This window comes from Ruegeria sp. BI11, assembly GCF_056538005.1.
Window position 1 is genome coordinate 57,672 of sequence record NZ_JBQFSM010000007.1, and the last position, 115,343, is coordinate 173,014.

Sequence of the window (115,343 nt, forward strand, 5' to 3'; positions counted from 1 at the left end):
TTGAACATCGTGCCATCGCGCATCTTCCCGTTGATGACCAACTATCAATTATCGGCGATTCCGCTGTTCATCTTTATGGCGGCGATGCTGGAGAGGGCCGGGATCATCAACGATATGTTTGATGTGATCTACAAGGTTCTCGGGGGTGTCAAAGGTGGTTTGGCTTCGGCGACCATCGTTGCCTCAACGATCCTTGCCGCGATGGTGGGTGTCATTGGCGCTGCGGTTGTGACTATGGGCATCATAGCTTTGCCGGCAATGTTAAAGCGGCACTATGATCCAAAGATTGCGATGGGGTCGATTATGGCTGGCGGAACCTTGGGTATTCTGATCCCACCGTCGATCCTTGCCATCATTTATGCCGTTGTCGCCGAACAATCTGTTGGTGAGCTGTTCATCGGTGCGGTTATCCCAGGATTACTGCTGTCAGGAATGTATATCTTTTATGTTTCCGTCCGATGTTTCCTCAACCCGTCGCTTGGCCCTGCCATTCCGGTCGAGGAACGGGTGTCCAACTCCGAAAAGCTGCGTCTGGTCGGTAAAATGGCCGCACCGATCACTCTGGTCGTTGTTGTTCTGGGCATCATCTTTTCTGGTGTTGCCACGCCAGTCGAGGCCGCCGGTATCGGCACCTTTGGAGCGTTTATCGTGGCCGCAATTCACCGTAAGTTGGATTGGCCCACTATACGGGAGGCTTGCACCACGACTCTGAAGGCGTCGGCAATGGTGATCTGGATCATGTTCGGCGCTACGATCTTTGTGGGTCTGTACGTTCTGGAGGGTGGCCAGCAATTCGTACAGGACGCATTGGCCGCAACCGGTCTGGGACCCTGGGGCATTCTGATCTTGATGCAGGTCCTGCTGGTTGTTCTAGGCATGTTTCTGGATTGGGTCGGGATTCTGTTACTCTGCGTCCCGATTTTTGTGCCCATCATCAAGGCGCTTGGTGCGCAGGCTTTTGGTCTGGAAAGCCCCGAAGATCTGGTCCTGTGGTTTGGTGTACTTTATCTGGTGAATATGCAGATGAGCTTTCTGTCGCCGCCCTTCGGGTACGCGCTGTTCTATCTTCGGGGCGTGGCGCCTGATCATATCCCGATGACCGACATCTTCAAATCGGCCCTGCCGTTTCTGGCTTTGCAGGTGGTCGGCTTGCTGTTGTGTATGTTCTTCCCGCAAATCATAACTTGGCTGCCCAGATTGATTTACGGATAAGCTTTAACAGCTGAAGTCAAATCAAACGCCCTGACTTTACGTCGGGGCGTTTTTCTTTATGCTTTAAGTGCTTAGGTGGCCAAACGGGCCGTATTTGGAATGGCAGATTGCCTTTCAATCAACCGCCCTTCCAGGCGCTCGGCACGGGGTCTTTCCTGTTCCGATATCCAACGCGAAAGGGCAATGGCGGCTTTCTCACCCATCTGGGACACCGGCAAATGCACTGTAGTGATAGCGGGCACTGCAACGGCTGAGCTGGGCAGGTCGTCGATCCCGACCAGAGAGACGTCGTCGGGCACGCTGACACCTTCGGCCTGAAGACCAAACAGAACCCCCAATGCGACCACGTCTGACAGGCATAGAACGGCATCCGGGATTTGAGGCTGGCTGCAGATGCGCCTGGCACCTTCGGCCCCGCCGCGATGGCTGATCTCGGTTTCGTAGGTGGTTAGTTCTCCGGCCCAGGGTAGGGCGCGCAGCCCGGACAGGCGCGCGCGGGTTCGATCATTGTCGTGAACGGGACCGTGCACGACGGCAATGTGCCGATGCCCAAGGTCTGCAAGGTGCTTTAGGGCAAGTTGTGCCACCGCCTCATTGTCGTATCCGATCGTCGGCAGAGAGTTTTCCGCATCATGGAAGGAGGTGATGATTGTGGGCAGCATAGTCCGATCGATCAGATCGTGCAGCGTGTCGCTGTGCGTTGCGCCGGTGATGATCAGGCCTTCGGCGCCGATATCAACAAGGCTTTGCGCTTTTTCGGCTTCGATTTCGAGATCAGAGTCCGTTGTGGCAACGATAAGGGACAATTGATGTTCAGACAGCTCGCGCTCAAGTGCGGCGAGGAACCGGGCAAAGATCGCGTTGTCCAGCGTTGGTACTAAGGCTCCGACAAACCGGGTGCGACCGGAATTGATTGCTCGCGCGGCCGCGCTGGGTACGAATTTCAAGGAGTCAATGGCGGACTGAACTTTCTCGAGCGTGTCTTTCTTCACCACGCTCGGTTCATTCAGAACCCGCGACACTGTCGCCACCGAAACGCCTGCTGCCTTTGCCACGTCTCTGAGATTTGCGCGTTTTTTGGGCTCTAGGGCTTTTTGCGTCACGTTTTTTTTTCCGTTTTTTCCGGGCGTTCAAGAAAGTGTTGACATATGTAACTAGTTTCATCAACCTCTGTAACTAGTTACATTTTGGGATTCTGATAGCGCCATGCTCGGTTCTTCGGTCTTACATGCCTTTACGAATTCCGGGTTTGACAGCCCGGGTCGGCGATTTCCGGGCTTTCCGAAATCCACTGGTGCACGCACGCATATCCTGGCCCCGCGAGAGGCCGTACGGCTGGACATGTCTGTAGGGGATTTGCTGTCGATAGAAGGGGTTGGCCCGATCAAACCACTTGATCTGGTGGTGTTTGATCAGGCCGGAGAGTTCAATCTGGAAACCCTAGGATTAACGGCAAACGGTCAGGTTGCGGTTACGGACTTTGACAGCGCCCGCTTTTCAGGATGGATCGATGCGCGGGGCGGTACGGGCCATGTTCCCTGTTTCAGGTTGGATCAAACGACCGAGCCTGCGATTCTGCGCGCCCAAACACCTGTCACCGTCTGGGTGATCCGTCCGATCGAGCGTGTGGGCTTGATCGAAGGTGCAGGGGCTGGATGTGTCACAGTCCAGCACAAATCTTACGCCACGCATGACCTGCACTTGCCGCCTCTGCTGGGCGATACAAGGGATGAGTTCACCGTGCCGCGGGGCAGGGCAATTGCCTACGAATTGAAGGCTGGTGAATTCGTTCAGATCGTCGACATCGAAGGCCAGCAATGTTCAGATTTCATGGCATTGCGTGCTGATGGGTTGGATCATGGTGACGAGTGGATGATCGACTCGACCGCCACTCGCTCGATGGTGCGGCGGGCGTTTCCGGGGCCCGGGTTGCTGGACAAATTCTATGACCGTGAGATGCGGCCTTTGCTGAATGTGGTGCAAGACACGTGTGGGCGGCATGACACTTTCGGACTGGCCTGCACTGCGCGCGGGTATGAGGAGCGGGGGTTCCCGGGCCATCTGAATTGTTCCGACAATATGTCGAATGCGCTGACCCCTTATGGCGTGGGCCGGCGCGCGGCCTGGCCGGCCATCAATTTCTTTTGGAACACCTGGATCGACCCGGCAACACATCACATCCAGACCGAAGAGTCCCATTCGCGTCCCGGCGATTACGTCGCGATGCGCGCGATTGAGGATCTGGTCTGTGTCTCGACCGCCTGTCCGGATGACATTGACCCGATAAACGGGTGGAACCCGACGGATGTGCATGTGCGCATCTATCGCCCTGAAACACCGATCCGCCGCGCGGTGGCCTATCGTGAAAAGGAAGATGCCCCGATGTCGATCAGTCAGGAATCCGCGTTTCACGACCGTCTCGCGCCGCTGACTCAACATTTCGCCCCGGCGCGCGATCTGTGGGCGCCGGTCAGCTATCCGGCCCATGGCACGCTGGGGGAATACTGGGCCTGTCGTCAGGCAGTGACGGTTCAGGACATGAGCGGGCTGCGCAAATTCGACATCATCGGTCCGGATGCCGAGGCACTGCTGCAATTGGCGACCACACGTAATGTCGCCAAGCTGCCGGTTTGGCGCGGGTCGTATACCTTGATGTGTGACGACAGCGGGGCCGTCATTGATGACGGCACATTATTCCGCCTTGCGCCCGAGATTTTCCGCTGGTGCTGTGGTTCGGAAGAAAGTGGGCGCGTGTTGCAGTCGCTGGCCGATGAGCGCGGCCTGCAAGTACGTGTGCATGCCTTGCGTGGTGCCATGCCAAACCTGGCCATCCAAGGCCCGAAGTCGCGCGATCTGTTGCGCAAAATCGCCTTTACGCAACCCCATGTTCCCGCTCTGGATCACCTGAAATGGTTCGGTGTTACCGTGGCTCGCTTAGGCGACCGCGAAGGCGCGCCGTTCATGCTGTCGCGTTCGGGCTATACCGGGGAATTGGGGTATGAAGTTTTCTGCTCCAAATCCGATGCCGTAGCGATTTGGGACGCGGTGATGGAGGCGGGCGAGGAATTCGGGATCACTCCGATGGGTTCGGCCGCGCTGGACATCATTCGAATTGAGGCTGGCCTGGCCGCCGCAAACGCCGAATTCGCCCCGGGCGTCGATGCGTTCGAAGCGGGGCTTGGTTTTGCTGTCGACCTAAACAAATCTGATTTCATCGGCAAGGCGGCCCTGGAACGCAATGCGCGCGATCCGCGCCGGGTGCTCAAGGGTTTGCTGATTGGCTGCGATGATGTGCCCGCCCACGGTGCCCCCGTCTTTGCAGGCGAGCGACAGGTGGGTGTGGTCACCTCAGCCACACGATCGCCAATTTTGGAACACGCCATCGCTATGGCGCGGCTGTCAGTCGAACGCGCGGAGAACGGCACCAGCCTTGAGATCGGCCAGCTTGACGGACGTATGAAGCGCCTAGGAGCAACTGTCTCGGACATTCCATTCATAGACCCGCAACGCAAGCGGGCGCGCGCCTGATGGCGCATGCAACTCAACGCAACGGGAGAAGACACATGAAGAAACTCGCATTCACGGCAACTCTGGCGCTGACCTTAGGCGCAACAACAGCGATGGCGCAGGAAAAGGTCATGGTAGGTGAGCCCAGCTGGCCGGGTGCCAAGATCATGAGCCGGGTGATCGGGCAGGTCATCGAAACCCGTTTGGGCGGCGAGGTCGGTTATGCCCCCGGCGCCAACGCGGTGATCTTTGCCGCGATGGATGGTGGGCGGGGTGATATCGACGTACACCCGGACGTCTGGCTGCCGAACCAGTCTTCGTTCACCGATGAGTATGTTGATCAGAAGGGTACAGTTGGACTGTCTTCGGGCAGCTACGAAGGCCGCGCTGGTATCTGCGTGCCGAACTACATGGTCGAGGACCACAACATTAAATCCATCTATGATCTGGCCACCCCAATGGCGCAGGAGCTGTTCGATTCAGATGGTGACGGGCTGGGTGAGGTCTGGGTTGGCGCGTCCGGTTGGGCGTCGACCAACACGTTCAAGGTGCGGGTGCGGGACTACGGCATCGAAACCTTCCTGACACCCACCACCGAAGACGAAACCGTGTTTTATTCGCGTCTGAAGGATCAGATCGACCAGCAGAAAGGGGCCGCGTTTTACTGCTATGCGCCGCATTATGTGCATGCCCTCTATGACGTGACCATTCTGGAAGAGCCTGAACATGACGCGGCCACCTATAAGATGGTGCAGCCGGATCAGGATGCCGACTGGTACAATAAGTCTCACGTCAGCACCGGCGAGCCAGTCAAAACCGTGACCGTGGCGCATTCCAAGTCTTTGGAACAGCGCAATCCGGCGGCTGCCTCTTTCCTGGCCAATATCGACATGGACGCAGCCCAGCTTAGCGGATTGACCTATGAGGTCGTGGTCAAGGGCCGCGAGATTGACGAGGTCGTAGCCGAATGGATCGCCGGCAATGGCGATACCGTCGATGGTTGGCTTGGTCTGAAAACAAACTAAAGCCGTTGCGCCCCCGGTGTTTCGGGGGCGCCTTTCAACACTCTCAACAGCGGTGGGGCCAGTATGACAGCGGATATCGCAATTGACGCAAAAGGCGTGTGGAAAGTGTTCGGCGCGCGCTCGCAGGAGGCTTTGAAAGCCATCCACAGCGAAGGGCTGAGCAAGGCCGAAGTACTGGACCGGTTCAACTGTGTTGTTGGTGTGGCCGATGCCAGTTTCGAGATTGAGCGCGGGGAACTGTTCTGCGTTATGGGTCTGTCGGGCTCTGGCAAGTCGACCCTTGTGCGTCATGTGAACCGACTGCTCGAGCCAACGGATGGCCATATCTATCTGGATGGCGATGACGTAATGGGCCTGAATGACGAAGGGTTGCGAGACTTGCGCAACCGGCGTGTTGCCATGGTGTTCCAGAACTTCGGCCTGATGCCCCATCGCACCGTGCGCGATAACGTGGCGATGCCGCTGGAAATACGTGGCACCGGCAAGGCCCGCCGCTGGGAAGAGGCGGACCGGGTTTTGGAACTGGTCGAGCTGAACGGTTGGGAAGACAAATACGCCCATGAGCTTTCGGGCGGTATGCAGCAGCGTGTGGGTCTTGCCCGCGCCATCGCCGCCGATCCGGAAATCCTGTTGATGGACGAGCCATTCTCGGCCCTTGACCCGCTGATCCGCAAACAGTTGCAGGATCAGTTCATGGACCTCAGCCACAAGCTGAATAAAACGACGATGTTCATCACCCACGATCTGGACGAGGCCATTCGCATCGGACACCGCATCGCCATTATGAAAGACGGGCGCATCGTGCAGATTGGCACGCCAGAGGAGATCATTCTGAACCCAGCCGACGACTATGTCGCAGATTTTGTTGCCGGAATCTCAAAGCTCAACATGATCTTCGCCCATGCGGTGATGAAGCCAGTGGATGAGTATCAGGCGCATCACGGCGAGGTGCCCGATGACGCGAAAGAGGCACATCCGGATATGGATCTGTCCGATCTGATGACGCTGTGCGTTGACGGGCATGGCGTGGTGGCGGTGACGCAGAACGGCAAGACAGTGGGCGTGATCAACCGCGCGGGTCTGATCCGCGCCATTCAGGACAGCCAGGCATAAGGGGACTGATATGAAACATGTTGATGTGCAACAGATCCAACCGGAAACCGCTGACCGGCTGAACGGGTTGATAGCCGATTTCGTAGGGCAGGGGCAGGGTTACTATCAGAAAACCTTTGCCTATATGATGCAGGCACCCGGCTATCGGTTCACTCTGAACAAGGCTGCGGCGCTCCTGGGGCCGATCTGGTTCGGTGCGCGTGGGCTGTGGTCGTGGTTTCTGGGCTTTCTGGTGCTGGAAACGCTAGCCTATATCCAAATCGGTCTGGGGTTGTTCGGTGACCTTGGGCGGGAATTCCGTGAGCGCGCGGCCCAGATCGAACAGACGCTGGAACTGCGCCGCCAACAGATTGCCGCCGCCGAACAATCCGGTTCTGCCACGCTGGAGTCACTGAAACGTGCTGCGGAATCGCTTGAGGGTGCTTTGGTCGGCGCGCAAGAAGCCGCGCGCAGCGCAGATTCCACCGGCGTTACTTACTTGGTGGTGGGGATTGTCCTGCTGCTGGCGGTTAAGTTTTTGGCCGCATCGCTGGCCAACTGGACGCTTGAAGGACAGTTTGCGCGCTGGCGCTCAGACACCAGTGTTGCAAATGGCTGGTCGACCTCCCGGATGGTCGTGGCCACTGCGTTGACCGGCGTTGTCGTCGTACTCTCAATGATTAAATTTGCGCAGCCCGATGCCTTTGCGGTGCTGAAAACCTTCCCGACCAATCGCGACTGGCGGTTGAATGTGGGCGACGGGGTACAGGCGGTCTTTGAATGGACCAAGACTGCAGGGCGCGGTTTCTTTGACGGGTTGACCTATGGCATGCGGACCCTGCTGGACTGGATCGAGGTGGTGCTGGTCGACACACCCTGGCCCGTGGTGGCTCTGGTGATCGTTATGCTGGCTTACCTGTCGGCAGGAGCACGTGTCGCGATCTTCACTGGTGCGGCGCTGGCCTATCTTGGGCTGCTGGATTTCTGGGAAAAGGCCATGACCACAATTGCCCTGCTGGGCGCGGCGGCGCTGATTTCGATCACGCTAGGCATCCCGCTGGGCATCTACTGCGCCCGTCGCCCGCGTGCCTTTGCCATCGTGAGACCCATTCTGGACTTCATGCAGTCAATGCCGTCCTTCGTCTATCTGATTCCGGTGGTGGCCTTCATCGGATCAGGCAAACCAGCCGGCGTCGTGGCCACCATGATTTTCGGCAGCCCGCCGGTGATCCGTTTTACCGTTCTGGGCTTGCAACAGGTGCCGGAAACGGTGCGCGAGGCTGCGCTCGCCTTTGGGGCCACGCCGCGATACTTGCTGTGGCGAGTTGATTTGCCTTTGGCGCATAAGACCATCATGGCAGGCGTAAACCAGACCATCCTGATGTCGCTGGCCATGGTAGTTGTTGCTTCGCTGATCGGCGCCAAGGGTCTGGGGGAGGACGTGTTGGAAGCGCTGCAATATGCGGCCGCAGGTCAAGGCATTCTGGCCGGTTTGGCGATCCTGTTCTGCGCGCTCATCCTGGATCGGATCGTGGCCGGTAAGAAGTAGAGCCTTCCGATTTGTCGTGGCGCGCGGGATGATATCTCGCGCGCCCACTTTTTGGGCTTTTCGACTGGACGGCTTGAGCTTTTAAGACCAGCGTTCGATCAGGCGCATGACCCACACCAGCACGATGCCGTATAGCACGTGTCCAACCAGCGCGACCCAGGTTATGCCGGTGAAATTCAGGAAGAACGGCAACCCGGCAATGGCTGTGATACCGCCGATCGCGAAAACCCAAAGCCCAAAGCCGTAGACCGCGGAGCCCAAAAAGATGTGGCGGCCTTTGAAAACTGTCGTCCAGAGCGGGTTGAAGACGTAGAGCCAGCCGATTGGGTATCCGATCAGGCCAACCAGATAGAAATGAACGAAATACCCGGCGAAATCGCCGTTGGGCAGGCCGAAAGTGCCCAACAGGCTACGCGCCAGCCCGTGCGGAGAAAGATTGGCAAACCCCAAAGCCGGGCTGATCATTTGCCCCCACAGGTCAAACGCATTGGATGCGAAGAAACCTGAAATGAACATCATTCCCACGAGCGGGATGTTGAAACGCGGGAAAAGACCCGCCGAAGAGTGTGCGCTTTCTGACATCGCCATGGGGTGACCTTTCATTTAGTTTGCGTTGCTTTGTGCCTCTTAGATTGTGAAGCGACCGTTGAATTCAACGCATTGAAAGAGCTTTCACGCACAGGTGACAAAGCGCGGGATTCTGAAACATTCGTAATCGGATGGCCAGCAAACTACCGCGCGCGGTACGCCTTAGCAGCGAGATTTCATTACATCGACGGCCGCATCGAATGCCTGCACATCTTGTTCGGCGCGGGCGGTCAAAAGCGCGCCTTCCAGTACGGCCAGGGTGGCGCGCGCCTCGGCTGCGGGGTTGGTCACGCCTGCGATCGACTTGTCCCGCTGGCCCAGTTTAAAGATCGCTTCGATCCGCCCGACCATCATCGAACGGAAGGCCTTGATCTTTTCAATGACTTCGTCTGACAGGCTTTCCAGGCTGCTGATCAGCGAAACGCACAGGCACAGGGTTTTGCCATCGTTGAGCGCATTCCGGTAAAGCTGGATCAAGGCCAGCAAACGCTGTGATCCGGTATCACACGCGGCCTCGGCTTTCTGGCATTCGGCCTCAAACACCGAGTGGTAGCGGTCCATCAACGCGGCGGACAGGACTGCCTTGGTGGGAAAGTGATAATGGATCGAGGCTTTGCGAATACCCACCGCATCAGCCAGATCGGCATAGCTGAACCCGTCGAACCCGCGCGCACGAGCGGCGTGTTCGGCAACATCCAGCAAAGCGGTTTTGGTATCGGTCGCCATCTGCGTTCAATCCCTTTCCGAGTCAGCCAAAGGCAGGGGTGTTCCCCTGCCTTCAACACCTTCAGTGCTGTACCGGCCCTCCCCGCAAAATGCCAGAGGAATTGAGCGCCCTGCGCTAGACCGCCGGGGCTTGCGCAAACAGCAAATGCCCGGTTTTCATCCAGATTTTTGCCCCGTTGGGCCCTGCAACGGCCGACAGGGGCTGACCTTCGGGCAAGCGCAGCCAACCGTCTTTATTCAGAACGTCACCACCGGTTGTGATGGATCCGTCAATTACCAAAAGCTCAATGCCGCCAGCGGCGTAAGAATTGAACACTGCACCCGGATCAAGGTGGTTGTAGGTGACAATCTCCCGGTCATCCCTGTGCAGGGTGGCAGAGGCCACGCCATTTACAGGGGCGGCCAATTCATCCGTCATGGTTTTGCGAAATTGGGTACGGTCATCCATATCGAACTGCCAGAGCTTGACGAATATGGTGCAGCCGGGTTCCGAGCCAGGTGTATGCGTCGAGGTCGGAGGATTGCGCACATAGGTTCCAGCGGGGAAATCGCCGTGCTCGTCCTGAAACACGCCATCGAGAACGATGAATTCCTCACCACCCGTGTGCGTGTGAGCTGAGAATTTGCTGCCCGGTGCGTAACGTACGATGGTGGTGGCGCGGGCGACCTCTCCACCGATCCGGTCCAGCATACGCCGGTCCACACCCTTCATGGGCGAGGCCTGCCACTCAAGCTGATCAGAGTGAACGACGACACGGGAAGAAAAGTCCGAGTTGAGTTCCATTGACAGAATTCCTTTCGACTTCAGTGGCAGGGGCCAATTTAGGCAGCGATGGACGGGCGCGCTGCCATTTTTGCACGCCATGCCTTTAGATGGGTCAGGTTTTCTGGGATGTCGACCTTGGCGAAGTCGGCAAAGGCCAACCCGGCGAAGGCCGTGATGTCTGCCATCGAGAAAGTGTCGCCAGCCAGATATTCATTCTCGGCCAAAACTGAATCCAGATAAGTCATGGTTTGCCCAGCCACTTCTTTCTGTTTCTGACCCCATTCGGCGCATTGATAGGTTTCAAGATCCGGTCCCAGACCCGGGGTCGCATGATGGAAGTAAGTTCCGACCGCGTTAAGCAAACCGTTTTCCGCCCGCAGGTTCATCATCGAGATTTGCGCGCGTTCCTTCGCAGTTTCCCCAGTCAGCGACGGGCCGTCGAATGTCGCATCAATATATTCGGTGATCGCGTTGCACTGCGCGATATGTGTTCCATCGGGAAGCTCCAGGCAGGGAACTGCGGCGTCAGGGTTTTTGGCTTTGAACTCAGGGGTGCGGTGCTCGCCGCCCATCACGTCCACTGGGATGAATTCAACTTTGTCCGAGGCACCTTTTTCAGCCAGCGCAATGCGGATGCGGGTCGGGTTAGGAAACCCTTCGACGTCGTGGATTTTCATAGGTGTGATTCCTTTGATGGTGTTGTTGATGTAAACTACCTATCAATAGGTAGGTAAAATTGCAACCGTGATTTTGTCTTTCTTCTAGTGACTCGCAGTGCCGCGTCAGAGGTTGCTTTCAAGCCCCTCGCAGCTGCTTCACTAGATGGTCGATGAGTGCACGTATCCGCGCGGTCAGGTGTCGGTTTTGGGGGTAAGCAGCATAGAGTCCCACCGAAACCGCCTCTTGCGCTTCAAACAGCAGCTGCAAGCGTCCCGAATCCAGAAAGGGCCGCGCTGTGTACAGAGGAAAGCGCCCGATCCCCAACCCATCCGCTGCCATATGCGCCACGGCGCGCGGAGAATTTGCGCGGAAATTTCCGGAAACCGGAACCGAGTATTCTCCGTTCGCCCCTTTGAAGGCCCAATGGTCAACCGTGTTGCCTGTGGTCTGCAGCAGGCAATTGTGGGTGGATAACGCGGCGGGCTCTTGCGGGGTGCCGTATTGCGCTAGGTAGTCAGGCGACACGCAGCAGACGATCCGCATATCCGTCAATTTGCGCGCCACAAGGTTCGAATCCTTCAAGGCGCCGAACCGAATGGCAAGATCATATCCCTCTTCGACCATCGAGACGTGATGATCGGAAAGGTGCAGTTCGATCGAAACCTTCGGATGTTCGGACTGGAATGGTTTCAACAAATAGATCAGTTCGGCCGACCCGAAACCGGTTGGCGCGGTGATCCGTATGCGTCCGGCCAGCTCGGTCTGGCGTTGTTGGACCAGTCCCTCCAACTCATCGAACTGCTCCAACAGGGGCAGGCAGCGTTCGTAGTAGGCTCGTCCGGTGTCGGTCAGGGTAACGCTGCGGGTGGTGCGGTTGAACAGTTGCGCGTTCAGGCGATCTTCAAGCTGGCCGACATATTTGCTGGCCAGTTTGGTGCTGATGCCGATCTGTTTTGCGCCTTCGGTGAATGACGAATGTGCCGCCACCGCTGCAAAGGCTCGCATGCCCTGAACTGTGTCCATTGTCTACATAGCGTTCATAGTTATTCACCAGATGGATACATTATCGCCCCCTGAAAAGCAAACTAGGTTAGTGCACAGACGCTGACCCTCAGCCGAACCCATCAATCAAAGAAAGAGCTATCAGATGTCCAACGCGATCCGAATTCACAGCTTCCCCCTGTCTGGCCACGCCCATCGTGCCTGCTTGTTTGCAAGCCTTGCCGGTATCAATCATGAGGTCATTGATGTGGACCTGGCGGGCGGTGAACACAAGCGCGAGCCGTTTCTGACGATAAACCCTGCGGGTCAGGTGCCGGTTCTTGAGGACGGCGATGTAATTGTCAGCGACAGCAATGCCATTCTGGTCTATCTGGCCCGTAAATACGCGCCGTCCTACCTGCCGACAGACCCGGTGCGCGAGGCCGAGGTGCAGAAATTCCTAACCCTCGCCGCGGGTGAGATTGCCTTTGGCCCCGCCGCAGCGCGCCTGATCAACGTCTTCAATGCGCCGCTGGACAAGGATTTCACACACGCCACTGCAGCCAAGGTTCTGACCAAGCTGGACGCCCATCTCGAAGGCCGCGAGTGGCTGGTTGGGGATGCCCCGACCATCGCGGATGTCGCCATCTACAGCTATACCGCACACGCGCCCGAAGGTGACGTTTCGCTGGAGCCTTACACAAACGTGCGCCGCCTGCTGGCCAATATCGAGGCGCTGGACGGCTTTGTCCCAATGCCCCGCACCGCGGTTGGCCTGAACGCGGCTTAACTCGCCCACCGGCCAGCTGCGAACACGTTGCTGGCCACCACGCCCCTGACTTATGAGGCCTGCCATGAATACTCCGACCGCTTCAGATACATCGCCTTTCCACGCAGGCGAACGGGATATGCAATCCCGCATCGGCAAGCGGGATAAGATGGAAGCAGTGGGCCGGAACTACATCCGCCCGTACATGCCCGATCAGCATCGTGAGTTCTTTAATAAGCTGCCTTCCCTTGTCGTGGGCAGCGTCGATGCCGAAGGTTGGCCGTGGGCGTCTATGATCTCGGGTCGACCGGGTTTTATCCAATCACCACATGACCGTCGGCTTGATATTGATGTTCAGCCGCTGGCCGAAGATCCGCTGAATGATGCGCTGCAGCCCGGCGCACCCATCGGCGTTGTCGGGGTCGAGCTGTCTACGCGTCGCCGTAATCGCATGAATGCCACTGTGGGCCGGATCAAAGACGGCGGTTTCTCACTAGACGTGGTGCAGTCCTTCGGGAATTGCCCGCAATACATCCAGACCCATGATGTTACTTTTGTCCGAGAACCTGAGGCCACTGTTAACCGCCGCCCAAGCGACCGGTTCCTTGAGTTGGACGCGCAGGCCCAGGACATGATCGCGACAGCCAATTCGTTCTATGTCGCCAGCCACGCCAATACTCCAGACCACAACGGTGTTGATGTCTCGCACCGGGGCGGTCGGTCAGGGTTTGTTCAGGTAAAGGGCAATAGCCTGCTTGTGCCGGATTTTGCAGGTAATAATTTCTTCAATACGCTGGGCAATTTTCTGGTGAATCCACGGGCAGGCCTGTTGTTCCCGGACTATCAGACCGGCGATGTGCTGATGCTGACCGGAACGGTCGAGGTGTTGTCCGAAGATCACCCCGATATCGCTGCGTTCCATGGGGCCAGCCGAGGTTGGTGGTTTCATCTGGACCACGGTTTGAGAATTTACGACGCACTGCCGTTTCGGGCTGAATTTCTTGAGTTTTCGCCCAACAGCCTGATGGCGGATGACTGGCAGACTGTTGAAGCCAGACAAGAGGCCGAAGCGCTGCGCCGTCAGTGGCGATCCCTCCGCGTGGCTGCGATTCAGGATGAAAGCGACGTAATAAGGTCTTTCACGTTTGAGGCTACGGATGATTTGCCTCTGTTGCCGTTTGAGGCGGGCCAGTTCCTGACACTGCGCGTAAGCCCCGAAGGTGCGGCTCCGGCAACGCGGACTTATACGGTTTCCTCGGCGCCCGGCCAGGCGGGATACCGGATTTCCGTCAAACGCGAACCGGGTGGCATGGTGTCGAACCATTTACACGACACGTTCTCCGTTGGCGATCTGGTCGAGGTCAAAGCTCCGAAAGGTCAGTTCTTTCTGGACGCCGCCGAGACCCGCCCGGCTGTGCTGTTTGCGGGCGGGGTCGGCATCACACCGATGATGTCGATGACCCGACATGTGATGAACGAAGGCCTGCGGACCCGCCACACCCGCAATCTGACAATATTCCACGCGGCTCAAACCGTCGCACAACGCGCCTTTCACGCTGACTTGCAACACGCCGCAACCAACAGTAGTGGCAAAATCCGGTATGTCTCGGTTGTTTCACAGCCCGAGCAAGGCACTCGCGAGGGGGTGGATTTTGACGCTAAGGGCTACATCACGCCCGCGCTGATCCGCGAAACGCTGGCGCTGGATGATTACGATTTCTATCTTTGTGGCCCGGCACCCTTTACGCAGGCGATTTATGACATGCTGCGTGATCTCGGCGTGCGGGATGACCGCATTTTTGCCGAGGCTTTTGGACCGGCTGCGTTGACCCGGCGCACCGACGGGACCGCCATCGTATTCCAGCCTCAGCCCGAAGCCGAAGCAGCCAAGGTAGAATTCAAAGCCAGCAATCAAGAGGCGCAATGGGTAAAAGGTGATCCGACCTTGCTGGACGTGGCCGAGGCGCAGGGTTTGACACCAACCTTTTCCTGCCGGTCAGGATCGTGCGGCAGCTGCCTGACTCGCAAGATCGCCGGTGATGTTGCCTATCGCACAGAACCAACGGCCGAGCATTCAGAAGACGAGGTGCTGATATGCTGTGCCGTGCCCGCCAATGGGTCAGACACGGTGGTGCTCGACCTCTGAGGCACAAAGGTTTTCGGGACATTGTCATGAGCGCCGGGTAAAAAGGCCAGATATCACCCGCATTCATGTAAGGAATTCCAATGACCGACGCCAAACTCAGAACCACATCGGGCAATGGCCGTATCTTTGACAGCGTGCTCGACACGATTGGGAATACCCCCACGATCCGCATCAACAATCTGCGGCCCGAGGGCGTCAACCTGTTCGTCAAGTTCGAGGCTTTTAACCCCGCCGGATCAGTCAAGGATCGTCTTGCCGTCAACATCATCGAGGCGGCCGAACGCAGCGGTGCCTTGAAGCCCGGCCAAACGGTTGTCGAGGCCACCAGCGGCAACACTGGCATCGGTCTGGCGATGGTCTGCGCGCAAAAGGGTTATCCGCTGGTGGTGACCATGGCCGAAAGCTTTTCGACCGAGCGTCGCCGGTTGATGCGCATGCTGGGGGCCAAGGTTGTGCTGACGCCAAAGGCAGAAAAAGGCTTTGGCATGTACCGCAAGGCCGCCGAACTGGCCGAGGAACATGGCTGGTTTCTGGCCCGTCAGTTCGAAACCCAGGCCAATGCCGAGATCCACGCCGCAACAACAGCGCGGGAAATTCTAGGTGATTTCAATGGTGACCGACTGGATTATTTTGTGACTGGCTACGGCACTGGTGGGACTGTCACCGGCGTGTCGCGTGTCTTGCGCGCTGAGAGTCCCGATACAAAAATCATCCTCACTGAACCTGCCAATGCGCAGCTGGTGGGCAGTGGTGTCGCGACCGAACGTGGCAAAGACAGCGACCCCGTTTCCAGCCACCCGGCTTTCGAGCCGCACGTGATTCAAGGCTGGACCCCGGATTTCATCCCCGCAGTTTTACAGGAATCCATCGACAACAGTTATTTCGATGAGCTGATCCCTGTAGCAGGCCCAGCAGGTGTTGAATGGGCGCAAAAGCTGGCCAGCCAGGAGGGCATCCTGACCGGTATTTCCGGTGGTGCGACTTTCGCCGTTGCGATGCAGATCGCCGAACGGGCCGAGCCTGGTGCATCGGTTCTCTGCATGCTGCCCGACACGGGTGAGCGGTATCTGAGCACGCCCCTGTTTGACGATTTCCCGGTTGAGATGACAGAAGAAGAGGCCGGGATCTCACGCTCGACACCGGGGTATCATATCGGCTGACGCCAAGGCCTACCTTGCCTAACGCCCCTCGTAACTGCAATGATATTGGCAGGTTACGGGGGAGCGCCGATGCAAAAAGGTCTATTGCCGCTGCAAACTGTAATGGTGCTGGCTGTGTTCATCATCGGCATTTGCGCCTTTGAGGCGCGGGCGCAGGACGCGGCCACCCCTGTTGCGCAAGAGCGGAGTTGGGCCGATGTGAAAACGATCATGGACCGCCGCTGTGTTGTTTGCCACAGCTGCTATGATGCGCCCTGTCAGTTGAAACTTACCTCACCCGAGGGCGTTCTGCGCGGGGCCAGCAAACAGGCGGTCTACCATACTGAGCGTCTGACGGATGCCCAACCCACTCGGCTGGGGATCGATGCACAAACTGTCCCCGAGTGGCGCGCGCTGGGGTTTCATACGGTGACCAGCGATCCGGAACAGGCCGATACTCCTGGCCTGCTTGAGCGTTATCTTGAACTTGGGCGCGAAAAACCGATGCCGGAAAACGCGCCGCTACCGGATGCGCTGGGTATGGCGCTGGATCGCCCTCTGGTCTGTCCAACATCAGATGAATTCGACCAGTTCAGCCGCGATCATGCACTTGCGGGTATGCCCTATGGCACAGCTCCCCTTGCGGATGGGGAATATCAGACCCTCATGGCCTGGGCAGGCAGTGCAGCGCCACGGCCATCTGTTGCACCCGACATTCCTACAGAGGTTCAGGATCAGATCACGCAGTGGGAGGTGTTCCTGAACTCAAATGACCCGCGCAGCCAGTTAATGAGCCGCTATCTGTACGAACACCTGTTCCTGGCCCGTCTCCACTTTCAGAGTGATGACCCAAGGCGGTTCTTCCAGCTTGTCCGTTCGACCACCGCGCCGGGTGAGGCCATCGACATTATCGCCTCGCGGCGACCGTTCGACGATCCAGGGTCGGGCGCGTTCTACTATCGCTTGCAGCCGATTACCGAGACGATCGTGCATAAGGAACATCTGGTCTATACTCTCGGGCCGGATCGCATGGCGCGCTATCGGCAGCTGTTTCTGGACCCTGATTGGACCCTGTCCAAATTGCCCGCCTATGGCGACGCCGAGGGTGGAAATCCGTTCAGTACCTACATGCAAATGCCCGCCAATAGCCGTTATCAGTTTCTGTTGGACGACGCGTTGTTTTTTGTCCGCAGCTTCATCCGCGGTCCTGTCTGCCATGGTGAGACCGCTGTTGATGTGATCGAGGACCGGTTCTGGGTCAGTTTCCTTGATCCGGACGCGGATTTGTCGGTCACGGATCCCAGTTTTCTGGAAAGCGGGGCAGCCTATCTGGAACTACCCGTGTCCGAGGCTGATGCTGGTGCGCTGGGATCATTGCCTGGATTCTCGCACAGGAACCAGATTCGGTATCTTGAGTTCAGAGACGCGCGATACAAGGATGCTCAGGTATACCAGACTGGGTTTGACTACAGTTCGATCTGGGACGGTGATGGCACCAACCCAAACGCGTTGATCACCGTATTCCGCCATTTCGACAATGCCTCGGCCATGACCGGGTTTCACGGCGGCATTCCCAAAACCGCGTGGGTCATTGATTTCCCGGTGTTCGAGCGCATCTACTATGACCTTGTGGCGGGCTACGACGTTTTCGGCCGGGTCGAACATCAGCTGACCACACGTTTATATATGGATGAGCTGCGGATGGAGAGTGAGGATACGTTTCTGTTTTTCATGCCCAAGGAAGTCCGGTCACAGATGCACAAAAGCTGGTATCAGGGTGCGCTGGCAGAATGGCACACTTATTGGCACCGCCGACATGTCGACAGAAATTTTCCCACTGGTGTTACCTTTGAAACCGCTACACCTAAGCAAGAGTTTCTTTTGACTCTGCTTGAACGCGGCAATGGACTGTGGGCCACCACGGACCCGATCAACCGATGTTCGGGTGGCGACTGTCTCTCGGACCAGTCGGGCCCGGCTCTGCGCGATCTGGCGGATCAGACCGGTGATTGGGTGAAATACCTGCCCGATCTGTCCGTTCTGGTGGTTGAACAAAGCGACGGGACAGAGCTTTTCACTCTGGCCCATGACAAAGCGCACTATAACGTCGCCTTCCTGTTTGATGAAAAGGCGCGTCGAAATATGGTCGAGGACAAAGTCACAATTCTACCGGGTCTAATCGGCAGTTACCCGAACTTCTACTTTCACATCCGGCAGGACCAGCTGTCCCCTTTCATAACCGCGCTGAAATCCGTCAGATCGCAAAACGATTACATGGCCGTGGTGGCAGAATATGGTGTGCGCCGGACAAGCCCTGAATTCTGGGCACTCAGCGACCGGATTTACGAGATGTTTCTGGACCAGAAACCGGTTCAGGCAGGTGTGTTCGATCTAAACCGGTACAAAGACCCCAAGCCGGGGGATGACCCCACCTAAGCTTGTCCGGTTGCGATCCGGCCCCTAAATTTGAATTATGTGGTCATTTGCAGACATCCGACCGGCCTATACCCGTGCCGAGCGTATCAGTGATGGGGTTGTGCACGTTTTGGGCGTGGCCGCAGCCCTTGTCGCCGTGCCGGTTCTGATCACGATCACCGTCCAGCACCGACCTGAGCCAGAGGCTGTTTTGGGCGTTTCAGTCTACGGCGTGACCCTGGTGCTAATGCTAACGTTTTCTGCCCTGTACAACATGGTCGAAAATGACAGGTGGTCCGATCTTCTGCGCCGTCTCGATCACTCGGGTATCTACGTCAAGATTGCTGGGACCTACACGCCCTTCGTTTTGCTATCGGGCGGTCAGGCGCCGGGACTGCTAATCGGGTTGTGGTCTTCGGCGACACTGGGGTCGGCTTTAAAATTGATCGACCCTAGCCGTTTCCGGTGGTTTGGTCTGTGTCTGTATTTGATGATGGGATGGGCAATCATTTGGGCCGGACAATCCATGCTGGCCGAGTTGCACCCGACGATTGTTTGGCTAATGATGGCGGGCGGTGTCGTTTATACTGTTGGTGTCGCTTTCTATCTTTTAGAACAAATGCCGTTTCACAACACAATCTGGCACGTGTTTGTTCTGACCGGCAGCGCACTGTTTTTCATGGCGATCTCCGTTCGAATTCTGTTGGAGCCACTCCCGTTTTCTTGACCAACGCCCTCAACCGATACCCTTTGCACACCACAATGAGCGTCCACTGTCAGTCCGCAGGGTAAATCGGATGGCACGGTCCTAAGTTTTATTTCGGCTCAAAGCTGATCTGAACGGAAAAGCGAAAGCTGTCGCCCGGCAGTCCCTTGGGTACCTTGGGAACGCGCTTCGTGCGGGCAACGGTATTAAGCGCGGCCTGATCCAACACCGAATTCCCCGAGGATTGCACCAGACTGTGCGACAGCAAGCGCCCGTCGCGCGAAACGTTTAGGCTGATCGTCGCGCTGCCACCATCCGTGCCGCGCAACGAGCGCTTGTTGCGCTCGATACGGGCGCGGACCTTCGCACCCCAAAGCACTCTCAGTTTTGTCTCCTTCCCAGAGGACCCGGCGTTGACTTCTGCCGATCCCGCCCCGGCCTGCATTCCACCGCCCGAACCTGCAGCAACGTGCTTGTTGATACTCGCCGATGTTACTTTGGCTTTCTGGCTTTCGTCCTTGGGTTCGTTCTGTGCCTGTTCTGGATCGCGTATTGCCTTTTCTTTCGGCGCGGCAACAGGGGGCGGTGTGGTGTCGGCCACCGGCGGCTTATCCTGTGAGGACTGAGCTAATGCAATTGCCATCTGTGCCCGGGGGGCTTGCTCGATTGTCAGTGTCGGCGAGGCTGGGCCGCTTGAGGTGTTTGGGGCTTTCAGAATTGGTAGCGGTTGAGTTTGTGTGACGGGCGGGTCCTCCCAAACTTTTACCATCTCGGCCACTGTGGATGTTGCGGCCTTTATCGATGCAACATTCTCTCCGCCGTTGCCACCCGCAACAACACCGGATTTTGATTGGTTGGCAAAGGCGGCCAGGTGCAGGGCTGTTGCCAGTGCCACAAAAACCAAGGCCTCGATCCAGCGTGTCATTTCCGGGCTACCACAAGTTCGACCCTATTCAGACCGGACAGCGCAAGATCGTTCAGCACTCTGGCCATCACATTGGCCTCAAGTTGGGCATCGGCGCGGATCTGGATGACGCTGTCGGTTCCGCTGATCGTGGCCAAAGCTGTCAGTGCGGCCTCACCTTTATCCTTTTCAAAAGACATATGGCCGGTTTTGTCGACATAGAGTACCCGCTCGACTTGGGAATGGGTGTGAGATGTTGAGTTTGGCGGATCGACCTCGAACGGTTCTGGTGTGGCTAGGTTCGAGGTCATCAGGAAAAAGATCAGCAGCAAAAACACCACATTGATCATCGGTACGATGGATTCAGGTCGCGGATTGTTGCGCGGGCTCGAAAAATCCATCGCGCTACTCCACCAGAACGACCGAGGTATACCCAGCCTCGCGCAGGGTTTCGGTGACGGTGACAATCCGCTGCAATGTTGCACCATCCTTTCCGCGCAGGATCACCATGTCCGTTGGGGCCTGCATTAGCGGCGCAAGGTCGCCGACTAAATCCGCGCTTGCTTTGCCGTTCAGCAATTCCCGGTCGGAAAGAACGTCGATCAGTCGCGGCGGGCCGATGTATTCCCCACCTGCTGAGGTCAGCGGCAGCGGCAGGATCGAGTCCATATCAAACCGGGAAGCCAGCATAAAAAACACCAGCAACAGGAACACCACGTCGATCATCGGCGTTAGGCTGGGCTTGCGTCTGGGATTTGCAGGCGGTGTGAATTGCATTGGGCTACTCTGCCGCCAGTTTCAGATGGTCCGGCTTGCCAGAAACGAAAATGCGGGTCGCAGCGTCTTCGACATCGCGGCGGATGCGGTCGATCACAGCCTCGAACCACGTCAGCGCGGCCGAGGCTGGGATCGCAACGGCCATGCCTGCTGCGGTGGTCAGCAATGCCTCCCAAATGCCACCCGCCAAAAGGGCGGGATCGGCTTGGTTCCCCGATTGCTGCAAAGCCTGGAACGCCGCGATCATCCCAAGAACAGTGCCCAATAGACCTAGTAAGGGAGCAATTGTGGCAATCAATTCCAGCGCGCGAAGGCCGCTACCAGCGGCGGCGATCTCACGTCTTGCCACGCGCGAGACGTCCTCGCGGGCGCGGTCCTCGGGCAGGGTGCGAATGGATCGGATTGCATGTTCCACGATCTTTGATCGTATTCCCCTACGGCGCTGAATCGTGGCAATGGCGGCGTTGGCATCTCCCGTTTCGAATAACTCCACGGCCTGCCCGGCCTTGCCTTCCGACCACGCTCCGATCAGGGCCAGCCGCCAGATTTTCCACAGGATCAAGGCCATGGTTACCACCGACAGCGCCGCGATTACCCAGATCGAAGGCCCGCCGTTGCGAAGGAATTTAGCCGCTTTGGCGGTAGAGTCCTGAGCGGTTCTCAAAGCCGAGCTCTGTTGAGGCAATGGTTCGCTTGGTTCAGCCACGTTCGCCAGCACTGGCCCAATCTGCTCGTCCGTAGCGAATGTTGGCTCCAGTGAAGTGTCGGTTGCTGTTTGTGAAATGGCACCACTCGTCACCGGTACGTCAGGTGACTGCGGTTCTTGCGAAGCAACTGCCAAAGGTGCGGCTGCCAGAGTCATAACCAGGATCAATCGGGAAAGCATGAAAACCTCCACTGTGCAAGGGTGAACCGGGCGCCGCAACCTGCCGGAAAGAGCGCGGGACTGCCTAAGTCATTGCAATACGGCGGTGCCGGTCTGGCCATTCTGGAAGGCCGCAGGCAAACCCGCGGCCCCCGGTGTTTCGCGGATCAGAACGTTGCAGTGACAAACAGGTTGATGTTGCGTCCCGCTGCCGGAATCTGATCGTTGGCGCGGTAGGACTTGTCGAGGATGTTGTTGAGCTCGAGCGTCAGCAGTGCATTCTCGGTCAGGTCCATGCTGCCGCGGAAGTTGAGCGTGGTCCAACCTGCAGTCGGGTTAGTGCCAGTGGGCGTTCCCGTGTCGACGATGTTGCCGTTCTCATCCCGCAAGTCGGCTGAACTTTCGCCCCGAAGGAACACATCCCAGGTGCCAGTCAGGCTGGCGGTCTGCCAGTCAGAGCGCAAACCGAGTGTGCCCGTCCATTCCGGCGTGCCGCTGTCTTTGGTTCTGAACCCGTTGGAATAGGTGAACTCTCGAGTGACATTCGACAGGATGACATAGGGGCGAATACCGCCCCAGCCGGGATCAACCTCAGCCGCGATCTCAAAGCCCCAGCTGTCGGCGCTGTCGACGTTGTCATAGATCAGCTCGGTCGCATTGGCCGGATCGGCTACGGTCGTGATGTAGTCTTTGGCCTCGGTGTAGAAGATGGCCGTATCCAGAACGAGGTTCCCGCGATCCACCCGCGCACCGACTTCATAGTTTGTCGCGGTCTCGGGTTTCAGGTTTGGGTTGCCATTGATGACCTGACCACCAGCCGAGGTGGATAGGTACAATTCGGACAGGGAGGGGAATGTATAACCTTGCGAGATATTGGCCCGCAGGATGGTGTCGTCCGACAGGTTGTAAACCAACCCGACCGAGCCCAACCAGCGGTCATCGCTGTTGCTGGCATCGGGCAGCGGAAATCCGTTGACGGTACGCTCATTCAGGTCGCTTTCGACGTTATAGTAGCGGGCCCCGACAGTGGCGACAAAGTCGCCGAAGGTTGCTTCGTGCTGTCCGAATATACTGGCCGTGCGAATTTCCGCATCCGTGAACGAAGGAACGCTGATCTGCGATGGCGGGCCAAACGGTGGAATGATCGTAATATCTGAGGTCTTGGCTGTTTCTAGCTGGTCATCGTCATACTCAAGCCCCACCACCGAGCGGTGACCGGGAGCAAATTCGAAATTGGCGGTTGCCACAAACCCACTGGTCGTTTGTTCATCATCCGAACCCGCGTTGACAATTGTCGTAACAGGCCCGCCGCTGCTGATAAATTCGCTTTCGAACACGCGATCGACTTTTTGCGTATAGGCGCTGAACTTCAGCATCGACGTCCAGGGGGTCAGGTCCTCGCCTTCGTAGAACGCGCTGTATTTGCGCAGGTCGCGTTTGGGCAAGTTGATCTGGGCGTCGGGGCTGCCGGTAAACACTTCGGTCGAGGCATCGAAATCCTGCGCGCGCAGGCCAACATAGCTGCTGCCGAAACGGTAACCTACAAAACCGAGCACGCCGTCTTCTTCGCTGCTCGAAGGGACCAGATCCCCGTCCGGTGTTTCGCGGTCGTTCAGATTCAGTTTGGAGTATGATAGACGATAGTCAAAATTGTTGACCGAACCGGCGATGCTGGCTGCTGCGCGATAACCGTCATTGGCCCCGATGTAGCCGGCGGTGCCCGAAACCTCGACCGGTTTGTCGGCGCCGCGTTTTGTGATGATGTTCACGACACCACCGATGGCTCGGTTCCCGGACACAACGGATGACGGGCCGCGCACGATTTCGATGCGCTCGATATCAGTGGGCGACACCAGCAGCGGTGTGCCATAGCGGTTGTGATCCGACAGGCGCTGACCGTCCAGCAGGATGGCAACCCGCTGCGAATCCTCACCACGGATGCGGATGCGATCCAAATCATTCTCGGAAACCTGTACGCCGGGCACGTCCGAAAGAAGGTTGGCGACCGAGGCCGGAGGGATTTCACGGATTTCACCGGCATCGACAACGGTGACCGAGGCTGGGCTGTTGAAAACCTCGGTTGGAAGCCCGGTGCCGGTGACAATGATGTCATCAAGTTGGATGATGTCGTCTTCTTGTTCCTGCGCCCATAGCGGTGTTGCCGCCAGAACGGCGCTGGTCAGTGCCAGGCCTGCGGTAGACCGCTTTAATGCTGATTCCATTGAAACCCCCAGTATGTGTGTCGTGCAGTCAAAGGTGCACCCGCCTGAAACAGGCGAAATTCAGATGCTACCTCGCGATATGCTGGGTGTTTGCGTGGGCCTTGGCGTAGGTTGTCGCGCGCTTTGGTCCATGAGGCCGGGTCATTAGCGGATTAGATTCGTCAATACCATAGTAATTTTGTCAGAAAATTACTGAGTGCTCTTGATGCCACAGCCATGACCGCTTAGGACAAGGTCAAAGAAAGCCAAAACAGCGCGCAGCCCGGTCGTCTCGGTCCTAGCCAAATGCGTTTCGAACCCATTCTGGAGACGACCATGACCCATCCAAGCCCTTCTGAGATTCGTGCTGCGCGGTTGGAAAACCCCAAACTGCGTGAACGTGACCTGGCGGATAGTCTCGGCATCACCGAGGCACAGCTGGCGGCTGCGCATATCGGCCACGGTGTCGTTCGCATCAACCCCGACATGGATCAGCTGATGCCCCTGGTGAACCGGTTGGGTGAAGTCATGGCGTTGACCCGCAACGAAAGCTGCGTGATCGAGAAGGTGGGGATATATGATGATTACCGGGGTGGCTCTCATGCGGGGCTGATCGCAAATCACGAAATAGATCTGCGCATGTTCCCGCGTCATTGGGTTCACGGGTTCGCTGTATCGAAGTCGCTTGAGGACGATTCGGAACGCCTGTCGCTACAGATTTTTGATGCCGCAGGCGATGCGGTTCATAAGATCTTTCTGCGTGACACCTCGGTGGTCGAAGAATGGGATGCGGTGATTGAAGCGCTGAAACTGCCTGACCAGTCTGAAACCCTGACGGTTGAGTCCCGTGCGGCCGTTGAGCCTGCCAGGGTCGACCCCGAGAAAACAGATCGCCTGCGCGTCGGGTGGGATGAGATTACGGATACTCATCAATTCCTACAGATGGTTCGCAAGCTTAAACTCAACCGGTTGGGCGCTTATCGCATGGCCGGGGCGCCTTATGTGCGGCCTCTAGCAACCACGGCTGTGGACACCGTTTTGCATCGGGCTGCGGAAACCGGCCTGCCGATCATGGTGTTTGTTGGCAATCAGGGGTGCATCGAAATTCACACGGGTCCCGTCAAAGAGGTCAAACAGATGGGCCCTTGGCTGAACGTCCTCGACCCCGGCTTTAACCTGCATCTGCGCGCGGACCACATTGCCGAGGTTTGGCAGGCCACGAAATCCACCAAGCGCGGGGACGCGATCTCGGTCGAGGCGTTTGACGCGCAGGGCGCGCTTATCCTGCAAATCTTCGGCGTGCTGGCCGAGCCGGAGTCGGCTGCGATCTGGAACGATCTGGTCGCGACCCTGGAAGAACGACCCGAAGAGGTGCCGGCATGACCCGTCTGACCACAAAGCTAAAATTGGCTGTTCTGGTCGTGCTGGCTTCTGCAGTCAGCCTGCATGCCGACCCGGCACAGCGTATCGTTTCGGCCGGGGGGTCGATCACCGAGATCATCTATGCGTTGGGGCAAGAACACCGTCTGGTGGCGCGTGACAGCACGTCGAACCATCCTCCGCAGGTCGTTGAGCTGCCCAATGTTGGTTATGTCCGCCGCCTATCCGCTGAAGGACTGCTTTCGGTCAGTCCAGATCTGATTCTGGCGGAAGAAGGCGCAGGCCCGCCGGAAACATTGGAGGTTCTGGCCGAAAGCCACATCCCTTTGGTCAGTATCCCGATGGGCCATGACCGCGCGGCGGTTGTGGCCAAGATCAAAGCCGTGGCAGCGGCGCTGGACGTTCCCAGCGAGGGCGAAGCGTTGGCGCAGCGCGTTGGTGGCGCCATCGATATCGCGACGGCAGATAACGAACTTGCCGATCAGCGCGTTCTGTTTGTGCTGGCCATGCAGGGCGGACGTGTTCTGGCTGCCGGGCAGGATACGGCGGCGCAGGGCATCATTGAACTGGCCGGAGCCACAAATGCGGTTGAGGGCTTTCAAGGTTACAAACCACTGGGGGATGAGGCAATCCTCACTGCGGCCCCCGATGTCATCCTGTTGATGGGCGGTGGACGACAGATGTCCCTGACGGATGACGAGGTCCTGAGTCATCCCGCGATTGCGGCCACTCCGGCGGGCCAGAACGCCGAATTGCTGCGGATGGACGGTATGCTGCTGTTGGGTTTTTCGGTTCGTACCGGGCAGGCCATCACCGATCTGGTGGCTGGATTACGTGACACCAATGGCTGACTGGACCGCCGACGGGGTTGCAATCGCCGGTGACCGGAGCGTTACGGCGCGTCGGCTAAGCTGGGTCCTGATTGCTGCTCTGTGCGTAGCTGTGCTGACAGGGCTTGCCACCGGTTCGGCGGGTACGTCGCTGTGGCAGGCTTTGCTTGATCTGGCGAAGGGTCAAGAGCTGTCCTTGCGCGACAGGGTGGTGCTGCTGGACATCCGTGCGCCACGTGTTGTCATGGGCTGTCTTGTGGGGGCGGCGCTGGCCGTATCGGGCGCGGTGCTGCAGGGCTTGTTTCGCAATCCGCTGGCTGATCCGGGCATCGTCGGTGTCAGCGCCGGGGCCAGCCTGGGGGCGGTCAGCGCGATTGTGCTGGGCGGGGCTTTGACCTTCGTCGAAGGGCTGGCGACATGGCTTGTTCCCATCGCCGCGTTTCTTGGCGCGTGGATCACCACCTTGTTGTTGTACCGGGTGGCAACACGGCGCGGCCGAACCTCGGTCGCGACAATGCTTCTGGCCGGGATTGCACTGACCGCGCTGGCGATGGCCTTGACAGGTATCCTCGTTTATACGGCAGATGACGCGCAGCTGCGGGATTTCACCTTTTGGTCCATGGGGTCTCTGGCGGGCAGCAGTTGGAGTAAGATCTCAGTCGCCGGGCCGCTGATCCTGATTCCGTTAGTGCTGTCGCCATTTCTGGCGCAGGGGTTGAACGGTCTGGCTTTGGGCGAAGCCGCTGCCGGGCATATCGGCATCCGCGTGCAGCACCTTAAGACCTGCGCCATTCTTATCGTCGCGGCTGCGACCGGTGCCGCCGTAGCCGTCAGCGGCGGAATCGGCTTTGTCGGTATTGTGGTGCCGCATTTGCTGCGGTTGGCCTCGGGGCCCGACCACAAGTACCTGTTGATCAATTCCGCATTACTCGGTGCAGCGCTTCTGGTGCTGGCCGATCTGATCAGCCGGATGATCATCGCACCGTCAGAACTGCCCATCGGCATTGTCACCGCAGTGATCGGCGCGCCGTTCTTTTTGTGGATCTTGCTGAGGCAACGGGGAATTGTGGATCTATAGACCATGTTGATTGTCTCTGACCTGAGTGTGCGGCTGGGGCGTCGCACCATCCTGAATAATCTGTTTTTTTCGGCGTCGTCCGGACAGGTGACCGCTGTTGTCGGCCCGTCCGGGGCGGGTAAATCCACCTTGCTGGCCGCTCTGACCGGCGATCAGGGTCATGATGGCGCTGTCACTTTGAATGGTCGGGATGTCGCGCAGACCAACGCTGCTAAGTTGGCCGATTTCCGAGCTGTCTTACCGCAAGCAACGCCGATGAGCTTTCCCTTTACTGTTCTGGAAATTGTCCGCATGGGACGAATGCGCATGGATAAGGATGATCAGATCGCACTGCGCGCGCTGGCGCGTGTCGGGTTGGGTGGTTTCGAAGGTCGTTTCTATCAGGAATTGTCGGGGGGTGAACAGCAGCGCGTACAACTGGCCCGCGTTTTGGTGCAGGTTTGGCAACCGACCGGACCATCAGGTGCGCGCTGGCTATTTCTGGATGAACCCGTCGCAAGCCTGGATATCGGCCACCAGTTGCAGGTGATGCAGATCGTACAGGATTTCGCGGCCAGCGGCGGGGGCGTGGTGATGGTCATGCACGATCTGAATCTGACAGCTATGTGTGCTGACAATGTGTTGCTTCTGTCCGGCGGTAAAATCCTAAGCCAGGGCGCACCACAGAATACCTTGTACGACGAGGTTCTCAGTCAGGCATATGGCTGTCACATCGCAGTAAACCGTGCCCCTGAAACCGGCGTTTTCCTTTTGCCTCAGGTTGCGGCGTTTTGAGTGCGAACCAATGGAAAAGAAATAAGCAATTTGGGGGTTGACGAGCTGTACTAGTAATCGACTAAAAGAGTCGGAAACAAATACCTGATGAAAACAGTCGGATAGAACGAGGACCCCCATGTTGAAATCCACTTTCAAATTCACCTCGGCGCTTGTTGCCGTGACGTTGATTGGCGGCGCTGCGGTTGCTGATCAGGCCTATGGCCCGTTCCCGGTCACCGTAAAAGGCTATGATGGCGACAAAACCAACTCGGTTTCCTATTCCGGTCAGATCGCGCGTCACGTGCTGCACGACAGCCTGAAGAAAGCCGCAGCCAAAGGCGACGGCGGCAACAATGCGGCAGCGGTCGAGGCGCTGATGCTGGCGTATTTCAACGGTTCCGAAGAAGATCTGGAAATCATCGCGCCGACTTCAAAGGATGGCTTCCCGGTGAAGCAATCGACCGTGAATGAGATCTCCAAGGGCAAGAACATTTCGGGCAAATTCTATAACGGCGCAATGCCAGCGTGGCCGGGCAACCAGTCTGGTGTCGACGTGGCCCTGCAGATGATCAAGATGGCTGCGGCGTCCGAGCAAGGCTATGATCCGGTAAACGGCATGGATTGGGGTCAGCTTATCTCGAAATTCACGTTGGGTGCGATGGCGTATAACCAGGCGGTCGACAACTATCTGGACGAGAAGCTGGACGCCGACAACAAGCCTAACGACAAGCCTTACAAAGAAGGTGCGCATTACACCGGAAAGGAACATTCCTGGGATGAGGCGTTCGGTTATTTCGGTGCCGCAGCGCACTCGAACAGCCTGTCGCCCGATCAGAACTATGGCGTGTCCAAGCAAAAAGATTCGGCAGCTGCGGATGCCAACGGTGACGGTGTGATCGATCTGAAGACGGAAATGGTCTTTGGTCCGGCCTATTATGCAGCTGGTGCGGACAAAGGTGGCAACAAAAACACCCAGTACATGAGCACGATTTTCAACGCTTTCCGCGACGGTCGTGCGCTGATCGCCTCGGCCAATGGCGAAGCTCTGACTGACGAGCAGCGAGCCGAGCTGAAGAACTATGCCGATATCATCGAGACCAACTGGGAAAAGACTCTGGCTGAAGCCACGTTCAAATATACCGGTTCGGTTTACAAGGATATCTACAAGCTGAAATCTGGCGAGGACGTTGACAAAGCGCTGCGCAACTACGTCAAGCATTGGGGTGAGCTGAAAGGCTTCTCGATGGCGCTGCAGTCGGGCAAGAACAATCTGGGCGCCACCGCGATTGATCTGAACTGGCTGATCGGCTTCGGCCCGGCAATGCCCGATGGCAAGATGGTGTCTGATGTCGATGCGGATGGTAATTTTGTGCGCGGTCGCGACATGACGCTGGACGACTATCAGGTCAACATGCTGAAAGTTCAGCAGCTACTGATTGACAAATTCGGCATCGAAAGCCGTGCGAATGACGCAACCGCTGATCTGGCGGCGCTGGCTGAAAAGTTGGGTGAAAACGCGTCGGCTGAAAACGACTAAGGGTCATCTGATCCAAGCTCGGCGGTTCCCTGACCGCCGGGCATCATGCTGAAAGAGACCCCTTGGAACTTCTGGATCACATAGGCGCGGTCTTTGCTGATTTTTCCAACCCAAAGAAGCGTATCTTCGTTGGGTACCTTTTTCTTACGATCCTGATTGCGCTGGTTTGGCTGGTGGCTATACGCCGGTCCTCGATCCGGGCAGCTCTTAGCAAAGTGTTTGACCGTAAGATTCTGTTCTCGCCTTCTGCCAAGGCGGATTACAAAATTTTCGTAATCAACCGCGTCTTTACTTTGTTCATCTCACCGCTGCTGGTGTCACAACTGGCGATTGCAACGGCGCTGTATTACGCGCTGCATGACGTGGATTTCCTGCAGCGCGGAGTGTTTGCAGATACGTCCAAGAGTGTGATCGTGGCGCTGTTCACCGCGACCATTTTTGTCGTGGACGATTATACGAAATACCTTGTTCATCGCTGGATGCACCGTTGGCCGGTGCTGTGGGCCATCCACAAGACCCACCATTCTGCCGAGACGATGACGCCAATTACGGTCTACCGCACGCATCCGCTTGAGGGGATTCTGTACGGGCTGCGCGGCGCGGTTGCTCAGGGTACGGTGATGGCGACGTTTCTGTTTTTTTTCGGCAGCGCAGTTGATCTGTACACCGTGTTGGGCGTGAATGTGATGTCCTTCGTCTTTCATGTGACGGGGTCGAATCTAAGGCACTCGCATGTTTCGATCCGGTATTGGCGTTGGCTTGAGCATGTTCTGATTTCCCCGGCGCAGCATCAGGTGCATCATTCGATTGCGCGCGAACATCATGACAAGAACTTTGGCGTCGCCTTTGCGATCTGGGATTGGCTATTCGGGTCGCTGCACCTGTCGGAAAAAGACCGGAGCCTGACATTCGGCTTGAAACCCTCCGAGGCCCACGCCTCGAATCTGATCGATATATATTTCCGCCCCTTCCGGGATATTGCCAATATCCTGCGCCGACGGGGCAGGAAGTTGAAGCGCGTTCTTCGTACTTCCAAATCACAGCGCGACCCCGTCGCGTAATTTCGCACAAAGCTTAATTTTCCTTGGGCGGACCAGCGTGATCAGACGCGCGGTTTGGCGCTGACGGGAGAGTTTTTCGTTGTAGTTTTTTTGTTTATCGATATTACAAATAGCAGGCATGGAGTTTTGGACAGATTATCGATAAAATGGAAAACACCTCCCCCACTTGGACCCGCGAGGCGGCGCAGGCCGTATATGATCTTCCTCTGATGGACCTGTTGTTTCGCGCGCAGACAGTGCATCGCGAGAATTTCGATCCCAACAAGATCCAGACCTCTAAGCTGCTGTCGATCAAGACGGGTGGCTGCGCCGAGGATTGTTCCTATTGCTCGCAATCGGCGCGCAACGGTTCAAAGCTGTCGGCCTCGAAACTCATCGAAGTTCAGCGCGTGTTGACCGAGGCCCGCAAGGCCAAAGACGGCGGTGCAACTCGGTTCTGCATGGGCGCAGCTTGGCGTGAGCCGAAAGATCGCGACATGGATGCGCTGGTGGCCATGGTTGAAGGTGTCCGCGATCTGGGCATGGAGACCTGCATGACGCTGGGCATGCTGGACGACAATCAGGTGTTTCGCCTGCGCGACGCGGGGCTGGACTATTACAACCACAACATCGACACGTCCGAGCGCTACTACCCCGAGGTGATCACCACCCGCACCTTTGCCGACCGGATCGACACGATGAACCGTGTGCAGGAAGCCGGGATCAAAGTGTGCTCCGGTGGTATCCTTGGGATGGGTGAAGAGGTCGGCGACCGCGTCGATATGCTGGTTACGCTGGCCAATATGGGCCCTGCGCCTGAATCAGTGCCGATCAACATGCTGATGCCGCAGGAAGATACCCCGCTGGCCGATGCCAAGCCGATTGATCCAATCGAGTTCGTACGTGTGATCGCCACCGCCCGCATCATGATGCCGAAATCCTATGTTCGCCTGTCCGCCGGGCGCAGCGACATGACCGATGAGCATCAGGCCATGTGCTTCTTTGCCGGGGCGAACTCGATCTTTGTTGGGGAAACACTTCTGACGGCCGAGAATCCCGAAGAAGACACGGACTCGATCCTCTTTGCCAAGCTCGGGCTGGAAGCTGAAACTGTGGCCGGGCAAAGCTGTGCGGAAGCTGCTGAATGAAAGCATTGGATCGCCTGAACGCGATGCTTGAAACGCTGGGCGCCCGGCATCGCCGCAGGGTGCTGGCCCCGAGGTATGGGCTGGATTTTGCCTCGAATGATTATCTGGGTTTAGCGGAATCTCCGCTGGTAAAAGATGCCGCACAAAAGGCGTTGGATCGCGGCGTGCCGATGGGATCGGGCGGATCGCGGTTGCTGCGGGGCAACCACTCGGAACACGAAGCACTGGAGGCCGAGGCCGCCGCGTTTTTCGACGCCGAGGCTGCCTTGTTTTTGGGCGGCGGGTTTCAGGCCAATCAGGCGATCTTTTCGACGCTTCCCGCTGTGGGCGACCTGATGCTGTATGACGATCTGGTTCATGCCAGTGCCCATGAAGGCATGCGTACGGGTCGGGCCGACACGCGGGCCTTCGCCCATAATGATGTGGCTGACGCCCGTCGTGCCATTGCTGATTGGCAATCGACGGGTGGGTCCGGTCAAATCTGGATCGCAGTGGAAAGCATCTATTCGATGGAGGGCGATCTCGCGCCGCTAAGCGCGCTGTCCGATCTGGCCGTGGAACAGGATGCGGTGTTGGTCGTGGACGAAGCTCATGCAACCGGCGTTTTCGGACCGCGCGGCAAAGGTCTGGCGCACGGCCTGAAGGCCGAGCTGTTGACGCTGCATACCTGTGGCAAGGGGCTGGGCGTTTCAGGTGGTCTGATCTGCGGGCGGCAAGTGATGATCGAGGCACTGATCAACCGGGCGCGGCCGTTCATTTTCGCGACCGCGCCGTCTCCGTTCAACGCAGCTCTTGTGCGGGCGGTGCTGGCGCATCTGCAGGCGGATAACGGCTTGACCGACGCCGCAAACGCCCGCATGTCTCATGCCCATATCGAGGCACGTCGAAATGGCGTACCGCAGGACGTGCTGAACAGCCAGATAATCCCTGTCATTCTGGGGGATGAGGCGTACACAATGAGCATGGCTGCGACCCTGCAGGCGCAGGGATTTGATGTACGCGGTATCCGCCCGCCCACAGTTCCGCGTGGGACATCGCGGCTGCGTGTTTCAATCACCGGAAATGTTTCGCAGTCCGATATCACTGCTCTGTTTGAAACGCTTGCTCAGCATCAAAGCGAGGCCGCATGAGCCCTGTCATCGTAGTCGGCACAGATACCGGCATCGGAAAAACCGTCTTTGCGGCTGGCCTTACTGCTGCCCTTGGCGCGCGCTATTGGAAGCCCGTGCAATCGGGGTTGGAAGAGGCCACGGACTCGGAAACCGTCAAGGCCCTGACCGGGGCCGAAGTGCTGCCCGAGGCGTATCGGTTGAACATGCCTGCCTCGCCGCATCTCTCGGCCGAAGATATGGGAATTGAGATCGATCCCGCCTGCCTGACATTGCCGCAGGTATCAGGCCCTCTGGTCGCCGAAGGCGCGGGCGGTTTGATGGTGCCGTTGAACCGCAGGGTCTTTTTCCTTGATGTGATTGCTCAGTGGCAGGCCCCAGTTGTTCTGGTGTCCCGCACCGCTTTGGGGACGATTAACCACACGACCCTATCCCTGATGGCGTTGCGTAATGCTGGCTGTGACGTGGTCGGTGTGGCCTTCGTTGGCGATGCCGAGCCGGACGTCGAACAAACCATCGCCGAAATGTGCAACACCCGCCATTTGGGGCGTCTGCCATTCATCGACAAGCTATCGCGTGAAACTCTGGCCGACGCCTTCGCTGGCATCGATGTCGAAACCATCCGGAGCGCCCTATGACACCGCTAGAGTTTGACGCCCGTCATCTGTGGCACCCCTACACCAATGTGTTGGAACCCGGCCCGATGCATCTGATCACCGGGGCAGATGGGGTTTGGCTGACGGCTGAGGATGGTACGCAGATGATCGACGCCATGTCGTCCTGGTGGTGTGCCGTGCATGGGCATCGTCACCCAGCCATCATCGGGGCCATGCAAGCGCAGCTGGATCAGATGCCTCATGTGATGTTTGGCGGTCTTACACATTCGCCTGCGATTGAATTGGGCCGCCAGCTGATCGGGCTATTGCCCAACGGTCTGGACCGCATTTTCTACAGCGACAGCGGTTCGGTCGCCATCGAAGTGGCTCTGAAAATGGCTGTGCAGTATCAGATGGCGCAGGGCCGTAGGGGGCGCACTCAATTCGCCACCATCCGTGGCGGCTATCACGGCGACACCTGGAAAGCGATGAGCGTTTGCGACCCGGTCAACGGGATGCACGGCTTGTTCGCCGGTGCTCTGTCCGTTCAGCATTTTTTGCCGCGCCCGCAGATCGCCTTTGGTCAGGAGTGGTCCGAGGATGGCGATCTGAACGGGCTGAATGCACTGGAGCAGCTGTTAGAGACCAAAGCCGACCAGATCGCGGGCCTGATCCTTGAACCCGTGGTGCAGGGGGCAGGGGGGATGTATTTCTATCATCCGACCTGGCTGCAACGCGCCCATGAGATGTGCAAGGCGCATGACGTGCTAATCATCTTTGATGAAATAGCCACCGGATTTGGCCGTACGGGCGAGCTGTTTGCGCTGCACCATGTCGGTGTCGTGCCGGACATCCTCTGTCTGGGCAAAGCGCTGACGGGCGGACATATCACTCTGGCGGCCACGGTCACGACCGAAACCGTCGCGCGCCGGATCGGCGAAAGCGAGGCAGGCGTCATGATGCATGGCCCGACCTATATGGCAAACCCGCTGGCTTGCGCAGCGGGGGCGGCCAGTCTGGAACAGCTCTCGGTCCGGGATTGGCGGTCGGAAGTGGCGGGCATCGCCGCGCAGATGACGCAGGAGTTGGCTCCGGCACGCGATTTGCCCGGTGTGGCGGATGTTCGCGTGTTGGGTGCCATCGGTGTCATCGAGATGGAGGAATGGGTCGACCCATCGGTGGCGCATGGATTGGCGCTGGAAACCGGCGTCTGGCTGCGTCCGTTCGCGCGTAACATCTATTGCATGCCGCCCTACATAATCTCGCCGGACGAGCTGAGCCGTGTGACATCGGCCATGGTATCGCTGGTTCGGGGGATGTCATGAAACAGCGCTGGATGTCCCGTACAGACACCGCTGAGGTGCTTTTGGTGTTCGGAGGCTGGGCCCTTGGCCCTGGTCCTTTCGAAGGCCTGTCGGGCAATACGGATGTCTTGTTTGTGGATGACTACACCCAGCTTGATGATCCGTTGAATGATCTTTCAAATTATGACTGCGTCACCCTGATCGCTTTCTCGTTTGGCGTGGCTTCGGCGGCGCATTGGCTGGCGCAGACGGGCACGCGACCAGACCGGCTGATCGCGGTTAGCGGCACATTGCACCCGGCCGACACCGAATTGGGCATCGCGCCGGACATGATCAGGGCCACTGCGGATCAGCTGAGCCCTTCAAGTTTCGCCAAGTTCTGCCGTCGTGCCGGGCTGAGTGGCACTCCGCCCGAGATAGATATCGACACAACAAAGGCCGAGCTATACGCAGTGATCGAACGCGGTCCGGCACCTGATCCCCGGTTTGACCGGATTTGGATTCCTCGGCAGGACCGGATTATTCCCACTCCGTCGCAACAGGCCGCATGGGCTGGGCAACAAGAGGCAGTCCGAACTGTTCCAACTGCTCATGTGCCTTTTTCCAGCGGTCAGAGCTGGCAGGAGTGGGTCGCATGAATGTTCAGTTGACCAGTCGCGTTCAGCGCAGTTTCAGCCGCAGTTTCCGCTCGTATCACGAGTCCGCCTGCCAGCAGGCGCGGATCGCTGAACGGTTGGTGCAGGATTTGCAGTGCGGTGGCGCTCCGGCACAGTTTGCCTCGGGGTTGGAGTTCGGTTGCGGCACCGGCCACTTGACCCAGAGATTAAGTACCCAGTTCGCGTTTGACAGCCTAATCGTCAACGATCTGTCGCCCGAGGCGTATGAGACCGCCGCCACCTTTGGTGCCGGGTTCTTGTGCGGGGATGCTGAAACGGTCACTTGGCCTGCAAGGCCCGACCTGATCGGGTCTGCGTCGATGATTCAGTGGCTTCCTGATCCAGCCGTGTTTCTGCGCCGTGCGGCACTGGCATTGGCCCCTGGTGGATGGTTGGCCGTTTCCGGATTTGGCCAGCAGCAATATCAGGAACTGGTGCAGGTTGGATCGGCGGCTAAAGCACCTGGCCTATGTGGACCTGAAGTGATGATCGCGGCGGTCGAGGGCATTCTGGACGTCGTTTCTGCCGGAGAGACGGAACAACAGATGCAATTTTCCTCGCCCCGAAACGTGTTGGAACATCTACGCAGAACCGGCGTAAACGGGCGTGCTCAGAAGCCGTGGACGAAGTCCAGCCTGCTAGCCTTCAGTAACAACTATGTCCGGCAGTTTGGCGGCAAGTCCGGTGTTCCACTGACCTATAACCCGACTTGGATTATTGCCCGCAAGCTCATCTAACCCTGTCTAGGGCAGGCGAGTCAGGTGGCGCTGCATGACCGAATGCGCCTGTGCTGCGTCGCGATCCCTGATGGCGGCCAAAATTGCCGCATGATCCGGATCAGCGCGTTGTCGCCATTTGGCAGTGTGCAGGTTGTTGAAATGCCACGTGTATAGCACTTGCAGGTTCCTGATCTCTTCGATCATCCGTGGCATGTTGCAGGCCGCGATGACCGCCATGTGAAAGTGCTGATTGGCCTCTTCCCAATCTTCCGCTGTCTGGGCTCCGTCGCAATCTTCGTGAACCTGCTCAATCCGGGCAATCTGCTGGGCGGTCAGGTTCGGGACGGAATGCAGCACGGCCACCGGTTCCAGGGCGCGCCGCATTACGCGCAGCTCTTGAATGGCGTTCTGGTCCATTGGTGCCACGCACATACCCCGGCGTGGTACGGCAACTGCCAACCCCTTTGACGCCAGATTCAACAAGGCTTCGCGCACAGTGACCTGACTGACTCCGAATTCACGGGCGATCAGATCCTGCCGCAGCTTTGCGCCGGGCTTCAGTGCCCCACGGACAATCCGCGTCAACAGCTTGTTGGCGATGTCATCCGATTTCTTGATCTGCTGCTCGGACACCTGACCCTCGGTTCATTGCACGTGTTCACAGACGCTTACCTTCATGCAGTGGGTTGGGCAACAGAGCTGTGAGCAGATGGGCTTTGACTGCAAGCGGAATGACCTAACGGCACTTGGGGTTTAGAGCTCGCAAGCAGGTTTCACAAACACCAATCGCGCGTCTAGGGTATGGTGAATGGTCTGACGTTATAGTCTGAAAAGGGATCGCAATGGATTTTGCCCTATCGCCCCGTGCCGTGGAATACCGCGATCAGCTGAAGCGCTTTATGCAGGCGCATATCTATCCGCGTATCCGCGCCCATAAGGTAGAACTTGAGGCAGGCAAATTCCCGGTCTCTTTCATGGAAGACCTCAAGACGCTGGCTCGGGCCGAAGGGCTGTGGAACCTGTTCCTGCCTTCCTTGCGTGATGATGAACCCGGCACGCAGCTGACCAATCTGGAATACGCACCGCTGGCCGAGTTGATGGGGCAGGTCAGTTGGTCCTCGGAAGTGTTCAATTGTAATGCGCCGGATACGGGCAACATGGAGCTGCTGCACATGTTCGCCTCGCCCGAGCAGCGCGAGGACTGGCTGGTGCCGTTGCTGAACGGTAAAATCCGCTCGGCCTTTGCGATGACGGAACCGGATGTAGCCAGCTCGGACGCGACGAATATCACCACCTCGATCCGGCGCGAGGGGGATGAGTATATCATCAACGGTCGCAAGTGGTTCATCACCAATGCCTGCCATCCGAACACCAGAATGTTCATCGTCATGGGTAAGACCGATCCCAATGCCGACAGACATAAACAGCAAAGCATGGTGATCGTACCCAAGGACACGCCCGGACTGGAGATTGTCCGCAACCCTACGATCCTGAATATGCATGACCCCGAAGGCCATGCTGAGTTGCTGTTCAAGGATGTGCGCGTGCCTGTCGGCAACCTGTTGGGCGAAGAAGGCAGTGGGTTTGCTCTGGCGCAGGCGCGGTTGGGGCCGGGGCGCATCCATCACTGCATGCGCTCGATTGGGGCCGCAGAGATGGCGTTGTCGCTGATGGTTGAACGCGCGCAAGAACGGAAGACTTTTGGCAAGCAGCTGTCGGATCAAGGCGTGATCCGGGAGTGGATCGCGAAATCGCGGCTAGAAATAGAACAGGCTCGTTTGTTGACCCTGCGGGCCGCATGGAAGATTGATCAAGTTGGTGCCAAGGAGGCCCGGCGCGAGATTTCGCTGATAAAAGTGGTCGCACCCAATGTGCACGCCGCCGTGACCGACCGTGCGATGCAGGTCTTTGGTGCTATGGGGATGACGCCGGATACGCCACTGGCCGACAGCTATACTTGGGCGCGGGCGTTGCGCTATGCGGATGGCCCGGATGAGGTGCACCTGCAGGCCATCGCAAAACAAGAGATCAAGGACTCCAATTTCGGGATGTCAGCGCAATGGCTGACACCGCCGCCACGCTGATCGCTTATTTACCTTTCCAGACCGGGTCGCGTTTCTCTGCGAAAGCCCGTGCGCCTTCGAGCTGGTCCTCACTGGCATAGAGTACGTCTACCGTGCGTAGCTGGCGCTTGGTGATGCGGTTCATGGCATCCTGAAACTTGCTGTCTTCGGCGTCGCGCACGACCTCTTTGATCGCGGCGTAAACCAAGGGCGGACCCGAGGCCAGCAATCGCGCCAACTCCCACGCGCGATCCATCAGCTGATCGGCGGGGATGATTTCATTCACCAACCCCCAGCGATTGGCTTCTTCGGCATCGAACCAGCGCCCGGTCAGCAGCAGCTCCATCGCGATATGGTAGGGGATGCGCTTGGGCAGTTTGACGCTGGCTGCATCGGCAACAGTGCCCGAGCGGATTTCGGGCAGTGCGAATGTGGCATGCTCAGCCGCCAGGATCATGTCGGCTGACAGAGCCAGTTCCAGACCGCCGCCACAGGCGATCCCGTTCACCGCTGCGATCACCGGCTTGTTCAGATCGCGTAGTTCCTGAAGGCCGCCGAACCCGCCAACACCGTAATCGCCGTCGACAGCATCGCCATCGGCAGCGGCTTTCAGATCCCAGCCGGGGCAAAAGAACTTTTCGCCCGCACCGGTGAGGATGGCGACGCGCAGTTCAGGATCATCGCGAAACTCGGCAAAGACCTCGCCCATGATGCGGCTGGTCGCCAAATCAATGGCATTGGCCTTGGGGCGGTCCAGCGTCACCTCAAGAATCGCGCCATCGCGACGGGTTTTGATCGGGTCCATGTCTCAGGCCTTTCTAATCAGGGCATCCACTGCGACGGCCTTGTCAGGCGTGCAGAGAAGCGGGTTAATTTCGACCTCGCCAAGCGTGTCGGCATTTTGCATGACATAGGCCTGAACGGCCTGAATTGCAGTGATGATCGAATCCATATCAGCCGCAGGTTGACCGCGATAGCCCGCCAGCAACGGGGCAATTTTCAGCTTGCCAAGTGCGGCGCGGATGTCGTCGGATGTGCTGGGAACCAACAGTGATGCGGTATCGCGCAACACTTCAGCCAGTACACCGCCTGCGCCCAGTGTTAGGACAAAGCCATGGGCAGGGTCACGCACGACACCCACTAACAGCTCGGCAACGGTGCCGGTGATCATCTCTTCAATCAGGACTTCATCGGTTCCGATATCGGCGACCACATCAGCCACATCTTCGGCCCGGACACCAAGGCGAACAGCACCGTGTTCGGATTTATGGGCTAACCCGACGCCCTTGACGGCGAAGGGCGCGGCCATGTCTGCCACCGCTGCGCGCGCTTCGTCAGCACCCCGAACCGAGCGGTTCTGCGGGACACGCAAGCCACATTCAGCCAGCGCCAATTTGGCTTCTGCCTCAGTCAATGTGCGCGTTGCTTCGAATGTGCCGGGAAGACAAACTGCGGCCTCGGCGGGTGCTGTGAATTGACTTGCCGCGCGGGCGGCGCTGAGCGCTTCCTTTAGACCCATCAGAGGGACGACGCCTCCGTCCATGAGGTCTTGAGCGACGTCCTCCGGCAAAAGTTCGGGCAGTGTCGCGGCGATGGCGAAACGTGCGCGGGTCTCGGCACGGACCTTCAACGCCGCCTGCGATGCGCAGACCCAATCTGTCGGGTCGGTGGTCGGATAGTCAACAATCGAAAAGGTCAGATCGATATCGTCACCCGTCATTCCGGACCACGCCTGCGCCATCGCATCCTCGTCGCGCCAGATATAGGTGTGGTAGTCCAGCGGATTGTTCAAGGCGACCATCGGCCCAAGCGCACCGCGAAGATGGGATTTCTTGTCGTCGGTCAATTGTGGGAAGGTCAATCCGGTGCCATGGGCCATATCGGCGATCAGGCTGGCCTCGCCCCCTGAACAGCTGATCGAGGCGATGTTGCCGCCCGGCAATGGGCCATAGCAGTGCAACAGTTTCAGCGTTTCTAGGAAATCGGGTAGGGCAGACAGGCGCGGAATACCTAACCGTTCCAGCAGCGCTTGTGCTCCGGCGTCGCTTCCCGCAAGAGATGCAGTATGCGAAATGGTTGCAGCCTGCGCCTGTTCCGATGCACCGACCTTGAGGGCGATCAGGGGGATGCCCTTTGCATGCGCTTTGGCGGCTAATGCCTCCCATTGCCGGATATCCTTGAACCCTTCGATATGCAGACCAACGGCGGTTACGCGCGGGTCGTCGATCAGGGCCGAGGCAATTTCGGCCTGACTGGTCTGGGCCATGTTTCCGCAGGTCACCATATAGGCAATCGGCAGAGCGCGTTTCTGCATGGTCAGATTGATCGATATATTCGAGCTTTGCGTTAGGATCGCAACGCCCTTGTCCACCGGCGCTGCGCCGTGCTGATCCGGCCATAGTAGCGCCCCGTCCAGCGCGTTGATGAAGCCATAGCAATTGGGGCCCAGAATGGGCATGTCCCCGGCGGCGGCTAGCAGCTGCTCCTGCAGGTCCGCGCCCGTGTCATCTTCGGCCACTGCCTCGGAAAAGCCAGAGGCAAAGCACACCGCTCCGCCCGCACCCATTGCGGACAGCGCCTGCACCGCTTCGATGGTCGCGTGTCGGTTGATGCCGATGAATACGGCATCCGGGGCCTGTGGTAGGTCTTCCAGACAGGCGAAAACCGTGTGCCCCGCAATTTCGCTCGCCTTGGGGTGTACCGGCCAGATGTGACCGGCATAGCCCATACGTTCCGATTGCAGGATGACCTGCTGACACCAGGCCCCGCCGCCAATGACGGCAATGGATTTCGGGCGCAGCAGCCGGTTCAGATCTTTGCTCATCATTAGGCGCCCAAGGGACGCAGCAGGTCGCGGCTGATGATGTGGCGCTGAATCTCGCTGGTGCCGTCCCAGATGCGTTCGACCCTTGCATCGCGCCAGAACCGCTCAATCGGGAAATCATCCATCAAACCCATGCCGCCGAAGATTTGCAGCGTGGTATCCGTCACCCGTGCCAGCGTCTCGGAGGCATACAGCTTGGCCGAGGCGATCTCGCGGTTCGATGGCAGGTTTTGGTCCAGTCGCCAGGCGGCGGCCAGGGTCAGCCAGTCGGCAGCGTCGATCTCGGTGATCATGTCGGCGATCTGAAAGCCAACGCCCTGAAACTTGCCGATGGGTTGACCGAACTGCTTACGCTCGGCCGCATAGTTCAGCGCATAGTCAAAGCACCGCCGCGCGCGTCCGACCGAAAAAGCCGCAACAGTCAGCCGGGTGGCATAGAGCCATTCGTTCATAACGGCAAAACCGCCGTCAACCTCACCCAGAACCTGTGCATCGGGCAGGCGGCAATTGTCGAAATAGAGGATGTAGTTCTTGTAACCTTTGTGGCTGACCGAGTTATAGCCCTCGCGCACCTCGAACCCGGGCGTGCCGCGATCCACCAGGAAAGTGGTGATCCTCTTTTTGGGCCCTTTGGGGGTCTCATCCACACCGGTTGCGATGAACACGATGAAGAAATCCGCGTGTTCCGCACCCGAGATAAAGTGCTTTGAGCCATTGACGACCCAATCTCCACCATCGCGCACGGCCTGGCATTTCATACCCCGCACGTCCGATCCGGCATCCGGTTCGGTCATCGCCAGCGCGTCCATCCGTTCGCCACGCACGGCGGGCAGAAGATAGCGTTCTCGCTGATCATCGTTGCTGGCCATCAGGATGTTTTGCGGGCGGCCAAAGAAGTGGGTCAGCGCCATGGAACCGCGGCCCAATTCACGTTCGACCAGTGTGAAATCCAGATGCGACAGACCAGCGCCGCCGACTTCTTCGGGGAAGTTACAGGCGTAAAAGCCAAGGTCGATACATTTCTGTTTGATCTCTTCGCCCAGTTCCTTCGGTACGGTTCCGCTACGTTCGACCGCGTCTTCGTGGGGATAGATCTCTTTCTCGACAAAGCTGCGGACCGTCGAAACGATCATTTCCTGTTCTTCTGACAGACCGAATTGCATGGCGTGTGTTCCCTGGATGGTGGTTGACGAATGAAACGTCACAGGTCAGTTTTGCGACATGCAGGATTGGTCGAAAAACATGCAAGGTTAGAAAAAATTGTCGCACCGCTATGACATTCTGTTGTTTGACGGGTTTTCGAACCATTGCCTGGCCAACATGGTCGAACCGCTGCGCGCTGCCAACTCGCTTTCGCGACAAACACTGTATGTCTGGCGATTCTGTTCTTTGGACGGAAAACCTGTCCAAAGTTCCAGCGGGCTGGTCGTAACACCGCATGGGGCGCTGCAAGATCACAGCGGCGATGTGTTGGCAGTGATGCCATCCTACGGCTACCTGTCGCTGGATACCCGTGCCACCACGCGCGCCCTGTTGGCAGCGGCACGCACCCATCCGCAAGTGGCCGGGCTGGATACCGGCAGCTGGTTGCTGGCGCGTGCTGGCTTGCTCGACGATCACCGCGCGACGATTCACTGGGATGAGTTGTCGCGCTTCGAAGAGGCTTTTCCCGCGGTTGAAGTGATACAGGAACGCTTTGTCATAGATGGCAACCGATTGACCTGTTCCGGGGCGATGGCCGCGTTTGATCTGGCCTCGGCTCTGATCCGCAGGGATCACGGTCCGCTGCTGTCGATGGAGGTGGCTCATCTGCTGATGAGCCGCAGCGCGGCTGATCCCTATGCCTTGCCTTTGAAATCCGAAGATACGCTGGTTAATCGTGCATTGGCGGTGATGCAGGGGAACATAGAAACTCCGCAGGCGATCAGGGTTGTCGCCCGCAGAATCGGATGCTCGCAAAAGAAGCTCGAGATGCGGGTTCAGGCCGAACTACACACGACACCGCAGGCACTGTATCGGCGCCTGCGGCTGACTATGGCCCGGAAACTGGCAGAGGAGACCGAGCAATCCATCGCGGAAATCGCCAGTCGCTGCGGCTATGAAAACGCCAGCGCCATGACGCGAGCGTTCAAAGCTGAATTCGGGCGAACCCCGACTGCATTCCGCAACGGGGCCCCGAATTGATACAAGGTTAGAGGGATTCAGACCGTCGCGCCCTTGATGCGGATGACCGAACCCAACGTACCTGCGCACAGGCCGATGACGACAGCAATCAATAGCTCGACCATACTAACATTGGCAAAGTTCCAATGGGCGAAGATCAACGTTTCCAGCACGCCGACCACAGCCCCCATCAGACCGCCCAGCCACAGGTGACGCGTCATCATTCCAAGCGCAAGACCCAGAATGCCCGGAAGGCTGATGATGTTGGCCCCGATTGTTCCCAGAAGTTCCAGCATATCTTGCCCCTTTTTAATCCGCCTGTTCGGTCAGGAAAGACCGGATTTCTTTGCTGCCATCTGCCACTTGCTGATGCAACGAGCCCGAGGGATCGCCAGCCAGCTCATCCGTGATCTTCTGATATGTCTCGAGGTAATTTGGCGGTAGGCTATGCGCGATACCCTGGTGACAATCGATGCATGTCATGTTCTCGTCGATGGCGCGCTGGTGTTCGGACGCGGCGCGGGTCTCCTGGATGGTGAAATCCATGTAGTCAAAGTTGTGGCAGTTGCGGCATTCGCGGCTGTCTGACGCCTTCATCTTTTTCCAGACGGCAGACGCCATGCTCAGACGGTGCGCTTCGTATTTTTCAGGCGTGCTGATGGTACCAGCCAGTTCGTGATAGACGTCTTTGACGGCCATGATTTTGGCCTTGATCTTGTGGTTCCACTCATGTGGCACGTGGCAGTCCGAACAGATCGCCCGCACGCCGGAGTGATTGTTGTAGTGGATCGTCTCACGATATTCGCCCAGATTGACCTCCATCGTGTGGCACGAGGTGCAGAACTCCTCGGTGTTGGTCAGTTCCAGCGTCCAGTGGAACCCACCCCAGAACAGGATGCCGGCCAGAAAGCCGGCCAGGATTAGAAAGCCAGAGCTGAACGCCACTGCGGGTGTCCAGATCCAGTTCCAGATGCGGCCAATCCAACCGCGTTTTTCGGGGGAGTCTGCCATCTTGGTGCTCCTTTCAGACATGCGTTGGATTAGTTGCCGGACGAGGGTTCAAACACGTTGTCGACCAACGCAGGCGCGTCTGCCTGAGGCACGTGACATTGGTTGCAGAAATAGCGGGTGCCCGCGATGTGATCCAGCTCGCGGCCTTCGCGATCCAGATAGTGAGTCATCGAAAGGGTCGGCGCGTTGCGTTCACCGGCCTTGGTCCAGTCATGGCAGGACAGGCACTGATTGGTACGTACGTCGATCTGATATTGTTCGATCGAATGAGGGATCAGCGGTGGTTGCTGGCGATAGTTGCGCTGCATGCGCCCTTCGACGTTCTTGTGGATCTGATCGAGCGGAATAAGCTCATCTACATCCGCCCCGCGCAGGGTTTCCACATTGGCTGACTGTGCAAGGGCGAACCCGCTCAGGAGCAAAACGGGGATCAGGGCAATTCCGCCTGTCACGATTGATTTTTTCATCTTGGCACTCCCTTAGATAGGTCTGGCTGCGCGCCGCTCGGGCGCGGGAACTGGATCGGAAGGTGCGGCGACATGGTCGTCGAACCGGTGAGTAAAGGTGAAGACATCGACGGCGCATACGTCGATGCAACGACCGCAATTGGTGCAGTCCGGGGAAAGGATCAGTGGCGTTGTCCCGGGCTTGCCCTTGAGGGCGGGGGAAATGATCTGGTTTTCCGGGCAAACGGCATAGCAATCCATGCAATCGTCACAGGCCGTCCGGTTTCCGGCGCTGACACGCAGCAGGCTTTTGCTGCCGATTAGTCCATAGAAAGCGCCGACCGGGCAGATATGGCCACACCATCCGTGGCGCGCAATGAGCAGGTCAAAGACAAAGATTGCAGTAACCATGGCCCAGACAAATCCAGCGCCAAAAATCAGGCCGCGATGCAGCATGGTGACCGGGTTGATCAGCTCCCATGCGATCACGCCGGTCAGGCCCGACACCACTAGGACCGTTGCCAGCACCCACAGGCGCGTGCTGCGTTTGGGTTGCCAGCCTTTCTGCAGGTTCAGCTGTCGGTGCAGCCAGTTGGCGGCATCGGTTATTGGATTGATTGGGCAGATCCAGGAGCAATAGACACGGCCTCCGATCAGCGCATAGGTTACCAGAACGATCAGCCCACCAATCAGTGCCGTCAGTTCGGGCCAGTGTCCGGCAATGATGCTTTGCAGTACGATGAGCGGATCGGTCAGCGGCAACACGCCAAGGGTCAGAGACCCGGCCAACGTACCTTGCACGATCCAAATGCCAAACCAGGGACCCAGCAGGAACAGGGCCAGAAAGAACAACTGACTGGTGCGGCGCAGCAACAGAAAACGATGCGCACCAATCCAGCCTTTGACTTCGACAGCTTCATGACCGACGGGCATCTGCGTGCGTGCGTTCATTGGCCCACTCCCGGCAGGTCATATGACGGCGCGAAGCCGCCCGGAGTGGCCAGATTGTCCGTGCCCGGTCCCGGCAGACGGTCGGGCAGGTCGATCAGGCCGTCCACAAGGGGGCCGCCATGTGCCTCTTTTTCTTCCCAGCCCTTGCGGTAGTGGTCCGAAGAACTGCCGCGCGCCAGCCGTTCGGGTAGAACCTTGATCGCGGCTTCAGGCAAAACGCAGCTTTTTTCGCACATGCCGCATCCGGTGCAACGCTCGGCATGTACGGTCGGGATGAACATCGCGTGATGACCCGAGCGGGCGTCGTGCGTCACTTCAAGTGTGATCGCTTGGTCAATGACGGGGCAGACGCGATAACAGACGTCGCAGCGCAGGCCCTGAAAGTTCAGGCAGTTTTCCTGATCGACCAGAACGGCAACGCCCATTTTGGCGTCGTCGATATTGTCTAGCCCCGGGTCCAGCGCACCGGTGGGGCAGGCTGCGACGCAAGGAATATCGTCGCACATCTCACACGGCACATCGCGCGCCGTGAAATAAGGGGTTCCAGTAGCAACGGCATCCACCCCAAGTTCGGCCAGCTTCAGCGTATCGTAAGGGCAGTCCCGCACACATAACCCGCAGCGGATGCAGGCCGACAGGAACGCTTCCTCAGGCAATGCGCCGGGGGGGCGTAGAGCCTCGGCCGGCAATGCACGGGCATCGCGGGCCAGCCAGGCTAGCAAAGACCCGGCGACCACGCAGCCGCCTGCCGCGCGCGCCGAATCCTGCAAGAAGCGGCGCCGTTGCGGCGAGAGGGGTGTACCGGCCAAAGACATGGGGACTACATTCGCGATCCGGGCCGGTTACGCGCGCTCGACCTTGCAAGCGCACTTTTTATAGTCGGTCTCTTTCGACAGTGGGCAGGTCGCATCCAGCGTCAACTTGTTGGTCAGCTGATGTTCGTCGAACCACGGCATGAAGACCAAACCGCGCGGTACCTTGTTGCGTCCGCGGGTTTCGACCCGGCTGGTGACCTCGCCGCGGCGGGTCGACAGAACGATCTCCTGCCCGCGGCGCAGGCCCCGATCCTTGGCGTCCTGCGGATGCATGTAGACGACAGCGGACGGGAAGGCGCGATGCAATTCCGGTACGCGGCGGGTCATCGAGCCTGAATGCCAATGTTCAAGCACACGTCCCGTGGACAACCACAGATCAAATTCTTCATCCGGCTCTTCGGCCGCGGGTTCGTAGGGCGCAAAGATGATCTTAGCCTTGCCGTCCTTGTGGCCGTAGAATTTTACGTCCGCACCTTCGGGAACATATGGGTCAAAACCTTCGCGGAAGCGGTACAGCGTTTCCTTGCCGTCCACGACCGGCCAGCGCATGCCGCGTGCCTGATGGTACATTTCGAACGGAGCCAGATCGTGCGCATGACCTCGACCGAATTCTGCATATTCTTCGAACAGACCTTTCTGAACGTAGAAGCCGAAATGTTCGGCGTCGTCATTGTGGAACCCTTCGGCCGTCTCAGACAGCGGGAACTGATCCACCTTACCGTTGGCATAAAGCACGTCGAACATGGTCTTGCCGCGATGCTCGGGCATCTTGGCCAGCAGTTCTTCGCCCCAGACTTCTTCGACGGTGAAGCGTTTGGAGAATTCCATAAGTTGCCACAGGTCGGACTTGGCCTCACCCGGGGCCTGCACTTGCTGCCGCCAGAACTGGGTGCGGCGTTCGGCGTTGCCATAAGCGCCTTCCTTCTCGACCCACATGGCGGTGGGCAGGATCAGGTCAGCAGAAACGGCGGTGACTGTCGGATAGGGGTCGGACACCGTGATGAAGTTTTCTGGGTTGCGATAGCCGGGATAGCCTTCTTCGTTGATGTTAGGCGCGGCCTGCATGTTGTTGTTGCACTGCACCCAATAGGCGTTCAGCTCGCCATCTTTCAGCTTGCGGTGCTGCAGAACTGCGTGGAAGCCGGGTTTGGGTGGAATGGTGCCTTCGGGGATATTCCACGCGGTTTCGCAAATCTCGCGGTGTTCATCATTCGCTACCACCATGTCGGCGGGCAGGCGGTGGGCAAAGGTGCCGACCTCACGCGCAGTTCCGCAGGCTGATGGCTGACCTGTTAGCGAGAAGGGCGAGTTGCCGGGTTCGGAAATCTTACCCACCAGCAGATGCACGTTATACATCAACGAGTTCACCCAAGATCCGCGGGTATGCTGGTTGAAGCCCATGGTCCAAAGGCTCATAACCTTACGGGTCGGGTCCGCGTATTGCTGCGCGAGCTTTTCGAGCTTATCCGCCGGAACGCCCGACAATTCCGAGGTGTATTCCAGCGTATAGGGCGCTACTGCTTCGGCGTATTCTTCAAAGCTGATGCTCTCAAGTGCGCCAGAGTTCGGGTTCTCTGCCTCTTGTTGCAGCGCGTTGGTCTCGCGCAAGCCATAGCCGATATCGGTGGCAGTCTTTGTGATGTTGACGTGGTTCCTGACAAAATACTCGTTCACCGCGTTGTTCTGGATGATGTAATTCGCGATGTAGTTCAGGATCGCCAGATCGGTCTGTGGTTCAAACACGATGCCATTGTCTGCCAGTTCGAACGAACGGTGTTCGAAGGTCGACAGCACATGGACTTCACATCCCGGTTTGGTCAGGCGCGTATCGGTCAGGCGCGACCACAGGATCGGGTGCATCTCGGCCATATTCGAACCCCACAGCACGAATGTGTCCGCATGTTCGAAATCATCATAACAACCCATCGGTTCATCAATGCCGAAGGTGCGCATGAACCCGACAACGGCAGATGCCATGCAATGCCGCGCGTTGGGGTCGATATTGTTCGACCGGAACCCGGCCTTCATCAGCTTAGAGGCAGCATAGCCTTCCCAGATCGTCCACTGACCCGAACCGAACATGCCAACACTGGTGGGGCCTTTGTTGGCCAGGGCTTCCTTCCACTTGGCGGCCATGACGTCGAAGGCTTCGTCCCAGCTGACCGGTTCGAATTCACCGTTCTTGTCATATTCGCCATTTGTCTTGCGCAGCAAAGGTGTGGTCAGGCGATCCTTGCCGTACATAATCTTGGACAGGAAATAACCCTTGATGCAGTTCAGGCCGCGATTAACAGGTGCGTCGGGGTCGCCCTGCGTGGCGACCACGCGACCATCCTTGGTACCAACCAGCACAGAACAACCGGTGCCGCAGAACCGGCAAGCGGCCTTGTCCCAGCGGATATCGGGGGCTCCGGCCTGCGCATTGGCTTGACCGGTGGCCAGAGGAATGCCTGCGGCTGATGCAGTGGCAGCGGCCGCAGAGGCCTTGAGAAAAGTCCGGCGAGATTCTGATGTAGTCATAGCGTGAGCCTCCGGCTGGTGGTTTGGCTTGGGGCATCGGGATGCGGAGGGGCCTCCGCAAGATCCTCGAAATGGTGATAAGTCAGCGTCAGCGAGACCACTCCGGGGATCTGATGCAGATCCATGATGATCTCAGACGCAAGGTGATCGGATGTATCTTCGACGACGACGACGAAACGACCGTCTTCGGCCTGGGCATGTACCTCGACGCCCGGGGTGTCGCGCATCGTTTGCGCTGCGGCCTCAGCTTGGTCAGGGACGATATGTACAAGGCAACCGCAAATATTCATTGTATAGCTTCCGTTTGAGATGTGGGCTGACGGTCAAGCGCGATGGCATTGACAGGGCAGGAGGGTACGCAGGCACCACACCCAACGCAGGTTTTGGCATCCAGCGAAGGCTCGGCCAGACCGCCTAGTTGCAACCTGAAGCGGATGGCATTCTGTTCGCAATTATCCTGACAGACGCGGCAGCTGACCCCGTTCATGGACAGGCACGCGGATGTCTCGATCGCCGCGCGCCAAGGCCAATCCGGCAGGCGTTCGACTTGTAAAGCGTCTGTCGGACATACCGTAGCGCAATTGCCGCAAAACGTGCAAGGATCCTCACTGGGTTGAAATACCGGGAAACCATCCTGACCGACGGCAATTACCATTTCCTGACAGGCTTCGACGCAGTCGCCACATTTGGTGCAGTGATCCAGAAATCCCGACACACGTGATCCCGGAGGACGGACAATACTGCTGTCCTCCCGAAGTACTTTGGCGCTTAGAAACGCCCGACGGCTGGTCATCTGGCTCATATGGCTGGACTGTACGCGCTTGATTCCCTGACTAGGTTATCCGAATAGCGAATTTGAATGTGATGAATTTTGATTCAGATCATTATTGAAACATTTATTTTTCGCCTTTTTGAACTTCGCCCGGAAGTTGAAGCCGTCGGGAGCCGTCCGAAATGCGGGGTGGGGTACAGAGTTAAGTTTGAGTCTCACTTCGAAACAAACTATTCTGCGCCGCAGAAATCGACTCGCCGAATGGCAAAACGCAAGGATGGGCGCGGGCAATTTATCATCGCTCAGAGGACAGGCTCATGATGACCAATGCGCAGAAGACCTCGTTGAAAATTGGGTCCGAGATGGCCGAAAACGCGGCTGAGGTTCAGGACCGAACGGTTGATATTGTATCGCGGGCGCTCGATCGCTGCGGCATACAGTGGACCCTGTTGTCCCGGTCCGCCCGTTTGCAATCAACGCGGATTGCTGAAACTCATGCAGAGCGTACCCGCGACCTGATACAGGGTTTTGCCGATGTCTCGCAGCGTATTGCACGTTCGCAATCGGTGGTCGAAGATTGGGCGACCTATCTGAAAGACGCCACCCAGCGTGTGGTTCTGACCCTGGACGCGCTGCGCGAACGCGGAGATGTTTTTCTGGAACATGAAGCTGCAGGTTGTCCGCCGGTGCTGATCTATGATTACGAGGTTATCGTTGACGGCGCGACCCTGACACGACCCTGCAATTACCAATTGCTGCGCATCCTGCCGCCCGAGGGTGTGATAGTTGATGATACTCGTCGTCCCTATATTATCATCGACCCGCGTGCCGGCCACGGCGGCGGGATCGGTGGCTTCAAACCAGACAGTCAGGTTGGTGTTGCCTTGTCCAAAGGTCACCCGGTCTATTTCGTCAGTTTCGGACGGGATCCGGTGCCGGGGCAAAACCTGGCCGACGTCATGCATGCCGAGGCCGGGTTCGTGCGCACTGTCCGCTCGCGGCATCCCAACAGCCCGCAGCCTGTCGTGACGGGCAATTGTCAGGGTGGCTGGGCGACTTTGCTGATGGCGGCCTGTAATCCTGATCTGACCGGTCCGCTAATCCTGAACGGAGCCCCCATTGCGCCGTGGTCCGGTGAGGTGGGCGAAAATCCGATGCGTTATAATGCCGGTGTTCTGGGTGGCACCTGGCAGCCAATGTTCTGGTCGGACGTGGGCGCGGGCACGTTCGATGGTGCCAATCTGGTGATGAACTTTGAGCAGCTAAACCCCAGCCGGAATTATTTCGGTAAGTATTTCGACCTCTACCGCGACCCGGATGGGGGACGGAAACGTTTCATTGATTTCGAGCGCTGGTGGGCCGGTTATTTCCTGTTGAACGAAGCTGAGATTCATTGGATCGTCGAGCAGCTTTTCGTCGGCAACAGGTTGATCAAGAACACCGCACAGTTGGAACCGGGTGTGCCGATCGATATCAAGGCGGTCAAAGGCCCGATCTTTGTCTTTGCCAGCCAAGGCGACAACATCACCCCGCCCCAGCAGGCGCTGAACTGGATTGCGGCGACCTACGCCGATGAAGAGGAGATCCGTCTACGAGGTCAGCGGATCATCTATATGCTGCATGATGAGGTTGGCCATCTGGGCATTTTCGTCTCGTCCAAAGTGGCGCGTAAAGAACATACCGAACTGGCGTCGACACTGGAAACGGTCGAGGCGATGGCACCGGGGCTTTACGAAATGGTGATCGAAAACACCAAAGGTGAAGGCCAGGACAAACAGTTCGAGGTTCGGTTCTACGATCGTACTCTTGAGGATTTGGCAGCTTTGGACGACGGTCAGCAGGACGAGGCCAGCTTTGCCGCAGTCGCCCATATGTCCGAGGTGCAGGCGAATGCCTATGAAACCTTCGGGCGTCCTTTCGTGCGGTCCGTTTCAACACAGATGGGCGCTAAGGCTCTGCGCGATCTTCACCCCCTGCGCGTTCAGCGGGCAGCGATGTCCTCAACTAGCCCGGTGATGAAGGGCGTTGAGCAGTTGGCCGAGATGGCGCGCGAACATCGCGCCCCGGCGGCACCTGACAACCCGTTTCTTGAGATGGAAAAGCGGACCGCCGATTGGATCGAACAGGCCATGGATCTGAGCCGCGACCTGCGCGATGCTTGGTATGAGGGGATGTTCTATGCGCTGTGGGGTGGTCCTCTGGCCACGTGGTTCGGCAAGAATAACGCGGCCCACCGAACCTTGCCAGATCCCGAGACCCTAAAGGCCCTGCCCGAGGTTGAGGCGGCACTAGCCCATATGAAACAAGGCGGGTTGCCCGAGGCCGTGATCCGGTTGTTGCTTTTGTTGGCCTCGAGCAACCAGAGCTTTCGGGCCGAGATTCTGCATCGCTGGGCCCATGTGTTTAAACATGAGGCACCATTCAAGGACCTCTCTGTCGAACATCGCCAACGCATGTTGCGCGAACAGACTGTGATCGTCACCTTTGACGAACAGAGTGCGATCGACACGTTGCCGGACCTGTTGCCGCACGTCGCAGACAGAAAGCAGGCGGTAGAGTTGCTCAAGCGTATTCTGGGCGACATTCCAAACCCTTCGCCTGAGCTTGTCGAGATGGCGCAGGAACTGTACGACACGCTTGACCTTGCTGAGATTAAACAGAAAAACGATACTCGGGCTAAACCAAAAGGGCGCAGGTCGGCTGCTGCGAATAAGGCCAAACAGAAATGAAAATAACGGAAAATCGCACCTACGCGCAGATCAATGTCGGGGATGTGGCGCAGGTGACGCGCTTGTGCACGGTCGATGATCTTTATGCCTTTGCCTCGGCCTCGGGCGATCATAACCCGCTGCATCTGGCCGGATATGATGGTGACGGCGATGGCCACCCCGAGGCAGTGGCCCCGGCTCTGTGGCCTGCCGGTCTGATAGCGGCAATCCTGGGCAATATTCTGCCCGGCGCCGGGACGCAGGCACGGTCGGCGAACCTGTCTTTTCATGCGCCGGTTCTTGCAGATGATGAGGTGACCGCAACGCTGACCGTGACGGAAAAGCGAGAAGATGGCGATCTGCTTTGTGCTGCCAAAGTGCACCGTGTGGGCGACAATGCCCTGATCCTTAGTGGTGAGGTGCTGGTGACGCCCCCGGCCAAACATCTGGCCTTTGACTCGGTCGAAGTTCCTGGCCTGATCGTTCAGCGCCATCGTCATTTCGACGCATTGATCGCAAAGGCAAAGCCGCTGGACCCAATGCCTACGGTAGTGGTCGCCCCAGAAGAGCCGAACGCGTTGGGTGGCGCGTTGCTGGCGCATTCCAAGGGTATTATCGCACCGATCCTGTTGGGTGACCCTGACAAGATCGCTGCTGCCGCCGCCGATCTGGGGGCTGATCTGTCGAATATCGAAGTTATGGAAGCTCGCAGCCACGAAAACGCCGCCCATCGGGCGGTGGACCTGGTGGTTGAGCGTAGGGCGCAAACCCTGATGAAAGGGCATCTGCACACCGATGTTTTGCTGCGGGCAGTTCTGCGACGGGAGCGGGGCCTGCGAACGGGCCGTCGCCTGTCGCATGTGTTTGTGATGGACGTGCCGGGCTTTTCACGACCCATCATGGTGACGGATGCGGCGGTGAATATTGCCCCGGACCTCGAGACAAAGGCAGACATTGTGCAGAATGCCATCCATCTGGCACATTCCCTCAGGATCGAAACACCAAAGGTTGGCGTGTTGTCGGCGGTTGAGACGATCAACCCGCACATGCCCTCGTCTGTGGATGCGGCGCTGTTGTCGAAAATGGCCGAACGGGGCCAGATCACCGGCGGCCTGGTCGATGGCCCACTGGCGATGGATAACGCGGTCGATTTTAAGGCAGCGCGTACAAAGGGCATCAAGTCTGCGGTCGCCGGGTCGGCGGATATCCTTGTGGCCCCGAATATCGAAGCGGGTAATATGGTTGCTAAACAGCTCACTTACATTTCCCATGCCGAGGCGGCTGGGATCGTAGTGGGTGCCGCCGCCCCGATCATTCTGACTTCACGAGCGGATGATGATGCCTCACGGCTGGCTTCATGTGCAGTGGCGGCGCTGCATGCGCAGGCAAACAAAGGTAAAATTAATGGCTGACCATGTTTTGGCGCTGAACGCCGGGTCTTCTTCACTGAAATTTGGATTGTATGAGTTGGTCGAAGGCAATCGCCCCAGTATGCGCTGGCACGGCCAGATAGAACGTCTGGGGGATGCGCCGCGACTGCTTGCGGAATCTGCGGGTGGCCGCTCGATCAACCAGCCGCTGACCGACACCCGCGGCCATGACGAGGCGATCCAGGCCTTCCTTGACATGACGCGCGAATACCTGCCGGACATCAGCATCCGTGCTATCGGCCACCGGGTTGTGCATGGGGGGCCGGTCTATTCCGAACCGGTGCGGATCAACGACAAGGTTCTGGATACTCTGGCCGGGTTCATTCCATTTGCGCCGCTGCACCAACCCTTCAGCCTGGCCGGTATCCGTGCTGCAAGCGCGGCCTTTCCGGACACTGTTCAGGTCGCCTGTTTCGACACCGCGTTCCACCGTACTCATCCTTGGGTCAACGATACCTTCGCTTTGCCGCAGAGCTATTACGACAAGGGCGTGCGCCGGTATGGTTTTCATGGCCTGAGTTATGACTACATCACCCAAAAGCTGAAAGAGATAGCGCCGGGCCTTTATGATGGCCGCGTGGTCATCGCGCATTTGGGCAATGGCGCGTCGATGTGCGCTGTGTCTGGCGGCCGGGCCGTGGCATCCACGATGGGCTTTTCCGCGTTGGACGGCCTGCCGATGGGAACGCGTAGTGGTCAGCTGGATCCAGGGGTCGTGCTGTACATGATGCAGCAGGAAGGGATGAGTGCTGATGAAATCGCCGACATGCTCTATCGCAAATCCGGTCTGCTGGGTCTGTCGGGAATGTCATCGGACATGCGTACCCTGCTGGCTGCCGAAACGCCCGAAGCGCGCAAGGCAATCGATTATTACGTGTTCCGTATCCGGCGCGAACTAGGTGCTCTGTCCGCAGCGCTGGAGGGGTTGGATGCCGTGGTCTTTACCGGCGGGATCGGTGAGAACGCGGCGCTGATCCGTCAGCGGGTTTGCGAAGGGATGCGCTGGATCGGGATTGAGATGGACCACAATAGAAATGCCGATAACGGCACGGTTCTGTCGACCGACTTTAGCCGCGTCCGTATTCTGGCAATCCCTACGCATGAAGAGATGGTAATCGCCCGCGCCGCGGCCCGGATGGTGCAATAGCCGCTATTCTTTGGGTTTGTCTTTGCGGCGTTTGGCGTATTTTAACAACGTGCTCAGAATGGCGCTGATGATATCTGGAGTCAGGGCACCCAGCGGGTCGCGGCGGATGCCCGTTACCGTATTGCGCGCGTCGGACAGAGTGTCTTTGACCTCGGTCTCGATATCCATCAATGCCATATCCCGCAGTTCGACCGCCGCCGTCGTATCTGCCTGCGCGTTCTGCGTGTTGGCCAGCAGCACCAGGATCACGCCCAACAGCAGATTGGCCCCCGCCATGATCAGCGCGGCCAGCGGTTTGGACAGGGTCGCGGACAGCCAGAAAAACCCGGCCACGTTCAGCATGATAACAGCCAGACCCATGGCCAGTCCTGCCGCGGCGTAGAAACCGGTGCGCCTGACGGCCACGGCAACGTGGCGTTGAGCAATCAGCCGTTCGGCGCGCAGAATGATTGAGATATTGCGGGAAATGCGGCTCATGATTAGGCTCCTACCGGGACCGGCCTAGCAGATAGCCAAGCGTAAAAATGCCAAGCGCAAACAGGATCGGCCTTTTGTGGGGAAGATCCTCCAGCTCGGTCAGTGCCTCTTCAAGCTGACCGGTCCAGTTGTCGATGTTCTCGGCGATCTTGTCGGCCACTGTATCGTGCGGCTCCGGCGCAGGTGCGTGTTCATTGGCCGCCGATTGCTCGGCCAGTTGGCGGCGCAGGTCGGCAACCTGGGCTTCAAGCTCGGCTTTCGTGACCATGGAACTGGTCCCCTTACAGTTGTTGCGCCCGAGGGTCAGAGGCGGCAACCTCACCTTCGGTTTCCCGAACCATGTTAATGCGCTTTTCCGGTTTAAGAAAAGGGACTTGTCATTCTAGGGGCCTATCAGCCTGAAATCCGCGTTTCAGGTATAGTAATCCGCGACCAGCAAGAAATCCGGCGCAACGTCTTCTTCAATGGTTGCAAAGCGTGGGATCGGGTCTTCGAATACGTTGTCTGTGCGGTCGTCGTTGACAGTCGAGACCTCGCCAATCAGGCAATCGCCCTTTTCGGCCCAGAAGGCGTGCCATATGCCGGGCATTAGGGTGACGCTTTCGCCGGGTTTCAGGCGCAGTAACTCGCCGGGTTGGATCGTGACGGGGCTGCCGTCGCTGGGCACGACAACGGGATTGTCGCGGTCGGTGCCACCTTGTGCGTCCGAGGCATAAATCTCCATCACCAAATCACCACCACCGCGATTGATGATGTCCTCGGCTTTGATGATATGGCGGTGCATTGGCGACAGTTGTTTGTCCCGAGACACCAACAGCTTTTCGGCATACAGCATACCTCGGCCATTATTCAGATCGCCCACATCGCCGTTGCGCAAGGTGAATAGGAACAGGCCCAACTCATCAAAGCGGCCTTGCCCGTAATCGGTAATGTCCCAGCCCAGCCCGCGTTCGCGAATGCCGGCGGCTTTGTCGCCGCGCATCTGGTCGGGGGACCAATTGGCAAAGGGGGGCAGGACTGCGCCGAAGGATCGAATAAACGCCTCGGCCTCGGTTTTGATGGCGTTGATGTCTGAACGTTTCATTTGGGTCTCTTGGGTGTCAAAGTTCGTGCGCCCAGGGCGGGTTGGCGCCGGCGCGGGAAACGGTGATTGCGGCAACCTCAGCGCCTTTGGCGAGAGCCGCGCGCAGGGTTTCGGTGGTCAGTGCGCGCAGAGTGGTTTTGGTCAGGTGTCCGCCGCGCTCCAGCTCGGCCAGCACTCCGGCGTTGAACGTGTCACCTGCGCCGACGGTATCGACCACCTGAACCGGTCGAACAGGGACCGACGTTTCGGACCCGTCCTTCAGATAGCCCGACGCGCCGTCGCTGCCGCGGGTCACGATAACCACGGCGGGTCCGGCCTGCAGTAATAGCGGCACTTTCTCAGAGATGCTTTCTGGCCCGGGGATGATCCAATCCAGATCCTCATCCGAGACCTTTACAATATCTGCCTGCGCGATCATCCGGTTCAGTCGGGTGCGATACCGGGTCTGATCCCTGATGAAGCCCGGCCGAATGTTCGGGTCAATCATCACCGCCCGATCTGCGCCTTGCCGGTCCAGAAACGCGGCATAAGCGTCGGCGCAGGGCTCACAGGCCAGGCTGATCCCTCCGAAATACAGTGCTGATATTGCGGGCAACTGATCCGGCATATCCTCAGGCATCAGCATACGATTGGCCGAGTTTTCGTCGAAAAAGCTGTACGAGGCGTGCCCGTCCCTCAGTTGCACAAAGGCCAGCGTCGTAGGTCGATCCGACCGGATCACATGGCTTGCATCCACGTGGCTGGCCTGCAGTGCATCGGCCAGCTGCTCTCCGAACATATCCGAGGACAGCCCGGTCAGCAGGCCAACAGGAGACCCCAACCGACCCAACGCAATGGCGGTGTTGAATACCGCGCCGCCGGAGTGAGGCACAAAGCCTGCCTCGCCCGAAACCGTTGGGGTAGCGATCATGTCGATCAGGGCTTCACCGCAGCACAGGATCATGCCGGGTCCTTTCTGTTTTATAGGATCAGGTGGCTAGTTTAACGCGCGAGCGCACTTTTGCAGAAATTGTTAGCGCCAACAATGCCAAATTCGTCCTGTTCCGAAACATACAAACTCATCGACCGCCGCAAATCGCTGAACCGTCCGCCTGCGTTGAAGGCATCGCGGAAGGCATCTTTGAACAGCCAGCGGTTTTTCTCGGCCACCCCGCCTACAAGAAACACGCCCCCCAAAGGCATCAGCACGACAGCAAGATCACCCATGACTGCGCCCAAATGTGTGGTGAACATATGGGCGGCTTTCTCTGCGATTGGATCGGATTGTGCGCGGGCATCTTCGAGAATGTCTTTCGCGCTACGCTTTGGCGTGGCGGTCCGACCGGCGGCCAATTCGGCCGCGCGATAAAGGATCGGCAGGCCAGTGCCACTGAGGAACATCTCCGCTTCAAGCACCAGAGTGTCATCAAAGAAACATTCCGGAGCAACATGGCGCGCGGCTTTGAAAATCTCGACCTCATCCTCATGGCGCGGCGACAGGCCGATATGACCGCCTTCTCCGGATGCGGTGTGATATCGGCCGTCGGAGTACAACAGCGCCCCGACGCCAAGACCAGTGCCTGGACCCACTACCAGGCGCGTGCCGGGTGGAGGGGCCGCGGCGCCTTGCAATACCTCGACATCCTCGCCGGTGATTTCGGCCACTGACCATGCGGCGGCAGTGAAGTCATTGATCACAAATGTATGCTGTGCGCCGGTGGCCTTGCCGATATCATCCTCTGACAGATTCAGCTTTGCATTTGTTAGACGGATGGTTCCGTCTTTCACTGGCCCTGCTCCAGCGGCCACTACGGCGCGCGGATCGGTGCCGATCTCATCCCGCAGAGCGTGAAAGGCTTCGAGCATCTGGGGCAGGGTGCCGGTTGGATACTTGCGCAGTTCGGTCAGGTCTCCCTCTGCGATCACGCCCAGGCGCGTATTGGTGCCTCCAATATCAGCCACAAGGTTCCAGTGCGCGCGCATAGCCCCGGCTGGTTGTGCCAGAGGTAAGGAAACAGCCCCATCCGAAAGAGAAGGTATGAGGGTTCGATACAACCCCATTGTTTTGTCATCTGGTGAGATGGAACCTGTGTCGCCCGCGTTTATCAGCTCCTCACGGCCCTGGGCCGAATTGTCATGATCCAGCAAAGACTGGGCAAAAAACCCTGCAACTGGGACACCTTGTTTCAACGCGCCCTGCAATGCCGTCAGTTGTTGGTTTAGGTCAATAATCCGTGTGTCCTTTAGTGGCTGTTCCGAGTTCGTCACGCCGTTTTCGGTGACAAAAATCGGTAAGTCCTTCGTGTAGTCTTGCTGAATACAGCTCAGTTGGCAGGTTAGGTCGGCAGCGGATTTACTGTGAGGACCAAAGCGCAATCCACACCAATCGACCCGAGCACCTATGGTTTCGAAATCGTCCTGCCAGCCTGTGGGCAGATGAGGCTCCAGTGCTTCCAGAGCGGCCGCAGGGTAGGTCCTGTTAAACACGCCCGCCAGAAAGAAGCGGTTTGGGTTGTTGTCAAACAGATCGGGGTTTGATGGGGCAGCCATTGCCTGATCGAACAAAACACCAAGGTTGGTCATGCCCAGCCCTCGCATCGCCTCGATACCGTGACCATGAGCCAGCAGAGCGTGATGCATTTCGCGGGCTGCAGCTCGGATATCGCGTGGGTCGAACGCTTGGCTTGAAGGATCGTACAATCCGCGCACGAGTGCCGGAGCGTCGATCGGCGCAACACTGTAAATACGATCACCGATGCGCTCCATGATGACCTCGGTGTAATCCGCGAACCACCCGGCGATATCTCGGTTTCGCCATCCCCCGAGATCCTGCAACGCCGCGGGCAGTTCCCCCTGATACAACGTTGCACAAGGGCGGATGCCACGCTCTAACAGTGCGTCGGCCAGGCGGTCATAGCCATCCAGCCCTTCTTGGTTCGGCTCACCGCGCCCCTCGGGCAGAACCTGGGCCCAATTGATCGAAAACCTGTAACAATCAAACCCGGCATCACGCACCAGATCGAATTGCCGCTCGGCCAGCCGGGCAGAGTCTGCCACGCCAAAGAGGAAATCCTTTGGAAAATCTGAGCGGGTGTAATCCATGGTCAGAACCTGTTTGCGCCGGGTGAGCTGCCAACTATCAGTTCGGCCCGATACGTTCTAGATGTTAGCGGTATCATTTGTGATTCAGTGTGTTTTGTCAGCTCTTCCGGCGAAATACTAGCCCTCAAGGGGTAAATCTTGACAAAAGGGGTATCGCTGTTTCAACGTAATTGAAACGTTTCAATGGGAGTCATCCATTAAGCAAATGCGAGTTTCGGCACAGCTTTATACCGTCAGACAGTGCGGGGATTTTGCAGCGCAGCTGAATCTGGTCCGTGCTTGCGGTTTTGCGGATGTCGAGACGATTGGCTTTCACGATCTACCCCCCCAACAAATGGCGCGACAGGTGGCGCAGTCGGGTCTAACCGTGCGGTCGGCGCATTTCGATTGGGAGGAATTCGAAACTCGGATTGAGGATATTCTAACCCTGCTGGACCTTTTGAATTGTCCGGTTGCCGTGATGCCGTGGCTGGCACCACAAGCCCGCCCCGCTACGACTGCAGGATGGCAGGCTGTAGCGGATCAGCTCTCTTGCTTGGCAGTACGATTGGCCGGTCAGGGTGTACGTCTGGCCTATCACAATCATGATTTCGACCTAGTGGGCGAGGCCGGAGAAACGCCATTGGACCTGATCCTGGCGCATGACGCGCTGTATTGGCAGCCTGATATCGGGTGGCTTGCCGTCTCTGTGCCCGACCCGGCAGTGGTGCTACGGCGATACGCGGGGCGGATCATCTCGGTACATGCGAAGGATGCGGACCCGGTTGCGGGGCAGGGTGATGATCGCTGGCGCAATCTGGGGCAGGGGGTTGTGGATTGGTCGCGGATTTTACGTGACCTCGATGAAAGCCCCTGCACCGACCTGTTTGTCGAACATGACGAGGCACCAAATCACTCCGAAACCTTGCAGATCGGGCGGGAATTCCTGCTGGGCCAGATGTCTTCGGAGTTCGGCTAATGGCGCGCGCAACGATCAAGTCGATTGCTAGGGAAACCGGCTATTCAGTCGGCACCGTATCGAACGCGCTGCGCGGGGCGGCGTCTGTCCGCGAAGACACGAGGCAAAAGATTCAGGCTGTCGCCGCCCGGCTGGGGTATCGCGTCAATATGGATGGGTTGAAGCTGCGCACCAACAAATCCTTCCGCATTGCGGTGCTGGTCAGCGTGTCACCAGATGCGGCAGAGGAATGGGAAGGAGTAGAATTCACTCGTATTCTGGCCGGTATCTCGGCGGCCTTGCAGGAATCGCGATACGAGATGTCCGTGTTCAACGTGGCCGACCTGCCTGATGCAATGACCAATCTGGCCCGGATTGTGCAGGACGGGCTGGCCGATGGTGTCATCTTCTCGGGCACGTTGCAGGATGATCCGCGCATTGCCTTTCTGCAGCAACAAGACTTTCCCTTTGTGACCATGGGCATGAGCGACAGCAAGACGCCCCACGCCTATGTCGATTTCGACAGTCAGGCGGCTGCGTTTGATGCCACCGCGCGGTTGGTGGGGTTGGGGCACCGGCGTATTGCGCTGGTGAACCCCCCGCCCGAGTTGATCTATGCCGCACAGCGCCAAACCGGATACGAGCAGGCGTTGGCCAATGGCGGCATTACGCCTGACCCGGCGCTGATATTCAACGGCCCCACAACCGCCCGCACCGGGCAGCTTTGTTTTAAGGCTTTGATGCAGCTGGAAGATCGCCCCACAGCCTGTATCTGCGCGAATGAAGCGATGACGCTTGGCGTATTGTCCGCAGCCCACGCTGCCGGTGTGCAGATTGGCCGGGATATGGTGGTGATTTCGACCGATGATCTGCAACTCAGCCGTTACTTCGTACCACCGACCAGCACGTATTATGTGCCCATTGAAGAGACCAGTCGCCTGCTGGGCGAGTACATGTTGAAAGCTTTGGACGGGGCTGACCCGTCTGAGACCCAGAAAAAGATCAGGGCCACGCTAATCGAGCGCCAACCTGACACCCCCGCGCCGCAAAAGGCACCCACCACATAAACCAACAAATGAGGACTTGAAGATGTTTAAAAATCTATTGGCCGCAGCGGCCCTGATCGCAATGGCAGCCCCCGTGGCCTATGCCGCCGATCTGGAAGGGCGCGTTCTTAAAATCGGAACCGACGCCACCTATCCACCGATGGAAACCGTTGACGAGTCGACCGGTCAGATCGTGGGTTTTGATGTGGATGTGATGAATGCGATCTGCGAACGGGTCAATTGCGTCCCGAATTTCGTCAACACCGCGTGGGATGGCATCTTTGCCGCGCTTCAGCAGGGCGAGTTTGATCTGGTGATCTCGGGGGTGTCGATCACGCCGGAACGCGAGGAGACGATGGATTTCTCGGAACCCTACATTGTGGTCAGTCAGGCCATCCTGTTGCAGGTCGACAACGGGGACATGACGCTTGAGGATTTCAAAGCTGGTGGTCAGAAACTGGCCGCACAGACCGGCACCACCAACGCGCAATTGGCCGAAGAGCTGGTCGGGCGCGAGAATGTCAGTCTGTATGACAACTTCTCGGCCGCGATCCTGGCGCTGCAAAACGCGGATGTGCAGGGTGTTATAATCGACGGGACATCGGCCGCAGCCTATGAACAGGAGTTCGCGGGTGAGCTGACCGTGGGCATTACTGGCCTGCAATCCGACCCGCTGGGCATCGTGTTTCAAGAAGGCGATGCTACAGTCGACGCCATCAACGAGGGGCTGGCGGCGATCAAGGCGGATGGAACGCTGGACAAGTTGGTCGGCAAATACTGGGGCACCGAGTAACCCGGTCTGACCCGTATTGGCCCGGTACCCATGGTGACCGGGCCACATGTTTACTGTGAGGTCCCATGAAGCGTCTCAGCTCGATCCGCCCGAGCAATCTTGTTCTGCTCGCCGCGGCCCCGTTCATTATCTACCTGTTCGCAACCTCATCGAAATATCTGCGCTCGTTGATTGCCATTCTCGGGATCGGGAATAATGCAGGGCCGATTTTTGTCGGGTTCCTGCTGGTTCTGGTGGTGGCCATTCTGGGGTATCTCTGCGCCCGGAATGCCCGGTTCCCAATCGCGCCGGGCTGGCTGCGTATCTCGGCATGGGGGGCCTTACCCGCAGCGTTGGCGCTGGCGGTCTTGGGTTTCGTCGCGCCGAAAGTGCTGATGCCATTTGCCGAGTCTGTTTTCTTTCATGCGCTCAGCGAAAATACCTCGACCCTGATCGACCGATCCTCGCAAACTTGGGTGCTGCTTCCAGAGGTAGTTGATCAAGTTGAAACCGGCCTTCAGGTCTTGTTGCTGATCTATGCGGTTGTGATTGCCGGTATTCTTCTGTCGGGCCGTTTGCCCGCCAAAACGCAGGGGTTTGCCCAGCTTGGGTTTGAAATCCTGACCGGGGCGGCGCTGTTCTATTTGATGTTCATGGCGCACTGGCAATTTGCTACCGGAGTTGCCATCACCTTTCGCGCCGCCATCTTCGCCTATATCTTCGCCGCCATTCTGGGCCTGATCTGGGTCGGGCTGCAATCGTTTAAGCCCAAGGCGCGCACGACGATTGCCTATGGCTGTGTCAGCCTGGCTCTGCTGGGTATATCGGCGTTTTTTTTCATGCAGCCGCAGGTGGAATACGAACTTATCGGCACGTTGGACGCCCGCATCGCCATCGTACGCGGTACTCCGCAGGCGCAGGCCGACATCATCCGGTTTGGTGAATTCGAAGGCGGTGAAGATCAGCAATACCGTATCCGCAGCGCCCCGAACGCTGCCAGTGCGGTGGAACAGATCGAAACAGTCGACAGCGTGTCGGGCGCCTTTGTCCCGGTCGGCGCCAACACTAAGGGCTATCCGGTGATCTGGCAGACGCAATTCCTGCCGGATCAGTACCGTAATCCTGCATTGGCCTTTGCCGTGTTTGGCTTTCTGTTGCTGACGCTGACGATAGGCGGCGCGCAGCACAAGCTGCATCCGCTGGCCGTCGGGGCCGAGTTCTTTGTGGACACGATCCGTGGCATTCCGATGCTGGTGATCATCCTCTATATTGGTCTGCCTCTGGCCGGGGCGGTTAAAGATGCCACGGGCGGTGGCATCGACATGACAAATATGACGCGTGGGATCATCGCGATCTCTGTCGGCTATTCCGCCTATATGGCCGAGATATTTCGATCCGGGATCGAGGCCATTCCGAGGGGGCAGATCGAGGCCGGCGGCTCGCTGGGCCTGTCGCGCTGGCAAACTGCGCGGCTGATTATCCTACCGCAAGCGCTGCGCATCGTCACGCCGCCCTTGGGCAATGAATTCATTGCGATGATCAAGGATACCTCGCTGCTGTCGATTCTGTCTGTCCGTGACATGACCCAGCGGATGCGTGAGTTTCAGGCGGCCAGCTTCCTGCCCTTCGCGCCATTCAATACGGCGGCGATCCTTTACGTGGTGATCACGCTGGGCTGCGCCAGTTTCCTGAAGTGGATCGAACGCCGAACGGCGAGGGAAGACCGATGAGCAGGCTGGAACTAGGCGTCTGCTATTACCCCGAACAATGGGATCGGTCGCTTTGGCGTGAAGATGCACAGCGAATGGTCGGCATGGGGTTGGATTGGGTGCGTATCGCTGAATTCACCTGGGGTCTGATCGAACCGGAGCGCGGCGTTTTCCATTGGGATTGGCTGGATGAGGTGATTGATATTCTGGGAGAAGCAGGGCTGCGCGTGATGATGTCCACGCCCACCGCCGCCCCGCCGAAATGGCTGATTGACGACCACCCCGAGATTCTGCCGGTTGGCGCAGACGGGCGCGTGCGCGGGTACGGATCGCGGCGGCACTATTGTTTTTCCAGCAATGTTTATCTGGCTGAGGCCCGCCGGATCGCCACCGAGTATGCTCGCCGGTACGGTCAGAACCCTTACGTTCACGCCTGGCAGATCGACAATGAATACAACGACCACGACACGGTGTTCAGCTATTCGGATGCAGCGCGGGATGGGTTCCAGCGTTGGCTAGTGGATCGCTACGGGTCAATCGAGGCGCTGAATAAAACCTGGGGGACCGTTTTCTGGGGCTCGGTCTATTCCAGCTTTGATCAGATCGAATTGCCCAATGGGCTGGTAGCCAACCCCAACCCGACCCATGCTATTGATTTTGCTCGCTATTCCTCGGATCGGGTGCGGCTGTTCAACCGCGAACAAGTGGACGTATTGCGTCAATACGCACCCGGCCGGGACATCACTCATAATTTCATGGCGGGCAGTTTCGAGTTTGATCACCATGCCGTTGCCGCCGATCTGGATATCGTCGGATTCGACAGTTACCCACTGGGTAATCTGCTCGGCTCGCCCATGTCTGACGACGAAAAGCGACGCTATTTGCGAACCGGCGCGCCGGATTATCAGGGGTTTCACTGTGACCTATACCGATCGCAAGGCAAAGGGCGCATGTGGGTGCTGGAACAACAGCCCGGACCGGTGGACTGGGCTGAGAAAAACCCCTCACCGGCGGATGGAATGGTGCGCCTTTGGACTTGGGCAGCCTACGCCCATGGCGCGCAGGCGGTGATGTTTTTTCGCTGGCGGCAGGCCAGGTTCGCACAGGAACAGTATCATACGGCGCTGTTACGCTCGGACGGCAGCCCGGATCAGGCCGCTGTGGAATTGGCACAGGTCGCGGCCGAGCGTGACATGCTGCCTGAGCTGTCGCGAGAACGGGCGCAGGTGGCCATATTGCTGGACTACGAATCCATCTGGGCGGCTGACATCCTGCCGCATGACGATGCCTTCCCAAACGCTCAGATCATTCGCGAATGGTATACTGGTTTGCGTGTGCTGGGGGTCGATCTGGATTTCGTGGGGCCGCAGGATGACCTGAACGGGTATGTCCTGATCGTTATCCCGCAAGGCATGATTATTTCGTCTGAGTTGGCGGCCAAACTTCGGGACTGTGGGGCAAAACTGTTGGTGGGCGCACGTGCTGGCAGCAAGACCCCCGACATGCACACTCCGCCTAATCTTGCCCCTGGGGAACTGGCTGACCTGACCGGCGTGACGGTCCAGCGCGTGGAATCGCTGCCTGAGCTTGCGCAGGAATCGGTGCGCCTGCGGGATGGAACGACCTATGACTTCACCGGTTGGAGGGAAATCATCGAAGCCAGCGAAACGGTAGTGTCCAGTTTTTGCAGCGCATACCGGGATGGCAGCCCGGCAATTGTGAGCTCGGACCGGGCAATCTATCTGGCAATGATCCCGCGTGGCCCATTGCTGCATGCCATATTATCGGACGCGTTAAGCTGGGCGGGCCTTCCCGTTTCCGATTGCCGGCCAGATCTGCGGATCACCCGTCGCGGGGGGGTGGGATTTGCTTTCAATTTCGGGCCAACCGGGTCGTCATTTTTGCCTGACGGCCCACATGCCTATTTGGTTGGTGGTGCTGAAATCCCGCCCTACGGGGTATCAATATGGCGCGATCAATAAACTTGTCGCTCCACATTCCTGTCTGTGCAAGTAAAAGCGTGAAAACAGATCAATAGCGGGAGAATCAACTATGGCTGACCGGAAAACTCTTTCCAGACGCTCAATGTTGAAAGGCGCGGGCGCGTCTTTATTGGCAGCCCCGCTTTACAGTAAAAGTGCGTTGGCATCTTCGGGAGAGATCAACGTTGTGATGTGGTCGGATTATCTGCCGTCTGTATTCCTGGAAGGGTTCGAAGCCGAGACAGGGATTAAGGTCAATCATATCGGGATCGGATCGAACGAAGAAATTCTCGACATGATGATTGCTTCGAATGGACAGGGGTTTGACCTTGTCACACCTACAAATATGCGTTCCTTGCAATGGGCACCGCTGGACTTGTTGCAACCGTTTGATCTGAACAAGGTGAACGTGGATGCGGTCAACCCATCCATGGTCAGGATTGGCACCGACGCTTGGGATTTTAACAAAAGTGGTACGCATTGGCTGCCGCATATCTGGGGCACAGAGGGTATTGCCTATCGCACCGATCTGTGGTCGCCCGAGGGCTCTGCGCCTTCCTATGGGGATGTTTGGTCAGAGGAAAATGCTGGCATGACCATGGGCCGCGCGCATTCGATGATGCTGTGCGCCGGTTTGTATTTGGAACGTATGGGTGAGATGGAGCCCGATTCCGTCTGGGACGCCTATGACGATGAAGAAATCATGCGTCAGGTTTGGGGTCAGATCACGGACTGGTGCATTGAACGCAAGGATCGGATCAAGCTGATCTGGAACGATGCAGAGACACAAAAATTCGGGCTGATGGATGACGGTGTGGTTGTGGGTCAAACTTGGGACGGGCCCCCGTTGGCATTGAAATCGGCAGGAGAGCCAGTGCATTATCAGGCCCCGATCGAAGGTGCGATGGCGTGGGTAGATGGACTTGCAATGCCGGTCGGCGCGCAAAACATCGAACAGGTTTACGCGTTCATCGACTATTTGTATCAACCCGAGCCAGCCGGAGCGGCGGCTGCGGTGAACGGATATAATACGGCCGTACTTGGGGCCGAGGATTTCGCAGGCGATGAGTTCAGAATAAACTTTGCCGAGGCCTATCCGGGCGACTCCCTGGCCAACCTTAACCCGTGGCTGGCCGAAGCCCCATGGTATGCCGAGGCGCGGGCCGAGTTCGTCATCAAGTTCGAAAGCGCTTGAACACTATCCGTTAGCGGGTGTATCTTTTTGCAGGATGAGGATGTCACATGCTGCGATTTCGTACCCATCCCATAATACGGGCGTGGCGGTGTAATTCATCAGAAAAACATGCTGCCCGGTTTCGCGTCGACGCAGCCCGTCGGGCAGTGAATGCAAGGTCAGATCGACTTTTTGCGCAGCCATTGCGATGATCCTGTCCCAAAGCACTTCGTCCGGGAAGCCTGCAAGATACCACAGACCATTTTCACCCTTAAGGGCGGTCGTGCCACCTTTAAAGGTCAGCAGGTTCGGCGCATTTCCGGACAGGCGATCAACCCAATGCTGCGCTGCGCCGCCGCCTTCTACATCGCGCTGTACGTGGGGGGGGAGGGTCTCGATAAGATCAACCTCACAATCCAACCCGGACAGGCCCGGGCGACCTGAGACCGGAATCTGAAAATCACGCGTGATCGCGCCGGTCCGAGGTCCAAGGATGGCCAGATCGCAACTCGTCGTCAGGCGGTTCTCCAGATCGCCATCCAGCGTAGCCAGGCCGGGGGCGAGTATCAGCTTGTATTCGCTCTTGGGCGTTTCCGTTGCCGAGATAAAATCCACTGACAGCCCCGCCCGCCGCAATGCGCGATAAACCGAAAAAACCAACCGGAAATAGTTGAAACCTTCCCCTTGCGGCTGTGTCGCCCACGCCCAGTCCGAGGCGTAGTCGAACAGAATGGCCACGTCTGCCTGTGCTTGCGTTAACGTACCGAGTTTGGCCAGATCATCGGCGGTCTGACGTGCCTCGGCCAGCGCCGGAGCGGGTTTGTTGTTGGGCGTCAAAAGGCCAGCATGCATTTGTTCCTGCGCGAACGGAGCCTGCCGCCAACGGAAATAGCTGACTACCTCGGCCCCGTGGGCCACCGCCTCAAGTGACCACAGACGGACCATGCCGGGCAGAGGCGCGGGGTTATAAGGTGCCCAGTTCACCGGGCCGGGTTGTTGTTCCATCACCCACCAGCGTCCACGCCCGACGGCGCGGTAAAGGTCGTGGTGAAACGCCTGCATATCCGGATCACCCTGTTGCAGGAACGCGGTTTTATGGGCCCCGTCAGCTTCAAGCCGGTCCGAGAGAAAGCCGATCGGGTAGCTGTCCCAAGTGGCAATATCCAGATCCGCGCCAACCTTGAAATGATCAAAGTCCAGAATCCGGCCCATATAGTTATGTAACAGCGGGGCGTCGGTCAGTGGTCGCAGTACATCAACCTGCGCCTTGTTGAACGCAACAACCTGGTCCGAACTAAACCGGCGGAAGGAGAGAGCATGCGCGGGGTTGGGTTCGGTCACAGTCAGGTTGGGTAGGTCGATCTGGTCGAAACTTGCATATTCCATTGACCAGAACACATTGCCCCAGGCTTCGTTCAAAGCATCGACCGAGCCATATTGTGCTTCCAGCCACTGCTGAAAGGCTTGTTGGGCAGGTTGGCTGTAGCTGACGGTTGTGTCATGGCAGCCATATTCGTTATCAATTTGCCAGGCGGCCACGTGCGGGTTGCGCACGTAGCGTTCGCCCATGACCCGGGCAATGCGGGCGCATTCGGCGATATACCCTTGATGGCTAAAGCAATAATGCCTGCGTGACCCGAACTTGCGTGGCTGCCCCCGAGCATCCACTGCTAGCATGTCAGGGTATTTCTCAAGCATCCATCGGGGCGGCGTTGCTGTCGGCGTGCCCAGAACAACCTTTAGGCCCGCAGATCCCAGCACCTCAATCGCTCGGTCCAACCAGTCGAATTGCAGATCACCCGAAGTGGGTTCCATCCTGCTCCAGGCAAACTCACCGATCCGCACCCAACTCAGGCCGGTTTCAACCATCTGTGCGGCGTCTTTGGCCCACATTTTTTCGGGCCAATGCTCGGGGTAATAGCAAACACCAAGTTCAGGTATCATAGAATGACTCTGTGTTCGGCTTGGCCTATACCTGCGTCGAGGGCGGCAAAAGTCATGCCATTGGTAGGATACGTGACAAGCGTTTCCGCATCCAGCCCCTCGCGGGCGGTGGTGCAGAACAGTGTGGTCAGATCGCTGCCGCCGAATGCGGGGCACGAAACATGGGCGGCCTCAAACGTGATGGCAGTCAGGAACCGCCCCGCCGGGGTATAGGCCGCAACACGACTTGCTCCCCATTGGGCGATCCAGATATTTCCAGCGGCGTCGACCACAGCGCCGTCGGGGTTCAGACCGTCGACTCGCAGGTCCAGAAAGACTATGCTTTCGCCCTCGGGCCAGCCGGTTTCCGCATCCAGTGGCCATCGCATGATCTGCTTCGTCTCCGTGTCCGTGTAATAAGCGCAGGACCGGTCAGGCGCGAAACAGATCGCGTTCGAGATCGTGACATCGGCCACCAGTTGCCGTAGTTCCCCCCGCCAATAGCGATAGATCGCGCCCGCGCCGGGTTCAGCGTGTTTGCCCATAGTTCCGATCCAGAATCCGCCCCATGGATCAGCGCGCCCGTCATTCGAGCGTGTGACCGGATTATCCGGCTCAAGTGGAATGATGGGATCTTTCTGGCCGTTTCGCAGGTCGAACCGCCAAAGGCCTGTTTCAGACGCCACCAAAAGCGTATCCTGATCAACCCAACTCGCAGCTGAGACGTACTCGTCGAATTGCCAACAGCGCGGCACACCTTCTTCCCGCGTCATCAGACGTTTGCCCAGAATATCGAACCAGAACAGCTGATGCCGTTCCGGATGCCACAATGGTCCTTCGCCCAGTTCGCAAGGGCGGTCGTCGTAGACGGTGTTCATCTAGCAGCCTCATCGTAGGCAGCGACGATTTGAGCGGCTCGTTCTGCGACCTCTGAAACGGTCATGCCGGGTTTGAACAGCGCCGACCCAATGCCGAACCCATCTGCGCTAGCCTTGATCCACAGGTCGAAATTCTCGGGGCCAGCGCCGCCGACGGCGTATACTTTTGTGCCTTCGGGTAGCACCGCACGTAGAGCCGCCAACCCCGTTGGTCCAGCCAGTGCGCCGGGGAACAGTTTCAGACCCGTTGCACCGGCCTTGAGCGCAGTGAAAGCTTCGGTCGGGGTGAAGATACCGGGCCAGCTTTCCAAACCCAGCCGATGCGAGTGAGAGATCACTTCCGGATCGCAATTGGGCGAAACGATCAAACGACCGCCAACCTCTGCCACCATATCGACTTGCTGGGTCGTCAAAACAGTGCCAGCCCCGATCAGGGCGCGATCACCGAACTCAGTGGACAGAACCTTAATTGACGTGAGCGGATCAGGTGAATTCAGCGGTACTTCGATTTTGTCGATGCCAGCGTCGATCAGGGACCGCCCGGTGGTTATGGCGTCCGCAGGGGCCAATCCGCGCAGAATTGCGATGATGGGACGATTCATGCGGTTTGCCTCGTCAGGTATCGGGCCTGCAGCAGGCCGGTCAGGGTGCATTGCGTGCTTTTGGCGGTTTCCACAAACGCGCCCTGTTGCTGCAGGGCTTTGGCGTAGATTTCCGACAGGTTCTCGGCCCCGATGATCGCCAGTTGCTGACCTAGCCAGTAAGGGCGAGTGGCTGCCAGTTCCGCGCCGATCAGAAAACCTGAAAGCTGTGCTCGGGTAACGCCGCCATCCTGCCCTTGCAGCAGATCGGCGGCCCGCAAGCCAAACAGTCGTGCCGCCAATTGCTCCGGTTTCGACAGCGCATCGGCGGTGGCCTCGGCAAAGGCAGCCTCGTCCCAGCCCGCGCCGACCGAGTGCTTCAACACCGATTGCCTGCCCAACAGCTCGAACAATTCACCCGTCATGAACGTGCGAAAGCTGACGACCTCTCCGGCGCTGATCTGCACCCATTTGGTGTGGGTGCCGGGCAGGCAAATCACCCCGTCCCAATTTTGGCGGGTAGCCAGAAAGCCCGCGATCTGGGTTTCCTCGCCGCGCATAACGTCTGGCGGAGCCGTTTGTTTCAACCCAGGCACGACGAAGGCGCGGATGCGGGGATCTGTACCCGGCACACGGACGGGCACCACCGGGGTCGGTTCACACGGAACAGCCGAGTATGGGGCCTCGACCCAGCCTTGCCGGGCGCCGACCATGCCACAGGCGACCACGTCAATCGGTGCGGCGCCCAGCCAGTCCTCGATCAGTTCGAACAAGGTAGGCTGGAATTCGTTCTGGCCCACACGCACCATGCCTTTTTCTGACTGCGCGTAGTCCAGAACCGTCTGATCCTGCATCGCCCACACCCGCAGATGAGACGTTCCCCAATCGATCGCGATCCATTCTGTATTCATGGTTTTACCCCGTTACGACGACGCCGCCATCGACGGCCATGCACTGCCCAGTCATGGCCCGGCTGGCGTTTGAAGCCAGGAACAAGGTCGGTGCGATCATGTCCTCGGGCGTCAGGTGTTCTTTCAGGCATTGGCGATCCAGATGGGCGGCCAGATCCTCGGGCGTGGCCCACATATCCAGTTGTTTTTGCGTCAGAACCCAGCCGGGGGCCAGCGCATTAACGCGGATGTTCTTTGGCCCAAGCTCGCGCGCCAAAGATCGCGTCATTCCAGTGATCCCGGCGTTCGAAGTGGTGTAGATCGGATAACCGGAATTGCCCATCATGTAACTGATTGAGCTGAAATTGACGATCGCTCCGCCTTTGCCCTGCATCTGGCGGGCGGCCTCCTGACAGGCAAAGTAATAGGCCTTGAGGTTCACCTCGATCATCCAGTCCCAGAAGTCCGGTGTCGTTTCCTCAAGCGCGTGGCGTTTGTCGTTGGCGGCGTTGTTGATTAGCACGTTCAGGGGGCCATGCGCTTCGGCGGCCTTTTGCATTGTGGCATGCAACAATTCGGTATCCGTCATGTCGCCCTGCATGAACAGCGGCTCGCGGCCGTGTTTGTCACGCATCTCTTCGACGAAACCGGTGGCGTCCGAACGGCCGATGAAGGCGACGTTTGCGCCTTGGGCCAGAAACCCATCCGTCAGCGCGGCGCCGACGCCTGCGCCGCCACCGGTAATATAGACGGATGCGCCGTTCAGGTCGTGGAAGGTGGCGGGTTGGTTCATCAGTGGCTCTCTCTGGTCACAAGGCGGGTGTCTTTGCCGACAAGGAAATCAAGGTCTGCGCCCTGATCGGCCTGCAGCACGTGGTCGATATAGAGTTTCGCATAACCGCGCGTGTAATGCGGCGCGTCCGGTTGCCATTCAGCGTGGCGGGCGTCCAGTTCCATTTGGTCGACTAGCAGTTCCAGCTCTCCCTTACTGGCGGAAACACGGATACGGTCGCCGGTTTTCACCAGCGCAAGAGTGCCGCCCGCCTGTGCCTCGGGGCAGACATGCAGGATTACGGTTCCGAATGCAGTGCCGGACATACGGGCGTCCGAGACGCGGATCATGTCGCGCACACCCTCTTTCACCAGCCGCGCGGGGATCGGCATATTGCCGACCTCGGGCATGCCAGGATAGCCCTTAGGGCCGCAGCCTTTGAGCACCAGAATGCTCTCAGCCGTCACCGGCAGATCGTCGCGGTCTATGTTGGCCTTCAGGTCTTCGATGTTTTCAAAGACGTAAGCTTCAGCCTCGGTTTCCAATAGCGTATCCGTCGCGGCCGAGGGTTTTACGATCGCACCGTTCGGTGCCAGATTGCCCCTCAGTACGCGAAGGCCCGCAGCTGGTTTCACGGGATCATCAAAGGGACGGATGACGTCGCGGTTAAAACATTCTGCGCCTTCATAGTGGGCCGAGATATCTTTGTTCAAAACCGTCTTCGCAGGCCGCAGAAAGGGTTTCAGTTCTGACAGGACGACGGGAACCCCACCTGCATAACAGAAGTCTTCCATCAGGTATCGGCCCGAGGGCATGCAGTTGACCAGCAGCGGGATTTCCGAGCCGATCTCGAAATCCTTTAGCGTCAGTTCAACGCCTATACGCCCCGCCAGAGCCAGCAGATGCACCACAGCATTTGTCGATCCACCCACGGCGGCATTGGCGAGAATTGCGTTTTCAAAAGCTTCCTTGGTCAGGATGTCCGAGGGTTTGAGGTCTTCGTCCACCATCTCGACAATGCGTTTCCCGGTCAGATGGGCCAGCGCCATGCGCCGTGCGTCCACGGCGGGCAGGGCGGCGTTGGTGGGCAGGCTCATGCCCATCGCTTCGACCAGCGAAGCCATTGTGCTTGCTGTTCCCATGGTCATGCAGACACCGGCGCTGCGCGACATGCCGGATTCTGCGTTCATGAAATCCTGCAGGGTCATCTCCCCGGCGCGTACAGCCTCGGAGAATTTCCAAACATCTGTACCTGAGCCGATATCTTGCCCACGATACTTGCCGTTCAACATCGGGCCAGAACTGACCACGATGGAGGGCAGGTCGACCGAGGCTGCACCCATCAATTGCCCCGGCGTGGTCTTGTCACAACCACCCAGCAGAACTACGCCATCAATGCCATAGGCGCGGATCGACTCTTCGACATCCATCGCCAGCAGGTTGCGGAACAACATGGCGGTGGGCTTCATCTGTGTTTCGCCCAGCGACATCACCGGGAACTCGACCGGAAAGCCCCCGGCCTCCCACACACCGCGTTTGACCCCTTCGGCCAGATCACGCAGGCCCGAGTTGCACGGCGTCAATTCCGACCATGTGTTGCAGATGCCGATGATGGGGCGCCCGTCAAAAGCGTGATCAGGAAAGCCCTGGTTTTTCATCCACGAGCGGTGGATGAACCCGTCTTTGTCCAACTTGCCATACCAGTGCTGTGATCGGCGTTTCTTTGTCATTTTAATCTGCCTTCTATACTTCGGGTCAGGCGGCTTTTGCGGGTTTGCACCAATCCGGCAACCAGTCCGCATGAGCAACGAGCAGGTCATCGACCAGATTGCGGATTTGGCGCAGATCCAGTTCGGCTGCTGTGTGCGGATCCATCATAGCGGCGTGATATATGTATTCGGGGTTCTGGTCGACCAGCGCGCGGACCGTCAGTTCTTGCACGTTGATCTGGCTGCGCATCAGAGCGATCAATTGCGGTGGGATGTTGGTCACGACCGAGGGCTGCACGCCGTTGCTGTCTACCAAACAAGGGGTTTCAACCGCAGTCCCCAAGGGCAGTTGCGGGATTTGGCCGGTGTTGGGCAGGTTGCCATAGGCCACGTAAGGCGTGTCGGTAATGATAGCGTTCATTAGATCGGCGGCGAATTCGTGGCTGCGGGTGACCACGATATCGCGCCCGTCGGTCAGGGTCTTGGCCTGCTCCTTCCAACTTGCCACCTGTTCCACGCAGCGGGTCGGGTATTCGTCCAGCGGGATCGAGAATTGCTCAATCAGGTCCTGTCGCCCATCCTTGATGAACCACGGCACGTATTCCGCCAGATGCTCGGAGCTTTCGGTGCAGAAATAGCCCAGATGATCCATAACCTCATACCGGACCTTGTTGGGGCAGCGTGGCATTAGCAATGGGGCCTTGGGTATCTGGCTGCTTGCATAACCCTGCCGCAAAGCGGGGTAGAGATCGCGCCCTTGATGTTCCAGTCGCAGAAAGAAGGCGACGTGATTGACGCCAGCGACCTTGTAACGGATGTCGTCCTTGGGAAGGTCCAGATCATTGGCCAGCTCCTCGACCGTGTTCTGCACCGAGTGGCACAGGCCAACATGTTTCAACGCCGGAAACTGATCGGCCAGCGCCCAGGTATTGATCGCCATAGGGTTGACGTATTGCAACAGTGTCGCATTCGGGCACAGCTGCATCATGTCCTGTGCGACATTCCACAAAACCGGAACCGTGCGCAGGCCGCGCATAATGCCGCCAATACCCAACGTGTCGGCGATGGTCTGGCGCAACCCGTATTGCTTGGGGATCTCAAAATCGGTGACTGTGCAGGGCTCATACCCACCGATCTGGAAGGCGGTGATTACGAAGTCCGCCCCATCCAGCGCCGCGCGGCGGTCTGTGTGAGTGGACACGGTTGCGCCCGACCCGACCGAACGGATCATGGCGCGGGCGACTGCTTCGCTTTCGGCCAGACGTTCGGGGTCGATATCCATCAGCGCAAAATGGCTTTCAGCCAGCGCCGGAGTCAGTAGAACATCTCCCACGATATTCTGCATGAAGATTGTAGAACCCGCGCCGATAAAGGTGATCTTTGTCATTTAACTGCTCCGAGGGTCAGGCCCGCGATGAAGTGTTTTTGCATCAGGAAGAACATGGCCACCGGCGGCAGGGCTGCGACGATGGAACCGGCGCTCATCAACTGATAGGCGGCGCGATATTGTGCGTTAAAACTAGTGATGCCTGCGGTGACAGGTTGGCTTTCGGCGCCCTGGGTCAAGACAATGGCCCAGAAATAATCGTTCCAAATGAAGGTGAAAATCAGCACGCTGAGCGCTGCAATCGCAGGTTTCATAAGTGGCAGGACCACGTACCAGAATATGCGCCATTCGCTGATGCCCTCGACCCGGGCCGCTTCGATCAGCTCAAAGGGCAGGGCGCGGATAAAGTTGCGCATGAACAGGGTGCAGAACCCAGTCTGGAAGGCGATGTGGAACAGCACGAGCCCGGTTTTGGTGTTGTAGAGACCCAGTTGCAGGGTGAGGTCGCGGACCGGAACCATCAGGATCTGGAAGGGCACAAAATTGCCAGCCACGAACATGAAGAAAATCCACAGGTTCGAGCGAAATTTGTAAATCCCCAGCGCGAACCCGGTCATGCAACTGAGTGCAACGGCTCCGATTACCGTAGGAATGGTAATTAGGAACGAGTTCAGCAGGTATCGTGGCATGTCCGAGTTGAAGAACACCTGCCCGTAGTTGAACGCTCCTTCAAAGCTGGACGGCATGCCCCAATAGTTCGCGTTGGTGAAATCCGCAGCCGGTTTGACCGAGAACAGGGCGACCGCCAGCAGAGGGCCCAACCAGAGCAGCAAAGCCACGGGCAGCATGGCCTGATAGCTGATCTGTGCGGCGCGGGATTGCTTTTCGATAGGTTTGGGAAACATCTCAGTGCCCCCTTTCTTCGCGATACATCGACCACAGGAAATAGGCGATGAAGCAGAGCATGATGAGGAACAGGACCACGGCGATGGCTGCACCATACCCCATGCGGAAGCCGTATTCGGACAGTGCGACCTCGAACATGTAATAAGCCAGTACGCGAGATGAGCCGAACGGACCGCCTTGGGTCATGATCGAAATCAGGTCGAAAGAGCGCAACGCGCCGATGATGGTCACGACGAAAGCGATGAATGTTGCGGGGCGTAGTTGCGGTAGGATGATGTGCCAGAGCATCCGCAGGCCCTTGGCGCCGTCCAAACGCCCGGCCTCGATCTGTTCGGGGTCCACCGCGTTCAGGCCGGTCAGGTAGAGGATCATGCAGTAGGCTGTTTGCGGCCAGAGACCGGCGAAGATGATGCCATAGGTGACAAAGCGCTCGTCCCCCAGGACGTTCAGCGGTCCGAGGCCGAACAGACCGAGGAACTCGTTGAGCAGGCCGAATGTCGGGTCATAGAACCAGGTGAACACAAGGCCGACAACGACCTGAGAAATAACGAAGGGGAAGAAGAACAGTGATTTGTACAGACGGATGCCCCAGACCGTCTGGTTCAGGAACAGCGCGATGAACAGGCCTGCCGGTATTGCGCCGAGATAGAGGATCAGCCAGATCAGGTTGTTCTTGAGGGAGATGTAGAACGCATCCCGATCTACCCACTCCCAATAGAGGTCTTCATAGTTGCGAAATCCAACATATTCCGCTGCACCCAGCCCGTCCCACTCATAGAGCGAAAGGTTGAAGGACTGGAACAAGGGGATGATCACATAGACCATGAAGAACAGCAGGCCCGGGGCCAGAAACAGCCACGGAGCGATACGTTGTTGGTTTCTGTGGAACCAGCTTTCCTGTTCCATATCTGCGGCAGGGGTCATGGTTTTGTTCCGGTTAAGGTGCTGGCGGGCCAATGCCCGACTTATCGCCAAGATCCGAATGGGCCGGACTTTGACCCGGCCCATTCTTGATCAGTTCTCGTAGATACGCCCACGCGCGCGTTCAAGCTTGGCCAAAATCCGATCCAGATTATCTGGCTTGACCATGAATTCCTGGAACCCTTCCATTGAGACTTTGGCCATCTCTGCGGGTGCATCGCGATCCCAGAACTGGGCAATACCGCCGGGGCTGTTGGTGGACAGCATTTCAAAGCCCTGCTGCAGGAACTTGTCATTATCCACCGACGACTGGGCGTTCACCGGCAGCTGGCCAAGGTTTGCACCATTGTTGATCTCGGTCTGTTCGTCTGCAGACACCACGAAACGCAGGAACTCGCGCGCGGCTTCCTTGTTTGCGGCATTGGCCGGGATGTGGAACGTGTCGGTGGGTGCATCTTCGGCCAGTTCAACGTCGGGATTGATCGCAACAAACTGATAGAAGTCCAATTGGTCATCCGTAAGACCCGCTTCGCGCAAGGGTGCAACAGCGAAGTTACCCAGCAATATGGCCGAAGCATCGCCTTGAACCATAAGGGGAAGCGATTCCTGCCAGCTGCGCGCTGTGTGGTCGTCGGGGAACGCGCCCAAGTCGAGAAGCTGTTTCCAGTTTGCAAAAGTCTGCTTTACGCGATCATCTTCCCAGCTGATTTCGCCATTGGCGAGCTGGTTATGGAAGTCGAACCCGTTGGTGCGCATGTTCAGGTAATCGAACCAACCGCCAGCGGTCCAATAGTTTCGTGTTCCGATCGTATAGCATACTCGTCCTGAATCGACGATCTTTTGACAATTGACCAGCTCTTCTTCCCACGTTGTGGGTTCAGTCAGGCCCAGTTCATCAAAGATGTCTTTGCGGTAGTAAACACCCCATTGATAGTATGTATAGGGAACGCCCCATTGCTTACCATCAAGGGTCATCGCACCTTTGGTAGAGGCCAGATTCTCTGCAATCTCGGGCTCAGCCCACAGGTCTGAGACGTCCTCGAAAAGGCCGGCCTCGACATAGGGCTTCATTCGGTTGGCTGCATACCAGTTGGCAACGTCCGGTGTGTCCGCAGTCAGAAAGTTGCGGATCTGCGTCTTATACGCCTCGCGGTCTATCACCGTGATTTCGATTTCCAACCCCGGATGCTGTTGTGCGAACCGGTCGATCATCGCCTCCATCGTCGCTCGGGGCGCCGGGTTCGATGTATCGAGGAAGATTCTCAGCTCGCCGGACAGTTCGGCTGCAACGGGCGCAGCAAGTGCCACACTGGCCGCCAGCGCCACCGCAGTACGCTTGAACATGGAATGCATGGTTTCCTCCCTTAGCTTCCACTTAATGTTCCAAATAATGAAACCGTGTTTTATATATTGAAAACTACACATCGACTCGGTTAGTCTTGTCAAGACCCTCGTGACAATGGTGATGGGTCAATGGGAGGAGAACAGACGCCCGTGGCAGGTGACGGAACAATAGGAAAAGCATGTGATGTGCTGGATCAGGTGGCGGCTTTTGCACGCCCGGTCCGATTTGCGGAACTGTTGGAGAGCAGTACTTTCCCTAAGGCGACGCTCTACCGATTTCTGCAAACGCTGACCAATCAGGGCATGCTGTCATACGATCCGGACCGGCAGACCTATACGCCCGGTCTGCGACTGGTGCGATTGGCGCATGCGGCGTGGACGCAAAGCTCGCTGGCGCCGATAGCGAGGCCGTTTCTGGATGCGCTGAGCGCCGAAACAGGGGAAACGGTGCATCTGGCGCAATTGGATTCAAGCCAGGTGCTGTATGTGGACAAGCGCAACGCCGCCCAGCCGATCGAGATGTATTCGCAGGCGGGGAAAGTCGGCCCGGCCTATTGTACCGGTGTCGGTAAGGCGATGATGGCATATCTGGATGACGTCGCGCTCGACCGCGCCGTGTCTCAGCAAAGCTATCACCGGTTTACCGAAAAAACCCTGACATCCGAGGCGGCGCTGCGCGCTGATCTCGACCTGATCCGCAGTCGAGGATACGCCGTCGACGATGAAGAGCACGAGCCCGGCATCATCTGTATCGCTTGTCCGATTCTGACGTCCGGAGGGCGGATGCTGGGGGCGATTTCGGTCACCGGATCGACCGAGCGGATGAATTTCGAACAATTGGAAACCTGGGTTCCCCGTGTTCGCCGAGTGGCCGAACAGATCGGAGCCGAAGCACAGGCCTGGCGGTTCCCCGAGACCCGCCCGAACGCCGACAAAGACAGGATACAAGCGACATGACAGGTGTGACTCTGAACCAAGCGATCAAGCGGTATGGTGAAACGCAGGTTATTCATGGCATCGATCTGGAAATCGAGGATGGCGAGTTCTGCGTGTTCGTTGGCCCCTCGGGGTGTGGCAAATCCACTTTGCTTCGGATGATTGCGGGACTTGAAGACACCACAAATGGGCAAATTCATATCGGGATGCGCGATGTGACCCATATGGACCCGGCCAAGCGTGGCGTGGCGATGGTGTTCCAGACCTATGCTTTGTATCCACACATGACCGTAGCCGAGAATATGGGTTTTGGTCTGCGCATGAACGGGGTTCCCAAGTCCGAGATCGACCAGAAAGTGCAACAGGCGTCGAATATCCTGAAGCTGGATCAGTACCTCAAGCGTAAGCCCAAAGCCTTGTCCGGCGGTCAGCGTCAGCGCGTCGCCATTGGCCGTGCCATCGTGCGGGGCCCTGAGGTATTTCTGTTCGACGAACCTCTGTCCAACCTCGATGCAGAACTGCGCGTCGAGATGCGGGTGGAAATCGCGCGCCTGCATAATGAGATCGGCGCAACGATGATCTATGTGACCCATGATCAGGTCGAGGCGATGACCATGGCCGATAAAATCGTGGTGCTACGTGATGGTCGGATTGAACAGGTCGGCGCGCCAATGGACCTGTATCGAGACCCGGACAATCGCTTTGTGGCGGGATTTATCGGCTCACCGGCGATGAATTTTCTGGAGTGCGATTTCGCGGAAGGCAAAGTCTCGCATCCGGCGCTTGGTGCGCCTTTGGAGGTGGCGGTCAATGTGCCTTCGGGTCTGAACAAAGTGACGCTGGGTATTCGCCCGGAACATATCGAGGTTGATCGTGCGGGTGATACCTGCACCGTGGATCTGACCGAGGCGCTTGGTGGGGTGAGCTATTCCTATCTGTTGACCCCAAATGGCGACAAGCTGATCGTCGAAGAACGTGACGACCAGCGCAGTAAGCAGGGGGAACGTATCGGCATCACAGTGCGCACAGACCGCGCCATGCTGTTCGATCCCGAGAGCGGGCAACGGTTCCGGTAACAGCGAAACCCAGAACCAAACAGAACGCGCCGGTTTTGCCGATCCGGCACGTTTTTTGTCGGTAGCAATTTTTCTGGATTTTGTATCCAATATCCGTTATGGCGAGTTGAAAGGGTTCATTCCGCCCGCTCTTACGCTGCATTCTGGAAGGATAGCTCCGATGTCGACCAATGTTTTCACCGGCACCATGCCTGCGCTTATGACCCCTTGTAAGGCCGATCGGACGCCTGATTTCGATGCGCTGGTACGCAAGGGAAGGCAGATGATCGATGCGGGCATGTCGGCGGTGGTCTATTGCGGCTCGATGGGGGATTGGCCGCTGCTGACCGACGCGCAGCGCATGGAAGGCGTCGAACGACTGATTGATGCAGGATTGCCGGTTGTGGTCGGGACCGGGGCGATCAATACAAAATCAGCAGTGGCCCATGCGGCCCATGCGCAAAAGATGGGTGCTGTTGGCTTGATGGTGATCCCACGCGTGTTGTCGCGCGGCAGCTCTCCGACCGCGCAAAAGAACCATTTCAAGGCGATTCTGACCGCAGCGCCCGATGTACCTGCGATTATTTACAACAGCCCGTATTATGGGTTTTCCACGCGGGCGGACCTGTTTTTTGCCCTGCACGCTGAACATCCCAATCTGATTGGGTTCAAGGAATTCGGCGGCAAGGACGATCTGCGATACGCGGCCGAAAACATTACCGCTCAGGATGATCAGGTGACCCTGATGGTGGGTGTCGATACCGAAGTTTACCACGGCTTCGTCAATTGCGGCGCGACCGGGTCGATCACTGGGATCGGCACCGCGTTGCCGCGCGAGGCGTTGTTGCTGGCAGCGCTGTCCAAAAAGGCGGCTCAAGGGGATGCCGAAGCCCGCCAGCGCGCACAGGAACTGACCGAAGCGATCCAAGTGCTGTCCAGCTTTGACGAAGGCCCGGATCTGGTGCTGTATTACAAGCATCTTCTGGTGCTGAACGGAGAACAGGAATACCGTTTGCACTTTAACGAAACGGACGAGTTGACCGATGCGCAGCGGAACTATTGCGAACAGCAATACGATCTGTTCCGCGCATGGTTCGCTGACTGGTCCAAACAGGGCGGGGTGATCGCTGAATGCATGTGATCGACAGCCACACCGGGGGTGAGCCGACGCGGGTCATCCTAAGCGGCGCACCCGATCTGGGGTCCGGTTCTTTAGCCGAACGCGCCCATTGGTTGGCAACAGAACATGAGGCATTCTACCGATCGATCATGCTGGAACCTCGCGGACAGCCCGCCATGGTAGGCGCGCTGCTGGTCGAGCCGGTTGATACCACCTGCGTCACTGGCGTGATCTATTTCGACGTGGATGCCGTGCTAGGCATGTGCGGCCACGGCACCATCGGGCTGACCGTTACACTGGCGCATCTGGGGCGGATCAGTGTAGGACAACATCGGATCGAAACACCTGCCGGGGTAGTTACGGTTGAGCTGCACGACGCCAACACCGTCACCGTCACGAATATCGAAAGCCGCCGGGTACATCGCGGCGTGACCCTGGATGTGCCGGGCTATGGCGCAGTGACCGGGGATGTGGCCTATGGAGGCAACTGGTTTTTCATCGTCGATCCCAGCCCGATACCGGTGGAAACCGGTAACATCCGTGCGCTAACCGATATGACGATCGGGATTCGAGAGGCCTCAATTGCGCAAGGGATTGGCGGAGAGCAGGGCGATCCGATAGACCACGTCGTCTTTCAGGATGCTTCACCAGATTCAGGCGTCCACAGCCGCAACTTTGTTCTGTGTCCGGACGACAATTATGACCGGTCCCCGTGCGGCACCGGAAGTTCAGCGCGGCTGGCCTGTCTGGCCGCAGATGGGCTGCTGAAACCTGGCGAAGAGATCGTGCAACACAGTGTCATCGGCAGCGCCTATCGCCTGTCCTATCAGCGCGGAGCGAACGGTGGCGTCATCCCGTCAATCACTGGTCAGGCCCATATCATGGCCGAAGCGAAGCTGATCTTTGATGAAAATGATCCCTTCAAGATGGGCATCAACTTATGACCCCTCAGGTCGTTGTGATTGGCGCTGGCGTGATCGGCATCGCAACGGCCCTGGAGTTGCGACGCTGCGGTCATTCCGTACTGGTTCTGGATCGAGAGGGCGTCGCGGCACAGGCCTCGGCCGGGAACGCGGGTGCTTTTGCCTTTTCCGAGGTTGAACCTCTGGCAACTCCTGGCATCCTGTGGAAAGCGCCAAAATGGTTGTTGGACCCACTGGGGCCGCTCTCCATCCCGCCCAGCTATGCCTTGAAGATCGCGCCGTGGATGTTTCGGTTCTGGCGTGCAAGCCGTGCGGGGTCCTATCAAAACCATCTGAGTGCTCAGGCCAGCCTGATGGAACATTCTGCTGCCGCGCTGACCCGCCTGATCGCCGATGTTGACGGTGAACCCATGTTGCAGCGCGACGGGCAGATGCAGCTGTATGAAAGCGAAGCGGAATTCCGCGCCAGCCTGCCCGCGTGGGAACTGCGGCGGCAACATGGGATCGAGTTTGAACTGCTGGAAGGCCGCGCAGCAATTGCCGAAAAACAACCTGGCCTGAGCCCCCGTTTTACCCACGCAGGTTTTACGCCGAACTGGATGAACACCGTCGACCCGAAGAAATGGGTCAACCATCTGGCTCAGACCTTTCGCGATCGGGGTGGAGAGATTGAAATTCAAGAGATCCGCGCACTAACCTCTTTTGATGGCATCGTGCGGATCACGACCGCAGACGGTGAAATCAAGGCGGAAAAAATTGTCCTGTGCGCAGGCGCGTGGTCACATCACCTTGCCCGAACCCTGGGCGATCACATTCCGCTTGAAACTGAGCGCGGCTATAACACCACATTGCCCGCAGGCGCGTTTGACCTCCGCATGCACCTGACATTCTCAGGCCACGGGTTTGTTGCCACTCGGATCAATGGCGGTGTACGGATCGGCGGAGCGGTCGAATTGGGCGGCTTGACCCTGCCACCGAACTACAAACGGGCCGATACGTTGCTAAAGAAGGCCGCGCAATTTCTGCCCGGATTGAACATCGATGGGGGGGCACAGTGGATGGGGTTTCGCCCGTCTCTGCCAGATAGCCTGCCGGTGATCGGAGCCTCGCCAAAGGCGCAAAATGTCATCTATGCTTTTGGCCACGGCCATCTGGGTCTGACGCAAGCGGCGGGAACGGCCGAACTGGTCGGTGCTTTGATTGACGGGCAGCCCCCTCAGATTTCACTGATCCCTTTCTCCGCTACCCGGTTTTAAGGACAAGACATGCGCAGCATCAAAACCATCCACGTGATCTCGGCCCATGCAGAAGGTGAAGTGGGGGATGTTATTGTCGGTGGGGTCCAGCCACCGCCGGGCGAAACCCTATGGGATCAGCGCGCATTCATTGCCCGGGATCAGACTCTGCGCAATTTCGTACTGAACGAACCCCGCGGCGGAGTGTTCCGCCATGTCAATCTGTTGGTGCCGCCCAAACACCCTGAGGCTGATGCTGCCTTTATCATCATGGAGCCCGAAGACACGCCGCCCATGTCCGGATCGAACTCGATCTGCGTGTCCACTGTGCTGCTGGATGGAGGGATTGTCCCAATGCAGGAGCCCGAAACCCGGATAACGCTCGAGGCTCCGGGCGGGTTAGTACGTGTCCGGGCCGAATGCCGACACGGCAAGGCCGAGCGTATCCACGTGCAGAACCTGCCCAGTTTCGCCGACAAGATTGCGGTGCCATTGGAGATTCCGGGTATCGGCACTTTGACCGTGGATACGGCCTATGGCGGCGACAGCTTTGTTGTGGTTGATGCCGCCGCACTTGGGGTCGAGATCGTCGAAAGCGAGGCCCGCGACATCGCGCGCATCGGTGTGGCGATTACGAACGCTGCCAATGAACAGCTTGGCTTTGTCCATCCTCAGAACCCGGACTGGAACCACATTTCGTTTTGTGCCTTTTGCGGTCCGCTTAAAGCCAACGAAATCGGAATGACCGGCAAATCGGCCGTGGCCATCCAGCCGGGCAAGGTCGACCGTTCGCCCACCGGCACAGCGGTGTCGGCACGCATGGCGCTGATGGCGGCAAAGGGGCAGATGACGGTCGGGCAAACCTTCGAGGCGGTCTCGATCATCGGCTCTCGCTTTATCGGTCGGATTTTCGAAGAAACCCGCGTCGGCGACCGCCCGGCCATTGTCCCCGAGATCAGCGGTCGCGGCTGGATTACCGGCACCCATCAGCACATGCTGGACCCGGACGATCCCTGGCCTAGTGGGTATCGGCTAAGCGACACGTGGGGTGTGTGATCTTTATGCCCTATTTACAGTCAATTGGCAGATCGCTCCTCTTGTGGTTGATTTAGAAACCACCACCTTAAGGTGAGTGCCAATGACCCAAAAGAGCCTTGATGCATTTACGTATTGCTGCCCTGATTGTTGTGATTGCCGCCTTGGTGTTGTCGTTTAACTCTCCATCCAGATCAGAAGCGAAATACACAAAGCTAACCGCATCATGTCTCGGGAACAAAGGAGGCACATCCCACGTAGTCGGCGCGTACACCACGTTGATGGAGGTTGAGGGGCTCACTCCGGTGCACAAAAGCACACTGTTTAGGGCACGTGGTTGGGCCTTTTACTGCGATCGCCAGTACAAGAACGCCATTTCGGACTATGCTCAGGCACTGGCTTTACGATCCAAAGATGCGATTGCGTTTCTGAGGCATGCTATAGCTTTAGACGCTCAGGGAAACAGCGAAGCGGCTGTAGCCGACTACGTAAAAACGTTGTCGATAGATCCAGACAACACGAATGCGTTGCTTGGAAAGTCGGAAATTGATGAAAGACAAGGAAGATTTGCTGAGGCTGTTCTAGAGTATGAACGGGTGCTTGATATTAAGCCTGATAGCCGAAAATGCGCTTATGCAATTGCCTATTTGCTAAATCAAGAAGACGGAAAAGATGGTTTAAAGACTTTTTTGGACCAGACTTCAGTGCGCTGGCCAGAACAGGTTTGGGCCTACGAGCTGCTTGTGGAATATCATCTTAGCTATGCCCGTGATTACCTTACCGCGTTGGCGGCTGTGTCAGAAGTTGAACGGTTGACGTCCGACATCAAGACAGTGCTGCGGTTATAAGCCCGTGTGCACCTCGAGATAGGTGATGAAAGGAAAGGGATAGAATACGTTCAAAAGCTTGCTGCATATCAGAATGAAGATGATGGCACAAAGAAAGGCATTGTCATAAAGCGGTGGTTCTACAATGCCATCGAATGGTATTTGTGGAGAAACAAAAAAGAAATGATGCTCCGCGGCCATCTCTACGCAGTTTTGGGGCGGCCGGACTTAGCGGTGCCAGAGTTGGAAAACGCTTTGCCATCCTTTGGATATAAAGGACGAAGAGAAATACTGGATGCCTTCGCCGACCAAGGAATATCATTTACACGCAAAGCATATGACAGTTCAAATGAGCATCTCAAAAAAGTGATTGCCGACTGCGTCTTACATGCTGGCAGATTGTTGGATCCGCTAAGGTTTCGCCCTGTAAGCGCGGTGCCGCACGATTTGGAAAAGATTTAGTTAGGCCTAACTAAACTGCTGAATGTTTCAACAACCACGGGTTTTCTCAACCCCGTGTCAATTTGCGCCCCCACTAGACGATTGATCCCAAGGCCAACCTGATTTAAGGGAGTTCCTGTCAAATCAGAGTTACCATTGGCGCGGCAGGAAAATCGCGCCTTATGTCAAGCCACGCAATTGTGGCACTCTCTTGGATCCCACGCCCCGAAAGGTGAAAAAAGGTAAAAGAATATGGCAGAAAAATCGAACTTCGATATATTGTATACCATTGTAGACGAAGCGCCCGAGCTGGCCAGCGCGTCCTTCCTGCCCATCATTCGCAAATTCGCTTCGGCGGCGGGTGTCAGCGTCGGCACAAAGGACATCTCGCTGGCAGGACGTATACTTGCAACCTTCCCCGAAAACCTGACGGATGAGCAGCGTATCACCGACGATTTGGCCGCATTGGGTGAACTGGTGAAGACACCCGAGGCCAATGTGATCAAGCTGCCGAATATTTCGGCTTCGGTGCCACAGCTGGCGGCTGCCATCGAAGAACTGCAATCGCAGGGCTACGATATTCCACATTACCCCGAAGAACCTTCGACCGAGGCGGAAAAGGCGATCCGCGCGCGCTATGACGCCATCAAGGGCTCGGCCGTGAACCCTGTTCTGCGGGAAGGCAACAGCGACCGTCGTGCCGCAAAGGCTGTTAAAAACTATGCTCAGAAAAACCCGCATTCGATGGGTGAATGGGCTGCTGACAGCAAGACCAAAGTGTCGTCGATGTCGGGCAATGATTTCTATGCCAACGAAAAATCGGCCACTATCACCGCTGCGCAAGCGGGCGACGCAAAGATCGAATTCGTCGGTAAAGACAGCAGCGTAACTGTTCTGAAAGATCACTGGCCACTGGCTGAAGGCACCGTTGCTGACGCGACCTTCATGTCGGTCAAAGCTCTGTCCGCCTTCCTGGCCAAGGCCATTGAAGACACCAAGAGTGACGGCACCATGTTCTCGCTGCATTTGAAAGCGACCATGATGAAAGTGTCAGACCCGATCATCTTTGGCTATGCCGTCAAAGCTTGGTTGGCACCGGTGTTCGAGAAATTCGGCGCGGAACTGGACGCGCTGGGTGTGAACCCGAACTCGGGTCTGGGTGATCTGCTGGACCGCGTCAAGGACAACGCCGAGATCGTGGCGGCCATTGACGCCCTGAAAGGCGACCGTCCATCCATGTACATGGTCGACAGCGACAAGGGTATCACCAACCTGCACGTGCCGTCGGATGTAATCATCGATGCCTCGATGCCCGCCGTAATCCGCGCGGGCGGCAAGGGCTGGGATGAGACCGGTGCCAAGGGCGACACCAACTGTGTGATCCCTGACCGTTGCTATGCCGGTGTCTATGACGAGGCCATCAATTTTTTCAAAGCCAATGGCGCGCTGAATCCTGCCACTGCTGGTGCGGTCGCCAACGTTGGTCTAATGGCGCAAAAGGCCGAGGAATACGGCTCGCACCCGACCACGTTCGAAGCACCGGCAGACGGGACCATCCGTATCGTGCTGGCAAGTGGTGATGTTCTGTTGTCGCATGAGGTAGAGGCCGGTGATATCTGGCGTGCCTGCACCGTGAAGAAAGCTCCGATCGAGAACTGGATTCAACTGGCGCTGGACCGTCAGCGTCTGACCGGTTCCGAGGCGATCTTCTGGCTGGACGCAAATCGCGCCCACGATGCCGAACTGATCAAATACGTCAAGCCTGCGCTTGAGGCGGCTGGCGTGGCCGACAAGTTCCTGGTCATGGCTCCGCGCGAAGCAACTCAGCAAAGTTTGCAGACGATCACCGCTGGCAAGGATTCGATAGCCATCACCGGCAATGTACTGCGCGATTATCTGACCGACCTTTTCCCGATCCTGGAACTGGGCACCTCGGCCAAGATGCTGTCCATTGTCAAACTGATGAATGGCGGCGGTCTGTTTGAAACCGGTGCGGGTGGTTCGGCCCCGAAACACGTGCAGCAATTGGTTGAAGAAAACCACCTGCGTTGGGATTCGATGGGTGAGTTCTGCGCGTTGGGTGAATCGCTGAACTTCCTGGCCGACAGCAAGGGCAACGCCAAGGCAGGCGTTCTGGGTGCCGCGGCCGAGTCCGCAACGCAGGGCATTCTGGACAACAACAAGTCGCCCAGCCGTAAAGTTGGCCAGCCCGACAACCGCGACAGCCACTATTGGTTTGCGCTGTACTGGGCCGAGGCTCTGGCGGCGCAGTCCGACGATGCCGATTTGGCGACCGAGTTTGCGCCAATCGCCAAAGAGCTGGCCGATAAGGAAGGTCAGATACTGGGTGAACTGGCCGCTGCGCAAGGCGCGCCGGCCGATCTGGGTGGGTACTACCACACCGATCCAGCCAAGGCTGCCGCTGTGATGCGCCCCAGCGCGACTTTGAATGCCATCATCGGTTGAATGCAAAAAGCCACGTCAATTGGCGTGGCTTTTTGACCTTAGAATAAGGTTTTGAATAGAAAAAAGGGCCGACCCCCAAAGCCGGCCCTTTTTGAGTGAGTGGGGAGGCTGCGCCTCTCCGGTATTGTTGATTCCAAAATATCACCCCAGATAATTTTCGATATTGGGGGATTCCCGTATCCTCGTCATTTGACGCAATCCATCCCAAATCTTTGACCGAAATTCCGCGCCTCGACAAAAAAGGGCCGGTCCTCAGACCAGCCCAAAAGATTTCAAGTGAACTGAAAGATCAGTTCGACGCTGCGTTCAGCTTTTCGTTCTGTTCGCGCAGGGTGTCTGAGATGATCGCGTACCATTCTCCGGATTCACGCATCTCGATCAGGCCTTTGTTCATCATCGCAATATATTCGCGAGCGAACGGGTTGGTGCGGTGCGCCAGGAAGCTCATTGATGACAAGGTGGACACATATGGGTTTTCAACGATGTCAGCCGAAGTCAGGCCCATGTCATTCATTGTCGAGGCGAACAGGTCAACTTCGAATGCCGCTACGTCTGCGGTACCGGTCAAAATAGCATCGAGGCATTCACGCGCCGAATTGGGCTGGACGACGTTGGAGTTCTCGCGGTTTAGACCAACTTCCTCTAGCACAACCATGCTCCAACCGGACATACGGCAGATAGTGGAACCTTCGAGATCTGCAAATGAGGTCGCACTCGCGTACTCGCTTTCCGGCAGCGTATAAAATCCACCGACTACGTCATAGACCGGTACCGAAGCGACAAACTGTGTACACCGAGCGGTTGTTTCATCAGACCATTCATAGGTCCTGTTGGTGCAGTCAGGGACAGTCCAAGCGATCGAAATGTCAAATGCTCCAAGCGGCAACAGAGTTTCCAGGTGCGAGCTCCAATCGTCAACAAAACTGACCGAGTATTCGCGTTGGTTGCCTGCGCGCTGAAGGCTGGTTGTCGCCAAGCGGGTCATGATTCCGCCGCCGTTCAGGGACTCAGTAGTAAACGGTTCCCACCCGTTGCCGGCTACCATTTTGATCGGCGGTGCGTAGACATTCGAACGTTTGACGCTTGCCGCACGCTGTTCTTCAGCGGCAATGACTTCCTGGGCCGACTGACCGTTTGGCAGGCTGCCGTCTTCACAAGGCAGGGCAAGAACCAGACCAGGGGCCAGATCGTTCGGGTTTGTGATCAGGTTGCGGTTCGCGTTGAAGATCGGCTGATAGTTCGAGGTGCCATAGGCCGCGATGGCGATGGTGGCCATCGTGTCACCATCCGTGACCGTATAGTTGGTGCAGGCTTCCTGCGCTGCTGCTGCGCCTGCGGTGAGTGTGAGGACGGCCGTAGCCGTCGTCACTTTGGCGTTGAGTTTTTGTTTTAGCATATTTTATTCCTCCCTCGAGTTGGAATGTGAAACTGAGACCTCAGTTAGTAGCCTCTAACAGTCGTTGGTTATGCTCATTCAGGGTGTCGGAGATGATGGCGTACCATTCCCCGGTTTCCCGCATTTCGTTCAGGCCTTTGTTCATCAGGGCTAGGTACTTTTGACCCTGTGGATTGGAACGGTGGGTAATGAAGCGCAGCGATGACAGTGTTGAGACATAGGGGTTTTCAACGATGTCATTCGTATTCAACCCCATCCCGCTCATGGCATCTGCAAACAGTTGCACCTCGAACGTGGCGACGTCCGCAGTTCCGGTAATGACGGCATCAAGGCACTCACGCGCAGTGGCCGGTTGCAGCACGGTCATCGTTTCGTCGCGGCGCAAACCTTCTTGCTCAAGATCGTGCAAGGGCCAGCCTTCCATACGGCAGATTGTGGCGCCGTGGAGATCTTCGAAGCTGGTTGCTGCTGCATACTGGCTTTCGGGCAAGCTGTAGAAACCAAAAACGATGTCATAGACCGGCGCCGATGCGTGGAACTGAGTGCAGCGGATCTCGGTTTCCCAGGACCATTCGTAGCTTCTGTTGGTGCAGTCCGGGATGTTCCAGGCCATCGAAATGTCGAATGCGCCCAGAGGCAACAGTGTTTCGATGTGCGAATTCCAGTCGTCAACGAAGCTGATCGAGTATTGCTCGTTGTTACCGGCGCGTTGCAGGGTCGTGGTGCCCAGTCGGGTGATAAAACCGCCGCCGTTCAGAGTTTCGTCTGCGAAAGGCGCCCAACCGTTTCCTGTCACCAGTTTGATCGGTTGTTTAAACGCGCCTTGCGAGGAAGAGTTGGCGTACCGTTGTTGCTGTGCCGCGATAATGTCGCGCGCACTTTGACCGTTCGGCAGGCTCCCGTCTTCACAGGGAAGCACAAGAGACAGCCCGGGGGTCAACGCGTTCGGATTGTTAATATTCTCGCGGTTTGCGTTGAAGATAGGTTGGTAGTTCGACGTACCGTATGCAGCAATCGCAATGGTGGCCATCGTGTCACCATCTTGTACGGTGTAATTCGTACACGCTTGCTGGGCGGCAGCGGCTCCGGCGCTTAGAGCGATGACGGCAGCAGTTGTCATCACAACATTGTGGAGCTGTAGTTCGGGCATTCTTTAGTTTCTCCAGATTGAATTTGAGAAGGCTTTTTGTCGTTTCAGCCGTTTTCCATTTGATGGCGCAGAGCGGTCGAAACGATGTCACGCCATTCGCCAGATTGCTGCATGATCGCCAGACCCTGGTTAAGCGTCTCAAGGATCGCTTCCCCATCCGGATTATCTTTGTGGGTCATGACGTTAAGCGACTTGATCGCCGCTAGGTTGGGGTTTTCGAGAATACGGTGCTCATAGCCGAGGCGGCTGATTGTTCCGACGGCTAGGTGGGCCTCGATCGCGGCGATATCTGCGGTGCCTTCCATAACCGCGTGAAAGCAGTCATCCGGAGACACCGGGCGCATCAGCGTGATTGCGGGTTCGTACAGTCCCACCGCATCCATATGCGACAGTGACCAGCCCTCAGGGCGGCAGATCGTGGTGCCCGCAAAATCGGCATAGGTCAGCGTTTCTTCATAGCCCGATCCTGCACGGGCAAAAAAGGTGTCCACGACCTCGTAGAACGGGTTCGAGAAATTGTAGGTTTCGCATCGTGCACGATCTTTTTCCGACAGTGCCTCGGGCTCTTCGCAATTGGGGCGCGACCAGGGGAAGGTGCCGTCAAAGGCCAGTGTCGGCATCAGCAGGTCCAGATGCGAGGACCAGTCGTTGACGAACTGAATCTTATAGGCTTGCTCAGGCGCAGCCCGCAGCATCGCGGTTTCAACCAGGTTGGTATACAGGCCGCGATGGGGCAGGGCTTCGTCCGTGAAGGGCGCATAGTTGCCGCCGGTGATCAGCAGTAATTGGCGATCGCGGATATTGGGGCGTTCTCCGCTATTCGCGTTGCGGATCAGCGCGGCGCCTTCGGCACGGGCAGCTTCGATTTCTTCACCGGCGGCGGCTTTGGCCGCAATCACGGCATCCTCGCTGGCCTTTTTTGCTTCGGCCTTTGCTTCGGCAACGCGGGCCTCGGCCTCGGCTATGGCTTTGGCCGCGCGCTTTTCGGCGGCTTCAACCAGTTCGGCCGCCATCTCGGCTGCCATGGCCTCGGCTTCGGTTTGCGGAACATTCGGCGCACGTCCGATATCTTCCAGACAAGGCAGGTTCAGAACATCACCCACGCGGATGATGTTCGGGTTATTGCCGATCACGTCTCGGTTGGCGTCAAAGATGATACGGAAATCCTCGGTCGAATAGACTTCGATCGTCAACTCGCGCAGGCTGTCGCCCGATTGGATTTCGTAGGTCGAGCATGCCTCTTGCGCCGAGGCGGCTCCGGCCGCGGCAGCCAGTGCCAGGCTGGATATGAACAGATGAGGTTTCATGGGTCCTGTAACTTTGCCTTAGTTAGTTTCTTGTTAGTCTCACAACGCCGATCGAGGCATTGTCCTGATCCGGGTCGCCCTTGGCGTGAAGGGCCTGCCACAGCGCATCGGCGATGTCCTGCGACCAAGCGTGCACATTGGCTCGCACAATGGTCTGAATTTCTGCATCGCTGAGAAATTGCAGCCCGTCACTGCCCAGGATCAGCACATCATCAGCGGTCAGATGCAGCGGCTCTTCGGGGCAATCGACTTTGGGAATTGCAGCCCCCATGATCACCGATGTCAGCTGATTACGGTCCGGATGGACCTGCGCTTCAGCCTCGGTCAAAGTGCCCTGGGCCACCTTTGCATCAATGACCGGAGCCATTGAATGATCTTCGTTGATCTGGCGCAAAACCCCGTCGCGGAACAGGTACAATGGGCTATCACCGATCGAAATCCAGAACAGGCGCTGGTCCAGCAAAAGCACACCCAACAAAGTCGACCCCATGTTGAGGCCATCACCTTTTTCCTCACAATGAGCGGCGATAGCCGCATTGGCCTGCATAGCAGCCATGGGCAATGCGTCGATTGCTGCGCTTTCGGTCGGGGTAGTGCCATCAAGTTCAGCATCCAGCGCTTCGCGCCAGGCGGCGATCACCAGTTCTGATGCTACTTCGCCTGCCGCGTGTCCGCCCATACCGTCAGCGACAACTGCATAGCTGGCATTGGCTGCATCGAACATACGCGCTGCGACCGCGTCTTCCTGCGTGTCGCGCTGACCCTTGTCCAGGATCAGTGCAATATCATATGCCGGTTGCGCCAGCATCTATCAGGCATCCCGCCAGTCAAAGCCGTCGTCACAGAAGGCGGCAAACCGGATTGATGTTTCGCTGATCCGGATCAGGTCCCCGCTGGACAGCGCCACGGTGCTGAGTACGGGCTTGCCATTCAGACGAACCAGATTGGCCTTGCCGCCATGACCCAGATAGCATTTGCGATCTTCTGGATCATAAGCAATCACGGCATGATTGCTGCGCGAAATACCGGTGTCACCAAAGTCCAGTTGAATGGCCTGATCATCGTTGCGGCCAATCTGCATCAGACCTTCGGTTAAAGTGATGCACGAACCACGTCCTGGACCAGCGGTCACAACTAGCCAACCCACGGGGAAGGTTTCCTGCGCAGTTTCGGTCTTGGCCACCGGCTCTGCGCTTTCGATCATTTCCTGAACATGCGTGTCCGCGCGTTCAAAGCCAAGAAACGTGGTCTTGACGCGACCGCGACGGTCCTCAGCGGCAGGGGTTTGCACTGGCTGCGGCGGTTCGGGTGTAATTTCTGGTTCAGGTGAGATTTCCGAAACTAGTTCGGGTTGAGCAGGTTCAACCGGTTCGGGCTGAGCAGTTTCGAGTGTTTCAACAACAACCTCGATAACGGATTCTTCCTGCGGTGCCTCGGCCTGAACGGGTTCTTCGTCGGTTGCGATGTGTAGCGTCACGACCGGCTCTTCAAGTTCGGACGGGGACTCGGGTGTCTCAAAGATGTTGTCCTGCGTCTCTTCTACAACTTCGGTCACCACTACGTCTTCCGCAGCAGTTTCGTCCTGCTCGTCGGAAAACTCGGGCATGTCCTCTTCAGGGATCAGCTCGTCAGTGTCTTCGTAGGCTTCAGATGACATGTTGCCACCGGCTAGAGCATTGCGCAGCGCATTGAAATCCGCGATCGGCTGGGGTTTTTCAGCCTCGGGCTCTGCAGTTTCTTCGGCGACCACTTCAACTTCGGTTTCTTCTTTGGGTTTGCCGGCACCTTCGAGAAGCCGGCTGAGAGGGCTTTTATATTTGAACATGGTGTCGACACCTTTGCTTTCTGACACAGGATTGTTTTCCTGTGGGGGGCTACTAATCGCCTCTGCGCGCATCGGCACAACGGCACTAACAATCTGGAAACCAAACCAACTTTTACCTACCGCGACGGGCCGGTTCCCGTCAGGGTGGCGGATTTCCGGGCGCCACCCTCAGCTTTCACATTGCGGTAGATCACTTACGAACCGGTCAGATTACTCCTGCGCTAGCTGCATGACGGCAGCCGTTTCGGCGCCGTTGCGCGATACGGTCAGGCGGGCCTGGGACTGATTATCTGAGACAAGGGTTTTCAGCAGAGTATCCAGGCTCTCTTGTTCGTTCAGGACAGCCCCGGTCTGTGAATCCGAAATCAGAACGTCCCCATTCCGAAGGCTTCCTGCTGCATCGACGGGGACGGTGGTGACGACGGTCTGCCACCCCTGACCGCCTTCATTGCGTACGGTAAACCCAAAGCCGTTTTCCAGGCCGACCATGCGGATGGCGGGCAGGGCCAGCAAGCCGTTTTTGGCCAGGGTCTCACCTAGCGGGCGATAGCGCGCTGTCACGCGGATGTACCCGTCGGGATCAACGGACAGATCATCCAGTACCTGCGCGGCGAAGCTTGCATTCTCACGAATAGGCTCGCCGTTCAGGGTATAGATCGCAGCACCGCGTTTGATCCAGTCACCGATAACCGACATGTCCTGTGCCGGGTCAACGCCAGTTACAGCGATGACGCTGCCCGTGGATGCGCGACGTCGAGATATCTGGAACGGAATTTCGACATCCCAATGCGAGAAGGCAACTTGCGCTTCTGCCGGGGTCCCTGCCGATTCAGGTGAAGGTGCGACGAGTGTGGATTCGGCTGTCTGGGCTTGCGCCTCTTCTGTTTCAGCCGATGCGGCCTGTGTCTGCTCGACAGGCGCCGGAGTGGGTTCTGCCTTAACGGGCGCCGGTTCAACCTGTTCCGGCGCAGTTTCGATCTCAGCCACCTGCTCAGCAGGGGCTTCGGTTTCAGCGACCTGTTCAACAGGTGCTTGGGTTTCGGCTACCTGCTCGACAGGTGCTGCCGTCTCAGACGCCGCGGGCTCGGTAACGACTGCGGTATCCTGTGTCGGTTCTGTTTTTTCGCCGGACATCAGGAAATATCCGCCCGCGGCCAAACCGGCCACTACAACGGCGATGCCCGCGACCAGTTTACCGCTGCCACCCGATCCGCTTTTGACCACGGTGTCCACAGCCACAGGTGTTTCTTCCTTGGAGGTGAACTTGGCGAGCTCATCATCGTCCTTATCTTCGTTGCCTAAAGCAAGATCTGCATTGCCAGCCAGCAGGGCGGTCACCACGGCCTCGGCGTTTTCGCTCTCCGCCTTGATCCGGGCCTTTTCAACTTCTTCATCTTTGCGGTCCATTGCGACGATGACTGAAACAGGACGGTAGTCAAAGGTATCGAACATGACGCCCGGACCGCGGAACATGCGCAGCCAGTCCAACGCGCTTTGCAGGCGGTCGGTGGTGTGCACCTCCATCGCCTTGTCGATCGCCTCGAGGAACCCGTCCGGATAACCTTTGAACTGTCCCGCCAGCGGGGTATATGGGTCGTTTTGGCCGTTGTTGAATGCGTTCAGGCGAGTCTGGCCGTCAATCGGACGCTCGCCGCTGATCGCGTGATACAGGGTGGCTGCCAGAACATAGAGGTCGCTGCTGGGCCCCTGATCGGCGCCGCGCACATAGAATTCGTGGGGCGAATATCCGTCCTTGATCACCCGCAGGGTCAACAGAGCCGCCGATTGATGCGCCGCTTGCTCGCGCGCAGCGCCAAAGTCGATCAGAACCGGATCGCCGTTTTCGTCGATCAGGATGTTGTCGGGCGAGATGTCGCGGTGCAGCATCCCGCTTTGGTGGATGAAAGACACTGCTGACAGCATCTTTTCTGTCACCTGTACGATGAAATCCGGACCGGCCTTGTTGTCCGAGTTTTCGACGTAATCCAGCAGATCGCATCCTTTGATGAAATCCATCGCGATATAGGCGGTATTGTTGTCTTCAAAGACCTGATGGACATCGACGATATTGGGATGCACCAGGCGCGCGTGGTTGCGTGCTTCTTGAATGAACAAGTCGATGATGGCGCGGAGATCGTCTTTGTGATCTGGATCGGCGGGCTCGACCGTGTCGCCGTTACGGTGACACAAAGCGCCCGGATAGCATTCTTTGATCACCACATCGCGTTCAAGGCTGTCGCGGGCCAGATAGGTGATCCCAAAGCCGCCATTGCTTAGGAAACGCAGGATTTCATACTGACCGCGCAACAGTTTTGCGCCGGGTTGAAGCCCTTCAATTTTCGGTTCGTCGTGCGATGCACCGACCGCCTGGTTGTGGCTCATTTCTTTCCGCCCGTTCTGATCGTTTTGCGGTTAAACCAACTGGGTCAAATCGCCCCGAACTCACAACCAAACACAACCGCAGGACACTTGAGACGGTTAGACGTTTCAAATTTGACTTTATTGGGGCCGCCTCATGGCTTCACTATGGATCGTTTTTGACCATAAACAACATGTAGTGTTTTGATGAATTTCTGCGTCTATATATTGAAAAACAGCCTGCACAAAATGCAGGCTGATCGGTTGTTTGTATCCGCTTGGTCAACGGACTCAGAAAGTCTTAGATTCGATTCTAAGGTTTCCGAATCGCTGTTTGGCGACTCAATTTTAACGAGAAGTTATCAGGTTCCGGTTTTTGACTGTGCAGAATCCACCCGGCTGCCGGCCCAGGCCAGGTTATCGCTGAGCTGCGCCAATATGCTGATCGCGTCTTTCAAAGGGGCGTCTCCGCTTTCAAATTGCAGCAGCAGCAACAAGTCGGTGGCCTTCTCGAACTCGCCCGGAATCCAGTCAGCAGCAGGGTCGATTTCGCCCCCTTGTTCCAGACGTTCAGCAAAATCTTCGACGATTTCCTGACATGAATGCAGAAAGGCCGCGGGTTCGATATCGGACGCCTCGCGCAGGTCTTCATAGATGCTGGCAATTGCGGCCAGCCAGTCCTCGAGAATCGGGTTTTCGAGCGGTGGCAAAGCGGATTCCAGCGTGGCTTGCATGGAGGCTGCGTTTGTCTGTTGCGGTTCGGCTTCGGGAATATCCAGCGTTTCAAGATACGGCAGGAAGTCCTCTTTCAGATCTGCCCGTGCGGCCTCAAGGTCGGCTTGGCGGCGGGTCGATGCTATTTCCAGAACCTGTTCGGCCAGACCCTGACCGCCACAAGTTTCCCATAACGCGAAATCTGGTTCGGGCTCCTGTGCCATGGCGCGGACGGCGACCGGGGTGCCGATCGGCACAACCGAGCGGAACAAATCGCCCTTTTCCTTGTTGAGGCGCGACAGAACCCGATCAAGTGCTTCGTTGACATGCGGGAGATCGGTATGGGTGACGGCCAGCAAGCTGTTGGCGCGCAGTTCTTGCGGGACTTGTACCCACAGATGTCGTTCAGTCTCGCGCCAGGCATTGGTTCCGTTTGTGCACCAGATCGCGCAATCGACGTATTTCAGCAGATCGAGCGTTTCTTTGTAATTGTCGTCCAGCGCACCGGTTCCCGGCAGATCGAACAGAGAGATTTCCTGCAGGGCAGGGGTATTCAGCCCGACCGAAATGAAATCGGGCTCATCCGCAGCAGCTTTTTCCAGCGCGATGCCGGAATAGACCTTGGGTTCACGGTCCCACCAACCCACAGTAGTTTCCGGAGTTTCAGAATAGGCCACGATCACCAGTGGCAATTTCAGGTGTTGCGGTCCGGTTGGTAGGATATCGGCCCCGGCCAGCATATTGGCGAGGCTGGACTTACCAGCCCCGAATTCCCCGGCGAAACCGATATTAACCGCGTTGGACAACCGCTCGGCATGCGCCAGCGCACGGTCGCGCATATCACCCAGAGCCTCATCGGTTTGCAGGTTTTCGGTCGCGTTCAGAAAGCGTTCAAGTTGTCTAACTTCCTGTTCGGTTCCGGGAAATTCGATCATTCCGCAGCCTCTGCTAGTAATTTGTCTACGTCATCCGCGCCGAAAATGGCGCTCAGTTCTGCCGTGATGCGCTGTGCTTGGTCAAGAGCCGTTTGCGCTTCTGCGCGTTCATTGGTTTTGCCGCTTCCCATCCGATTTTCAAGATGGCCAGCCAGCAGGGCCAGATAATGATCCAGAACGGTGTTCAGGCGTTCCAGCAAATCGGCGCGTGCGGTGTCCACCAGATCGTCTCCGATCATCTCGAATTCCTGCACGATCATGCGTTCTGCGCGGGCGACAACGCTTTTGCGCGATATCAACCGAGACAGCCAGCTGACTCGCAGTTCAACCGTAATGCCACGGGTCAGCGCCGTGGTGTCCGGGCGGAACCAACGAACGGCACTGGTATTCATGCGGTTGTCACTAGGGTCCTGCCAGCCGGGCAGGGCACGCAGGGCGGCATTGCTTTGCATGTCGATCGAATACAGCTCGCTCAGCATCCGCTGACGCACCACCTGCGTGGCTCCCTGAACCAGTTCGCGCATGCGGTCGCGTAGCGGAGTAAAGTTCAGTTCGGTATCACCGCCCTTGGCGAGCAGAGGTGAATCCCCGTTCGGTCCCCGGACCACGGCCGAGACCGCCTCAGCCACGGTGTCATCCATGACGCCGCGTAGATTGGCCAGAACATCATCCATGTCATTGACGATTTCCGACGTCTTCTGTGTAACAAGCGAGCGCAGATCGGTTAGCGTCTTGTTATTCTCATCGCTACTATCGGTGGTAGGAATGCTTTCTTCCTCGATAGCGCGCAGATGGGCTTTACTGCGTTCAAGCTCGCCTTGGGCAAAACTGTTAAGGTGCTGCCACGCCATCCGCAGCTGTTCGTTGCGCGGACCCTCGGTCAAGGCGCTAGTGACGTGCCGACGCAGATCAGGCAGGCCCGAGGCGATCATCGCGGCAAACCGCAAGACGCCTTCGCGGCTGATCGGGCCCGAGCCACGTTTGATTTCCTCGACCCCGTCCAGATACTGTTTCATCTGTTCGGGATGCGCGCGCAGCCAAGCCAGGACCTCATCATGGTCGATGCCGGTTTCGTCGCCGGTCAGCGCATAATGCGCCCACTGCGCGCTGCCCATCAGCACGTCGATGTCCGAGTTGCCAAGCGCCTTTTCCAGACCGTCCATCACATCGGCGCGGACCTTGCCCGCATCTTCGGCACCGCCGCCCAATTCGTCGACACGGTTGATGAAAACCACGATCTGACCCAATTCCAGTGCCTGCATCAGGCGGAACAGTTTCAGATCAGCGCGCGACAGGGCTTGGTGCGCGGACAGGACCACAACAAAGAAATCGGATTCCTTGAGATACTGACGCGAGATTTCCTCGCGGATCAAAAGCGGGTCGTTGACGCCCGGCGTGTCCGTTACTGTCAGCGGGAAAGGGAAGTGGCCGATGTCGAAATAGACCTCGGCCTTGCGGGTGATGTCACTGTAAAGGCCACGATCCGATCCCGGATCGTGCTCGCCTTCTTCGGTCGGATCATCCCCGGCACAAACATAGCGCGCCAGATCGTCCGAGTTCAGCTCATCAAGGTCATGATGCTGGCCCAGCAGGTGCTTATAGCTTTCGCCCAAGCGCAGTTTGGCGCGGGTCTTCATCGCCTCGACCTGCTCTTCGATCATCTCGCGCTTATAGCTGTCCTCGTCATCGGGGAACATGTTGCGGAGCTCTTCGCCTTCGGCGATCAGCGCTTGCCACTGGCGGTTGTCGAAGAAATGGAACTCGGCCCCTGCGGTGCGTCCCGAAGGGTGGCCGAAATGCATATCGGTGATCACCGTCGTCCATGGGTTCACATCCGACGGCAGATATTCGGCCTGCCCGGTGAAGCCGTTGATCAGACGGGATTTGCCAGCCTTGATCTGCCCGACAAAGGCAATCGAAGGTTTCAAATTCGTCAGGTCACTGACGATGCGGGAAATGAACTGACGGGTCTCTTCGTTAGAGGCGCCGTTCATGTCATCGGCAATACGGATTAACTCGCGACGGTTGGTCTCACTCATAAACTTTACCCTGGTAACTTGTAATCACGGATAGAATTAGTCGAAAAATTGAATGTTTTGGCCGAGGTCATCCGTCCGGCCTCTTCAGACTTGTCCACAGGTTGACGACCGCACCCAGCTTACGTGCCTCGTGCACGGCTATTGCAAAGTTCTCGCCATCATTCAGGATCGCCAACCCAGCCCCTTTTCCGCCCGAAGGACGCATTACAATCAACTGTGGTTGATCCATTGCGGTGGAGCTGTCGTCATTCCACCCAGCAAGATCGCGGGCAAAACGAGCCAATAGATCGGAATTAGGATGTAGCGGACCTTCTTCCGCGCAATCGCCACTCGATTGCAGTGCCGCCCCGTCAGCGCCAGTCGCCAAAACACGACCCTGCGCAAACCGCTCGGAACCGTCATAAAAACGCTGCGCCAGAGTGTCTGTGTGTACAGCCTCATCGACGGGTGTCGCATCCTCCGGTTCAGAGTTGCCTGGAACGATGGAAATAACCGGCTCCGCCGGAACTTCTATGTTTTCACAGGCGGTTTCGATCTCGCTGAAAGTGATGCCGACATCATCCGCTTCAAGTGCGGAATCCGGTTGCAGAGAAATCAGCTCAAGCGGTGCCGGTGCACAGGCGATGTCGGTGACCAACTGCGCCAGTTTGACGGCAAGATCCTCTCGCGACTCCGTTTCGAAATCAGGCGCGATGCCGGATTGCACGCGAAACACATCGGTCACCCGAGAGCTATTGACCTCGATCGCCAGGCAATCGCCATTGCCGGCGGTGAATTCCAGCCGACGGGGCAGAATGGTGCCGCGAATGGTGCGCAACACTTTTTCGCGCCGCGCCTGAGCCGTTTCGCCCGGTACGGTAACCGCCGGATTAAGGCGGGCGACAGACGCGCGACCGATATCGTCGAGCAGCTCAAGTATGTCCGTGTCCATCATGCCGTGACCCCCTCTGGTCCCGTCTAAACTGCAGCCGCTACCGGCCCCAGGCTGAGATGCGATTTTGTCAGCGCCAACCCGACGTTGGCGCTGTTGTGACAGATGTAGCAGACCACATGATCGGGATATTCCCGGGTCCGCAGAAAGATGTGCAGCCGTTCATTCGAAAACACCGCGATTTCCCCAAATCCCGGGCTGTCCAATTCTTCAACTCCGGCCGAGCGCAACAATTCCTCAAAGGCTTTGACGCCGCGTCCCTGAAATAGGTTAGCCACGGCAATGGCCAAAGTGTCCAGAACGTCCGCGCTGTCTGCATCCGTGGTGTTGGTCCCCAGCAACATCCCCGTTTCCATATCGACATACCCGGCTGCAATGCAGTCGGGTATGGTGTCTATCGCGGTGTTCAGTGCGGCTTGGATCGTCATCGCTTTCTACCTGCGTATCTGGTCACAACACATGGAATTCCGCGCCGCCGTTTTTCGAAGCTTTCGGAACCGTATGCATCGTTTCCTTGGCGTGACGTGCGTAATGCTCGGCGGCAATCTGGTCGAACTCTTTAAGGAATGCGTTGAACACTTCCTTCATGCCGTCAGCATCGTCCGGCAGATCCTCATCCGCAGTGATGTCGCGCCACATGGAGGCCGCGCTAAGCGGTTTACCCGCAGGGACGTTCAACAAGTCTTCCAGTTTCTCACTGTTTTCCTCTGCCGAGACCGTCTCGTCAGCAGCACCATTGGATAGGGGCACAACCTGCATGTCCACAAGGCCATTGGATTCGGGCTCGGGCTCATACTCGTCATCATTGCCTTTCGGCTGTTCCGCCATCAACGCCGTGATTGACGAGACCGAAACATCGGCGCTCTGTCCTTCCGGTGATTGGTCAGCGGGTTCGACCTGCTCGGGCGTGCCTGCCAGCTTGTCTTCCAACGACGAGATGAAAGGGTCCGAGGCTGCGGGATCTTCGGCAGAATCTGCCGCATCCGAGTCCGACAGAAGGTTGATATCGTCATCTTCGTCCAACTCATCCTCATCCAGCAGATCGAACGAGTCTTCTTCTTCAAACGACCGAACGTGTTCGGATAAGCTCAGGCTGTTTTCCGGCGTGTCGCGGAAAAAGGCGCGCAGTTCATCCTCTTGAGCTTCCTGGGCCGGTTCAGCAACCTCCGTTTCCGTCACCATCTCAGCGCGCAGGCGATCGGCCTCTGCTGCGTCAATGCGTTCTTCGCGGTCGGTATCGCCGACACGGCGCTCGACACGGGCCGGACGGATTGGAAAGTTGGTGACAACTTCATTTTCTGCGCCCGCTTCAGTCTCGGGAACAGGGTTCACCAGTTTCAATGGTGCCGGTTCGTCAGTTTGTTCTGCTTTCCGCTTGGGGCGAATAGGCTGAACCCGAGGACCGTCGGACAGGCTGTTGTCGATCTGATAGCGTGCCAGTATATCGGCGCGGTTATCCATGATCTGTTCGGTGATCTCAAGGAAACTGTCGACCATCTTGCCGCCACCGCTGCGGGCCCAAAGCTCGGCGTCGCCGCTCTTGTCCCTTGCGGTGATCGCGTCACGTGCCGAGAACAGGATCGACCGGTTGAACAGATGACCTGCCTCACGGTTCACACGGCGCAGCACTTTCTGGCGATCTTTCTGGCCCAGAACGTCCGCGCGGGTGACCAAAAGCAACGAGTTATGTTGCAGCCGCTCGGGCAGAGACACCCAAGTCGCGCGCTCGGTCTCGCGCCAAGCTTGCGTCGCATGGGTACACCACAACACGCCATTGGCCTGTCCAACCGCGCGACGCCAGACGTCGCTTGAGATTTTTGGATCAGAAATGCCGGGGGTGTCGATCAGGTCCACCGCTTCCAGAATGTCGGCTTCTAGGAAGATGCGAACGAACTGGACGTCGTTCACCCCTACGGTTCCTAGCTGATCCAGCGTGATGTTCTCGCGGTCGCCATTATGGCGCTGCACATAAGCCGACTGTTTACCCCAACTGAACCACACGGGCGGCAATTGCGTTGCTGTGACTTGAGTTGGCAACGCCTGTGAGCGAAGCAAAAAGTTCATCAGCGTCGATTTTCCGGCACTGAATTCTCCCATCAACGCAAATATCGGTTTGCGCCGGGACCACTGCTCGATGCGTTCCCATGCCTTAGGAGAGACGAAGCGGGTTTTTGAATCTTTTGCCATGTCGCTACTTATGCTGCCTCGTTACTAAGATCTTTCAGGATGTCGCCCAGAATATCGTCACGCGATTTCTTGGGTTTCATACCCGCCATCAGGGCTGCCTGGTTTGGGTCCTGCTCGGCCGAGGCCGAGATACTCAGCAGGGTTTCGGCCTGCTCGCGCAGGAAGTCCGACAACCCAGCCCGGACGTTTTCCAGAACGGCCGCGATCTGATTTTCTTCAAGGTCCTTGGTGATCGAATTCGCCTCGGACGCGATCAGTCGCGTGTAATCGGCGGCATATGCCTCGAACCCTTTGCGGCGTTGCCACCAGCGACGCCACCATGTGCTTTGAAGGTCCAGCGCGATGGTGCGTCCGATGCCCAGCGGTGGTGGAACGCGTGGAACTATCGGGGCTTCGATACTGAATTCACCCAGATGATTGCCCAGCAGCTTCTGGTAAAGCGCCTCGACATCCGCTGCCGCGGTGCTGTAAAGCGCGCCCGCTTCTTTGCGCATGGCGCGAGCAAAGCTGAAATAGGCCGCCTTTTGCAATGTACGCAGGCCCGCTGGGTCATATTGCCAGGTGCCTTCCTCGCCATTCTGCTCGAGATGCGCAATTAGCGAGTCGGTGGCCCGTTTGACAAAGTTCGCTTCGGCCGACTTGAGCCGTTCCAGCACTTTGTCGCGCAAAGAAGTCGTCAATTCTGCGACCTTCTTTTCATATTCTGCGGCAACCTTGGCGATGGCCTCTTCGGGGGACACGCCGTCCAGATCGCGTACAACGCCTTGTCCGTCAGACAGGTGCTTGGCCACTGCAGTCGCCCGAATCTGGCTGGCGATATTGCGGGCGCGATGACGGACACGGTCCAGAAGGCGTGTTCCCGCCCCGTCAGCGATTCGTTCATTCATAGCCAACAGTAGATCCGGCAGACCTGACAACGCCCAGATTTTGTCTAACGAAGGGGCCTGATCACCGAATCCTGCGGCCAGATAGAAGGTGTTCAGGGCTTGCCGCGACTCTTCTGTCAGAATGTCGGGATTGCCGGTTAGTGCGGCTTCGGCCCAAAGGGCGCTGCCGAACACAACGCTGGTGTTGGTGTCGATATTGTTCTGTTTCAGTGTGTCCTGAATCCGGTCGCGGATTTCGGGCACCTGATTGACCGGATCGGACAGCTCGTCGATGCGATTCACAAACAGGATGATCTGCCGGTTTTCGAATTGCGCGATGATCCGCATCAGCGCCATGTCCATCGTGGTCAAAGCTTGGCTGGCGGCCAGTACAACTACGCAGACCTCAGATCCGCGCAGGCTACGCAGGGTGATCTGCTCGCGCACCATAAAAGTATCGTTGACGCCGGGTGTGTCGCAGAGTTTCAGCGAGATCGGATATTGCGGAATGTCCATGAACAATTCCGCAGATTTAGTGACGTCGGCAAACCGCCCAGTCTTGGGGTTAATGTCCGGGTCTTCGTCGTCACCCAGGCAGACATAGCGCTGGATCAGCTCTTCGTCGAAATAATCGTATTGGTGGCTTTGCCCCAGGATCAGGTCAAAATGCTGGCCCAGGCGGGCTTCGGACTTGGCCTTCATCTCTCCGATCTGGCGGCGGATATCTTCCATTTCGTCATCCGCACCGGCGCGATTGGCCAGCTCGCCCAGACGGCCGCCACCGACCATCAGGTTGTCCCATTCTTCCTGTTCGAAAAAGGTAAACTTAGCCCTTTTGTCGCCCTCAGTGCGGGCGTTGATGTTCAGCGTGGTCACCACCGAAGTCCACGGGTTCACATCCGACGGCAGCAGAGCAGGGCGCCCGGCCAGAATGTTCACAATCGAGGATTTGCCTGCTTTGACCTGCCCAACCAGTGTCACACTGGCCGTAAAATTCTCCATCTTCGTTTTGAGCGTCGCAAGCCGCGCCGAGGATCGCGCATCCGCCACCTCTGTCAATTGGTCGATCTGCGTAGACAGCGCAGTCATGGCCGAAGTCATCGGCGTCAGCGCCTCATTTCCTACGGACAGAAGGTGGTCATTTCGGGCCATGGTCAGCCTCCGGTTCCAGTGGCAGCGATGGGATGGTGGTCCTGACCGTCAGGAGAGCTCGTCATAATGTCGATCCGGGCAATCAGGTTCAGCGCATTGCCCAGAATCGCGGCCTCGTCACTGGGTGAGATCGACTCATAGGCTTGAGAATCGGCAAGCACTTCGATCGAGCTGAACTGTTCACAGTTTTCCAGCAAAGCCAGACGGCGTCCGGTCGGGAAATTCTTTGATTTGGTCTTTGGCAGCGGCATGCGCGAATTGGCAAGCAGGTAATGTCCACCGGAATGCGTGCGCAACGACACACCAAAGCCAGTGTTGGGGTGATCCCGGTTCAAGGACTTCAGTTCACCAAGAAAACTTTCGCGGGCAAGACCAACGGCGTCTTGCTCAGTAGAAGCAGCGTTCATCATATTGGTCACAGCTAAGACCCTCGCATTCGAGTTGAGCAAAAAGGAACTCGTACTATGCCCGAAGGCAAAAAGACTCATTAACTCCCGTCCTCCATAATTGTTGGCAAGGCGGTGTTATTTTGACGCGAATAAGATTTTTTGGCGTTTGAATTGTGGCGCAAATATGGTCGCTACTCACCAAGTGAATTCAACTCTTGGTCGAGCTGCAATGCCTCAACTACGTTCGAGTTATGGAGGCAGTGTTGAAAGTGGGGTTGGTGCTTGAACTGAAATGGCAACCTATATTCTATGTAATAATATGATTTTAAACAATAATATTGTAAGTTGTAGTATTTTCTTCCAGTTGAAGCCCGCATCTTGTCGATTGCAAGATTGCAGAAGTCACCAAGTCATTTCTTCTTTTCACCTAACGTACTCAACGTAAGCGAGTTTAACTTCATAGCTAATTTTTCTATGTCCACGTTTGGATTACAATTGATGGTGCGATCAAATTGGGGTGACGTAAAATCTGAATTAATTCCGCCAAGGCAGAGATTTGTAATTTTTCAATAATATCTTTGGTTAATGACCCGATTCTACATCTCACGTATCATCAAGGGCATCGGTCCTATGCGTCAGACATGGGGCATCGTTCAACAAACATTGTCGCGGAATAGAGATCAATAATCTTTGTTACAAGCCAAATTCCCTCTCGCACTCCACCGCAGGCTTTGTTATTGAGCACGTCGATCCGGTACTCATGACCGGCCGTGCGGGTGTGGCGAAATTGGTAGACGCACCAGATTTAGGTTCTGGCGCCGCAAGGCGTGGGGGTTCAAGTCCCTCCACCCGCACCACTTTAAAATCAATAGATTTTTTCGGCGACTCAGGCGACCTTTGCACAGATTTCCGATGTATCCGCCACAAGTTGCGCCTTCAATAGAGACGCCTCGAAGGACTTCAAGATCGGACGAGCGGCCTCGTGACCCCGTCCCGAAGTCACATCAAGCTCTGGGAACAACGTCTGAATTTCCATGACACTCTCTTCGTCCAACGCGGCAGTCCCTGCTTTGCCTAAAAGCAGGCTTTCCGATGCGACGCCATTGGCCCAGACAATTTCATGATCATCAAACAGCAGGTGGAAATACTCGACTTCACCACCTGTCCGCACTGATATTCCTACACCATCGACCAGATGCTTGGCCGATGCGAGAACCTGCGGATTGGCAAATTGCAGTTCAACCTCGGCCCCTTGCATTAGAAGGCGGTGTTGCGGGCTGACCTCAAAAGTGTCTTCTGCCCCCAGGGTACCCACATGAATCCTGATGGGTGCAAATTTTCCGATGGCCGCCATGGTGCGCCGACCAATCCAGCGAATCGGCTGTGCGCCATTGTCCATTGTCAGCACTTGATCCCCTACCTGGAGGGATTCGATGGGTCGGGGGCCGCCGGGACAAGCAATCATCGCTCCTCGCGCAAAACACAGAGGATCGGAATCGGCCCGGTCCCCAAACATCGAGTATCCGGTATTACGACCGTTGGAGAAAATGGGCGTAACCAGTTCGAGAGACTGGATCGCGCTTGCATCAATTGCATCCTGATCCGCGTTGCTCTCGAACTCTGGCGCCCAATAAGTGTTGCCATTGGTATCTTGGAAAACAACGGCCGTAATATCGACGGTGGTTCCATCTGTATAAGTAATGACCGCGTCGAAAACCATTGCGGCATCAAAGGATTGGGGTGGTCCTCCGTCGATGCTGAACTGGTCATTCGAGACGTTATTGTCCAGATCATAGGCCGTGGAGTCCCCACCGCTGAAACCCGATCCCGCTGGCGAGAACGTCTGTCTGCTGTCAAATAGCGGGTTTGCCCCGGAGCCATAAGTGCCGAGACTCGCGTTGACTGCACCTGGGGCCAGGTTTGAGTTACCCTCAGAAGGGTCCCAGATTTGTTGGTTGCCAAGGGAAAAGACGGTAAACGTTGTCGTCATGGGATACTCGTAAAAACAAAAAACAATCGTACAACGGTTAATTAGCCCCTGATTTCTTAAAAATTCAAGAATTTTTAAAAGATGATGCGTGTATGCGGACCAGAATTCACGGAACAAACAAAGGTCTGAGCGTATTCTAATTGGTACACGGGATCAGCCATTCGATCGAAAACAAAAAGACGGGGCTTGCCTTGGGATAATATGAAAACGTCCTGACGTGGCGTTTCTAATTCAACGACTCGCGGTGCATATCCTTGATGGACGGCTTTCTCATGTTAGGATCGCTGTCATGCTCGGCAGGGTGCAGTAAAAACTTGCATTCGAAAGGGTGAAACAAACACTGTTGAAAGAAAGCGGTTTGTTGGGTCAAATGCCCGGAACTGTACTGTTTTTCGATACAGCAAACAAAAAAGGCCAAAATGGCCAGTCCACCAACGGAGGTCACACAATGACAATTTCAAACACTCTGAAGCCCGCCCTGCTGGCTTCAGCAGCGATGCTGTTAACTCAGGGTGCCGCTCTGGCCGATCCCATTAAGATCGCCGTCAACGAATGGACGGGTCAGCACATCTCGGCCCATTTTGCAGGGGCGTTGTTCGAACAACTGGGTCACGAAGTCGAGTATGTAACCGCAGGTGCCGTGCCGCAGCTGGCTGCTATTGCGGAGGGTAGCCTGCACTATCAGCCCGAACTGTGGACCAACAACGTTGGTGACATCTATCCCAAGGCTGTTGAGGCCGGTGACATCATCGTTGTCGGCGGTCTGGGGCTTGAGCCGCAGGAAGGCTGGATCTATCCGCCATACATGGCCGAAAAATGCCCAGGGCTGCCCGCCTATGAGGCGTTGTATGACTGTGCGCAGGCTTTTGCCGCCGCGGATACTTTCCCGGATGGTCGTCTGATCACTTACCCAGCAGACTGGGGCACCCGGTCCGCTGATCTCGTCGAACTGATCGATTTGCCGTTCAAACCGGTTCCCGGAGGGTCCGAAGGCGCAATGCTGGCTGAACTGAAAAGTGCCGTGGCCGCCGAGCAGCCGATCCTGATGATGATGTGGCAGCCGCATTGGGTCTTTGCCGAAACCGATGTGAATTGGGTTGAATGGGACACGCCGCATGGCACTTGCGACGAAGCCAGCCAGAAACGTGGTGAGGCCTGTGGATTCCAGCAAGCAACCGTCGACAAGATTGTGGCCAAGGATTTCGCCACGACCTATCCGGATGCAATGAAGATGGTTGAGCTGATGAGCATGACCAATGACGTGCAGAACGGATTGATCCTGGAAGTGGACCAGAACGGGCGTGAAGTCGAAGAGGTCGTGGCAGAGTGGATGGGGGCAAACGAAGACGTTTGGCAGCCCTGGGTTGCAGCAGCAAAACAGTAACCCTCTCTGACGTTGGTGGAGCGCCTCTGCGTGCTCCGCCCATTTTCAAGGCTGCCGAAATGACCGCATCTTCCCCGACCAACACCCCGAAACTCTCCTGCAAACACGTTTGGAAACTTTACGGTAAGGGGGCAGATCAACATTTGCGCAACACCGACATAGCAGGGCAGGACCCGTCCGAGGCCAAAGCTCTGGCGCAGCGCATTCGCGATGACGGTGGCATTGTTGCCTCGACCGATGTCAGCTTTGACGTCATGCCGGGTGAAATCTTTGTAATCATGGGGCTTTCGGGATCCGGAAAATCCACCATCGTGCGCTGCTTGTCTCGTCTGGTTGAACCGACCGCCGGTGAGATTCTACTGGATGGTGAAGACCTTCTGAAAGTCTCAGCGAAGGAACTGATCGACATACGCCGGCACAAGATGGGAATGGTATTTCAGAGCTTTGGTCTGATGCCGCATCTGAACGTTCTGGAAAACGTGGCCTTTCCGCTGAAACTGCAAGGCCTGGACGACAAAGAACGTCTAGAGCGTGCCGAGCGTGTGATCTCATTGGTTGGTCTGGAGGGCCGTGAAAGTAGTTTTCCCAGCCAATTGTCTGGCGGTCAGCAACAGCGTGTCGGTATCGCGCGATCTTTGGCTGTGGAGCCCGAGGTCTGGTTTTTGGATGAACCATTTAGCGCGCTGGACCCATTGATCCGCCGTCAGATGCAGGACGAATTCCTGCGGCTGCAGCAGGAACTGCACAAATCCATCGTCTTCATCACTCATGATTTTCTTGAGGCGCTGCGTATTGCCGATCGTATGGCAATCATGAAAGACGGCGCGGTGGTACAGATCGGGCGACCGGTAGATCTGATCCTGAACCCGGTCGACGATTATGTGCGCGAATTCACCAATGATGTTCCGTGGGAGCTGATCCTGACTGCGGGCGATGTGGCCTCGGATAATGCGCCGCCGGCTGGGATCAAAGAGGTTCCTGCCTCGACCAATGTTGCAGACCTGTTGCCCTATTTGGCCTCACACGACAACGGAGTGGCCGTTCGAAAGGACGATGCGCTGGTACACATGACCAGTCAGAACGTGATCGCTGCTTTGGCCAGCGGTGTATCCGACGCCTCAGCGGTCAAGGACTGACCTCATGGATGCAGCTTCGAACAGATCGCTGGTGGTTTGGCTTGCGGTCACGGTGCTTGTGGCCATTTGCGTCGTCTTTGCCAAAAGCCTTGGGCCGTTGGTCACCTATCCTGAGGCGTTGGTGTTGCCGGTGACCGATCCGATGAACACCGCGATGCGGTGGTTTGTCGTGACTTTCGGCTGGTTTTTCAAAGGCATTTCCTGGCTGTTGGACTGGCCGATACTGCTGGCCAAGACACTTTTGCATGCGGTGCCATGGGCGGCGTGGTTCGTGCTGTGGGTCTATCTGGCCCTGCGTGCTGGGGGTAGGGGGCTTGCGATTTTCACCGCCGTCAGTCTTTTGTACATGGTCACGTTTGGGTTCTGGACCCAGTCGATGAACTCTTTCGCCCTTGTGGTGGTGTCAATCCCGTTGGCAGTGGCATTGGGATTCGCGCTGGGGACATGGGGGTTTCTGTCCGACCGGGCCTATCGCATCATCATGCCGGTTCTGGATTTAATGCAGACGGTTCCGGCCTTTGCCTATTTGCTGCCAATCCTTTTGCTCTTTGGTTTTGGCACGACCGTCGGCCTGGTCGCCTCGATCCTGTTTGCCTTTCCACCGATGGTGCGCAACACCATTGTCGGTCTGCGTGGGGTTCCGGACGAGGTCATCGAAAGCGGCTTGATGAGCGGCGCCACCCCATCCCAGCTGTTCTGGCGGGTGCGGGTTCCAACGGCGCAGCGGCAAATACTGCTGGGGGTGAACCAGACGACAATGGCCTCCCTGTCGATGGTTATCATCGCTTCGATCATCGGTGGCACCAACGATATCGGATGGGAGGTTCTGTCGACCATGCGTAAGGCGCAGTTTGGTGAAAGCCTGCTCGCCGGAATCGTGATCGCGTTGATGGCCATGGTGTTGGACCGGATCACCTGGGGGTTTGCAGTTCAGTCCAGTTCAACCAAGCGCGGTGCTTCGGGTTGGATCATCTGCGCTGCACTGTTTGGCGCGGCGTGGCTGCTGGCTTTATTCTTCCCGCCCCTCAAGGACTGGCCCGAAGCGTGGGTGCTGAACCCGGCCCCGGCAATGAATGCTGGGCTCGAGTGGGTCTTTGTCGAATTCCGCACCGTGCTTGAGGCAATCAAGCGGGCCGCGCTGTTTTATCTGATGCTGCCGATCAAGATCGGGCTGTCTCAAGCCGTCAGCCCGTTTACCTGGGGGTTTGGCATGACCCCGGCGGTAACAATTGGCTATGCACTGATCGTCACGGCAGTGGCTGCGTATTTCGCGCTAAAAGGAAAGATGCTTCCAGCACTTTGGGTGATCCTGTTTGCTCTGGTTCTGTATTCTGGCCTGACCGGTTTGGCCTGGGTGGCGCTTTGTGCCATCATCGTGGCTCTTGCCTGGCAGGCCGGAGGTAAAAACCTTGCTCTCTGGGCCTTAGCAGGGGTCGCCTTTTTACTGCTGACCGGTATTTGGGAGCCGTCGGTTATTTCTCTCTACCTCTGCGGGGTAGGCGTTCTGCTGTCCTTCCTGTTCGGCAGCGCCATCGGAATTTGGGCGTCTGAAAATGATACCGTGTCACGCATTGTGCGGCCCGTGATCGACACGCTGCAGACCATGCCCTTGTTCGTAATCCTCATCCCCTTTGTCATGGTGTTCAAGATCGGCGAATTCACGGCCCTTCTGGCAATCATTGTTTATGCGATCGTTCCGGCGATCCGATATACCGAACACGGGTTACGTAACCTGCCACATGACGTGATTGAGGCCGCAACGGCCATCGGCACGACGCCCCGGCAATTGCTGTGGCAGGTGAAGCTACCCTTGGCGGTTCCTTCAATCATGTTGGGCCTGAACCAGACGATTATGTTCGGCATCTCGATGCTAGTAATCACTGCACTGGTTGGAACCGACGATCTTGGTCAGCAGATTTACATCGGTCTCGGTGACGGCGATTTTGGGGTCGGTATGACCGCAGGCATCGGCATGGCCATCATTGCCATGATTGCCGACCGCATTACTCAAGGGTTCAGTCAACAAATTCAGGCACGTCTGGGAGTGAAACTGGACGATCACTTCTGACACCACAGATTTGCGTATCCGGAATGATAGTAAGAAGTGGCGAAAAATGTTGAGTTTCTATCAGGAAAACTTCTTCAATCGGACTTTCTCATCTAAGCCTTCACACTTCATAAAGTTATCAGAAGAGAAATCCTATCTTGGTGAAATCTCAATCTTAGTAAAAGAAACTGGAATTCAGCTTTCGTTGAATTGGGAGGTGGCGTCGCGAAGACGACCGGTTCGACGATGGGGCAAGTAAGCCTCACCTGTAAAGGTCGGCGATTGGCAACCCGTACTTGCATACGTGATTTCTATCGGTTGCTGTGAATCGCAGTGTCGCATCATCAACAAGATGCGGCGTTCAACAGGGTTACGAGGAGGGAAGAATGAACGCGTTTCATAAAATAAAACACTCGGTTGTGGGCGCCTTATTGGCCGCGGGCATTTCGTCGTCGGCTTGGGCTGCAGAGTTCGACTTTAAACTGCACCATTTCCTGAGTCCGAAAGCGTCGGCGCATGCGAAGATGCTGGAGCCCTGGGCAGAACGGATCATGGAGGCCTCGGACGGGCGCATCTTGATTGAGATCTTTCCATCCATGACGTTGGGTGGAAAGCCACCACAGTTGCCACGTCAGGCGCGTGATGGCGTTGTCGATATGGCTTGGATGGTAAACGCTTATGCTGCCGGGGCTTTCCCGCGGACGGAAGTCTTCGAATTACCCGGTGTCCATCAGGGTGAGAGCGCCGCTGTGAACAAGGCGATGCTGGAAATGTACCCTGACGAATTATCTAAGGACTTCAAAGGTCTCGTGGCCTTGTTCCAGCACGTTCATGGCGGCAATGCCATTCACATGGCCAGCGAACCGGTGCGGTCACCGGAAGAGTTCGCAGGCAAAAAAATCCGCATCCCGTCACGGACTGGCGCATGGGTGCTGGAAGCGCTGGGGGCCAGCCCAGTTCAAACATCAGTCGGTGAAATACCTGTCGCTCTTTCAAAGAAAGCCATCGACGGCGCGCTGATCCCGTTCGAGATCATCCCCCCGCTGAAAATACAAGAACAAACGAAATATCAGATCGAGGGCCCTGATGGAAAACGGCTGGGAACCACCACGTTTTCCTTAGTTATGAACGAGGATCGCTGGAACAGCCTACCGGCCGATATTCAGCAGATTTTCATCGAAAACTCAGGCCCTGAATGGCATGCGGAAGTGGGCGAAATCTGGGACGGTTCCGAAGCGTTTGGAATAGACGTTGCCACCAAGGCCGGGAACGAGCACATCCAATTGAGCGAGAAAGAATGGACTGCCTTTGAGACAGCGCTCGAGCCGGTGGCGGCGCGCTGGATTGCCGAAATGAACGAAAAGGGCATCGATGGGCAGGCCATATACGACCGCGCCGTCAGCCTTGTTTCTCAGAATATGAGTTCGCAGTGATGTGATGCGGCGGCAGAATAGAGGTGGCGTGGCAAAGTTTGTAATTATTGCCCGCCACCTGATCACAATTTGAGCGCTTTTCGGCGGGTTGTCTTGATCGGCGTAGTTTTGGTGAATGCTTGGTCAATCTTGACCGGTTCTATCATCAACAAGCTCTTCCTAGAGGATTTTGAGTTGGCCGAGATTGGCGTAGCGATTGCCGCTTTGCTGATCTAGGGGGTGGCGTTCAGGATATCCATACTCCACCCCCGGTGGTCCTGATCACTCATGCGATCATTGTCGAGGCCTATGCTGTAACAATGATCTTGATTGCCTTAACTCCCGGTTTAATCGCAAAGACCTTCTTTATCCTTATCATGCTGCCCTACTGCTGGTGAATCGGGATGTCGGCTCCTCGGGCGAAATCATCACTCTCGATGTAACTGTCTTCATCATTCGGCTCAGGCACCGAATGTCCCGACGCGGGATACGTTTCTGGGGGTATTGCCATTTTCATTACTTACCCAGTAGAACAATCTGATCCGCAAGTTCCAGCGAGGCCCCCAGGGATCGGCCCGTGGTCATGACCATTTGCGGCAGCACCATCCATTCCAAAGACCAGGCACTGCCGGAACGCTCTTGTTCGTGAACAAGTGCTTGGTGCATTCCCGAAAGTTGGGTGGCATTAAAACGAGCCAGCGTGACCAGCAATTCGGCCTTAACCGGGTTCTGCTTGTGCGGCATCGCCGAAGAGCCACCACCGCCGGACAGGCTGATCTCGTCAATCCCTTGTTGGGCCATCAGTGCCACGTCCTGCCCGATCTTGCCCAGAGAGCCGGAAACCAACGATAACCATCCCGCGAATTCCGCGATGCTGTCCCGGCGGCTATGCCAACAATGAGGCGTGGTTTTCAAACCGAGTATTTGGGCCATTTCCGCGCCAATCTTCTGGGCATCACCTCCCCAGGCGGCGGCATTCCCGATTGCACCACCAAGTTGAAGATTCAGAAGACGAGGTTTTATCTGTTCCAGCCGAACACGATGGTCGTTCAGCGGCAGAATCCAACTCTCCAGACGGTCAGCGACTTTCATCGGAAGGGCTGCTTGCATCCTAGTGCGCCCCATCAATTCGTTTTGACCGTGAGCGTCGCTAAGGGCATTCAATCGCTCGATTAAACTAGACAGGCGATTTGAGAATAGGGTGCAAATTGTCTTCAGTGATAGGATCAAAGTCGTATCGACTATGTCCTGCGATGTCAGTCCGCTGTGGACCGCGGCGCGGTAGTTTTCGGGCAATGCCGCATTTATGGATCGCATAAACGCGGGCACGACGACGCCGTCTATGGCGACACCCTTGCGAAGATCGTCTATATCAATGGTGACATCCCTGATCGCCTTGGCCGTATGTTGGGCAAGCTCAGCGTCAACTCGACCAACGGCACCCAATGCGTGCGAGTACGCGGCCTCAACAGCCAGCATGTGTTGAAGCTGAACGTCTGCGGAAAGCTCATGGCTAATCTCAGCATCACTAAACAATCCACCA

The 115,343-nt window shown here is 57.4% G+C and carries 99 protein-coding genes and 1 tRNA gene (2 of these 100 cut by a window edge); 47 read left to right on the plus strand and 53 right to left on the minus strand.

Features of this window, described 5'->3' with window-relative positions; translation table 11 throughout:
• Positions 1–1,212, plus strand: the 3' portion of a protein-coding gene (locus ACR0DT_RS15620) for a TRAP transporter large permease (RefSeq protein ID WP_480711644.1). 144 nt of this gene lie to the left of the window's left edge; the window shows 1,212 of its 1,356 coding nt (coding positions 145–1,356); its start codon lies off the left edge, out of view; its stop codon occupies positions 1,210–1,212.
• Positions 1,213–1,283: 71 nt separating this feature from the next.
• On the opposite strand, the gene ACR0DT_RS15625 is transcribed toward ACR0DT_RS15620, so the two are convergent.
• Positions 1,284–2,315, minus strand: coding sequence for a LacI family DNA-binding transcriptional regulator (locus ACR0DT_RS15625; protein ID WP_480711645.1), 1,032 nt, complete (start codon positions 2,313–2,315; stop codon positions 1,284–1,286).
• Positions 2,316–2,418: 103 nt separating this feature from the next.
• Between ACR0DT_RS15625 and ACR0DT_RS15630 the strand changes: the two genes are divergently transcribed.
• From ACR0DT_RS15630 to ACR0DT_RS15645, 4 genes are all read left to right on the plus strand, one after another.
• On the plus strand, positions 2,419–4,740 hold the full coding sequence (locus ACR0DT_RS15630) for a DUF1989 domain-containing protein (RefSeq protein WP_480711646.1): 2,322 nt from the start codon (positions 2,419–2,421) through the stop codon (positions 4,738–4,740).
• A gap of 35 nt (positions 4,741–4,775) precedes the next feature.
• Positions 4,776–5,744 (plus strand): ABC transporter substrate-binding protein, encoded by a 969-nt coding sequence (locus tag ACR0DT_RS15635; protein WP_480711647.1) that lies wholly within the window; start codon positions 4,776–4,778, stop codon positions 5,742–5,744.
• A 63-nt stretch (positions 5,745–5,807) separates the two neighbouring features.
• On the plus strand, positions 5,808–6,857 hold the full coding sequence (locus ACR0DT_RS15640) for a quaternary amine ABC transporter ATP-binding protein (RefSeq protein ID WP_480711648.1): 1,050 nt from the start codon (positions 5,808–5,810) through the stop codon (positions 6,855–6,857).
• A gap of 10 nt (positions 6,858–6,867) precedes the next feature.
• Positions 6,868–8,385: an ABC transporter permease gene (locus tag ACR0DT_RS15645; protein WP_480711649.1), complete on the plus strand. Its 1,518-nt coding sequence runs from the start codon at positions 6,868–6,870 to the stop codon at positions 8,383–8,385.
• Positions 8,386–8,466: 81 nt separating this feature from the next.
• Here the strand turns inward: ACR0DT_RS15645 and ACR0DT_RS15650 are convergent, their stop codons facing one another.
• From ACR0DT_RS15650 to ACR0DT_RS15670, 5 genes are all read right to left on the minus strand, one after another.
• A complete protein-coding gene (locus ACR0DT_RS15650; protein WP_480711650.1) occupies positions 8,467–8,988 on the minus strand; it encodes a hypothetical protein in 522 nt (173 codons plus the stop codon).
• A gap of 147 nt (positions 8,989–9,135) precedes the next feature.
• Complete coding sequence (locus ACR0DT_RS15655; protein WP_480711651.1) at positions 9,136–9,699, minus strand: TetR/AcrR family transcriptional regulator; 564 nt, start codon at positions 9,697–9,699, stop codon at positions 9,136–9,138.
• A gap of 115 nt (positions 9,700–9,814) precedes the next feature.
• The gene (locus tag ACR0DT_RS15660) at positions 9,815–10,483 is read right to left on the minus strand and encodes a cupin domain-containing protein (protein WP_480711652.1); all 669 of its coding nucleotides are present in this window, start codon (positions 10,481–10,483) and stop codon (positions 9,815–9,817) included.
• 38 nt (positions 10,484–10,521) lie between these two features.
• The gene (locus tag ACR0DT_RS15665) at positions 10,522–11,142 is read right to left on the minus strand and encodes a glutathione S-transferase family protein (protein WP_480711653.1); all 621 of its coding nucleotides are present in this window, start codon (positions 11,140–11,142) and stop codon (positions 10,522–10,524) included.
• A gap of 118 nt (positions 11,143–11,260) precedes the next feature.
• Positions 11,261–12,148: a LysR family transcriptional regulator gene (locus tag ACR0DT_RS15670; protein WP_480711654.1), complete on the minus strand. Its 888-nt coding sequence runs from the start codon at positions 12,146–12,148 to the stop codon at positions 11,261–11,263.
• A 124-nt stretch (positions 12,149–12,272) separates the two neighbouring features.
• Between ACR0DT_RS15670 and ACR0DT_RS15675 the strand changes: the two genes are divergently transcribed.
• The 5 genes from ACR0DT_RS15675 (at position 12,273) to trhA (ending at position 19,302) form a co-directional block, all read left to right on the plus strand.
• Complete coding sequence (locus ACR0DT_RS15675; RefSeq protein ID WP_480711655.1) at positions 12,273–12,896, plus strand: glutathione S-transferase family protein; 624 nt, start codon at positions 12,273–12,275, stop codon at positions 12,894–12,896.
• Positions 12,897–12,960: 64 nt separating this feature from the next.
• Positions 12,961–15,021: an FAD-binding oxidoreductase gene (locus tag ACR0DT_RS15680; RefSeq protein WP_480711656.1), complete on the plus strand. Its 2,061-nt coding sequence runs from the start codon at positions 12,961–12,963 to the stop codon at positions 15,019–15,021.
• Positions 15,022–15,101: 80 nt separating this feature from the next.
• The gene (gene cysK, locus ACR0DT_RS15685) at positions 15,102–16,181 is read left to right on the plus strand and encodes a cysteine synthase A (protein ID WP_480711657.1); all 1,080 of its coding nucleotides are present in this window, start codon (positions 15,102–15,104) and stop codon (positions 16,179–16,181) included.
• 69 nt (positions 16,182–16,250) lie between these two features.
• A complete protein-coding gene (locus ACR0DT_RS15690) occupies positions 16,251–18,596 on the plus strand; it encodes a fatty acid cis/trans isomerase (protein WP_480711658.1) in 2,346 nt (781 codons plus the stop codon).
• A 37-nt stretch (positions 18,597–18,633) separates the two neighbouring features.
• Entirely contained in the window at positions 18,634–19,302 is a 669-nt protein-coding gene (gene trhA / locus ACR0DT_RS15695) for a PAQR family membrane homeostasis protein TrhA (RefSeq protein WP_480711659.1), read from the plus strand.
• Positions 19,303–19,390: 88 nt separating this feature from the next.
• Here trhA and ACR0DT_RS15700 read toward each other — a convergent pair whose 3' ends face one another.
• The 5 genes from ACR0DT_RS15700 to ACR0DT_RS15720 all read right to left on the minus strand — a co-directional run bounded on the left by ACR0DT_RS15700 (position 19,391) and on the right by ACR0DT_RS15720 (position 24,049).
• The gene (locus ACR0DT_RS15700; RefSeq protein ID WP_480711660.1) at positions 19,391–20,206 is read right to left on the minus strand and encodes an energy transducer TonB; all 816 of its coding nucleotides are present in this window, start codon (positions 20,204–20,206) and stop codon (positions 19,391–19,393) included.
• Positions 20,203–20,586 carry an ExbD/TolR family protein gene (locus ACR0DT_RS15705; protein WP_480711661.1) on the minus strand — a complete coding sequence of 128 codons (384 nt, stop codon included), beginning with the start codon at positions 20,584–20,586 and terminating at the stop codon, positions 20,203–20,205. Before ACR0DT_RS15705 ends, ACR0DT_RS15700 begins: the two co-directional genes overlap by 4 nt.
• 4 nt (positions 20,587–20,590) lie before the next feature.
• Positions 20,591–20,962: an ExbD/TolR family protein gene (locus tag ACR0DT_RS15710; RefSeq protein ID WP_480711662.1), complete on the minus strand. Its 372-nt coding sequence runs from the start codon at positions 20,960–20,962 to the stop codon at positions 20,591–20,593.
• A 4-nt stretch (positions 20,963–20,966) separates the two neighbouring features.
• A complete protein-coding gene (locus ACR0DT_RS15715) occupies positions 20,967–21,848 on the minus strand; it encodes a MotA/TolQ/ExbB proton channel family protein (RefSeq protein ID WP_480711663.1) in 882 nt (293 codons plus the stop codon).
• A gap of 146 nt (positions 21,849–21,994) precedes the next feature.
• Positions 21,995–24,049, minus strand: a complete 2,055-nt coding sequence (locus ACR0DT_RS15720) for a TonB-dependent receptor (protein ID WP_480711664.1) — start codon at positions 24,047–24,049, stop codon at positions 21,995–21,997.
• A gap of 315 nt (positions 24,050–24,364) precedes the next feature.
• Here ACR0DT_RS15720 and ACR0DT_RS15725 point away from each other — a divergent pair, with 315 nt between their 5' ends.
• From ACR0DT_RS15725 to ACR0DT_RS15780, 12 genes are all read left to right on the plus strand, one after another.
• Positions 24,365–25,411: a hemin-degrading factor gene (locus ACR0DT_RS15725; RefSeq protein WP_480711665.1), complete on the plus strand. Its 1,047-nt coding sequence runs from the start codon at positions 24,365–24,367 to the stop codon at positions 25,409–25,411.
• Complete coding sequence (locus ACR0DT_RS15730; RefSeq protein WP_480711666.1) at positions 25,408–26,259, plus strand: heme/hemin ABC transporter substrate-binding protein; 852 nt, start codon at positions 25,408–25,410, stop codon at positions 26,257–26,259. The genes ACR0DT_RS15725 and ACR0DT_RS15730 overlap by 4 nt, the downstream gene beginning before the upstream one ends.
• Positions 26,252–27,316, plus strand: coding sequence for a FecCD family ABC transporter permease (locus tag ACR0DT_RS15735; protein ID WP_480711667.1), 1,065 nt, complete (start codon positions 26,252–26,254; stop codon positions 27,314–27,316). The genes ACR0DT_RS15730 and ACR0DT_RS15735 overlap by 8 nt, the downstream gene beginning before the upstream one ends.
• Before the next feature lie 3 nt (positions 27,317–27,319).
• On the plus strand, positions 27,320–28,090 hold the full coding sequence (locus ACR0DT_RS15740) for a heme ABC transporter ATP-binding protein (RefSeq protein ID WP_480711668.1): 771 nt from the start codon (positions 27,320–27,322) through the stop codon (positions 28,088–28,090).
• Positions 28,091–28,208: 118 nt separating this feature from the next.
• Positions 28,209–29,609 (plus strand): DUF4856 domain-containing protein, encoded by a 1,401-nt coding sequence (locus ACR0DT_RS15745; RefSeq protein WP_480711669.1) that lies wholly within the window; start codon positions 28,209–28,211, stop codon positions 29,607–29,609.
• A gap of 62 nt (positions 29,610–29,671) precedes the next feature.
• Positions 29,672–30,670 (plus strand): sterol desaturase family protein, encoded by a 999-nt coding sequence (locus ACR0DT_RS15750; RefSeq protein WP_480711670.1) that lies wholly within the window; start codon positions 29,672–29,674, stop codon positions 30,668–30,670.
• A gap of 146 nt (positions 30,671–30,816) precedes the next feature.
• Positions 30,817–31,797: a biotin synthase BioB gene (bioB, locus tag ACR0DT_RS15755; RefSeq protein WP_480711671.1), complete on the plus strand. Its 981-nt coding sequence runs from the start codon at positions 30,817–30,819 to the stop codon at positions 31,795–31,797.
• Entirely contained in the window at positions 31,794–32,927 is a 1,134-nt protein-coding gene (locus ACR0DT_RS15760) for an 8-amino-7-oxononanoate synthase (protein ID WP_480711672.1), read from the plus strand. The genes bioB and ACR0DT_RS15760 overlap by 4 nt, the downstream gene beginning before the upstream one ends.
• Complete coding sequence (gene bioD / locus ACR0DT_RS15765) at positions 32,924–33,544, plus strand: dethiobiotin synthase (protein WP_480711673.1); 621 nt, start codon at positions 32,924–32,926, stop codon at positions 33,542–33,544. The genes ACR0DT_RS15760 and bioD overlap by 4 nt, the downstream gene beginning before the upstream one ends.
• Complete coding sequence (bioA, locus tag ACR0DT_RS15770; protein WP_480711674.1) at positions 33,541–34,827, plus strand: adenosylmethionine--8-amino-7-oxononanoate transaminase; 1,287 nt, start codon at positions 33,541–33,543, stop codon at positions 34,825–34,827. The genes bioD and bioA overlap by 4 nt, the downstream gene beginning before the upstream one ends.
• Positions 34,824–35,444 (plus strand): pimeloyl-ACP methyl esterase BioG family protein, encoded by a 621-nt coding sequence (locus ACR0DT_RS15775; RefSeq protein ID WP_480711675.1) that lies wholly within the window; start codon positions 34,824–34,826, stop codon positions 35,442–35,444. The genes bioA and ACR0DT_RS15775 overlap by 4 nt, the downstream gene beginning before the upstream one ends.
• Positions 35,441–36,199: a methyltransferase domain-containing protein gene (locus ACR0DT_RS15780; RefSeq protein ID WP_480711676.1), complete on the plus strand. Its 759-nt coding sequence runs from the start codon at positions 35,441–35,443 to the stop codon at positions 36,197–36,199. Before ACR0DT_RS15775 ends, ACR0DT_RS15780 begins: the two co-directional genes overlap by 4 nt.
• Positions 36,200–36,205: 6 nt before the next feature.
• Here the strand turns inward: ACR0DT_RS15780 and ACR0DT_RS15785 are convergent, their stop codons facing one another.
• Positions 36,206–36,814: a GntR family transcriptional regulator gene (locus ACR0DT_RS15785; protein WP_480711677.1), complete on the minus strand. Its 609-nt coding sequence runs from the start codon at positions 36,812–36,814 to the stop codon at positions 36,206–36,208.
• A gap of 209 nt (positions 36,815–37,023) precedes the next feature.
• On the opposite strand from ACR0DT_RS15785, the gene ACR0DT_RS15790 reads away from it, so the two are divergent.
• Complete coding sequence (locus ACR0DT_RS15790) at positions 37,024–38,265, plus strand: acyl-CoA dehydrogenase family protein (protein ID WP_480711678.1); 1,242 nt, start codon at positions 37,024–37,026, stop codon at positions 38,263–38,265.
• A 4-nt stretch (positions 38,266–38,269) separates the two neighbouring features.
• Here ACR0DT_RS15790 and ACR0DT_RS15795 read toward each other — a convergent pair whose 3' ends face one another.
• Genes ACR0DT_RS15795 through ACR0DT_RS15805 form a run of 3 tightly spaced genes read right to left on the minus strand, consistent with a single transcriptional unit; the run spans position 38,270 to position 42,231 of the window.
• A complete protein-coding gene (locus tag ACR0DT_RS15795; protein ID WP_170377026.1) occupies positions 38,270–39,049 on the minus strand; it encodes a carnitinyl-CoA dehydratase in 780 nt (259 codons plus the stop codon).
• A gap of 3 nt (positions 39,050–39,052) precedes the next feature.
• Positions 39,053–41,068 carry an acetate--CoA ligase family protein gene (locus ACR0DT_RS15800; protein ID WP_480711679.1) on the minus strand — a complete coding sequence of 672 codons (2,016 nt, stop codon included), beginning with the start codon at positions 41,066–41,068 and terminating at the stop codon, positions 39,053–39,055.
• A gap of 2 nt (positions 41,069–41,070) precedes the next feature.
• Entirely contained in the window at positions 41,071–42,231 is a 1,161-nt protein-coding gene (locus ACR0DT_RS15805; protein WP_480711680.1) for an acyl-CoA dehydrogenase family protein, read from the minus strand.
• Between the two features lie 97 nt (positions 42,232–42,328).
• Between ACR0DT_RS15805 and ACR0DT_RS15810 the strand changes: the two genes are divergently transcribed.
• Entirely contained in the window at positions 42,329–43,252 is a 924-nt protein-coding gene (locus tag ACR0DT_RS15810) for a GlxA family transcriptional regulator (RefSeq protein WP_480711681.1), read from the plus strand.
• A 17-nt stretch (positions 43,253–43,269) separates the two neighbouring features.
• Here the strand turns inward: ACR0DT_RS15810 and ACR0DT_RS15815 are convergent, their stop codons facing one another.
• The 8 genes from ACR0DT_RS15815 to napF are packed head-to-tail and all read right to left on the minus strand — an operon-like array spanning position 43,270 to position 49,776.
• Positions 43,270–43,527, minus strand: a complete 258-nt coding sequence (locus ACR0DT_RS15815; RefSeq protein ID WP_480711682.1) for a hypothetical protein — start codon at positions 43,525–43,527, stop codon at positions 43,270–43,272.
• Positions 43,528–43,540: 13 nt separating this feature from the next.
• Positions 43,541–44,242 (minus strand): NapC/NirT family cytochrome c, encoded by a 702-nt coding sequence (locus tag ACR0DT_RS15820; RefSeq protein ID WP_480711683.1) that lies wholly within the window; start codon positions 44,240–44,242, stop codon positions 43,541–43,543.
• Positions 44,243–44,271: 29 nt separating this feature from the next.
• Positions 44,272–44,709 (minus strand): nitrate reductase cytochrome c-type subunit, encoded by a 438-nt coding sequence (locus ACR0DT_RS15825; protein WP_480711684.1) that lies wholly within the window; start codon positions 44,707–44,709, stop codon positions 44,272–44,274.
• Between the two features lie 12 nt (positions 44,710–44,721).
• Positions 44,722–45,639, minus strand: coding sequence for a quinol dehydrogenase ferredoxin subunit NapH (gene napH / locus ACR0DT_RS15830; RefSeq protein ID WP_480711685.1), 918 nt, complete (start codon positions 45,637–45,639; stop codon positions 44,722–44,724).
• Positions 45,636–46,454 (minus strand): ferredoxin-type protein NapG, encoded by an 819-nt coding sequence (gene napG, locus ACR0DT_RS15835; protein WP_480711686.1) that lies wholly within the window; start codon positions 46,452–46,454, stop codon positions 45,636–45,638. The genes napH and napG overlap by 4 nt, the downstream gene beginning before the upstream one ends.
• A 27-nt stretch (positions 46,455–46,481) precedes the next feature.
• Positions 46,482–48,974, minus strand: coding sequence for a nitrate reductase catalytic subunit NapA (gene napA, locus ACR0DT_RS15840; protein ID WP_480711687.1), 2,493 nt, complete (start codon positions 48,972–48,974; stop codon positions 46,482–46,484).
• Complete coding sequence (locus ACR0DT_RS15845) at positions 48,971–49,264, minus strand: chaperone NapD (RefSeq protein WP_480711688.1); 294 nt, start codon at positions 49,262–49,264, stop codon at positions 48,971–48,973. The genes napA and ACR0DT_RS15845 overlap by 4 nt, the downstream gene beginning before the upstream one ends.
• Positions 49,261–49,776 (minus strand): ferredoxin-type protein NapF, encoded by a 516-nt coding sequence (napF, locus tag ACR0DT_RS15850; RefSeq protein WP_480711689.1) that lies wholly within the window; start codon positions 49,774–49,776, stop codon positions 49,261–49,263. Before napF ends, ACR0DT_RS15845 begins: the two co-directional genes overlap by 4 nt.
• Before the next feature lie 287 nt (positions 49,777–50,063).
• Here napF and ACR0DT_RS15855 point away from each other — a divergent pair, with 287 nt between their 5' ends.
• The 3 genes from ACR0DT_RS15855 to ACR0DT_RS15865 are packed head-to-tail and all read left to right on the plus strand — an operon-like array spanning position 50,064 to position 55,031.
• The gene (locus tag ACR0DT_RS15855; RefSeq protein WP_480711690.1) at positions 50,064–52,475 is read left to right on the plus strand and encodes a DUF3141 domain-containing protein; all 2,412 of its coding nucleotides are present in this window, start codon (positions 50,064–50,066) and stop codon (positions 52,473–52,475) included.
• Complete coding sequence (locus ACR0DT_RS15860; protein ID WP_480711691.1) at positions 52,472–53,866, plus strand: bifunctional enoyl-CoA hydratase/phosphate acetyltransferase; 1,395 nt, start codon at positions 52,472–52,474, stop codon at positions 53,864–53,866. The genes ACR0DT_RS15855 and ACR0DT_RS15860 overlap by 4 nt, the downstream gene beginning before the upstream one ends.
• The gene (locus ACR0DT_RS15865; protein ID WP_480711692.1) at positions 53,859–55,031 is read left to right on the plus strand and encodes an acetate/propionate family kinase; all 1,173 of its coding nucleotides are present in this window, start codon (positions 53,859–53,861) and stop codon (positions 55,029–55,031) included. The genes ACR0DT_RS15860 and ACR0DT_RS15865 overlap by 8 nt, the downstream gene beginning before the upstream one ends.
• Before the next feature lie 3 nt (positions 55,032–55,034).
• Here ACR0DT_RS15865 and ACR0DT_RS15870 read toward each other — a convergent pair whose 3' ends face one another.
• The 5 genes from ACR0DT_RS15870 to ACR0DT_RS15890 form a co-directional block, all read right to left on the minus strand.
• Positions 55,035–55,508 carry a hypothetical protein gene (locus ACR0DT_RS15870; protein WP_480711693.1) on the minus strand — a complete coding sequence of 158 codons (474 nt, stop codon included), beginning with the start codon at positions 55,506–55,508 and terminating at the stop codon, positions 55,035–55,037.
• 10 nt (positions 55,509–55,518) lie between these two features.
• A complete protein-coding gene (locus tag ACR0DT_RS15875; protein ID WP_480711694.1) occupies positions 55,519–55,776 on the minus strand; it encodes a hypothetical protein in 258 nt (85 codons plus the stop codon).
• Positions 55,777–55,920: 144 nt separating this feature from the next.
• A complete protein-coding gene (locus ACR0DT_RS15880; protein ID WP_480711695.1) occupies positions 55,921–56,592 on the minus strand; it encodes a D-lyxose/D-mannose family sugar isomerase in 672 nt (223 codons plus the stop codon).
• Positions 56,593–56,608: 16 nt separating this feature from the next.
• A complete protein-coding gene (locus tag ACR0DT_RS15885; RefSeq protein ID WP_480711696.1) occupies positions 56,609–57,535 on the minus strand; it encodes a carbohydrate kinase family protein in 927 nt (308 codons plus the stop codon).
• Between the two features lie 38 nt (positions 57,536–57,573).
• A complete protein-coding gene (locus ACR0DT_RS15890; RefSeq protein WP_480711697.1) occupies positions 57,574–59,673 on the minus strand; it encodes a family 1 glycosylhydrolase in 2,100 nt (699 codons plus the stop codon).
• A gap of 205 nt (positions 59,674–59,878) precedes the next feature.
• Here ACR0DT_RS15890 and ACR0DT_RS15895 point away from each other — a divergent pair, with 205 nt between their 5' ends.
• The 6 genes from ACR0DT_RS15895 (at position 59,879) to ACR0DT_RS15920 (ending at position 67,314) form a co-directional block, all read left to right on the plus strand.
• Complete coding sequence (locus ACR0DT_RS15895; RefSeq protein WP_480711698.1) at positions 59,879–60,631, plus strand: sugar phosphate isomerase/epimerase family protein; 753 nt, start codon at positions 59,879–59,881, stop codon at positions 60,629–60,631.
• Entirely contained in the window at positions 60,631–61,677 is a 1,047-nt protein-coding gene (locus tag ACR0DT_RS15900) for a LacI family DNA-binding transcriptional regulator (RefSeq protein WP_480711699.1), read from the plus strand. The genes ACR0DT_RS15895 and ACR0DT_RS15900 overlap by 1 nt, the downstream gene beginning before the upstream one ends.
• A gap of 22 nt (positions 61,678–61,699) precedes the next feature.
• The gene (locus tag ACR0DT_RS15905; protein WP_480711700.1) at positions 61,700–62,449 is read left to right on the plus strand and encodes a basic amino acid ABC transporter substrate-binding protein; all 750 of its coding nucleotides are present in this window, start codon (positions 61,700–61,702) and stop codon (positions 62,447–62,449) included.
• Positions 62,450–62,514: 65 nt separating this feature from the next.
• A complete protein-coding gene (locus ACR0DT_RS15910; protein ID WP_480711701.1) occupies positions 62,515–64,158 on the plus strand; it encodes an amino acid ABC transporter permease in 1,644 nt (547 codons plus the stop codon).
• Positions 64,155–66,119 carry a beta-galactosidase gene (locus tag ACR0DT_RS15915; protein ID WP_480711702.1) on the plus strand — a complete coding sequence of 655 codons (1,965 nt, stop codon included), beginning with the start codon at positions 64,155–64,157 and terminating at the stop codon, positions 66,117–66,119. The genes ACR0DT_RS15910 and ACR0DT_RS15915 overlap by 4 nt, the downstream gene beginning before the upstream one ends.
• Positions 66,120–66,189: 70 nt before the next feature.
• The gene (locus tag ACR0DT_RS15920) at positions 66,190–67,314 is read left to right on the plus strand and encodes an extracellular solute-binding protein (protein ID WP_480711703.1); all 1,125 of its coding nucleotides are present in this window, start codon (positions 66,190–66,192) and stop codon (positions 67,312–67,314) included.
• A gap of 3 nt (positions 67,315–67,317) precedes the next feature.
• Here ACR0DT_RS15920 and ACR0DT_RS15925 read toward each other — a convergent pair whose 3' ends face one another.
• The 10 genes from ACR0DT_RS15925 to ACR0DT_RS15970 all read right to left on the minus strand — a co-directional run bounded on the left by ACR0DT_RS15925 (position 67,318) and on the right by ACR0DT_RS15970 (position 78,553).
• Positions 67,318–69,237: a beta-galactosidase gene (locus tag ACR0DT_RS15925; RefSeq protein WP_480711704.1), complete on the minus strand. Its 1,920-nt coding sequence runs from the start codon at positions 69,235–69,237 to the stop codon at positions 67,318–67,320.
• Positions 69,234–70,094, minus strand: coding sequence for an SMP-30/gluconolactonase/LRE family protein (locus ACR0DT_RS15930; protein ID WP_480711705.1), 861 nt, complete (start codon positions 70,092–70,094; stop codon positions 69,234–69,236). The genes ACR0DT_RS15925 and ACR0DT_RS15930 overlap by 4 nt, the downstream gene beginning before the upstream one ends.
• Positions 70,091–70,696, minus strand: coding sequence for a 2-dehydro-3-deoxy-6-phosphogalactonate aldolase (locus tag ACR0DT_RS15935; RefSeq protein ID WP_480711706.1), 606 nt, complete (start codon positions 70,694–70,696; stop codon positions 70,091–70,093). The genes ACR0DT_RS15930 and ACR0DT_RS15935 overlap by 4 nt, the downstream gene beginning before the upstream one ends.
• Positions 70,693–71,586, minus strand: coding sequence for a 2-dehydro-3-deoxygalactonokinase (locus ACR0DT_RS15940; RefSeq protein ID WP_480711707.1), 894 nt, complete (start codon positions 71,584–71,586; stop codon positions 70,693–70,695). Before ACR0DT_RS15940 ends, ACR0DT_RS15935 begins: the two co-directional genes overlap by 4 nt.
• Before the next feature lie 4 nt (positions 71,587–71,590).
• Positions 71,591–72,358: an SDR family NAD(P)-dependent oxidoreductase gene (locus ACR0DT_RS15945; protein WP_480711708.1), complete on the minus strand. Its 768-nt coding sequence runs from the start codon at positions 72,356–72,358 to the stop codon at positions 71,591–71,593.
• Positions 72,358–74,067 carry an IlvD/Edd family dehydratase gene (locus ACR0DT_RS15950; RefSeq protein WP_480711709.1) on the minus strand — a complete coding sequence of 570 codons (1,710 nt, stop codon included), beginning with the start codon at positions 74,065–74,067 and terminating at the stop codon, positions 72,358–72,360. The genes ACR0DT_RS15945 and ACR0DT_RS15950 overlap by 1 nt, the downstream gene beginning before the upstream one ends.
• A gap of 25 nt (positions 74,068–74,092) precedes the next feature.
• Positions 74,093–75,433 carry an alpha-galactosidase gene (gene melA, locus ACR0DT_RS15955; RefSeq protein ID WP_480711710.1) on the minus strand — a complete coding sequence of 447 codons (1,341 nt, stop codon included), beginning with the start codon at positions 75,431–75,433 and terminating at the stop codon, positions 74,093–74,095.
• Positions 75,430–76,278 carry a carbohydrate ABC transporter permease gene (locus tag ACR0DT_RS15960; protein ID WP_480711711.1) on the minus strand — a complete coding sequence of 283 codons (849 nt, stop codon included), beginning with the start codon at positions 76,276–76,278 and terminating at the stop codon, positions 75,430–75,432. The genes melA and ACR0DT_RS15960 overlap by 4 nt, the downstream gene beginning before the upstream one ends.
• Position 76,279: 1 nt before the next feature.
• On the minus strand, positions 76,280–77,203 hold the full coding sequence (locus ACR0DT_RS15965; protein WP_480711712.1) for a carbohydrate ABC transporter permease: 924 nt from the start codon (positions 77,201–77,203) through the stop codon (positions 76,280–76,282).
• A 90-nt stretch (positions 77,204–77,293) separates the two neighbouring features.
• On the minus strand, positions 77,294–78,553 hold the full coding sequence (locus ACR0DT_RS15970; RefSeq protein WP_480711713.1) for an ABC transporter substrate-binding protein: 1,260 nt from the start codon (positions 78,551–78,553) through the stop codon (positions 77,294–77,296).
• Between the two features lie 141 nt (positions 78,554–78,694).
• On the opposite strand from ACR0DT_RS15970, the gene ACR0DT_RS15975 reads away from it, so the two are divergent.
• The 9 genes from ACR0DT_RS15975 (at position 78,695) to ACR0DT_RS16015 (ending at position 88,582) form a co-directional block, all read left to right on the plus strand.
• Positions 78,695–79,501 (plus strand): IclR family transcriptional regulator, encoded by an 807-nt coding sequence (locus ACR0DT_RS15975; protein ID WP_480711824.1) that lies wholly within the window; start codon positions 78,695–78,697, stop codon positions 79,499–79,501.
• Positions 79,498–80,556, plus strand: coding sequence for an ABC transporter ATP-binding protein (locus ACR0DT_RS15980; RefSeq protein ID WP_480711714.1), 1,059 nt, complete (start codon positions 79,498–79,500; stop codon positions 80,554–80,556). The genes ACR0DT_RS15975 and ACR0DT_RS15980 overlap by 4 nt, the downstream gene beginning before the upstream one ends.
• A 160-nt stretch (positions 80,557–80,716) precedes the next feature.
• Entirely contained in the window at positions 80,717–81,676 is a 960-nt protein-coding gene (locus tag ACR0DT_RS15985; RefSeq protein ID WP_480711715.1) for a dihydrodipicolinate synthase family protein, read from the plus strand.
• Positions 81,667–82,599, plus strand: a complete 933-nt coding sequence (locus tag ACR0DT_RS15990; protein WP_480711716.1) for a 4-hydroxyproline epimerase — start codon at positions 81,667–81,669, stop codon at positions 82,597–82,599. Before ACR0DT_RS15985 ends, ACR0DT_RS15990 begins: the two co-directional genes overlap by 10 nt.
• The gene (locus ACR0DT_RS15995) at positions 82,596–83,834 is read left to right on the plus strand and encodes an NAD(P)/FAD-dependent oxidoreductase (RefSeq protein WP_480711717.1); all 1,239 of its coding nucleotides are present in this window, start codon (positions 82,596–82,598) and stop codon (positions 83,832–83,834) included. The genes ACR0DT_RS15990 and ACR0DT_RS15995 overlap by 4 nt, the downstream gene beginning before the upstream one ends.
• A 9-nt stretch (positions 83,835–83,843) precedes the next feature.
• Entirely contained in the window at positions 83,844–84,869 is a 1,026-nt protein-coding gene (locus ACR0DT_RS16000) for a trans-3-hydroxy-L-proline dehydratase (RefSeq protein WP_480711718.1), read from the plus strand.
• Positions 84,870–84,970: 101 nt separating this feature from the next.
• A complete protein-coding gene (locus ACR0DT_RS16005; RefSeq protein WP_480711719.1) occupies positions 84,971–85,696 on the plus strand; it encodes a tetratricopeptide repeat protein in 726 nt (241 codons plus the stop codon).
• Between the two features lie 6 nt (positions 85,697–85,702).
• Positions 85,703–86,137: a hypothetical protein gene (locus ACR0DT_RS16010; RefSeq protein WP_480711720.1), complete on the plus strand. Its 435-nt coding sequence runs from the start codon at positions 85,703–85,705 to the stop codon at positions 86,135–86,137.
• Positions 86,138–86,368: 231 nt separating this feature from the next.
• Entirely contained in the window at positions 86,369–88,582 is a 2,214-nt protein-coding gene (locus ACR0DT_RS16015; RefSeq protein ID WP_480711721.1) for an NADP-dependent isocitrate dehydrogenase, read from the plus strand.
• Positions 88,583–88,871: 289 nt separating this feature from the next.
• On the opposite strand, the gene ACR0DT_RS16020 is transcribed toward ACR0DT_RS16015, so the two are convergent.
• From ACR0DT_RS16020 to ACR0DT_RS16080, 13 genes are all read right to left on the minus strand, one after another.
• Positions 88,872–89,978, minus strand: coding sequence for a peptidoglycan-binding protein LysM (locus ACR0DT_RS16020; protein WP_480711722.1), 1,107 nt, complete (start codon positions 89,976–89,978; stop codon positions 88,872–88,874).
• 40 nt (positions 89,979–90,018) lie between these two features.
• The gene (locus tag ACR0DT_RS16025) at positions 90,019–91,128 is read right to left on the minus strand and encodes a LysM peptidoglycan-binding domain-containing protein (protein ID WP_480711723.1); all 1,110 of its coding nucleotides are present in this window, start codon (positions 91,126–91,128) and stop codon (positions 90,019–90,021) included.
• Positions 91,129–91,172: 44 nt separating this feature from the next.
• Positions 91,173–92,435, minus strand: coding sequence for a substrate-binding periplasmic protein (locus ACR0DT_RS16030; protein WP_480711724.1), 1,263 nt, complete (start codon positions 92,433–92,435; stop codon positions 91,173–91,175).
• 22 nt (positions 92,436–92,457) lie between these two features.
• Positions 92,458–93,243, minus strand: coding sequence for a PP2C family protein-serine/threonine phosphatase (locus tag ACR0DT_RS16035; protein ID WP_480711725.1), 786 nt, complete (start codon positions 93,241–93,243; stop codon positions 92,458–92,460).
• A gap of 3 nt (positions 93,244–93,246) precedes the next feature.
• Positions 93,247–94,260, minus strand: a complete 1,014-nt coding sequence (locus ACR0DT_RS16040) for an FHA domain-containing protein (RefSeq protein WP_480711726.1) — start codon at positions 94,258–94,260, stop codon at positions 93,247–93,249.
• Between the two features lie 210 nt (positions 94,261–94,470).
• A complete protein-coding gene (locus ACR0DT_RS16045; protein WP_480711727.1) occupies positions 94,471–96,642 on the minus strand; it encodes a serine/threonine protein kinase in 2,172 nt (723 codons plus the stop codon).
• 338 nt (positions 96,643–96,980) lie between these two features.
• On the minus strand, positions 96,981–98,267 hold the full coding sequence (locus ACR0DT_RS16050) for a dynamin family protein (RefSeq protein WP_480711728.1): 1,287 nt from the start codon (positions 98,265–98,267) through the stop codon (positions 96,981–96,983).
• Entirely contained in the window at positions 98,264–100,306 is a 2,043-nt protein-coding gene (locus ACR0DT_RS16055; protein ID WP_480711729.1) for a dynamin family protein, read from the minus strand. The genes ACR0DT_RS16050 and ACR0DT_RS16055 overlap by 4 nt, the downstream gene beginning before the upstream one ends.
• A gap of 67 nt (positions 100,307–100,373) precedes the next feature.
• Complete coding sequence (locus tag ACR0DT_RS16060; RefSeq protein WP_480711730.1) at positions 100,374–101,240, minus strand: hypothetical protein; 867 nt, start codon at positions 101,238–101,240, stop codon at positions 100,374–100,376.
• Positions 101,241–101,263: 23 nt separating this feature from the next.
• Positions 101,264–101,665 (minus strand): hypothetical protein, encoded by a 402-nt coding sequence (locus ACR0DT_RS16065; protein WP_480711731.1) that lies wholly within the window; start codon positions 101,663–101,665, stop codon positions 101,264–101,266.
• A gap of 22 nt (positions 101,666–101,687) precedes the next feature.
• Positions 101,688–103,424 carry a dynamin family protein gene (locus ACR0DT_RS16070; protein ID WP_480711732.1) on the minus strand — a complete coding sequence of 579 codons (1,737 nt, stop codon included), beginning with the start codon at positions 103,422–103,424 and terminating at the stop codon, positions 101,688–101,690.
• 8 nt (positions 103,425–103,432) lie between these two features.
• The gene (locus tag ACR0DT_RS16075; protein WP_480711733.1) at positions 103,433–105,442 is read right to left on the minus strand and encodes a dynamin family protein; all 2,010 of its coding nucleotides are present in this window, start codon (positions 105,440–105,442) and stop codon (positions 103,433–103,435) included.
• A 2-nt stretch (positions 105,443–105,444) separates the two neighbouring features.
• On the minus strand, positions 105,445–105,852 hold the full coding sequence (locus tag ACR0DT_RS16080) for a hypothetical protein (protein WP_480711825.1): 408 nt from the start codon (positions 105,850–105,852) through the stop codon (positions 105,445–105,447).
• Between the two features lie 751 nt (positions 105,853–106,603).
• On the opposite strand from ACR0DT_RS16080, the gene ACR0DT_RS16085 reads away from it, so the two are divergent.
• A tRNA-Leu gene (locus ACR0DT_RS16085) sits at positions 106,604–106,688 on the plus strand.
• A gap of 29 nt (positions 106,689–106,717) precedes the next feature.
• Here the strand turns inward: ACR0DT_RS16085 and ACR0DT_RS16090 are convergent.
• On the minus strand, positions 106,718–107,938 hold the full coding sequence (locus ACR0DT_RS16090) for a Hint domain-containing protein (protein ID WP_480711734.1): 1,221 nt from the start codon (positions 107,936–107,938) through the stop codon (positions 106,718–106,720).
• A gap of 331 nt (positions 107,939–108,269) precedes the next feature.
• Here ACR0DT_RS16090 and ACR0DT_RS16095 point away from each other — a divergent pair, with 331 nt between their 5' ends.
• The 4 genes from ACR0DT_RS16095 (at position 108,270) to ACR0DT_RS16110 (ending at position 113,821) form a co-directional block, all read left to right on the plus strand.
• A complete protein-coding gene (locus tag ACR0DT_RS16095; protein ID WP_480711735.1) occupies positions 108,270–109,205 on the plus strand; it encodes an ABC transporter substrate-binding protein in 936 nt (311 codons plus the stop codon).
• A 59-nt stretch (positions 109,206–109,264) separates the two neighbouring features.
• Positions 109,265–110,341, plus strand: coding sequence for a quaternary amine ABC transporter ATP-binding protein (locus tag ACR0DT_RS16100; RefSeq protein ID WP_480711736.1), 1,077 nt, complete (start codon positions 109,265–109,267; stop codon positions 110,339–110,341).
• 4 nt (positions 110,342–110,345) lie between these two features.
• Positions 110,346–112,409, plus strand: coding sequence for an ABC transporter permease (locus tag ACR0DT_RS16105; protein ID WP_480711737.1), 2,064 nt, complete (start codon positions 110,346–110,348; stop codon positions 112,407–112,409).
• Between the two features lie 365 nt (positions 112,410–112,774).
• Positions 112,775–113,821 carry a TRAP transporter substrate-binding protein gene (locus ACR0DT_RS16110; RefSeq protein WP_480711738.1) on the plus strand — a complete coding sequence of 349 codons (1,047 nt, stop codon included), beginning with the start codon at positions 112,775–112,777 and terminating at the stop codon, positions 113,819–113,821.
• Positions 113,822–114,316: 495 nt separating this feature from the next.
• On the opposite strand, the gene ACR0DT_RS16115 is transcribed toward ACR0DT_RS16110, so the two are convergent.
• On the minus strand, positions 114,317–115,343 hold the 3' portion of the coding sequence (locus ACR0DT_RS16115) for a 3-carboxy-cis,cis-muconate cycloisomerase (RefSeq protein ID WP_480711739.1). 29 nt of this gene lie beyond the right edge of the window; the window shows 1,027 of its 1,056 coding nt (coding positions 30–1,056); its start codon lies beyond the right edge, outside the window; the stop codon is at positions 114,317–114,319.

Coding starts and splice junctions, on each gene's coding strand:
- ACR0DT_RS15630 (WP_480711646.1), top strand. CDS start 2,419: ATGCTCGGTTCTTCGGTCTTACATGCCTTTACGAATTCCGGGTTTGAC.
- ACR0DT_RS15635 (WP_480711647.1), top strand. CDS start 4,776: ATGAAGAAACTCGCATTCACGGCAACTCTGGCGCTGACCTTAGGCGCA.
- ACR0DT_RS15640 (WP_480711648.1), top strand. CDS start 5,808: ATGACAGCGGATATCGCAATTGACGCAAAAGGCGTGTGGAAAGTGTTC.
- ACR0DT_RS15645 (WP_480711649.1), top strand. CDS start 6,868: ATGAAACATGTTGATGTGCAACAGATCCAACCGGAAACCGCTGACCGG.
- ACR0DT_RS15650 (WP_480711650.1), bottom strand. CDS start 8,988: ATGAAAGGTCACCCCATGGCGATGTCAGAAAGCGCACACTCTTCGGCG.
- ACR0DT_RS15655 (WP_480711651.1), bottom strand. CDS start 9,699: ATGGCGACCGATACCAAAACCGCTTTGCTGGATGTTGCCGAACACGCC.
- ACR0DT_RS15660 (WP_480711652.1), bottom strand. CDS start 10,483: ATGGAACTCAACTCGGACTTTTCTTCCCGTGTCGTCGTTCACTCTGAT.
- ACR0DT_RS15665 (WP_480711653.1), bottom strand. CDS start 11,142: ATGAAAATCCACGACGTCGAAGGGTTTCCTAACCCGACCCGCATCCGC.
- ACR0DT_RS15670 (WP_480711654.1), bottom strand. CDS start 12,148: ATGGACACAGTTCAGGGCATGCGAGCCTTTGCAGCGGTGGCGGCACAT.
- ACR0DT_RS15675 (WP_480711655.1), top strand. CDS start 12,273: ATGTCCAACGCGATCCGAATTCACAGCTTCCCCCTGTCTGGCCACGCC.
- ACR0DT_RS15680 (WP_480711656.1), top strand. CDS start 12,961: ATGAATACTCCGACCGCTTCAGATACATCGCCTTTCCACGCAGGCGAA.
- cysK (WP_480711657.1), top strand. CDS start 15,102: ATGACCGACGCCAAACTCAGAACCACATCGGGCAATGGCCGTATCTTT.
- ACR0DT_RS15690 (WP_480711658.1), top strand. CDS start 16,251: ATGCAAAAAGGTCTATTGCCGCTGCAAACTGTAATGGTGCTGGCTGTG.
- trhA (WP_480711659.1), top strand. CDS start 18,634: ATGTGGTCATTTGCAGACATCCGACCGGCCTATACCCGTGCCGAGCGT.
- ACR0DT_RS15700 (WP_480711660.1), bottom strand. CDS start 20,206: ATGACACGCTGGATCGAGGCCTTGGTTTTTGTGGCACTGGCAACAGCC.
- ACR0DT_RS15705 (WP_480711661.1), bottom strand. CDS start 20,586: ATGGATTTTTCGAGCCCGCGCAACAATCCGCGACCTGAATCCATCGTA.
- ACR0DT_RS15710 (WP_480711662.1), bottom strand. CDS start 20,962: ATGCAATTCACACCGCCTGCAAATCCCAGACGCAAGCCCAGCCTAACG.
- ACR0DT_RS15715 (WP_480711663.1), bottom strand. CDS start 21,848: ATGCTTTCCCGATTGATCCTGGTTATGACTCTGGCAGCCGCACCTTTG.
- ACR0DT_RS15720 (WP_480711664.1), bottom strand. CDS start 24,049: ATGGAATCAGCATTAAAGCGGTCTACCGCAGGCCTGGCACTGACCAGC.
- ACR0DT_RS15725 (WP_480711665.1), top strand. CDS start 24,365: ATGACCCATCCAAGCCCTTCTGAGATTCGTGCTGCGCGGTTGGAAAAC.
- ACR0DT_RS15730 (WP_480711666.1), top strand. CDS start 25,408: ATGACCCGTCTGACCACAAAGCTAAAATTGGCTGTTCTGGTCGTGCTG.
- ACR0DT_RS15735 (WP_480711667.1), top strand. CDS start 26,252: ATGGCTGACTGGACCGCCGACGGGGTTGCAATCGCCGGTGACCGGAGC.
- ACR0DT_RS15740 (WP_480711668.1), top strand. CDS start 27,320: ATGTTGATTGTCTCTGACCTGAGTGTGCGGCTGGGGCGTCGCACCATC.
- ACR0DT_RS15745 (WP_480711669.1), top strand. CDS start 28,209: ATGTTGAAATCCACTTTCAAATTCACCTCGGCGCTTGTTGCCGTGACG.
- bioB (WP_480711671.1), top strand. CDS start 30,817: ATGGAAAACACCTCCCCCACTTGGACCCGCGAGGCGGCGCAGGCCGTA.
- ACR0DT_RS15760 (WP_480711672.1), top strand. CDS start 31,794: ATGAAAGCATTGGATCGCCTGAACGCGATGCTTGAAACGCTGGGCGCC.
- bioD (WP_480711673.1), top strand. CDS start 32,924: ATGAGCCCTGTCATCGTAGTCGGCACAGATACCGGCATCGGAAAAACC.
- bioA (WP_480711674.1), top strand. CDS start 33,541: ATGACACCGCTAGAGTTTGACGCCCGTCATCTGTGGCACCCCTACACC.
- ACR0DT_RS15775 (WP_480711675.1), top strand. CDS start 34,824: ATGAAACAGCGCTGGATGTCCCGTACAGACACCGCTGAGGTGCTTTTG.
- ACR0DT_RS15780 (WP_480711676.1), top strand. CDS start 35,441: ATGAATGTTCAGTTGACCAGTCGCGTTCAGCGCAGTTTCAGCCGCAGT.
- ACR0DT_RS15790 (WP_480711678.1), top strand. CDS start 37,024: ATGGATTTTGCCCTATCGCCCCGTGCCGTGGAATACCGCGATCAGCTG.
- ACR0DT_RS15795 (WP_170377026.1), bottom strand. CDS start 39,049: ATGGACCCGATCAAAACCCGTCGCGATGGCGCGATTCTTGAGGTGACG.
- ACR0DT_RS15800 (WP_480711679.1), bottom strand. CDS start 41,068: ATGAGCAAAGATCTGAACCGGCTGCTGCGCCCGAAATCCATTGCCGTC.
- ACR0DT_RS15805 (WP_480711680.1), bottom strand. CDS start 42,231: ATGCAATTCGGTCTGTCAGAAGAACAGGAAATGATCGTTTCGACGGTC.
- ACR0DT_RS15815 (WP_480711682.1), bottom strand. CDS start 43,527: ATGCTGGAACTTCTGGGAACAATCGGGGCCAACATCATCAGCCTTCCG.
- ACR0DT_RS15820 (WP_480711683.1), bottom strand. CDS start 44,242: ATGGCAGACTCCCCCGAAAAACGCGGTTGGATTGGCCGCATCTGGAAC.
- ACR0DT_RS15825 (WP_480711684.1), bottom strand. CDS start 44,709: ATGAAAAAATCAATCGTGACAGGCGGAATTGCCCTGATCCCCGTTTTG.
- napH (WP_480711685.1), bottom strand. CDS start 45,639: ATGAACGCACGCACGCAGATGCCCGTCGGTCATGAAGCTGTCGAAGTC.
- napG (WP_480711686.1), bottom strand. CDS start 46,454: ATGTCTTTGGCCGGTACACCCCTCTCGCCGCAACGGCGCCGCTTCTTG.
- napA (WP_480711687.1), bottom strand. CDS start 48,974: ATGACTACATCAGAATCTCGCCGGACTTTTCTCAAGGCCTCTGCGGCC.
- ACR0DT_RS15845 (WP_480711688.1), bottom strand. CDS start 49,264: ATGAATATTTGCGGTTGCCTTGTACATATCGTCCCTGACCAAGCTGAG.
- napF (WP_480711689.1), bottom strand. CDS start 49,776: ATGAGCCAGATGACCAGCCGTCGGGCGTTTCTAAGCGCCAAAGTACTT.
- ACR0DT_RS15855 (WP_480711690.1), top strand. CDS start 50,064: ATGATGACCAATGCGCAGAAGACCTCGTTGAAAATTGGGTCCGAGATG.
- ACR0DT_RS15860 (WP_480711691.1), top strand. CDS start 52,472: ATGAAAATAACGGAAAATCGCACCTACGCGCAGATCAATGTCGGGGAT.
- ACR0DT_RS15865 (WP_480711692.1), top strand. CDS start 53,859: ATGGCTGACCATGTTTTGGCGCTGAACGCCGGGTCTTCTTCACTGAAA.
- ACR0DT_RS15870 (WP_480711693.1), bottom strand. CDS start 55,508: ATGAGCCGCATTTCCCGCAATATCTCAATCATTCTGCGCGCCGAACGG.
- ACR0DT_RS15875 (WP_480711694.1), bottom strand. CDS start 55,776: ATGGTCACGAAAGCCGAGCTTGAAGCCCAGGTTGCCGACCTGCGCCGC.
- ACR0DT_RS15880 (WP_480711695.1), bottom strand. CDS start 56,592: ATGAAACGTTCAGACATCAACGCCATCAAAACCGAGGCCGAGGCGTTT.
- ACR0DT_RS15885 (WP_480711696.1), bottom strand. CDS start 57,535: ATGATCCTGTGCTGCGGTGAAGCCCTGATCGACATGATCGCTACCCCA.
- ACR0DT_RS15890 (WP_480711697.1), bottom strand. CDS start 59,673: ATGGATTACACCCGCTCAGATTTTCCAAAGGATTTCCTCTTTGGCGTG.
- ACR0DT_RS15895 (WP_480711698.1), top strand. CDS start 59,879: ATGCGAGTTTCGGCACAGCTTTATACCGTCAGACAGTGCGGGGATTTT.
- ACR0DT_RS15900 (WP_480711699.1), top strand. CDS start 60,631: ATGGCGCGCGCAACGATCAAGTCGATTGCTAGGGAAACCGGCTATTCA.
- ACR0DT_RS15905 (WP_480711700.1), top strand. CDS start 61,700: ATGTTTAAAAATCTATTGGCCGCAGCGGCCCTGATCGCAATGGCAGCC.
- ACR0DT_RS15910 (WP_480711701.1), top strand. CDS start 62,515: ATGAAGCGTCTCAGCTCGATCCGCCCGAGCAATCTTGTTCTGCTCGCC.
- ACR0DT_RS15915 (WP_480711702.1), top strand. CDS start 64,155: ATGAGCAGGCTGGAACTAGGCGTCTGCTATTACCCCGAACAATGGGAT.
- ACR0DT_RS15920 (WP_480711703.1), top strand. CDS start 66,190: ATGGCTGACCGGAAAACTCTTTCCAGACGCTCAATGTTGAAAGGCGCG.
- ACR0DT_RS15925 (WP_480711704.1), bottom strand. CDS start 69,237: ATGATACCTGAACTTGGTGTTTGCTATTACCCCGAGCATTGGCCCGAA.
- ACR0DT_RS15930 (WP_480711705.1), bottom strand. CDS start 70,094: ATGAACACCGTCTACGACGACCGCCCTTGCGAACTGGGCGAAGGACCA.
- ACR0DT_RS15935 (WP_480711706.1), bottom strand. CDS start 70,696: ATGAATCGTCCCATCATCGCAATTCTGCGCGGATTGGCCCCTGCGGAC.
- ACR0DT_RS15940 (WP_480711707.1), bottom strand. CDS start 71,586: ATGAATACAGAATGGATCGCGATCGATTGGGGAACGTCTCATCTGCGG.
- ACR0DT_RS15945 (WP_480711708.1), bottom strand. CDS start 72,358: ATGAACCAACCCGCCACCTTCCACGACCTGAACGGCGCATCCGTCTAT.
- ACR0DT_RS15950 (WP_480711709.1), bottom strand. CDS start 74,067: ATGACAAAGAAACGCCGATCACAGCACTGGTATGGCAAGTTGGACAAA.
- melA (WP_480711710.1), bottom strand. CDS start 75,433: ATGACAAAGATCACCTTTATCGGCGCGGGTTCTACAATCTTCATGCAG.
- ACR0DT_RS15960 (WP_480711711.1), bottom strand. CDS start 76,278: ATGTTTCCCAAACCTATCGAAAAGCAATCCCGCGCCGCACAGATCAGC.
- ACR0DT_RS15965 (WP_480711712.1), bottom strand. CDS start 77,203: ATGACCCCTGCCGCAGATATGGAACAGGAAAGCTGGTTCCACAGAAAC.
- ACR0DT_RS15970 (WP_480711713.1), bottom strand. CDS start 78,553: ATGCATTCCATGTTCAAGCGTACTGCGGTGGCGCTGGCGGCCAGTGTG.
- ACR0DT_RS15980 (WP_480711714.1), top strand. CDS start 79,498: ATGACAGGTGTGACTCTGAACCAAGCGATCAAGCGGTATGGTGAAACG.
- ACR0DT_RS15985 (WP_480711715.1), top strand. CDS start 80,717: ATGTCGACCAATGTTTTCACCGGCACCATGCCTGCGCTTATGACCCCT.
- ACR0DT_RS15990 (WP_480711716.1), top strand. CDS start 81,667: ATGCATGTGATCGACAGCCACACCGGGGGTGAGCCGACGCGGGTCATC.
- ACR0DT_RS15995 (WP_480711717.1), top strand. CDS start 82,596: ATGACCCCTCAGGTCGTTGTGATTGGCGCTGGCGTGATCGGCATCGCA.
- ACR0DT_RS16000 (WP_480711718.1), top strand. CDS start 83,844: ATGCGCAGCATCAAAACCATCCACGTGATCTCGGCCCATGCAGAAGGT.
- ACR0DT_RS16005 (WP_480711719.1), top strand. CDS start 84,971: ATGCATTTACGTATTGCTGCCCTGATTGTTGTGATTGCCGCCTTGGTG.
- ACR0DT_RS16015 (WP_480711721.1), top strand. CDS start 86,369: ATGGCAGAAAAATCGAACTTCGATATATTGTATACCATTGTAGACGAA.
- ACR0DT_RS16020 (WP_480711722.1), bottom strand. CDS start 89,978: ATGCTAAAACAAAAACTCAACGCCAAAGTGACGACGGCTACGGCCGTC.
- ACR0DT_RS16025 (WP_480711723.1), bottom strand. CDS start 91,128: ATGCCCGAACTACAGCTCCACAATGTTGTGATGACAACTGCTGCCGTC.
- ACR0DT_RS16030 (WP_480711724.1), bottom strand. CDS start 92,435: ATGAAACCTCATCTGTTCATATCCAGCCTGGCACTGGCTGCCGCGGCC.
- ACR0DT_RS16035 (WP_480711725.1), bottom strand. CDS start 93,243: ATGCTGGCGCAACCGGCATATGATATTGCACTGATCCTGGACAAGGGT.
- ACR0DT_RS16040 (WP_480711726.1), bottom strand. CDS start 94,260: ATGTTCAAATATAAAAGCCCTCTCAGCCGGCTTCTCGAAGGTGCCGGC.
- ACR0DT_RS16045 (WP_480711727.1), bottom strand. CDS start 96,642: ATGAGCCACAACCAGGCGGTCGGTGCATCGCACGACGAACCGAAAATT.
- ACR0DT_RS16050 (WP_480711728.1), bottom strand. CDS start 98,267: ATGATCGAATTTCCCGGAACCGAACAGGAAGTTAGACAACTTGAACGC.
- ACR0DT_RS16055 (WP_480711729.1), bottom strand. CDS start 100,306: ATGAGTGAGACCAACCGTCGCGAGTTAATCCGTATTGCCGATGACATG.
- ACR0DT_RS16060 (WP_480711730.1), bottom strand. CDS start 101,240: ATGATGGACACGGACATACTTGAGCTGCTCGACGATATCGGTCGCGCG.
- ACR0DT_RS16065 (WP_480711731.1), bottom strand. CDS start 101,665: ATGACGATCCAAGCCGCACTGAACACCGCGATAGACACCATACCCGAC.
- ACR0DT_RS16070 (WP_480711732.1), bottom strand. CDS start 103,424: ATGGCAAAAGATTCAAAAACCCGCTTCGTCTCTCCTAAGGCATGGGAA.
- ACR0DT_RS16075 (WP_480711733.1), bottom strand. CDS start 105,442: ATGGCCCGAAATGACCACCTTCTGTCCGTAGGAAATGAGGCGCTGACG.
- ACR0DT_RS16080 (WP_480711825.1), bottom strand. CDS start 105,852: ATGATGAACGCTGCTTCTACTGAGCAAGACGCCGTTGGTCTTGCCCGC.
- ACR0DT_RS16095 (WP_480711735.1), top strand. CDS start 108,270: ATGACAATTTCAAACACTCTGAAGCCCGCCCTGCTGGCTTCAGCAGCG.
- ACR0DT_RS16100 (WP_480711736.1), top strand. CDS start 109,265: ATGACCGCATCTTCCCCGACCAACACCCCGAAACTCTCCTGCAAACAC.
- ACR0DT_RS16105 (WP_480711737.1), top strand. CDS start 110,346: ATGGATGCAGCTTCGAACAGATCGCTGGTGGTTTGGCTTGCGGTCACG.
- ACR0DT_RS16110 (WP_480711738.1), top strand. CDS start 112,775: ATGAACGCGTTTCATAAAATAAAACACTCGGTTGTGGGCGCCTTATTG.